This is a genomic window from Paraburkholderia sacchari (genome assembly GCF_000785435.2).
Lineage (GTDB): Bacteria > Pseudomonadota > Gammaproteobacteria > Burkholderiales > Burkholderiaceae > Paraburkholderia > Paraburkholderia sacchari.
Window position 1 is genome coordinate 850,641 of the sequence record NZ_JTDB02000002.1, and the last position, 115,343, is coordinate 965,983.

Here is a 115,343-nt window from a genome sequence, read left to right on the forward strand (position 1 = left end):
GTGCTGCTGGTGCGGCACCGCTGGGCGTGGCTGCGGCCCGCGCTGCGCGACAAGCGGCTCATCGCGCGCTTCGCCGCGAGCGCCGTGCTGCTTTCGGCCAACTGGGGCATCTACATCTGGGCCGTGAACGCGGGGCATATCGTCGAGGCGAGCCTCGGCTATTTCATCAATCCGCTCGTCAACGTGCTGTTCGGCTATGCGTTTTTGCGCGAGCGGCTGCGGGCGCTCCAGTGGTCCGCCGTGGCGGTCGCGGCGCTCGGCGTGGCGTGGCTCACCTGGCAAAACGGCGCGCCGCCGTGGATCAGCCTCGCGCTCGCGCTGACCTTCGGCGGCTACGGCCTGTTGCGCAAGACCGCGCAGCTTGGCGCGCTCGAAGGGCTCGCGCTCGAGACGGTGCTGCTGTTTCCGGTCGCCATCGTCTATCTGACGATCATCGGCATGGCCGGCGCGAGCCATTTCGGGCATGCGTCGCTCGGGATCAAGCTGCTGCTGGTCGCCGCCGGGCCGATCACGGCCGTGCCGCTGCTGCTCTTCGCGGCGGCGGCGCGGCGTATTCCGCTGTCGATGCTCGGACTGATCCAGTACGTCACGCCCACGCTCCAGCTGCTCACCGGGGTGCTCGTGTACGGCGAGCCGTTCGGCTCGGTGCGCGCGATCGGCTACGCGGCGATCTGGGTCGCGCTCGCGCTCTATTCGTTCGAGGGGCTGCGCGCCACCATCATCGCGACACGGCGCGCTCGCGAGACAGTCTGATTCAGGACGCGCAAAACACCTGAAACACCCAAAACACTCAAAACTGGAGACACCCGCGCATGACTAGCGCCGCCGCTTACCGTTTCGAAGTCGAATTCGCGCCGCGTGTCGCTGCTGCGCTCGCGAGCCATTTCGGTCCCTCGGTGCGCGTGGAGGTCGTGCCGGGCGAGGGGCGCGGGCATCCCACGCGCGTGCGTATCCTGGGCGCGCCGAGCGAGCTGCGGCATCCGTATGCGTTTGCGTTGAACGTGTCGCTCACATGGGACGTCGACGAGATCGAGCGCCTCATGGCGCCCGGCGGCGAGACGCGCTTCGAGCATTACCTGGACGCACTGGGGCGCAAGCTGGCCTCGTGGGAGACCGCGCGGCCGCTGGACTTCGCCTCGCGCACCCAAGGCGAGCCGGAAGTGCTGCTGGGCGGGCTCGATTTCGAAGGTTGATGCGGGAGGCGTGCGCGGGTTTTACGCGGGTATCAGATCGTGCCCGCAAGCGCGATCGCATGGACGGCCTTCACGGCCATGCCCAGCGCCACGCAGCCCGCGAACACCGCGAACGACTGCTGCAGCCGCGCGCCGCTCACGTGCCGCGCGAAGCCGCGTCCGCCCAGCATGCCGGCGAGCGCGCCCGCCGCGAACGGTAGCGCGTTGAGCCAGAGCATATGGCCGCTGGCCGCCGATACGGCCACGCCCGCCATCGAGACCAGCGCAATCACCGCGAGCGAGGTGGCCACGATGCCCTGCATCGGAATGTCCGACGCGCGCTTGAGCGCGGGCACGATCACGAAGCCGCCGCCCACGCCGAGCAGGCCCGAGAGAAAGCCGGCCATCGCGCCCGAGAGTGCGAGCGCCCGCGCGCAGGGCGCGGTCCAGTCGAGCTTGCCGCGTTCGAGGTTCAGCCGGCAGGGCAGGTCGGGCGGGCACGGTTCGCTTTGCTGGGCGTGCGCGGCACCGTTTTCCTGACCGCGCTTTTGCCAGAACATGCGCCACGCCACGCGCGCCATCACTAGCGCGAACACGAGCGTGAGCGGCGCGTCCGGCACGCGGTGCGCGACCCACAGCCCGGCGGGCGAGATCACCGCGCCCGTGGCGGCCATCAGCGCGGCGGCCTTGTAGCGCACCGCGCCTTCGCGCAGCGCGAGCAGGGCGCCGATGCCCGCCGCGAGCGCGACCGCGAAGAGCCCGATGGGTGCGGCCTGCGCGACCCCGAGCCCGAGGCCGAACACGAGCAGCGGCACGGCGACGATGGCCCCGCCCGCGCCCGTAAGCGCGAGGATGAGCCCGACGACCGAGCCGAGCGCGGCGCTGGCGAGCGTGGTGGCGTCCATGGGTGGCGATCTCCTCTTTCTGTCGCGGTTAGCGCATCAGCGCCTCAGTGCTGTGCTTCAGTCCTGTGCTTCAGTGCTGCGCCTCGGATGCCTGCGCCCCGGTGAACCACTCGCGGCCCTTGAGCATGCCGCTCCAGTAAAAGCGCGGCAGCAAGCTGGCCTTGAGGAACCACATGAGCCGGCGCGGCCGCGTGGGTTCGAGCGCGAAGGTCGGCAGCAGCTTGCCGCCGTAGCCGAATTCGGCCAGCACGACCTTGCCCTTCTCGACCGTGAGCGGGCACGAGCCATAGCCGTCGTAGCGGTAGCGCGGCGGCTGACCCGCGCGCACGGCGAGCAGGTTCTCCGCGACGATCACCGCCTGCTTGCGCGCCGCTGCCGCGGTCTTCGCGTTGGGCGCCGAGCACACGTCGCCGAGCGAGAACACGTTGAGCCAGCGCGGATGCTGGAGCGTGGCGTGATCGACTTCGCACCAGCCCGTCGCGTCGGCGAGTTCGCTGTCGCGGATGAAATCGGGCGGCACCTGCGGCGGCACCACGTGAATCATGTCGAAGCGCTTTTCGATGCGCGTGACGTTGCCGTCGGCGTCCTTCGTTTCGAAGGTGGCGCGGCGCGCGGGGCCATCGATGGCGACCAGATTCGACGTGAACGCGAGCTTCGCGTCGTAGCGCTTCACGTACTCCATGAGCGGCGGCACGAAGGTCGGCACGCCGAACAGCGCCGCGCCGGCGAGATCGAATTCCACGTTCACCTTGTCGAGCACGCCGGTTCTGAGCCAGTGATCGCAGGCCAGGTACATGGCCTTTTGCGGCGCGCCCGCGCATTTGATCGGCATGGCCGGCTGCGTGAAGAGCGCTGTGCCGCCGCGCATCTTCTGCACGAGCTCCCACGTGTAGGGCGCGAGCTCGTAGCGGTAATTCGAGGTGACGCCGTTCTGGCCGAGCGTCGCTTCGAGCCCGTCGATGCGCTCCCACGCGAGGCGCAGCCCCGGCGCGACGATGAGCTGGCGGTACGCCAGGGTCTCGCCGTTCGAGAGCCGCACGCGATCCGCATGCGGCTCGACGCGCTCGGCCGCCGCGCGGATCCACGTCGCGCCGCGCGGGATCACGCTCGCCATCGGGCGGCGGGTTTTCTTCACGTCGAAGGCGCCGCCGCCCACGAGCGTCCACGCGGGCTGGTAGTCGTGGTGATCCCTGGGCTCGACGATCGCGATGCTCAAGCCCGGCTGGCGGCGCAGCAGGCTCGCGCACACGCTGATGCCCGCCGACCCTCCGCCGATCACGACGACGTCCCAGCGCTTGCCCGCGCCGCTCGATGCGGCGGTCTTGTCGCCGCTTTGCGCGGCGTTTTTGTCCGCGGTCTTGTCCGAATCCCATGCGGCCGCCGCCGGGTGGCCCGCCTCGACCGGCGCAGGGACCGGATGGGCCTGCGCGCCCGCCTGCGCGAACTGCCACAGATTGGTCGCGCGGTTGCCGGTGCGGCAGTACCCGAGCACGGGCGCGGGCATGTCGGCGAGCAATTGCTCGAAGCGGGCGATTTCATCGGGGCCGATCTTGCCGGGCGTGATGGGCAGATACGCGAATTGCAGTCCGAGCTGCTTGGCGGCCTCGCGGATCTGAGCGGAAGCCGGTTGCGACGGGCCGCCTTCGCCATCGGGCCGGTTGCAGATGATCGAGCGGTAGCCCGCTGCGGCAATTTCGGCGAGGTCGGCGGGCGTGATTTGTGCGGCGCTTGCGAAGCGCGCGTCGTGTTGCACGATTTGCATGGACTCGGTAACTCCTGACTAGCGTGAAGATTGACGGCGCTGCGCGGCGATGCGCTCGAAAACGGCAAAGAGCGCCATGCCCGCGAGCATCGCGGCCACGAAGAGCCACGCGCGCGGTTGGCCGCTCGCGGCGCTGACGAGCGCGGGGCCGGGGCAGAAGCCCGCGAGGCCCCAGCCTGCGCCGAACACGAGCGCGCCGGCGATCAAGCGCGGGTCGATGCGGCTTGCCGTGGGCAACTGCATGGGCGCGCCGAGCACGCTGGTGGAACGCGCGCGCGCGAGGCGAAAGCCGATGCTCGCGATGGCGATGGCGCCCACCATCACGAAGGCGAGCGAGGGATCCCAGCGCCCGGCCAGATCGAGAAAAGCCAGCACCTTGGCCGGGTTCGCCATGCCCGACACGATCAAGCCGAGGCCGAAAAGCAGGCCGCTCGCGAAGGCGGCGAGGTTGCGCAGGCACATCTCAGCCTCCCGCCAGGTGGCGCACCGCGTACACGGTGACGAAACCGGCGGCCATGAATACGCCGGTGGCGGCGAACGAGCGCAGCGAGCCGCGCGCGATGCCGCACACGCCGTGACCGCTCGTGCAGCCCGAGCCGTAGCGCGTGCCGAGGCCCACCAGCAGTCCTGCGACGATGAGCGTGGCGGGCGAGGCGGCGATGGTGGGCGACAAGCCCGCGCTGCCGGCTCCGAAGACGAGCCGCCAGAGCCACGGCGCGGCGGCGAGGCCCGCGACGAACGCGACGCGCCAGGCGCGGCCCCCGGGTTCCGTGCGCGCGCCTTGCAGCAGCGTGCCGACGATGCCGCTGATGCCCGCGACGCGCCCGTTGCAGAGCACGAGAAGCGCGGCGGCAGCGCCGATCATGAGGCCGCCCGCGAGGGAAGCGAACGGCGTGAAGTGGGCGAGGTCGAGGTTCATGCCGAGGGCTCCGAACGTGCCGCAGTTGCTGCAGTTGCCTTCAACCTGCCGCAGTAGAGACTTGAAAGCGTCTGCATGACCTGGATGACCTCGTGGCTCGCGAGGCGATAGTAGATGTACTTGCCTTCGCGGCGCGTCTCGACGAGGCCTTCCTCGCGCAGCACGCCGAGATGCTGCGAGAGGCTCGGCTGATGCACGCCGACGAGCGCTTCGAGCTCGCCCACGTTGCGCTCGCCTTCGGTGAGCTGGCACAAGAGCAGCAGGCGGTCTTCGTGCGCGAGCGCCTTGAGCAGCGCGCAGCACTTCTCGGCGGATTCGCGCAGCGCGTCGCGCGCTTCAGAGGTGAGCGATGGGTTCATAGGTAAGGGCGTTGAATACGCAATGGGGCGATGGGCACACATGCTGACGTGTGCCAGCTGACAGTTCATTGACAAACATTATATCGATTAATAATATGTTGATCAATAAATCGTAGGTCGGGCGAAACCAGCAGTCGACCTGCGCAACTCATCCATTCCCAGGCCGCATGGAGTTCCCAATGTCCGAGTCCGCCCCCACTTCTGTCCCCGTGGTTACGCATGCCACGCTCGTCGAGCCGTTCTTCGACCCGGCCACGTCCACCGTCACCTACGTGGTGCATTCGGGACGCGGTTCGGCGTGCGCGATCGTCGATCCGGTGCTCGACTACGACCCGAAGTCGGGGCGCACCTCCACGGAGTCGGCCGACCGCGTGGCCGCGTTCGTGCGCGAGCACGGTCTCTCGACGCAATGGCTGCTGGAGACGCATGCGCACGCGGACCATCTATCGGCGGCGCCGTACCTGAAGCAGCAACTGGGCGGCAAGATCTCGATTGGCGAGCACATTCGCGACGTGCAAGGTGTGTTCCGCGCGGTCTTCAACCTTGGCGCGACATTGGCCGCCGACGGCAGCGAGTTCGACCACCTCTTCAAGGACGAGGAGCGCTTCGAAGTCGGCCCGCTAGCGGCGCGCGCGATGCACGTGCCGGGCCACACGCCTGCCGACCTCGCGTACCAGATCGGCGACGCGGTGTTCGTGGGCGATACGCTTTTCATGCCCGACGTGGGCTCGGCACGCTGCGACTTTCCGGGCGGCGACGCGCACACGCTGTACCGCTCGGTACGCAGGCTGCTGGAGTTGCCGGGCAAGACGCGCCTCTTCATGTGCCACGACTATCCGCCCGAGTCGCGCGGCCCGTGCTTCGAAACGACGGTGGGCGACCAGCGCCGCGCCAATATCCACCTGCACGACGGCGTGACCGAGGAAGCCTTCGTGCAGATGCGCACAGCGCGCGACCGCACGCTCGCCATGCCCAACCTGATCCTGCCGTCGATCCAGGTGAACATCCGTGCAGGGCGCATGCCCGAGCCCGAGGACAACGGCGTGCGCTATCTCAAGATTCCGTTGAACGCGCTTTGAGTGCTCGCATCGCTCGCACCATGCGCGCGCTCGGCGAAGCCTTCGACGCGGGGCGCTTCGTTGCGCCGGTGGTGGCGGCACACTTTCCGCGCGAACGCGCGCGTGAAGCGTATGAGGCGGTGGCGGCGGCCACGCATGGGCGCGTGGCGATCAACCTCGGCTGACGCGCCTCAAATCTGCGCCCGTACGAAGCGCTCCGGAAAATGCGTGCGCAGCGTGCGCGCGTCAAGCAGCGCGAGGTCCTTGTCGAGTTCGAGCGTGACGAGGCTGCGCGTTTGCGCGTCGAGCGCCTTGCGCAGCGCGCCGAGGAACGCCGGCGGAGCGGCCAGCACGAGCGTGCCGTAGCGGCCCGCGTGGCGCGCCTGGCCCAGCGTGGTCGCGACCTGCGCGGCGAACAGGCTGGTCTCGTGTTCGTGATGCGTGGTGTCGGGATCGCTCTGCTGGCGGCCGGCGGTGGCGCGCTCGGTGCGCCCCGAACGGTCGGTCACGAGGCTCTGCTCGCGTACGCGGCTTTCGGGATGGAGCAGGGTTTCGATTTCCTCGATGGCCCCTTGCGGGGTTTCCGTCGCGAAGATGCGCGCGGTCACGCGGTTGGCGACGACGACCCAAATCATGTTCGACATGCGTGTCTCCCTGCCAGTGCCTCGGCGCAATGAACGGCCGAAGCGGTGAGTGGACTCGCGCGGCGCGGCGCGAGTTTCAAGGGTAGCGCGTTCGCGGATTGCGGTGGCGCGATATGCGCGAGTGCCGCATCGGACGCGCCTCCTTCCGCGACACGTGGGCGGCACGTTGGCGGCATCTCCGCATCCTTCCGCATTTCGGGAGGATGATTCCAGGCGATGCCGGATTCTGTTTCCGTGCGGAAGGATCTATCTTGCAGGCTCCAGAGTGCAGTGAAGGAGCAACAGATGGATACGTCCGCAATCCGCTATCCGAGCGATGTCGCGTTCACGCCCACCGTGAAGGCCATGCAGGCGCGCCTTGGCTCGCGCGAGCTCTATGCGCGCATGGAAACGCAGCGCGGCTTTGGCACCGACCTCACGCCTGATGTGGGCGCGTTCATCGAGGCGCAGCGCAGCGTGTTCCTCGCCACCGCGAACGCCGACGGCCAGCCCTATATCCAGCATCGCGGCGGGCCGGCGGGCTTCTTGCAGGTGCTGGACGCACGCACCATCGCGTTCGCGGACTTCATCGGCAATCAGCAATACATCACGCTCGGTAATTTGACGGACAACCCGAAGTCGTATCTGTTCCTGATCGATTACGCGCGGCGCAGGCGCATCAAGATCTGGGGCGAGGCGCGCGTCCAGGAGGATGCGGCGCTGGTACAGCGGCTCATGCCGGCGGGCTACAAGGCGCGCGCCGAGCGGGCGATCCGCTTCACGGTGACGGCGTGGGACAGCAACTGCCCGCAGCATATTCCGCAGCGCTTCGACGCGCAGGACGTGAAGGCGGCGCTCGATGAGCGCGATGAGCGGATCCGCGAGATGGAGACGGCGGCGCAGCGGCGCGAGGCGCGCGTGCGGGAACTGGAAGCGGAAGTGGCGCGGCTGCGGGAGTTCGCGCGCGGCTGAGGGTCAAACGGGCTGCAAAGTACGCCAATACGCACGCAAAAACGAGCCGAACCGGCGGCAAACCGCGCTCAGGCGTTGTTTGCTGCCGGTTCCGGCGCTCCAGCGGGCTTACTTGGCTTTTTCAGCCGAATTCGTGATGGCGTTGCCGCCCTTCGAAAGGTCCTGGCCGAAGCCGGCCATGGTGTTGCAGGCGGCCAGCGTGACAGTGAAGAGAGCGAGAGCAATCGCGAGATAGCGGCGCATTCTGGTTTTCCTTTTATGTTACGACGACGGATGACGACGAATGTTCGGGCGCTCGCTGGTTGCTCCGGCGGGGCCAGCGCGGCGCGTGGCGGAATTGTACGTGCGATCCGGGGACGTATGCGTAAGCACATATTTCCGCGGCATTTGCCCCTGGTGGTTCAGATCCGCCGCTGATGCTTGCGCACCACGAGCCACTTGGGCGAGCGAAACCGCACGATGCTCACATAGAGCCAGACGTAAGTGAGCGCAAACACCACCACGAAGCAGAACAGGTGCAGCGTGTGGCGCCAGAACAGCGTGGCCGGAATCACGGCCACGAGGCACAGCAGCCACAGATAAGGCGAGGTGAGCGAGTTGCGGCGCGTGAGCTCGCGCGCGGTGCGCGCGCCCACGGCCCAGCGCATCAGCCGCTTGTAGACGAGCATGTGCAGGTGCACGCCGTCGGGAATGCCCGGCGACATGCCGCGCACGAACTTCTTCCGGTAGATCGAGAAGCAGGTCTCGAAGATCGGGTACATGAAGAGCAGCACCGGATACCACGCCGAGACGTCGCGGTTGCGCATCACGAGCAGGATCGCCAGTTCGCCGAGCATGAAGCCGATGAAGTACGCGCCGCCGTCGCCGAGAAAGATCAGGCCGGCCGGGAAGTTCCAGATGAAGAAGCCCAGCACCGCGCCCATCATGATGAACGAGGCCGAGAGCACGACCGCGTCGTGCACCTGGAACGCCACATAGGCGAGCGAGGCGAACATCATGAACGCGACCATCGAAGCGAGGCCGTTGAAACCGTCGATGATATTGATCGCGTTGGCGAGCGCCGCCACGGCCAGCACGGTGATGACGCAGGAAATGGCCGCGTACGAAAGCAGGAAGTCGAGCGGCGGCACGCTGATGCGCGTGACCGCGATGTCGAGCAGGAAATACGCGAGCGCCGCGGCGGCCATGGTGCAGATCAGGCGCGCGAGCGGCGAGACTTTCTTGGTGAGGTCCTCGACGAGGCCCGAGGTGAACGCGGGCAGCCCGCACGCGACGATGCCGAGGATGCCGCCCGACACGGCCGGATAAGTGAAATGCAGCTGCGCCGCCGCGACCACGAGCCCGACGAGGATGCCGGCGCCGCCGATGCGCGGCACGGGGCGCGCGTGGAATTTCTGCACGCCCGCGAGGTCGGAGTCGACGGAGAATTTTTCATGCAGATGCGCGTAACGCACGATCAGCAGCGTGACCAGCAGCGAGACAAGAAAGCCGAGTGCGAAACTAAGCATGAAAGGTGAACGCAGGGCAGGAAGAGGGAATCCACGATTATACAAAGGCGGCGTGGCGCGCCCGGTGCGCGGCCTGTGCCGAATGTGCGAGCGCAGCTTCAAAACCCGGCGCGCACCCTTGTGCCATGATGGCCGGACCTTCATTCGACGGAATCCGCCCATGCCCCATTCCGCCTGGGTCCGCGAAGCGATCCGCAAGATCGACGCGGACTTCAACCGCTCCGCCGACACGCATCTCGTGCCGCTCGACCTGCCCGGCTACCCCGATCTGCGTTTCTATCTGAAGGACGAGTCGAGCCATCCCACCGGCAGCCTCAAGCACCGGCTCGCGCGTTCGCTGTTTCTCTACGCGCTGTGCAACGGCTGGCTCCACGAAAAAAGCACCGTGGTGGAGGCGTCGAGCGGCTCGACCGCGATTTCCGAAGCCTATTTCGCGCGCCTGCTCGGGCTGCCGTTCGTCGCGGTGATCCCGGCCAGCACCTCGCGCCAGAAGATCGAGGAGATCGAGTTCTACGGCGGGCGCTGCCATCTCGTGAACAAGGCCTCGGAGATCTACGAGGAGTCGCACCGCATCGCGCAGTCGCTGGGCGGCCACTTCATGGATCAGTTCACCTACGCCGAGCGCGCGACCGACTGGCGCGCCAACAACAACATCGCCGAATCGATCTTCAGGCAGATGGCGGCGGAGGAATATCCCGTGCCGGCGTGGCTCGTGTCGAGCGGCGGCACCGGCGGCACGATCGCCACGCTCGGGCGCTATGTGCGCTACACGCGGCACCTCACGCGCGTGCTGTGCGCCGACCCCGAGAACTCGGTGTTCTTCGACTATTTCCGCAGCGTGCTGGCGGGCCGTCCCGAGCCCGGGCTCACGCACGACACCGGCTCGCGCGTGGAGGGCATCGGCCGCCCGCGCGTGGAGCGCTCGTTCATTCCCACCTGCATCGACGCCATGGTGAAGGTGCCCGACGCGCTCTCGTTCGCGGCCATGCGCTACCTGGCGGGACGGCTTGGCAAGCGTGTGGGCGGCTCGACGGGAACGAACTTCGTCGGCGTGCTGTGGCTGGCCGAGCGCATGAAGGCGCGCGGCGAGTCGGGCTCGATCGTGAGCCTCTTGTGCGACAGTGGCGAGCGCTACCGGTCGACCTATTACGACGACGCGTGGTTCACGGATCAAGGCATCGATCTCGCGAGCGCCGAGGGGTGGATCGCGCGGGCCGTGAACGGCGAGCCGGTGTTCGCCTCGAGCGGGGCGGGCGGGGTGCAGTCCGCCGGGCTGTAGCGCGAGCCATAAGGCGCGGCGTGCGCGCGTGATAGTATGGCGCGCCCGCGCCGGGTCGGGAGCCCCGGAAGCCCATCGTCGGCCCTATCCAACCCCGCGCTCAAACTCATACGCCCGCGCTCGCGGGCTCGTCATTGCCGATGCCTCAGGATCACTCGCAAGATCAAGGACCCGCCGAACGCAGTGAGCAACGCGTGAACGACGCTTCGCGCCCGCTCGTCTCGATACTGCTGATTGCCTACAACCAGGCGAGCCTCGTTGGCGACGCCATTGGCGGTGCGCTGGCGCAGACTTACTCTCCGCTCGAAATCCTGATCTCCGACGATTGCTCGACCGACGGCACGTGGGCCGCCATCGAAGCGGCTGTGCGCGACTATCGCGGCCCGCATCGGCTCGTGCTCAACCGCAATGAGCAGAACGTGGGCATCAGCGCGCATCTCTCGAAGCTCGCCGCCATGAGCCAGGGTGACCTTCTCGTAGTAGCCGCCGGCGACGACGTCTCGGTGCCCGAGCGCTGCGCGCGCCTCGTCGATTGCTGGAACGCGCTGGGGCGGCGTCCGGACCTCATCGCGTCCGACCTCGAAGAATTCGAGAGCGCTGCGGGGCAGGCGGGCCGCATCGCCCCCACCGACCTCGACCAGTACAAGAATTTCGACGACTGGGCGCGCGAGCGCCCGTGGCTGGTGGGCGCGGCGCACGCATGGTCGCGGCGCCTGTTCGAGCGCTTCGGGCCGATGCTGCAGGGCGCCATGGCCGAAGACCAGATCATGACGTTTCGCGCGGTCATGTCGGGCGGCGCGCACAGCCTGCGCGAGCCGCTCGTGCGCTACCGGCGTGGCGGGCTCTCGGGCAAGAAGCGCTATCGCACCGTCGAGCAGTTCATCGCGCGCGTGAAGCTCACCACGGCGTTCGGCCTGGTCGAGTCGGAGCAGTTTCAGCGCGACGCGCAGATCGCGGGCGTGGGTGAGCCGATGCGCGCGCTGCTCGTGCCCAAGCTCGCGCGCGAGCACTACGCGCGCGACGTGTTCGCGGCGCGCGGCTTCGGCGCGAAGCTCGCGCTGATGCTGCGCACGCCGGGCGTAAAGATGGGCTTCAAGATCCGCATGTTCCTCTACGCCGCGTGTCCCTGCGCGTACCGGCCGTTTTTCGCGCTGCGCAATTTCGTGAAGCGTTGACGCCGCAATCGGGCTCAGGAGCGGAGCTTGCCACCGGGGGTTACTTCCAGCAGGACCGGATGATCGGGTACGGCCACGCTGAGCTTGCGGACCTCCCGGTGGGTTGCGAGCGGTGCTGCCGACACAATCGGATCGTAAAGATCGACGCGGCTCGCTGTCGCCCCAAAGTCGACTTCCACGTTCGCGGGCGGACTCGTGAGCGGGGTGCCTGCCGCGCGATCCCAGATCCGCGTTTCATTCCACAGCACCAGCACGACGCGGCCGTCCTTCTTCTGCAGCAGCAGACTGTTTGCCGACACCGGCATGCCAGATAGCGAACAGGCCAATGCGCCTGGCGCCGCCCCGTTGGCCTGATGCGCGGCGTCCGCCCGCAGAATCGACGTGAGATTGCGGATCGCGTGAGCCACGGGCTTCGGGCTGTTGTCGTTGCGAAAAAGGCCGAAGTGCATCTCGTTGTTCTTGTTCTGCGGATCGGGCTTCTGGTCCAGGAGTTCATAGACATAAGTCCGCTTCACGCCTGCCGCCGCCGCGCCCACATAGCCATTGAGGATGCCTTTGGCCTGCGTCGGCTCATCGACACCCAGCATGTACCAGCCAGACTGAGGCATCGAGAAGTATCCGAATTCGGTCATCACGATCGGCAGTTGGAACTTCTTGACGCTGTCGATGGCATTGCCCAACCACCTGTCGCCGTTTGCCTCGTAGGATGGCTGTTCGCCGTTTTGCGGATAGAAATGCTGGTTCGCGTAATCGGCGGCGTTCGCGCGTGACTCGACCGGCTTGGTCTCGTAGCCAGTGAGGTCGTAGACGCTCACGCCCGCGAGTTCCGGGCTGGCGTGTACGCGCGTGTAGATCTCGCGCTGGATGGCGAGTCCGGCGGGGGTGCCGGTCAGGCCGCGATAGGTGGGCGGCCAGTTATTGATCTCGTTCAGGCCTTCGACACTCGCGATGCTTCCGGGCACTGCTGTGCTCAGGCGCGCGATTTGTTCGATCGACTCGGTGATGTCGCCATGTATGAGGAAATCGAATTTGATGCCGCGCTGCGCGAGATAGACATAGCTCGAGAACGGCGCGGCTCCGCTAGCCGGCGACGCGTCGCGAACATGACGAATGCCTAGCCACGCCAGATCGTCGGCGACGTTCTGCACATTCGCGTAGGCGCCGTCCGTGTAGTTGACGTGCGTGTTGACGGCAAGCGTGTCGAGGAAAGCGTCGGCGGGCATTGCGCGCACCGCATCGCTCCCCTGTGCCAACGATGCGCACGCGAGTGCGCCAAGGATCACGAAAACATTCGCCATGCGCGTACCAGGCTGCAAGCGCCGCCTGGTGATGTGCGAGTAGCGTGAACGATACCGGACGGCTGCGCGAGCAAGCAGGCGGTGGCAAGTTGCTAAGGAATCCTTCACGGCGCGTTCCTCGCATGGTGCGACTGCCGGTTTAGAGCACCTTGCCTCACGCGGGCGTCGCTGGACCGCTGTTTCTGCGGCGCAGCCATTTTGACGTGTCCCCGGGTCCTCGTGTGTGGGATTGCGAACGGATAACCACGACAACTAATGCGCATATTTCAATTGCAACCCATGTCACGCGCGCGGCCGACCCGCGCTTGCAGATCCACTGGTTACTGCGCGGCCCGTATTCACATTCTTATTCAGAATCGACGTGGCTAATACGCGGCGCATTCTGCCATCAAGGGATCTGCACACGATCGTGCGAAGTTGGTGGGATTGCGCACGGATCCTGGCGCTTTCGTTTCGTATCGTGTTGTTGTGGCTTATCGGGTCGTTCTCTCGCAGCAGCCCATCGCGGCCGACCACGACAGTCTGACGAATACGACTCGCACTGGGGTAGGGATATGTCTGAACTAACGCAGCGCGCGATCGACATCGCGCTGATTGTGCTTGGCGCCGTAGGCGCCGTCCACCTGAACCCGAATTTCGCGTATGTAGGCGCTGTACGTCACCCTGACCCCGCGCTGGTGGCGTTCTGCGCGGCGCTCGCCCTGTCGGTGTTCCCGGCCTGTGGAACCTATGGTTCGCGCGGCAGCCGTACGCTTTTCAGCGTTGCGGGCCGCACGGCGCTCGCCTGGCTCGCGGTGCAGTTCTGCGGGCTCGTGCTGCTTTACGCAATCCATCATGATCATCTGCTGCCGTTGCCGTGGTTCATCTACTGGACGCTGACGACCGGCATTGCACTGCTGGCGTCGCACACGCTGTTCTTTGCGGAATTCAGCGTGCTGCGGCTCACGCGTGCATGGTGGCACCGGGAGCCACTCGAGATCGCGCCGCGCAGTGCGGTGCGCAGCGCCGTCCTCGGGCATGCAATGAAGCGGATCTTCGACGTCGTCGCTGCAGTGGCAGGCATCGTCGTACTTTCGCCGGTGCTCATTGTCATCGCGCTGTTGGTCAGGCTCGACGGCGGACCGGCCTTGTATGGGCATACCCGCGTCGGGCGTCACGGCAAGACATTTCGTTGTCTGAAGTTTCGGTCGATGGTCGTCAACTCGGAGCAGGTGCTCAAGGAACTACTCGCGAACGATCCCGAAGCGCGTGCCGAATGGGAGCGCGAATTCAAGCTCAAGAACGACGTGCGTGTGACGCGGATCGGCCACTTTCTGCGGCGCACGAGCCTCGACGAACTGCCGCAAATCTGGAACGTGCTGCGCGGCGAAATGAGCTTTGTCGGGCCGAGGCCGGTTATTGACCAGGAACTGGAGCGCTACGGCGAGGCCAGCCAGTACTACCTGATGGTAACGCCCGGGATCACCGGCCTGTGGCAGGTGAGCGGACGCAATGACATCGACTATGCGACACGGGTACTGCTAGACGTCTCCTACGTGAAAAACTGGACCTTCCGCACGGACATGGGAATTCTCTTCAAGACGTTCTTCGTGGTGATTCATGGTAACGGCGCGTATTGAGCAGAACAAGGACGCAGCCAGATAAGGATGCGGGCTTCCTGGAGCGATCGGGAACGCCCCGCGTGTCGGCAACGGGGCTGGATGTAGTGGGATGTGGAGTATCGCAATGGGACTGAATGCGAAGCAATCGAGCGGAGTGGCTCCCGCGTGCGCTGCTCACAATCGCGCAGTGCCGGCAATGTTGCGGCGCCAGGCCGCGTGTGTCGCCTGGCTGGCGCTCGCGGGGCTGGGCGGTTGCGCGTTGGCGCCGGGCATGACGGTCAGTGCGCCATCAGGCGGTGCCGAAACCACGGCCAGTACGACATCCGGCGCGCAGGTGCCAGGCAGCATGGTGGCCAAGGGGGTCGTGGGTGCGCCACCCGGCCAGGTCATAGAGATCACGAACCATTTGGTGGAAAAACAGGTCGAGCAGCGGCCCAAGGGCATTCCAGCGGATGTGGAGAAGCTCTTTGCCACGCCCAAGCCATATGAGATTGGGCCGGGCGACATTCTCAGCATCGTGGTGTGGGACCATCCCGAGCTCAACCTGCCTTTTGTGGGTGGCGGCGCCGATGCCGCCACCGGGGCCAGTTCGGTCGCACCGGGCTATACCGTCGATACCAACGGATTTATTCAGTATGCCTATATAGGGCCAATGAAGGTTGAAGGCCTATCGGAAATGGGCGTGCGCGATGTCCTTGCCGCGAAGCTCGCGCGCTACGTGCGTGAGCCGCAGGTTACCGTGCGCATCCAGACCTACCGCAGCAAACGCGTTTATCTGGATGGAGAAGTCAAGACGCCGGGCGTGGAAGTGCTCAACGACCGGCCCATGACTTTGCCCGAGGCGATCAACCGGGCGGGCGGATTCACCAACAACGCCGACCGTTCGCATGTCGCGGTGACGCGCGGGGACACCACCGTGGAGGTGGACATGCCCGACATGATTCGCAAGGGCTTCAATCCCGATCGCGTCGTTCTGCGCGACGGCGACCTCGTGCGCGTCTATGCGCAGACGGACAGCAAGGTATTCGTGGTCGGCGAGGTGGAACGCCCTGGCGGGGTGGTCTTCAACAATGGACATATGTCCCTGAACGAGGCGCTCGGCAACGCGGGCGGGATCAACCAGGCATCGGGCGATGCCTCGCAGGTTTATGTCGTGCGTGGGCGCGATACCGGCAAGCCGGTCGTTTTTCATCTCGATGCCAGCAATGCCGCCGCGATGGCCACGGCCGATTCGTTCGATCTGAAGCCCAACGACGTCGTGTTCGTCGATACATCAGCGCTCGTGAAGTGGAGCCGTGTCATCAGCCTGATTTTGCCCACGACCCAAGCCGCCGCGGCCAGCCGGGCGGTGGGTTTTTGATAGCGGCATGAACGCGCGCCCGCCACGGCAGCGCGTCACCGTATAAAGAGGACAAGATGATTCATCGCGATTACATGCTTGAAGGCCCTGCCGAGGTGGTTTTGCCGCAGGCGCCCGAGGGCGGGCATATGAGCAATCTGCTCGACGTGCTGTACGCAGGACGCAAGACGATCATGATCGTGACGGCGATCTTCACGCTGATCGGCTGCACGTATGCGCTGCTCGCGCCCGCTGTCTACCAATCGGACATGCTCATCCAGGTGGAGGAAGGGCAGAACCCAGCAAAAACGGCACTCGCCGACCTTTCCGCGCAGTTTGCGATCAAGACCGCAGCCACGGCAGAAATAGAAGTGTTGCGCTCGCGGCTGGTCGTATCGTCGGCGGTGAATGCGACGAAACTGTATATCCGCGCGACGCCGCACTATTTTCCGGTCGTGGGTCGCTGGGCCGCGCGACATCTGAATCTGAACGGATGGTCGGGATGGGGCGGTTACGCGTGGACCGACGAAGCCATCGACGTGACGCAATTCGATGTGCCGGATCGCCTGCACGGCAGCCCATTTCTCCTGACCTGGCAGGGCGACGGCGCTTATACACTGGCCTCCGGCAGCGTCAAGGTCGAAGGGCGTGTGGGCGAACCCCTTCATGCACCGGTTGTGGGCGGTGCGATCGATCTGCTGGTGAACCGTATCGACGGGCAGCCAGGAACGACCTTTGATCTGATGCGCCTGTCTGAACTGCGTGCAATCCAGACCTTGCAGACCGCGCTGCTGATTTCTGAAAAAGGCAAGGAATCCGATGTTATCGGCGTTGCGCTGGAAGGCGACGACCCGGTCCTCACCAGCACCATTCTCAACGCGATCGGCACTGAATATATCCGGCAGAACGCGCAGCGCACGCAGGAGGAAGCGCAGAAGTCCATTGCCTTTCTCGATCAGCAACTCCCGATGCTCAAGGCGCAGCTCGAGAAGGCCGAGAATGAGTACAACACATTCCGCTCGCAGCATGGCGCGGTGAACCTGGGCGCCGAAGCGACGGCGTTGTTGCAAAGCTCGGCACTCGCCCAGCAGCGCATCGCCGATCTGCGCCAGCAGCGCGCGCAATTGATGGCCCGCTTCACGCCGGACAATCCTGCCTTGGTCGCCGTGGACGGACAACTGGCCGAAGCGCAGAAGTCGCTCGGCGACCTCGTCGGGCAGACGCGTGCGCTGCCGCCCGTGGAGCAGGGCCTCGTGCGCCTGCAGCGGGAAGTGACCGTCGATACCAACATCTATACGAATCTGCTGAACAACCGCGAGCAGATGCGTCTGCTCAAGGCCGGCCGCGTGTCGAACGTGCGCATGATCGACGCTGCGGTGCCGGGGGAACAACCCGTTCGGCCCAAGCGCGTCGTTCTGTTGGTCGCGGCGTTCTTCACTGGCCTTTTTGTCGGTGCCGCCATCGTGCTGATGCGCCAACGGTTCAAACGCGGCGTGTCCATGGTGGACGAAATTGAAGTGCACACCGGCCTGGCGGTTTATGCAGCCGTGCCGCGCAGCCGCATTCAGCAATCCCTTACGCGGCGTCTGCCGCGCACGGCTCCGGGCGTGAACACGGTGCTCGCGCGTACGGCCGTGTTCGATGCTGCGGTTGAAAGTCTGCGAAGCTTCCGCAGTGCGCTCGAATATTCGCTGGCCGATGCCGCTAATCATGTCGTGCTGCTGGCGGGGCCGACGCCGATGGTGGGCAAGTCGTTCGTCTCGGTCAATCTCGCGGCGGTGTTCGGCGCATCTGGCAAGCGGGTGCTGTTGATCGACGCCGATCTGCGGCGCGGCTCGCTGAACCGCCATGTCGGTGTGCCAAGCGCCCCTGGCGTGACGGACATCGTCGACCGCAGTCAGAACTTCGGCGAAGCGGTGCGCCACGAAGTCATGCCAGGCGTCGACTTCGTCCCGACGGGCGGCTACGTGACCAATGCGAGCGAGCTGCTGCGCGAAGAGAGTTTCACGGAGTTCGTGGCCTGGGCCAACGACGCGTACGACCTCGTGCTGATCGACGCGCCGCCGATCTTGCCGGTCGCGGATGCGGGGATCGTTGGCAAGCTCGCGGGCACAGTGTTCGTGATCGCGCGCCAGGGGTCCACGAGCGTGGCCGATCTGCGCGAGTCCGTGCGCCGCCTTGAACAGGTTGGCGTACCGATTCGCGGCGTGATCTTCAACGACATGACATCGCGCCCTGGCCGCTACGGCCACAAATACGGCACGTACGGCTACGCTAGCTACGGGTTTGCGAAGGACGTGGGGCCGGCGCACCGGTAAATTCGTCTGGATTTATGTCGCAGTACGAATTTCGCCGGCTGTGTGGCGCGGGCCATGCAGCCGGCAAAACTTCCCGAGCTTTAGCTCATCTTTCGGATTCAACCGACGGGCGATCTCCAGCGCTACCCGTGCAAGGACCGCGCAACGTGGTTCGCAAACTGAAGTCGGATGCGTGGCGGCGAACATTTTTACTCATGCGCGTCGGTCACACTCTGGATCAATGACTCGCATCATGTGAGCCCGTCTAATCCGGTCGTTCTTGGCAAGGTGGCCTTGCGTGCGGAAGGAGCCTGAACGATGTCCTGGAATCCGTCGATGAAACCCGTTGGCTTTCCCAATTTGCTGATCAATGGCCGTTTCCTCGCTCGCCGCGCGACGGGGGTCGATCGCTTTGCCTTCGAAACGATTCGGGCGCTTGACCAGATGCTCGAGGCCCGCGAGCCGCTGGTCGCCGAAGTGCGGGCTGAAATCGTCGTGCCGGAAGCAGCGGCAGACATGGTGAATCCGTTTCGGCACGTCAGGCTTCGGGCGAGCGGTAAAGGCGGCGGCATGCGCTGGGAGCAGTTCGCGTTGCCACAGGCCGCGCGCGGGAGGCTGTTGCTCAATCTATGCAATTCGGGGCCGCTGCTGTGCAGGCGGCAGGTGACGGTGCTGCACGATGCGGCGCCAGCACGCGTTCCCGAAAGCTACAGTCGCTCCTTTGTGGCCTGGTACCGCCTGATGGTGCCGCACCTCGGCCGCGTATCGCAGCGGGTGATCACCGTGTCGGAGTTCTCGCGGCGCGAGCTCTGCGACGCTTATCGGATTCCGGCCGGAAAGATCGGCGTGGTGCCGGAGAGCGGCGAACATATGTTGCGTGTGCAACAAGACGAAGGGGAGGTCACGCCTACGCTGAACGGGCGTCCGTTCGTGCTCGCGGTGGGAAGCCTCAACCGGCACAAGAATTTTCAACTCGTTGCCGATGCCGCGCGCCTGATTCGCGACGCGCAGTTCGACATCGTGGTCGTGGGCGGGGGCGATTCGCGGGTATATGGCAGTGGCCAGGATGCGTTGCCCGGGTTCGTGAAGCACCTCGGTTATGTGAGCGATGGCGCGTTGGCCGCGCTTTACCGGCGCGCAGCATGTTTCGTGTACCCGTCGCGCTATGAAGGCTTCGGGCTGCCGCCTGTCGAGGCGCTGGCGCTCGGCTGTCCCGTCATCGCTTCGCGCTTGCCTGCGGTGCAGGAGGCATGCGGCGATGCGATTCTCTACACCTCGCCGGACGATCCAACTGAGCTCGCGCACCTGCTCGAACGGATCACGGGCGACGCCGCGCTGCGTGCGTGTCTGCGCGAGCGTGGTCGTGCGCGGACCGCGGAACTGACCTGGCGCGCCACAGCCGTCAAGCTGATCGAGGAGATTTCGCCGTGGCTAATGTAACCCTCGCTCCTACCCTGGCGAACGACACGCGCCGTTTCGGACGAGTGGCGCTCGTGCACGATTGGTTCACCGCCTATGCGGGCTCGGAGAAGGTCGTCGAGCAGATTCTTCAAGTGTTTCCGCACGCCGATCTCTACAGTGTCGTTGACTTTTTTCCTGAGTCGCAGCGCAGCGCATTGGGCGGAAAACATGCGACGACCTCGTTCATTCAGCATCTGCCTCGGGCGCGCAGAGCGTTTCGCAACTACCTTCCGCTCATGCCACTGGCGATCGAGCAGTTCGACCTCTCGTCCTACGATCTCGTGATTTCGTCAAGCCACGCGGTGGCCAAGGGCGTGTTGACCGGCCCGGATCAGGTTCATGTGAGCTACGTGCATTCACCCATTCGCTACGCTTGGGATTTGCAGCATCAATATCTGTCCGAAGCCGGCCTTGAGCGCGGAATAAAGAGCTGGATCGCGCGCGCCCTGCTTCATTACATGCGCATCTGGGATCAGCGCACCGCGAATGGCGTCGACGCCTTCATCGCCAATTCCGCCTTCGTGGGGCGGCGCATCCGCAAGGCCTACGGCAGTGAGGCTGTCGTCGTTTATCCACCGGTCGACGTCGAGCGGTTCGAATTGTGTACGCAGCATGAGGACTTTTATCTCACGGCCTCGCGTATGGTGCCTTACAAGCGTGTGCCGCTCATCGTCGAGGCGTTCTCGGCAATGCCCTCGCGGCGTCTCGTGGTGATCGGCGAAGGCCCCGATCTGGCGCGCGCCAGTGCGGCGGCGGCGGGCAACGTGACGCTGCTTGGCTATCAGCCCGACGAGGTACTGGTCGACTATATGCAGCGTGCACGTGCGTTCGTGTTCGCGGCGGAAGAGGATTTCGGCATCTCGGTGGTCGAGGCGCAAGCCTGCGGGACGCCGGTCATTGCGCTTGGCCGTGGCGGTGTGCGGGAAATCGTCATCGATTCGCCGGATCCGGAGCGCAGTACCGGACTCTTTTTCGGCGAGCAGAGCGTGGCATCCATTGTCGATGCGGTGGAGCGCTTCGAGCAGCATCAGGCGTTCCGCCCGGACGTTTGCCGCCGCAATGCCATGCGCTTTACGACGGATCGTTTCAGGCGCGAATTCCTGGGTGTCGTCGAGCGCGCCATGGAGGGCAACGAGGCGCCCAGCAAGCCGCCGGCCCGGCGTTGGCGTTCTGCCTGAAGCGGTGCGAGACAAGAGCGTTTGCGCACGTACGCGCGTGCGGCGAGCGGATGGGGGCGAGGCAAGTGGGACTGTCGATATTCGGAATCGTAGTCATCGTCAGCGGATTGGCGGCGCTCTATGCGTCGTATCGCGGCGCGATCTACGGCATGGCGGTGTACGCGCTATTCGGATGCGCGCTTGCGCTGTCGTTGGGCGCGACGGGTGTGATGCCGGCGCAACTCTTTCTCGCCTTCTTTGCGTTGAGGGCGTTCAATCTCGTCGGCGGGCGCAAAATCGCCGATGCATTCTCTTTGGACAAGCCTGGATTTTGGCTGCTCTGTACCTGCGTGTGGGGAGTCGCAGGCGCCATCGTGCTGCCGCGGTTGCTGGCCGGTTCAACGCTGGTGTTCCCGGTCGATCGCGATGCCACCGGTGCCGGTCTGGACATCCTGCTGCGTCCGCTTGCGCCTGTTTCGGGGAATTTGTCGCAGGCAGTCTATTTGATTGCAGACACGCTCGTGTATTGCTGCATGTACGCGTTTCTGCAATTTCGCGGTGTGTACCGCACGCTCGCGAACGCGCTTCTTCTGCTCACCGCGCTCGATGTGCTCGCCGGCGTGATCGATATTGCGTCGCACGCTGTTGGCGTAGATGCGCTTTCGTTCGTGAAGACAGCACAGTTCGCCTACCTGACCGGCGCCGAGATGGAGGGATTGGTCCGTATCAGCGGGACATTCAGCGAAACGTCGGGCTTTTCGGGCTTCACGGTTCCGCTCTTTGTCTTTTGTCTCAATCTCTGGCTGGTCGGTTTTCGTCCAAAACTGTCCGGCATGCTGGCCGCCGCGTCGGGGGCGCTGCTGTTGCTGTCCACTTCAGGGAGCGCCTATGTCGGGCTCGGCGGGTATCTGGTCGTGCTGCTGTTTAGTCGGCCCCAGCGCGTCGCACGCGCCGCTTCCGCGCGCAAGCACCGTCTGTGGATCATGAGCGTTTGCCTGGGCGCGCTCGGGGCGCTCTATGTCGTGCTTTTCCTTCCTGCGGTGGCCGACGCGCTCGCGCAATTCGTCGACACCACGATATTGAGCAAGGCCGCCAGTTCGTCGGGCGTCGAGCGAATGGGATGGAACGCTCAGGGCGTGACCAATTTCTTCGATACCTACGGAATAGGTGTCGGCCTCGGCAGTATTCGCGCGTCGAGTTTCCTCGTAGTGCTGCTGGCAAGCCTCGGCATCGTGGGGGTGATCTCCTATGGGCTATTCATCGGCAAATCGCTGTTTTCGCCGATGTCGCCCGATTACCCGTTCACAGAGCGCGCGGTTTGCTACGCAGCGCGGCATAGCACGATCTCGGCGTTGATCGTCGCTTCGGCTTCTGGCGGGGTATTCGAGCTTGGAGTGTGTTTCTACCTGATTGTGGCTGCGGCAGGCGCGCTCTCGCTGTCGCCGCGACGCGTGCCCAAGCCGCGAACAACAGTCCGCCACGGACTCCTGAACAACGAGGTAAGCGATGGAATCGAGTGTCATCCCGGGGGAAATCGTGTCGAGAAAGTGCATCCAGCCGTCGCCCGGAAAAGCGCCGAGAATCTGCCTGATTTTCGCCACGCGGGGCCGCGCAGAACTCCTTAAGCATGTCATCGCTTCCGTGGATGCGCAGACGCTGAAGCCGGAACTGATCATCGTCTCCTGCGTGTCGAACGAGGATGCTGGCGATCTTGCGGATCGCCCCGGATTACTCGTGGTCAAGGGACGGCCCGGCCTTACTGTGCAACGCAATACGGCACTCAATCATGTGCCGGCCGGCTTCGACGTCGTGATTTTCCTGGACGATGATTTCCTCATGCATCGCACGTGGATTTCCGAAATCGTCGATGCGCTAAACAGCGATCCCACCATCGCCTGTGTGACTGGCACGCTACTCGCAGACGGCATCCACGGGCCGGGTCTTTCCATTGAACAGGGACAGGCTATTCTCGCGCGCGCGAGCACGGCGAGGCAGGCGTCGACGGTGATTCCTACCCGGGGCCCGTATGGCTGCAACATGGCATTCCGGGCAAGCAGCATTGCCGGCCTGCGTTTTGACGAGCGCCTTGTGCTCTATGGCTGGCAGGAGGACCGTGATTTTGGAGGCCAGATCCGCAACCGGGGGGGGCGCGTCGTGCGTATCACCAGCGCTGTCGGCGTGCACCTGGGAACCAAAGGGGGGCGGGTGTCGGGGCGCAAACTCGGCTATTCGCAGGTCGTCAATCCACTCTATCTGGTGAGCAGAAAGACGATGTCCGTGCGCGACGCGCTCGATCATGTCGTGCGCAATGTCGCCAGCAATGTGGTGCGAAGCCTCGCGCCGGAGCCCTGGATCGACCGCCGCGGTCGACTGAGCGGCAATCTGATCGGCTTTTGGGACTGCATGCGAGGAAGGCTGACTCCTGAGCGAGCGGAGAAGCTATGAGCACCGTGCAGTACAGGACGATAGCGTTCAACGGCAAATTCTTCGGGGCGGCGCCAACGGGTGTGCACAGGGTGGCAGAACAGTTGATCGCCGCGACCGATGCGTTGATAGCGAAACAAACCGGCAGTGGCGTCGACTATGCTCTGGTGGTGAGGAATCGCATCGCCGTTCCACCTTACCGCAATATTCTGTGCGTCCGCGAGAACCCGCTGGCTCGCAGGATGCACCGCATAGCGTGGGAGCAATGCTATCTTCCGATGGCGCGCAGAAAGGACTTCATCCTCAATCTCTGCAACCTCGGGCCGCTGTTGCACCGTGATTCCGCGACGATGATTCACGACGCCCAAGTCTATTCCGCGCCGGATTCGTATTCGCCAGGTTTTCGGCTCTGGTACAAATTCCTTTTCTTTTTCATCGGCAGACGGCACAGGATTATCTTTACCGTTTCGGAGTTCTCTAAAGGCGAGCTCGTGCGATATGGCATTGCCAGCGCGGAAAAGATCACGGTCATACATAACGGCTGCGATCATGTCTTGCTCGTGCAGCCCGACGCGCGGCCGCTTGCGGCTTTGAACCTTGAATCGAAGCGCTATGTTCTCGCGCTCGCCAACACCCAGAAGCACAAGAACATCGCCGTTCTGCTCAATGCCTTTTCAGGTCCGGAGCTTCGGGACGTTGCACTCGTGCTGTTCGGGGCGGCAACCAAAGCCGACTTCGAAGTGCTAGGGCACGTGGTGCCGCCTAATGTGCGATTCGCGGGCCGTGTTTCCGACCCGGAACTGGCGGGCTTGATGAGCCATGCGGGGGCGCTTGCTTTCCCTTCGCTAACCGAAGGATTTGGCCTGCCGCCATTGGAGGCAATGGCACTAGGCTGTCCGGTTCTTGCCGCTCCGCTCGGCGCACTTCCCGAGGTTTGTGGCGACGCCGCGCTCTATGCGGACCCGTTCGATCCGCAGGCGTGGAGTCTAAAGATCCGCACTGTGCTCGACGATGAAGCGCTGCGTGAAGCGTTGATCGCCGAAGGTCGCCGGCATGCCGCCGCTTTTACCTGGGAAAGGGCCGCGCGAGAACTGCTGGAAGCGGTGAACGCGGCCAACCGGTAATGGTTTCGGCACCAAAGAGGTCAAGCGTTTCATTTAGACGGTACTCAAAATCCACATCGTGTCAGGAGATCGGGTATGAGCACATACGATTCCGCCGTGAGACGGCAGCACCTGCGTCGTGGGCTACTGCGCATCGCGCGCGAGATCTCGGAGCTTCCTGGCATAAGGCTCTTGAGTGCGCCCCTGTACCGACGCTATTTCCGCGAGCCCTATCGCAGCGGCAACCTGTACTTTGGCGTCTACGACACTTATCAGGAAGCGCTGGACGAGGCGCAGCGTATTGCTTCGGCGAAATTGCCCTCGACCTACGACGTCGAAGAAGTGACCACGAGATATCTGGATCAATTGCAATCGCTGCGAACATGCGACTACCCAGCGCTCTTCTGGATCAATCAGATCCTGAGTGCAGGCGGGCGCCGGATATTCGATATCGGTGGCCACCTGGGTCTCGCCTACTACGGATATCAGCATTACATTTCATTTCCGTCCGACCTGGTTTGGTGCGTGCATGACCTGCCTCACGTGGTGGCCGCAGGCAGGCGCCTTGCCTCGGAACGCGACAAACTGGGCGCGCTGACATTCAGCGAAACGCCTCACGGAGCGGACGGCTTTGATGTGCTCATCAGCACCGGCGCGTTGCAGTACCTTGGATATCGCTTGCCGTCGCTGATTGGCGAGCTTTCGCATCCGCCGCGTCACGTTTTGTTCAATCTCATACCCTTGCACCCGCAAAAGGCATTCTTCACCTTGCAGAATCTCGGGGTTGCCGTGTGCCCGTACCGGGTGGAGTCGATCGGGCGTTTGGTCGCCGACATGCAGGCCCTTGGCTATCGCGTGCGGGATCACTGGGACCTGAACGAGCGCCGCATGCGCATCCCCTTCAAGACCGAGTACGAAGTCGATAGTTACTATGGGTATTACTTCGAACGCGTCGCAGCGCAGACGTAGCCTGGCCTTGCGAAGTGATCCGAGCCGCACGCTGGAACCGTGGCGGCGGCTCGTCTGATCGCAGCTTGCGACCCGCAGGCGGCCAGATTCGTGAAATCAGGGCTGCCCTAACGCAAGCTCCGTCCGATGCATGTCTTGGTAACACTGGATGCATTGCTGCGCAAACTCGTGTCGCCGCAAGCCGCAGTTTCCGGCATCGCTTCGGAAGACATGGGCTGCTGAGCGCATTCGCGGGTTGTGCGTTTGAGGGAGATCTCGTTGCGCGCTACCTGAGCGCTCTTTCTTTTCCAGATGCGCTCGCGATTGCGCTCGAAGAAAGACGCAAGCACCGGGACGATTTTCGCGCAGGCGCGAGGCTCTGCCGAAATCGACCATGCGATGGCCGTGCAGGTGAGTCCCACCCAGGCCGCCACGCCCGCGAGCGAAAGCGAATCGAGCACGAACGAACTCCCGTAGGCGGCGAGAATCAACAGCGCGGGCACAATGAGCTGGCGAAGGTGTTGCCGGCCGAAATGCGCGGCCCAAAAGAGCAGGGCGCCATCGAGCGCGCATCGTGCGCTCCACGCAAGCGCCGCACCGAGTACGCCGAAGGCATGAAGCGCCCACCAGAGGCTGGCGATAAAAAGCACGATTTCGACTAGCTGAAACCGTGCCACGACGCCCGGCCGCCCCTCAGCCTGCAAATGACAAGACAGCACAACCGCGAGGCAATTAATCCAGACGCCGAGCAGAATGGTCTCGCCAACCGAGGATGCACTGTTCGCGAAGTCGTGGCCCACCCACAACGAAAGAAACGGCCGCATCAGAAAGATGCCGAACACGATGGCCGGCGTCATCACGAGTGTGAGCCCGCGCAGGGCGAGCAGGGAAAGCTGGGCGGCATCGTGACCGCCCAGGGCGGACAGTCGCGGGAACAGCGTGCGGGTGATGACGCTTGGCACCAGACGCGCGCGTGCAGCAAGACTGAACGGCACCTGATAGTAGGTTACGGCTTGTGGGCCCAGCACATGGCCGATCAGCAAGCGATCGGCCGTCTCGAGCACCGGCGTCGCGAATCCTGTAATGCTGATCCACGCGCCATAGGAAAAGAGCGGCCGCACATGCTTGCGGTCGGGTCCAGCGGCAAGCCGCAGCGGGAAAACATGGGCCATTGTGCAGAACGTGATGATGAGCGAGATCACGCTGGCAAAGAGGGTCGCGAACACGAGATAGTGCAGGTTCGGTCCGAAGACGATCGCAACGCATAGCGGTGACAGCTGGAACAGCATCACGACGACAAACTGCACGGCATTGGCGATGCCAAACTGTTCGCGCCCCGACATCGCCCCATTGCATGCGGCAATCACATTCGTAAGCGGCACGAGAGCGCAGATCCAGGCCTGCGCGGGCCGCAGTTCCGCGCTCAGCACGGGACCGATGTCGAATTGCGCGAGCATGACGTGCATGAGCGCAAACAACAGAAGCGCCCCGACAAGACCGAAGCCCAAATTGAGCAGCAACGCGGTCCAGAATACGGATTCCCGCTCGGCAGGCGTCGCGTCAGAAAGCTGTGCAATGCGGTTGGACGCGGCGAAGGACAGGCCGAGATCGAAGAATCCGAAATATCCTTGCAGCATCCAGAGAATGGCGAGTACGCCGAAGCGCTCCGCGCCAATATGATGCAGATAGACCGGTGTACTGACGAGCGAAACAAAAATGGGTAGCACGCTACCCAGAAAGTTGAAGATCGCGTTTCGTTTGAGTGTGGGCTTGGCGGTCATGATATGCGGCAGTCTGGGCCATCCCGGAACAGCGCGCGGCCGCCCGGCAAACAGGTTAGATCAATTGTGCCTGGTGGATCGTGGCCTTGTTTGTGCGCTTGCGTACCCCAGCGGCGCTTTCAGCCGAGGCTTCCGGGCTGCCACGAGTGGCGGTGCGCGATGGTCGCGAGACGGCCTTTCCCGCCCGGAATTGTTGGGCAACCCACCGACCGGTAGTGGAAAGCCCTCCTACGATTGGTCAGGGCTGAGCGCAGCCTGTGCCAGGGCGAGCGCCGACGCCGATATTCGCATGCGACGCAGAAAAGGGGAGGGCAACGGAGCACGTTGCCGGAGTCAATGAAGATATTCGTCATCAATCTCGACAGGTCCACCGACAGACTGAACCACATGGCGGAGCAGCTCGACAGGCTGGGCTATGCCTGGGAACGGTTTCCCGCTTTGGGCCCCGCGCAAATAGAAGCCATGAGTCGAACGCTGGCGCTGCCACTGCTGCGCGGCAATTGCACGGCGCCCGAAAAGGGGCTCGCGCTCAGTCACTACACCATCTGGAAAAAGGTGCTGGACGAAGGGATCGATCATGCGCTCGTGCTCGAGGATGATGTTCACTTCTGCCGGGACGCAAGAATGCTTGTCGAATCCATTCAGGAGAAAATCTCCCGAGGATTTTGCTACGACATCATAAAGCTGGAGACATTTCTGGCTGGGATATTCGTTGACAGGCAAGGCGTGAATTTGCCGGGTCACACGGGGCTGCACCGGTTACGGAGCAATCACTCGGGCACGGCCGCCTACATCATTTCGAGAGATGGGTGCCGCAGGATGGTCGATCGTTTTGCGCGAGCGGATCGCGCAGTGGATCTCGTCATGTTTGACGGCGATCTGGACGAAATGTCCGTGTTTCAATGGCACCCGGCGCCATGCATCCAGGACATGTTGCTAAAACATGGGAGCAAGGGGATCGCATCTGATATCGGACCGACGCGATCCGAGTCGGATCGTCGCTCCCGCTGGCTCGAGAGATTGAAATCGCCTTTGCGCGGCGCTTATTACTGGGTTGAAACGCTACGTGGCTGGAACAGCGGCCGAATAAAAATTCGGTCCACGTATGTGGATGGAGTTTGAATGACGGAAGCCCCCGAATGGGGCCTCTTTGATCCTCATGAACGGGCAATGCCGCCGCCAGGGCTCGTGCTCAGAAACCCCAGCCGCGAGCCCGTGATTTCCGCTTTTCCAACCGCATCGCTCTATTGGCGGCCCGTATGGAACGTCACACCAGACTCTATGGCTTGCAACATTTGCGCTTCGTTGCCGCCTTCGCGGTGTTGGCGCACCATATCCTTGAAGAGGCCTCGGGGAGTCCGCTGGCGCACATCTTTCCGACCATGCAGCGCGTAGGAGCGTGTGGCGTCGACATCTTTTTCGTCATCAGCGGGCTGGTGATGTGGCATACAACACGAGGGTTCTCATCGCAAGCGTCAGCCAGGCGCTTCTTCGCGCGTCGATTCACGCGAATCATGCCGCCCTATTGGGCATGTCTCGCCATTGTCGTTGCGCTGTCTTGGAGCGGGATCGCGTATCGACACGTGCAGCTTAGCGCCGTTGGCCTCAGCGAGTCCGTGCTGTTGCTCCCGCCCACCACATCGGGGGGATTGGTGCTCGGCGTGGCGTGGACGCTCGTCTATGAATTTTACTTTTACCTCATCTGTACCGCTGCGCTGTGTCTTCCGTGGCATAGGTACCGCGTGGTGCTGATCGCCGCCCTGCTCGCGGGTGTCCCGGTAGCGCTCGATGTGGCAGGGGCCACCGCGCAAGGCCACTATTACGGCAACCCGATCGTGCTCGAATTTTTGGGCGGCATCTTCCTTGGCATGGCAAGCGCGCGGCTGCCTGAATCGGGCCTGCGCTTGAAATGGATAGTATCGATGACGTGTGTCGCGCTCTTTTGGTGGGCTGCGCTGGCCTCGCCCACTGAAGCCACATCGGGCCTGCCGTTCTCTTTCAGATGGTGGGCCTGGGGGATTCCGGCGACGCTTCTCGTAGCCGCGTTCGCGCAATCGGTCGACAGCGGCGGCAGGGCGGGGCGAGCCTTGACCGTGCTCGGAAACGCTTCCTACGTTCTCTATCTGACGCACGGATTTTTCATGATCCTGTTTGCCAAGGCGATCAAATCCGGTGCGTTCCACCACGCGCTCAGCCTTTACGTGGCGGCGTGCTGCGTTGCAGGCATGGCCGTCATGTTTGCACTGGGTGTTCACCTGTACATCGAAAAACCGGTGCTTGGCTGGTTCGAGGGCAAGCGATCGCGGATTCGCCAATCGGTACTGACTTCGTGAAACCGTGCTGGGCGGCCGGTGTTGAACCGGCATGTTCACGGCCGATACATGGGAAAAACGTCTGCTATGTCCCGTTTGCGTAAAGCGGTGGTGGTTGCGGTCTGCGGCACGATGACCCTGGCCGGCCTCATCGCTGCCCGACTGGCCGTGCCCAGTCTGCTGCGCTCGCCTTCAGCCGCTATTGCTGCCGGGGCTGCAGGGGAATCTGGCCGGCTACGATTTGCCGTGCTCGGGGATTCCGACAGCCAGTCCTACCATGACACATTGATGTTGGGCGATCCGGACGCGCGAGGGGGCCCCTGGCGTGCGACCACCTGGCAGTGGACCGAGGTGCTTGGGCGACTGCGCGGCGACCAGGTTGACCTGGGCACATGGGGCGCGTGGGGCACCGGGAAGTATCGCGCCTATTTCGACGAAGCCTTCGGCGTGCTTGCCCGCACGCCTCCCAAAGACGACTACCGCTACAACTTTGCAGTCAGCGGCGCGACCTGCAACCAGTTGATGGGGCATCCGCTGCGCGAGGCGATCCGGCTCGTGGACTTGATGAACACGGAGCCGCGGGCCTGGCGAGGCGGCATCGTCTTGATCCGCATCGGCATCAACGATATCGGTGCACACGACGTACTCGATGAGTTGTCCCGTGATCGGAATGCAGCGCGTCCCCGGGCCCTCGTCGACGGTTGCATCAAGGAAATTGGCGCGGCGGTCGCTTTGATCCGCGCGCACCATCCGCACACCTACATTGTGCTCGTGGGCGTACTCAGCAACGCGGACTGGTCCGCTGAGTTCGACAATTGGCAATCGGCCAGGCAAATGGCCAATATCGATGCTGGCATGGATCTGTTCGATGATGGCTTGCGCAAATTGGCCGCGGCGAATCCCCATGTCCACTTTCTTGATGATCGCGCCTGGTTCAGGAGCCTGTGGGGCACGCGTGACCCGCAGGGGCGCCCGCGTTACAAGACGGTGCATTTGTCACCAGGCTGGGCAATCACCAATACGTCCGGCGACGATCCGCACAACGCCGTCGTGTCGGACAGTCATGCCGGGGTCGTCTGGAATACCCTTTGGACGCAGCACCTCGTGGCTTCCCTGAATGCCGCATTGGGACTGCATATCAAGCCGATCACCGATGCCGAGGTCATCGCGTTTCTGCAACCGAGCTTTGCTGAAAGCACGCAGTCAGCTTCGCGGGTGCGCGAGGAGGTGGGCGCAAGCCAGGACGATGCGAAATGAATGCAGATGTTGTTCAGCGCACATCTGGCCGCCATGCGGGGGCGTAGGCTGAAAGCAGTGCTCTCCAACAAGCAGTGCTCTCCAACCTATGAAGGTGTGCCATGTCTGTATTCAGCGATGGTACCGTCTCGGCGAATTCGTCACACCAACCTCATGCCAAAGAGAACATTCTTCAGGTTTGCGAGAAAGAATTCAAAAGTAATTTCAATTTGCATCCGTTCAAATTCAATCATACGTTGCACGAAAGCGGCTTGTTCGAGATCCCTCGACTCGTGGAGCTCGCCAAGCGGATGATTGACAGGAAAGATGGTCATTTCTGTGCACTCAAGCACGGCACCATCGACCAAAAGTTCAGCGCATTGTCGCGCAGCGAGCAACTGGCCGAGACGGTTTCCCGTCTTGGCGAAAACGGCACATGGATCAAGCTCACCCGGGCGCAAGATTACGATCCCGAGTATGCGCAGGTGCTTGATGTCATTACATCCGAACTCGAGGACCTGTCTGGCTGGCCGCTGCGCAAGGATATGACCTGGGTGTCGATGACACTGCTGCTCACCTCGCCCAGGATCGCCACGCCTTTTCATATCGATCACGAAACCAACTTCCTTTTCCAGCTGCAGGGCTCGAAGGACGTCTGTCTTTTTCCTGCGACCGATCGCGAGTTGGTTCCGGATCAGGAGATCGAGCGTTACTACAGCGGCAACTTCGAAGCGGCGTTGTATCGCCCGCAACTGCAGGACCGCGGCACGGTTTATCGGCTCTCTCCGGGGGAAGTGGTGCATCACCCCTCATTGGCGCCGCACTGGGTAAAGAACGGCGACAACATCTCGGTGAGCCTCAGCATCAACTACTGCATGAAGTCGCTCGAGCAGCGTGCCAGGGTCTATCAGGCCAACTACCTGCTGCGCAAGATCGGCATAACGCCGTTGCCGCCCGGGCTTTCGCCATTGCGTGACAGCCTGAAGAGGCGGGCCATTTCGACGCTGGAACACCGCAATCCAAAGTCCTTTTCCGATGTCGTCTACTCTCCAGTGAGTAGATTGATATCGCCGCTAAACGCGGTTCGGCGGCTGGTCAAGCGCTGAGCGCACGCGCTGGCGTCGCATGCGTCGCCAGCACAGTTGCTTCTCATTTCGACCGCGCTTCGGTTCACGAACGCTTCGCGCAAACCCGCTATCGACTGGTCTGCTGGAACACGCCACGGCGTGCCCAGCAGTCCTTATCAAGTCGCCACGGTTAAGCATTGGCGCGACTCAGGTGCGTCGGGGGAGCATCCTGCTCGCCAGGAGCGCCGTCGACTGCGGGGCTGGCTCCAATTCCGCCCAAACGCTCATGGAGTTGCTTTGCAATGACAGCGGCGCCGGCCGGGCGGAAGATCTGGTCGTGCATCCCTGGGACCGGGGTCACGACCAGTTTGCCCGTTACCACCGATTGCCATCCCAGATCCCAGGCGAACAGCCTCCCCTTGAGCGCCTGATCGCTGCGGAAGATTTGCACGTCGCCGTCATAGGGCGCAGGACGATATCGTGCTTGCTGAGCCAGCAGATACTCGATGTACCAGCGATTCTCGGCAACGAGATGCTCCGAAGCGTCGCCCTTGATCAGGCCAAGCTTCAGCGCGACGTCTGCAATGTGGAGCCAGCGGACGATCCGGTACTGGTTGAGGAATGCAGCCATGGAGGTCTCGCCGCGCATGGCCTTGCGAAAGTCGCGCGGGATGTTGTCTGCGCGCACCTGCATTTTGCGCAGCTGCCGGTCGTACCAGGGCATCATCTCGCGATAACCCGGACACCAGGAATCGTTGAGGATGATGAGCTCCACCGTTTCGCCCTCGCGCCGCAGCTGATGGGCCGCCTCCAGCGACATCGCGCCCAGCACGCAGTGCCCCATGAGGATATAGGGACCTCTTGGCCGGGCGAGCCTGATGAGCCGCACGGCGTCCGCTGTGATATCCTGGAAGGCCCGCTGTGGGAACTCGCGCGGGGCGCCTTCGGGCACCATCGGGATATCGATGAGCGGCCGCTCGCAGGCGAACTGCTGAGCCAGCCCGAAGAGCACGGCCGTGTTGTTGAGCGCGATGATCGGCGTTCCCGGCGCTTCCTCATTGAACTGAACGATATTGCGCGCTTTCGCCTCCAGCTCGGCCTGACTCATGAACCCACTGGCGCCCACGCCTGCCACGAACCTCGGCGTCCCTTTGCCGGGCACACTGTGGTGAACCGGCGCCAACGGACGTTGCGCCACGACCTCGACGGTTTCCAGCACCTCGCGCCACTTTGCGATATGGCCGTCGATCGTCTCCACATCGTAGAGATCCGTGTCGCCTTCACAGGAGATGCGCCAGCCATCCGGGCGTCGCACCATGAAAAAATTGAGGTCGTAGAGTGCGCCCGCATTGAATGAGGGCGAGGTCGTGGCGGCGAAATCGTGCCGGCGAACTTCATCGTCCATGCCGACAAAACTCTTTTGCAGAGCGAAATTGACGGAGCAAAGTGGCGGGCGATCCTTTTCGGAAACTTCGCCGGCCAGCTCCATCATCTCTTCGAACGGCAAGTGGAGATGTTCGATGGCTTCACTGAGCTTGGCGCCGCACTGCGCGGTGACGGAGGCGAGCGTGCTGCCTTCTGGAACGTCGAGGCGAAGGATCACCGTATTGATGAGCGGCCCGACCACGCCCTCCAGCTCCTGCTGATCCCGCAGCGACATCTGGGTGCCCATGGCAACGCTGGTCTGGCCCGCCGCCGGTTTCAGCGCCATTGCAAGGCCCGCCGCCGCCACGCTGAAGAGCGTCACACCCTGGGCCTTGGCGGCTGCGATCAGCCGTTCGCTCAGTGCGCCGGGCAAAAGCGTCGAGCGAATCACGCCCTGGAAGCGTCGCTCCTGAGGTCGGGGACGATCTCCGGGAACGTCGAAGCGGTTGAAATCCTGAAGCTCCTCGCGCCAATGGGCGCGCGCGCGATCGAGCGCGCCGCTCGCCAGGAACTCTTCCTTCCATAGCGCATAGTCGCCATGGTGAAGCTCGACATCGGGCCATTCGGGGGCGTGGCCGCCATGCAATGCGGCAAGCCCTTCCACGAGTTCGCGCACGAGGATCCCAAGCGACCAGCCGTCCATGACGAGCGAGTGGAAGGTCAGCTGCAACTCTCCCTGCGTGACCGACCTGGGCAGCCATACGGCCCGAAAGAAGGAGCGCGACGTCAATTCGAACGGTGTGCGGGCCTGCTCGCGACCGACTCGCTCGGCTTGTGCAAGGGCGGCATTTTCCTCGATGCCCGCGAGGTCGACCACTTCGAGCTGGAACGGCACGTCGCTCCAGACTTGCTGGCGCAGCCCTGCGCCCGTCATCAGGAAACCGGTACGCAAGATCTCGTGCCGCGCGACCAGTTCGCCGAGCACCTGTTCGAGACTCGCGGCTTTCAGCGGCCCCGACAACTGCAGCCGGAAGGCGATATTCAGCGCCGAGGCGTTCGGCGATGCCCTCTGCTCATGCCAGAACCGTACCTGGCAGGCGGTCGCCGGGAAGAGGGCGTAGCCGGCCTCGAGTTCGTGAGTGTCGGCGATGTTCAAGGCTATCCCGTTCATCGCTCATGCTCCCTCGGCATGCCTGCGCTTGAAGTTGAGAATCGATGGCCGCATCACGGCCGGGGCCTGCGTCGGCTCCTGCTCCTGCGTGCCATCGAGGCTCGCGGCCAGTTCGGCGATCGTCACGTTCTTCATGAGTTGGCGCGCATCCACGCCCAGCCCGCGTTCGTTCATTCGCGCGACGATGCGAAAGAGCTGGAGGCTGTCCGCGCCGAGGCTGAAGAACTTCTGGTCGATGTCGATGTGCTGCAGGCCGAGGACATCGCGCCAGACCGCGGCGATGGCGGCCTGAGTCGGCGTCATGGCCGCGGGCTCGGCTGCTGGGTTCGCCACGGAGCTGGTCACCGGGTCGGTCACTGAGTCGGTCACTGAGTCGGCTGCTGTTTCGTCCACTGAGTCGGCCACTGATTCGGTCGACACAGGCTCGGATGCTGTGGTCTCGATCGTCGCCGCTTCGCTCGGCATGGGAGAGTTCGGGACCACCTTGAGCGCGGCATGCGGCTGGCGCACCGGCGTGGCCACCATGTCGGGCGTCGGCACGGGCAGGGCTTTGCGGTCGAGCTTGCCATTGCTGGTCTGAGGCAGCGCGTCGAGCGTCATCCACAAGGTGGGCACCATATAGGCAGGCAACTGCGCGCCGACATGCGCCGCTACCGCCGCGTGGTCGGTCTTCCCCGAGCTCGCATCGACAAGGTAGCCCACGAGGCGGGCATTGCCGCTGACCGTATGCAGCGCGACCGCCGCCGCGGCAACACCTGGCGCATTGCGCAAGGCTGCCTCGATCTCCTCGATCTCGATCCGGAAGCCCCGCAGCTTGATTTGCTGATCGCGGCGGCCGAGGTGCTGCAATGAGCCGTCGGCGAGCCGCTTCGCGAGATCGCCGGTGCGGTAGAGCCGGCGCGGCGCGGCGCCCTCGATCGCAACCGACTTGAAGGCGGCGTCGGTGAGGTCGGGGCGGTTGAAGTACCCCTTCGCCAGGCCCGCACCGCCAATCCACAGTTCGCCGCTCACGCCTAGCGGCGCCAGATGCAGGTCGTCGGTCAGCACATGCAGATCCGTATTGGCGAGCGGAGCGCCGATCACCACAGGTCCGCTCGCGTCCACACGAGAAGCCGAAGACCAGATCGTCGTCTCGGTCGGGCCGTAGAGGTTCCACACCTGAGCGCCGGTTGCGAGCAGCGCGTCGGCGAGATCGCGTGGCAACGGCTCGCCGCCGCAAAGGATCTTGAAGCCCTTCGGCGCCTTGAAGCCCGCCTCCAGCAGCATGCGCCAAAGCGTAGGCGTCGCCTGCAAGACGGTGGCGGCTTCCGCCTTCAGTCGCGTCACCAGCTCGTAGCCGGTGCGCACCTCTGCATGGCCGGCGATGAAGGTTTGCCCACCCACGATGAGCGGCAGGAATAGTTCGAGCCCCGAAATATCGAAGGAGAACGTGGTGACCGCGACGATGCTGTCCCTCGCCGCGAAGCCGGGGGCTTGCGCCATCGACAGCAGGAAGTTGCTCAGCGCACGATGGCCAATCTCTACGCCCTTGGGTTGCCCCGTCGAGCCCGAAGTGAAGATCACGTAGGCCGAATGCGCATCGGACACGACGGGCAAAGGCACGGCCTCGTCGTCGCTTTGCTCGAGGAGGGCCTCGAGATTGAGCACGCGATGCGCGCCCGCTTCGAGCGCGAGGCGGCTGACGTGATCGCTGAGGATGGCGGCGGGCTCCGCGCTATCGAGGATCTGTCGCACGCGTGCAGGCGGCATCGTCATGTCGAGGGGCACGTAGGCACAACCGGCTCGCCACACGCCAATCATGGCGGCCACGGTCAGCGCCGTCCGGTCCATCGCGATGGCGACGCGTGAGTGCGGCGCGATGCTCGCCGCCACGAGCCGGCGCGCGATCTGGTTTGCGAGTGCGTCGAGATCGCCATAGGACAGGCTTGCCGTTTCGTCGGATACGGCGGTCGTATCGGGCGTCAGGCGGGCCTGTGCGGCGATCATTGCCGGGGTGGTCTGCGACAGATCGAAGGCGCACAGGGACGCGTTCAGCTCGTCGCGAAGATGGTGGATCTCTTCTTCGCGCAAGAGCGGCAATGCGGCGACCGGCATTTCGGGATCGCGCGCGATCGCGCCCAGCAAGGTCTCATAGTGGCCAAGCCAGCGCTGGATCGTCGACTCGTCATAGATGTCGGTGTTGAAATCGCAGTCCAGACGCAGGCCTTGCGCCGATTCGATCACGTTCAGGAACAGATCGAAGTTGCTATAGGCCTTCGCGTTCGGCGTAAAGCGCGTCGTCACGCCGGCCATGTCGAGCTCGCCGTCGACCTTCTCCAGGTTGAACTGCAGATCGGTGAGCGGAAGGCGGTTGAAATCCCGCTTGATGCCGAGATCGCGCACCAGCGCGCCATAGGTGTAGTTCTGCCGGTCGCCCGCATCGTAGAGATGATCGCGCACGGCCTTCATGTGCGTGGCAAAGGGCTTGTCGCGCTCGAACCTCACGCGCAAGGGCAGGAAGTTCACGCAGTGCCCGACCAGCAGCGCTTCGCCGGCTTGAGACTGGCCCGCCATGGGTGCAGCGATGACGACATCATCATTGCCGGACAGCCTGCCGAACAGCACCTGGGCCGCGCCGAACAGAGCGGCGAAGAGCGAGCAGCCCTGCTTCGAGGCGGCAGCCTTGACTTGCTTGAGGAGATCCGCGCCCAGATGGCGTGTGGTCGATGCGCCGTTAAAGCTCTTGAGCGCCGGGCGCGGGCGGTCGCCGGGCAGTTCGGGCTGCGGGGCCGGGTCGCGATGGAGATTCAACCAGAATTCACGCGTTTGTCCATCGATGCCGGCCTCGTCCTGTGCCTTGGCGAAGGCGAGGAAGCTCTGCACTTCGTCGAGTTGCGGCTGCGTGCCCCACACTTCTGCGGCGTAGAGGGCAGCCAGGTCGCGCAGGATGACATTGATCGACCATCCGTCACAGACAATGTGATGGGCCGTGAACACGAAGGCCCACTTCTGGGCTTCAAGGCGCACGAGCGCGGCGCGCGCGAGCGGCGCACGGGTGAGATCGAAGACCTCGCGCGCTTCCGCATCGACAATTTCCGCGAGTTCGCCTGCCGCATCGGCGTGGCCCAGCAGATCGATTAGCACGAGCGGAACGGTTGTGGCCGCATCCGCGTACATCGTGGTGCCGATGCGCGAGAAGTGCGCGCGCAACGCATCGTGGCGCGCAACGGTCGCATTGAAGGCGCGCTCGAAAGCGGCTTCGTTCAGCTTGCCCGTGAGTTCGAGCGTGAATGACTCGTTGAACACGAGCGATGCTTCGTGACCCTGCTGAGCCGACATCCAGATTTCTTTCTGGGGCTCAGTGAGCGGCGATTGCACGAGCGGCTCGCGTTCGGCCGGCTGCGTGCCAGCGAGGGCTTGCGTCGTTCCGCCGAGAATGCCCACGGCCTGGAGCGCCGCGATGGTTTCGATGAAGGCGTCACCGATCCTTCGGATGTCCTCATCCGAATGGCTCGTCGTCAAAAAGCAGGGGAAGCCCTCCATGATGTGGATGCCGAGGTGGCGCATATAGGCAAAGAACAGACTGCCCAGGCGGTCCTCGCCCGCAAAGTTGATGTAGAACCAGCTCGAGAAGCATTCCGCCCGCGTGGCGATGCCGACTTTCTCCAGATGAGCATTGATACGCTGCACGAGGCCGTCCATGCGCGCGCCGAGCGATGCCTGGAGCGCCGGGCCTGCCGCCTTCAGATGCAGCAGCACGGCTTTCATCGCCGCCAGGACGACGGGGTGACGCACGAACGTGCCGGCGAAGAAGGTGGGCGGAACTTCGGGCACCGAAGCATCGCCGAATTGCCACTGGCCGCCATCTAGCGCGTCCATGAATTGCGCGCTGCCGGCGAGCACCCCGACGGGCAGGCCGCCGCCGACCACCTTGCCATAGGTCGCCATGTCGCCCTTGATGCCCCAGTAGCCTTGCATGCCGGCCGGATGGACGCGAAAGCCGGTCACGACCTCGTCGAAGATCAGGGCGGAGTCGTTGGCCGCCGTGAGCTCGCGCAGTTGCTGCACGAAGTCCCTCGGCCGCAGGTTGGGGTGGCGCGATTGCACGGGCTCGATCAGGACAGCGGCGATGTCGTCGATGTTGGCTTTGATCCACTCGAGGCTTTCGGGCCTTCCGTAGGGCAGCACGAGCATATTGCCCACGGAGCTCTGCGGGATGCCCGGCGCGACCGGGAAGGCACGCGGCTGGCCCGCTTCGCTGCCTGGCTTGACGAGGACTTCATCGAACTGGCCGTGATAGTCGCCGTCGAAGCAGACGACCTTGTCCTTGCCGGTCACCGTGCGTGCGAGGCGCATGGCAGCCATCACGGCCTCGGAACCGGTATTGCAGAACGTGACGCGCTGATGTCCGGTCATTTCGGCGAACATCTGGGCGACTTCGCCCGCAAGCGGGGACTGCGGGCCGATGGCGAAGCCCTCGGCCATCTGGGCGTTGACCGCTTCCACCACGAAATCCGGCGTATGGCCAAACGCGGTTTGACCATAGCCGTTGACCAAATCGATATATTCATTGCCGTCGACGTCCCAGATCTTCGAACCCTTCGAGCGCTGGGCGACGATGGGATAGACGAGCTCCTTCCATTCCTCGCGAAAACCACTCGCAGTGCGCGGGTCGGCAAGCACAGCGCGATAAGACTGGGTACGCGCCTTTGAGGTGAGCGTCTTCGCCGAGTAGCGCGCCGCCAGATCCGCGACGAACGCCTTCTGGGCATCGGTCATCTGCGCCGAACTGGTTGCACCGGGCTTGTACGCGTTAAAGCGCGATGGCCGGCTTTCGTCGAACTTGATCTCGGGGCTGGCGGCGCGCGAGGCGGCATCGGGCACCGGCGCCGCAGGTGCGGCTGCGAGCTGGATTGGCGCCGCAGACGGGACGGGTGCCGCCGCCGACGGTTGCTGGGGCGCGAGCGGCGCCCCTTGAAGCATCTCGAGCTGACGCGCCATCAGGGACTGCATCGCAGCGAGCTGGTCGCGGATGACCGCGTGGAGGTCGCCCGCCGCCGGCACGCCGGCCACTTGCGCGGCAACGATGGGGGCTGCCGGTGCCGCAGCGGCGGCCGTTGCGGCACCGGCGGATGCAGCGGAGGATGCAGCGGAGGATGCCGCGGCGGGCGCAGGGGCCGCGACGGGGGCGACCGGCTGCTCGGGATCGGGCGGCAAAGCGCCATCGAGGAACGCCGCCAGGGCGGGCAGCGTGGGATAGTCGCTCATGATTTGCCGGAAGCTGATCGTGACATCGTAGCGGCGGCGAAGCTGGCGGGAGACTTGGCCCATGAAGAGCGAGTCGTAACCGAGATCCCAGAAGGTCAGATCCGGATTGGATGTATCCGGCGCCTCGCCGGACATCTCTGCAAGAAGCGACGCTAGTTCGGCGACGAGACGCGGTTTGCGGTCGATTTGAGCGGTTTGGGCCATGGCGGTCTGGGCAATGTCGGTGATGGCAGCGGACGAGGCTGGCGCAGCTATTGGCGCGGCTATTGGTGCAGCTATTGGCGCGGCGTCCGCCGTCGGTTGAAGGGCAGGTGCAGGCGCAACTGTCGAGCCAACCGTCGGCCCAACTACGGGTGCTTCAATCCAATGCCGTTCGGGTTCGAAGGGGTAAGTCGGCAGCAAGACACGGCGCGCACCTTCGGTCTGGACGGTTTTCCAGATCGGCGTGACGCCGTTGATCCACAACCGCCCGGTCGCATCGGCGAGGACGGCAAGTTCCCGGTCGCGCATGGCGAAATCAGGCAGGGAGGCAACCGCGGCCAGATAGCGGTCCTTCGACAACCCTTGCATGGCGAAGGTCGTCAGAGTCCGGCCGGGGCCGATTTCGAGCAGAAGCGGCTTGCCTTGCGCCGTCGCCGTGGTGAGCGCATCGCCAAAGCGCACGACGTCGCGGCAATGGCTGGCCCAGTAACGTCCCGACACGGGCTGATCCATGGCCGCCCACTGCCCGGTCACCGAGGATACATACGGGGTCTTTGGCGGTGCGAAAGACAGGCTGTCGGCGACCGTCGCAAGCGCTTCGACGACGCCGGACATCATGCGCGAGTGGAAGGCATGCGAGGTGTGCAGGCGTCGATGCTCGATGTCGCCCGCCTTGAGCGTGGCCTCGAAGGCCTCGATGGCCGCGAAGGGGCCGGCCACGACGCTGAGCGTCGGCGCATTGATGGCGGCCAGGTCGACATCGGCGGGCAGAAGCGGCCGCAGTTCGGCTTCCGAAAGGCGCACGACCAGCATCGCGCCCGGTTCGGCCGACTGCATGAGCGCGCCACGCCTGGCAATCAGGTACAGCGCGTCGTCGAAGCCGATCGCCTCGGCCACGCAGGCCGCGACCAGTTCGCCGATGCTATGGCCAATCATGGCCGCCGGCTTGATGCCGCGCGAGATCCACAGTTGCGCCAGCGCATATTCGACGAGGAACAGCGCCGGCTGCGCGTAGATTGTCGAACGGATGGGGTGCGGGGCGTCGTCGCCCTGGGCGGCATCGCTGAACATCAATGTGCGGATGTCCAGCCCGAGGTGTGGCATCAGCGCCTGGGCGCCCTTATCGATCCACTCGCGATAGACCGGCTCGGTGCGATAGAGCGCTTCTCCCATGCCGGGATACTGGGCGCCCTGGCCGGGAAACATAAAGACCACCGCGGGCGGGGTCTGAGGCGCCTGGGCTTCGATGGCACCCTTCTGGAGCTTCGCCTGGGCCTGATCGAGGCTGTCGGCGATGACCACGGCGCGGTGGGTAAAGGCACGGCGACCCGTTTGGAGCGTCGCCGCCACGTCGGCGAGCGAGAGCGCGGGATGGGCCGCCAGATGGTCGGCGAGCCTTGCCTTCGCGCGATCGAGCGCAGGTGCGCTGCGCGCGGAGAGCGGCAAGATCTGAAGCCCTTCTTCCGCCTCGCCCGCGCTGGCACGGCATGGCGCTTCTTCAAGCACCACGTGGACGTTCGTGCCGCCGACGCCGAAGGAACTCACGCCGGCGCGGCGCGGTGTGGGCCCTTCGGGCCATGGACGCGCGGCCGTGTTGAAGAAGAAGGGACTGTTGGCTGCATCGATGGCCGGATTGGGCGAGCGAAAATGCGTAAGCGGCGGCAGGGTATGGTGGCTCAGGGCGAGTGCCGCCGATATGAAACCCGTTACGCCAGCCGCCGCGTCGAGGTGCCCGACATTGGCTTTGGCCGAGCCGAGGGCGCAGAACTGGCCGCCCTCGACACCGCCAAGGCGGAATGCCTGGACGAGGCCGGCGAATTCGATCGGGTCTCCTAATGGTGTCGCCGTGCCATGGGCTTCGATATAGCCAACGGATGCCGGATCGATACCCGCCTCTGCGTGGGCGATGGCAATGGCGCGGGCCTGCGCATCGACACTGGGTGCCGTGAAGCCGACCTTGTCGGAACCGTCGTTGTTGATGCCGACGCCACGGATCACGGCATAGATCGGATCCTCGTCGGCGATGGCGTCGTCAAGGCGCTTGAGCAAGACGACGCCGGCGCCGCTGCCGAATATCGTGCCCCTGGCATCGGCATCGAACGGGCGGCAAACGCCATCGGCCGCGCCCATTCCGCCTTCCTCGTAAAAGTAGCCGCGCTTTTGCGGGAAGGTGATCGACACGCCGCCGGCCAGCGCCATTTCGCAGCGGCCCGCGCGAAGGTTCTCGACGGCGAGGCTAATCGCTGTCATCGAGGTCGAGCATGCCGTCTGTACCGAGACAGCAGGGCCGGTCAGGCCCAGCTTGTAGGCGGTGCGTGTGGCGACAAAATCGCCGGCGCCGACGAGCTTTTGATACTCGCCGATCTGAAACTGGCTCGTGAATTCGTCGATGACCGCGCGGTCGGACAGGACATGCTTGAGGAAGTAGGTGTTCATCGAGGTGCCGGCGAACACCCCGACGGCGCCAGCAATCGTCGCTGGATCGTATCCGGCGTCTTCGAAGGCCTCCCAGGCAATCTCGAGAAAGAGCCGTTGTTGCGGGTCGGTGAGCGCCGCTTCGCGCGCGAGCATTCCAAAGAAGCCGGCGTCGAAGCGGTCGACGTCCGGAAGAATCGGCCGCGCTTTCACGTAACGCTCTTCGCGCCTCGTGCCCTCGTCGAAACTGTCTTCCAGCTCCGCGACGTCGAAATGCGTGACGCAGTCGCGCCCCGCGAGGATATTGGCCCAAAGCTCCCGGACGTTGCGCGCCCCAGGAAAGCGTCCCGCCATGCCGATCACGGCGATCGCCCCGCCATGCGTGTTACCGCGGGGCTGGACTGCGAGCCCGTTCGCGATGTCGAGCGTGGCGCGCATATGGGTGGCCAGCGCGTCAACATTCGGATGACGAAACAGGTCGACCAGTGCGATCGTTGGCGCTACGTCGCGCATGATGATGGCGTGCGAGCGCATCAGATCGAGCGAGCGCAGTCCAAGGTCGAAGAAGTTCGCGCGGCGATCGACGGGTTTGCCGAGAAGACTCTCGAAAACCGCCGCGAGCTTGTCGGCGATATCGTCATTGACCGGCTGCGGCGCGGCCGGTGATTCGGCTTGCGTATCGAGCCCCGCAAGCAGGGCTTTGCGATCGATCTTGCCGTTCGGTGTCAAGGGAAAGGCCGCGAGGACGCGCAGTTCCGCCGGCACCATGTAGTCGGGCAATGCCGTCTTGAGATGGGCGCGCAAGCCGCTCAGGAAGACGGCACCATCGGGACCATCGGCCACATCTGCCTTCACGAAGCCGGCGATGGACTTGCCCGTGCGGCCTTCGAATGCCGCCACGGCGGCGTCGGCCACGCCGGGCGCCACGCGCAACGCGTGTTCGATTTCGTCGAGCTCGATGCGTTTGCCGGCGATCTTGATCTGCCGGTCGTTGCGTCCCAGGAAAGCAATGGCACCGTCCGGTCGCCGGCGGACCAGGTCGCCGGTTCGGTAGAGTTTGGCGCCGGGGTTGAAAACGTCGTCGACGAATTTTTCCGCAGTCAGCTCCGGACGATTGAGGTAGCCAAGCGCAACGCCGTCACCGCCCGTGACGAGTTCGCCGACCTCTCCCTCCTCAACAGGCTCGAGCTTGTCGTCCACGATGTAGACGCGCGTGCCCGTGATGGCCTCGCCGATGGGAATGGCCTCGCCATGAGCCAGGGCGTCGCCTTCGCGCGGAATGCGGTAGCAACACGTGAAGGTCGTGTTTTCGGTCGGACCGTAGCCATTGATGATCTGCAGTCCCGCGTGCGCTTGCATGACCTTGCGCACATGGACGGGCGAGAGCACGTCTCCGCCGGTGAGCACCTCCTTGAGCGGCTGGAAGGCTTCGAGCTGATAGTCGGCGAGCGCATTGAAAAGGCCGGCTGTGAACCAGGCGCTCGTGACGCCGAGCCGCGCCATTTCGGCGGCGATCGTGTCGAGCGAAGGCTGAACCTCGTTGATGATTGCGGCGCAGCCGCCGTTAAGAAGCGGGCCCCAGATTTCCAGCGTACTTGCATCGAAGGCGAGGGGCGCGAGATTCAGAAAGCGGGTGTGCGACGACAGCTCAGTGAAAGACTGACCGTGCACCAGGCGCAAAATCGCGCGGTGCGGCACGATCACACCCTTCGGCTTGCCGGTCGAGCCGGAGGTGTACATGATGTAGGCAGGCTCGTCCCCGCCGCAGGCTCGGAGCGCCGCGGATTCGGCAGCCTCCGATGACGCCACGATATCCGCAAGATCGATTAGTACTCCATTGAGCCCGCCAACGTTTGCGAGAGCGGCACCTTCGGCGACGATAAGCCTGGGCGAGCAATCTGAAACGATGAAATCGAGCTGAGCCTTGGGATAGGCCGGATCGAGCGGCACATAGACGGCGCCAAGACGCACGATCGCGAGCATCAAAGCCAGCGTGTCCCGACTGCGCGGAACCATGATGGCGCAGCGCTCGCCTCGTTCGAGCCCCTGGCGGCTCAGGATGGTGGCAAGGCGGGCGGAACGCCTGGCGAGTGTGGCATAGCTTTCTTCGCCTGTTGCGTCGATCACAGCGAGATGATCGCCATACTCAGCACATATGGCATCGAAGCGTGCTGCCAGGCCAGTTCCACGATCGGTTTCGCCCGGCAGGGCGCCTGACAATCCATCTCTATGTGACATTTGCCGCTCTCCAATGATTGTGATGAGGGGCCTTGCGATGAGCCACGTCTCGCGATGCGAGCGCAATTCGCGCACATATCAGCGGCCGGTCACGGATGGTGCAAGCAGCACGAGGCGATGCGCGTCTGATCCGTGTCTCAAGCGCGGCATGTGCTGTAAGTTAAATTTAATCTTCTTGCGGGTTGCCTATCCGTTCGCCTTCGCACATACGGTGCGACGCAACAATCACTACACGAGGGTTCCCGACGAGGCATGGCCCCGTGTGCGCCAATGCGAGCCGGTGATCATCCAGCGTTCCGATCCGTCAATCCACTCGGTGTCAGCGCCGGTTGTCCTGCAAATCGCTTCGACAGGAAAGCGCGCACGGGCTCCTCGACATATCTCGTCACGATGATTGCGCTCACGAGCGTGATTGCGCATGTGACGAGTGCCGGAACAATCACCGATCCGTTCGGCGTGCCGACAAGCATGAATACGGCTCGGCCGATCGGAAAATGCAGGAGATAAATCGGGTAGGAGAGCCAGCCGAGAAACCGCGCGATTTTCGCTTCGAACACGCCCGCACAGGTCAGATTGGCGCCGACCATCACCAGGCAAGGTGCGACGCAGAAAATGGCGAACACCGGGTACATGCCGCGAAGCGACATCGGAAACATGAACAGGAGCAGTGCCACGGCATACAAGCCGTATGAATTTCGAAGCACTTGTTTCAGCCCATCTATCATGCGGAGATCGACGCCGGAGATTTTTGTTTTATAGAGCAGGACGCCAATCGTGAAGCCGAACATTACGCGATAGAACCCGCCATCGATTCCTCTGCCAACCGAACCATCTTCGAGATCGACGATTGAGTGCCCATGAATCTCGAAACTGGTGAGGATGCCTGATATCAGAAGCATGAGGCCGCTCGCGAAGATGATCTTGAGCATCGCGGGCCTGCCCAGCCGGATGATGAACACGAACGCAATGCTTGCTACCATTTCAAAGAAAAGCGACCACGCGGGGGGATTCGTCGGGAATATTTCGCCGATCGTGAGATAGGCCGTAGCATTGGCGCCCGGCGACGCCATGTTCGCGATGCCGTAATGGGCAATGTACGGCGTGAAGAACAGGTTGGAGATAGTTCCAGAGATGATGCTGCGCATCGGATAGTTCGATATGCCGAGCGTTCCTGCCTCGATCAATACGGGCAAGCCCAGCAGCAACGAAATCACGAGCATTGGATAGAGTCGGATAATGCGTCTTTTTACATATTCATATGCGGTCATGCCGCCGAGGAGCCGTGCGCGATAAGAGTGAGCAATGACAAAGCCGCTCAGCATGAAGAACAGATCGACCGCCACGTATGCGTTCTTGAATATGGCGCCCTGGGTAATATGCAGCAGCATCACTGCAATGGCGGCGACGCCTCTCAAACCGTCGAGTGCATCGTATCTGCTGCTTCTCGGAGCCATCACAACCCCCTGTCGTCCGGGACCTACAACCCCAAGAAAGCCGCCTCACACTCTGGCCGTAGCTGTCAGTGAGTCTAGCGGCCCAGGCGGGACGACTGTGTTCGGTGGGCAACGCAATACCGGCGAAGCCGCAATGGAGCGAACGCCTGAAACGCCAGAATTGGCGCGCAATCGTAAGGACGGCTCGTGTAGCCGCCGCCGCTCAATTCATCTTGAGAATTGACCAGTCCGTGCGCCGGGCCGCCACCGCTCCGACGCAGGCCGGACCCACCGGGAGGGTTCGAATGCGCCAATGTGTGGCTTCCTGTGCCTTGCCGCCGACCAGGCGAGGTGTCGTGTCACCGCGGCCGGAAAGATCGAACTCGAAGTGGCTGGCTGGCAGCATGAAGCCGGTGCCTAGCGCTTTCAGACAGGCTTCTTTGCGCACCCAGGTTTCAAAGAAAATATTTTGCCGTTCGGCATTTGCTAACGCGGTGAACTCGGCGCGCTCCCGGGGGGAAAAGACTTCGAGGGGCATAGACTCTTCGATCGGGCGAACGAGTTCGACATCGACGCCGACCTCGAAACCGTTCGAGATTGCAAGAACGGCCGTGTTCTCGCTGTGGCTGAGGTTGAAGCAAATTTTCCCATCGGGCGGCTGGGCCGCGCAAAAGGGCTTGCCTTCCGGCCCATAGCCAAGCGCGATTGCCTGAGGTGGTAGCGCCAGATAGCGGCCGAGGATTCGCCTGAGCGCGCCTCGTCCCGCCACGTAGCGATGGCGATGCAATTGGAAGTGGAATTTGTCGGCGCGCTCGCGTTCCTGTGCCGACAATATCTGCCAGTCCAGATTGAAATCGCCGCAGTCATCGAGATCCCACTGCCAGATATGCACGTCTTGTGACGAGGGCGGCGGTAGGGGAGAAAAGGACATTGAATGCCTGGAATCCATAGTCGGCGGTGCTTGTCGATTCTACAGGATCGTCATTCGGGCGCGCACTGGTGGAGGGTCGTGGCAGCCAAAGGCATCTGGTCGAGTAGCGTGTCGAATTCAAATTTTTCGCTTCATTCGCTTGATCATATTGATTCCGCTTCTCCCTGCAATCAATCGCATAAAAGATGATATCTTTCCTTTTCCGGGTAGTTTTATTTCGTTCGACATCAGTTTTTTGGCGATTTGAAATCTTGAAAGTAAGTCAAGATTTTTGTAAATCAATACATTGAATACAAACCGTGACATGTGCTGCTTTGACATGAATTTTTCGTATTTTCCAAGAAACGTCAAGCTTGGCTCGTAATTGGTCCCGGCAGATAGTCTTTTGGAATTTGCGCTCAATGAATATTCAACCAAGGCGTCGTGCATATAGATGAATTCGCTGCCCGCCATCTCGGCATTGATTGCAAAATCCCAATCTTGATGACGGCGCAAAGATACGTCGAAGCTAATCAGCGGATACTGATGACGCCACATCATAATGGATGATGTTTGGCAATATCCGCCTTCCAGTAAAATGAAGTCGAACATCGATTGACCATCGTATGGAAACGGGTTGCCAAGTCTGCGCCGGCTCCCATCGACGAGCATGACGTTACTGAACAACACCCGCGCGGCGTGCTGAGGAGGCTTGGGGCCAAGCGCGGCAATGCATCGTTCCAGCTTGTCCGGTAGCCATCGGTCATCTGCATCCAAAAAAGCGATCAGGTCGCCAGTCGCTTCCTCTATGCCCCTGTTTCGACACCACGCCGCTCCGCGATTCTCGGGCTCGCGAATCAGGCGCAACGCAATGTTGTCTCCACAATGACTTGGCAATTCGAACTGCAGTCCCGATGCGTCATCTATAACAATAATTTCTCGGGGAGCGATGGTTTGTCTGGATATAGATTCTATGGCGATAAAAAGCAGATCAACGCGATTGTAGTGTGGAATTATTACGCTAACTTCATAGGGATTTTCAAAGTCGCGCCTCATCTCGTACCTGAATTCCTGATTTTTCTCTTGTATGAGGGAGTGTGGATTTACGTTGGATTGATGCGTCGGGACAGTTGCGTTGCATACATGACGCATATTGTGAGTATTAAATAATCGGCGCGTTTGTGCGCCGCCGCACGCATAACGGGAAATTTAGCCTGTTCGGTGAAGGTTCTTTCCTGTAAGTTGGCTCAGCGTTTGATAAATGTTGGTTTTATGAAAGCATAAGCGCCTCAGGAGACGGATCCCTATGCGTCAGCTCTCGAAGTGCGTCAGGCGGTGCGCCACCACTCGCGTTTTAAGATGGTCGGCCAGCCGGATTGCGAGGGCCATGATAACCATCGTCGGATTGGCATGTCCGCTCGTCGGGAAGACAGAAGCGCCTGCCACGTAAAGGCCGCGTATGCCATGTACCTGACACGTGTCGTCCACGACGCTCGTCGCGGGGTTCATCCCCATTCGCGTAGTCCCGGCGGTATGGGCCATATCGTGCAAGACGAGCTTTGTCATGTCACCGGTTGCCAGCTCTGGAGCAAATTCGAAGCCGATACCTGCGGCGGATAGATCCTGTTTCAGCAGTTGCGAGAACCTCAGCACGGAGCGCCTCATGAAAACTCCCGGCTCCCAGGTGACATGGGCCAGCGGGAGTTCGAGGCGATCGCGCTTGTCGGAGAGGGTGACACGGTTTTCGGGCAGCGGTGTTTGCTCGCAGATCAGATTGAGCGTCAGCGCTTCGATTTTTCGCGCCGTGCCTTTGGTCACATAGTCTCGGGCCACAAAATTGGCATTCAGCAGAACTGCGGCGTCTGCAATCGCGCGGCGCAGCCGGTAGGGCACTTTCTGGCTGCCCAGGATTTTGCGACCGATGAGACTCAAGACGATTCCCGAACTTTTCACAACCAACAGCACGTCCGACACCGGACGCTCGCTCTGCCGCCTGATCAACCGCTTGAGCGCGACCATTGGGTCATCATCGGAAATACGCATGTGCGCAAAAACGGCCATGTTGGGCAGACGCTCGCCTTGTTGCACCTCATGGCGAAGAGCGAGTCCGTGAAAATACATAAAGGCCCGATACTTCAGGCGCAATGGAAAAAAGCCCAGCAATGTGGCGACACGCGCGTGGCTATCGGGCGAAACAACGCCCAGCGCGATGCACGGATGGTCCGTCAGGTAGCGTCCGACTACGTCATGCTGATTTCCCAGCGCGCCGCCCGCGAGATCTTTCGACATGAGCAGTAAGCGCGCATTCTCTATCGCGCCGGCGGCAAGCACCACGTGCGCCGATTCAACGGTTCGCCTCCTGCTACCTGAGAGCGACGAGATGATATGCACGCCCGTTATCCCGTCTGCATCGACATTCACTGCGGAGACCGTCGCGTTAAAAAGGACCGTCACGTTGTCATGCGCTTCTCGCATGAAGTCGGGCCCGAATCGCATGATGTCCTTTGCGTCGTGACGCGAGCGGGAGAATTGCCAGAAGTAGGACGTCAAGTGCTGCATTCGCGAGACTTCGGTTGGTTCCTTCAGTTTCGCGGTGCCCCAGAACGTGCGGTCGTGGATGGTCGGTCCCAAATCGAGCCATTCGGCTGCCCGGTCGATATAAGGTGCGATGGTGGCGGAATCGATTGGCCATCCGGAGTTCGGTATCCAGTCGCGCTGAATAAAATCCGTCGTGTCGAAGGGCGCAACCTTGCCTGCCCAGCCCGTCGTCGATCCCCCCAGCACACGGCATCGGACGCCGAACTTCTGAATTTCGGCGCTCCAGAACTTCAATTGATATGCGTGGAATTTCTGACGCGCTTCACGCATGTTTGCGTCGTTGAGGGCGCCCTGTACTTCCACCTTGTTCAGCGCCTCGTGGTTGGAAGACTCCTCGAGTCCACCGCTTTCCAGAAGTAGAATCTTCAGCCCATGGCCGGACAGTTCGCGCACGATGGTCAACCCGGCAGCACCGCTGCCAACCACGATGAGATCAAACGGCTCGCACCCGATGGGCGATGCGGCGTCTGCTTCGAAATCGATAAAGTGCGTCATCTCTCAACGACCTCGAATCGCGTTGAAGATAGCTTCGGATACTGGAACGGCGTAACGAATGCGACCGGCTCCAGTCGAAGCGCGCCTGGAGCGCGGACTTGGGTCCGGCGCCAAGACGGGATTGGCGGCATTCACCGGACGCGGTCTGGAATCAAACAAGATGAGGCCGGGTTTGGACCAAAGTCTCTTCGACACGCGTTGTCTTCCGGGAAGCTATCAACAGCTATCGATAGTTTCCGTTCGCTAGCTAACCCAGTGTGATTGGGTGGGGCGCGTGACTATTGACTATTCGTATAAAAGAGACGACGGTGTCAGTCTCGAATCAGGTTTGCTGTTGTCTCAATCGGATCCCATCCCCTGCCGCATTTCCTGACAAACGGTTTAAAGCAGGTTTTCAGCGGATTTTGAGCGTTTTGGGACGGGACAATCTCGCCACGACACCCGCTGGAGGCGACGACATGAAACCGGCTGCTGCCACGGAGTCCCGTCCGCATCGCCTGCCATTTCTGCAAGGCGTCTTGCCAGTCAAGCCTGCCCAGTTGCCGCACGACATCGTTGCGGGCATCACGCTCGCCGCGCTCGGCATTCCCGAAGTGATGGGGTACACGAAGATTTCCGGCACGCCCACCGTGACCGGGCTCTATACGATATTGCTGCCGCTGATCGCGTTCGCGGTGCTGGGTGCGTCGCGGCAACTGGTGGTCGCGGCGGACTCCGCAACCGCCGCCATCCTTGCGGGCGAGCTTACGACCGTCGCTGCGTTGGGAAGTCCGAAATACGTCGGGCTCACCAGCACGGTGGCCCTCGCGGTTGCCGTGATGCTCGTGATCGCGCGGGTGTTCCGGCTGGGGTTTCTGGCCGACTTCCTTTCTCGCAGCGCATTGATCGGCTTTCTGACCGGCGTGGGCGTGCAGGTCGCCGCTGGCGAATTCGCCGGGCTGATCGGGCTGCCGAAAGAGGGGCATGGTCCGATCATGCAAGCCGTCTCCGCATTCGAGCGCATCCCCGCAGCGCACCTTGCAACCGCGGCGCTTTCGTTCGGCGTGCTGGCGGTGATCATCGGCTGCAAGCGTTTCGCGCCGCGCGCGCCCGGTGCGCTGATCGCCGTGATCGGCTCGATTCTTGCAAGCGGCGTTTTCGATTTCGCTGGGCGCGGCATCGCGGTAACGGGCGATGTGCCGGGCGGCCTGCCGTCGCTGTTCCTGCCGCGCCTGACGGCGGCCGATGTCAACGAGGTGCTGGTCACGGCCGCCTCGTGCTTCATCGTCATCATCGCGCAGAGCGCGGCGACCGCGCGCGCCTATGCCAACCGTTACAACGAGAAGGGCGACGACAACGCGGACCTCGTCGGGCTCGCGGCCGCGAACGCCGCGGCGGCATTCACGGGGACCTTCGTCGTGAATGGCAGTCCGACCAAGACCGAGATGGTCGACGAAGCGGGCGGCCGCACCCAGATCGCGCATCTCACGACGGCCGCCATCGTGCTGCTGGTGCTGCTGTTCCTCACGCGCCCGCTGAGCCTGCTGCCCGCGGCGGTATTGTCGGCAATCGTTTTCATGATCGGCGTGAAGCTGATCGACGCGAAAGGCATGGCCGAGCTCTATCGCATGCAGAAGGACGAATTGATCGTCGCCTTGCTGACGGCGGGCGTGGTCGTGTTCGTCGACGTGATGCACGGCATTCTCGCCGCTGTCGTGCTGTCGCTGATCGCTCATGTTCGGCATAGCTACCGCCTGCATACGCGCGTGCTCACGCGCAGTCCCTCCGGCCACTGGGTTCCGCATCGCGTCGAGCCGAATCTGTTCGCGGTGCCAGGCATTGTCGTCTACCGGTTCGAAGCCGACCTGTTCTATGCGAACACCGGACGCTTCACCGAGGAAGTGCTGATGCTCGTGAACGAAGCGAATCCGGCGCCGCGCTGGGTGGTGATCGATGCGTCGGTGATCAACAACATCGACTACACCGGCGGCAAGGCGTTGATACAGTTGGCTGAGGAGCTCGACCGGCGCGGTATCGGCATTGCGGCCGTCGCGCTTCCAACGGGCGTGCGCCGCGAGATCGAGCGCTACAAGGCGCTGCGTGCGCGAGGCGCGCAGCGCGAGATCTTCGCGACGGTCGATGCCGCGATCGAGGCGCTCGGCAACGTCGCGCCGGACACATCGGCGGCGTCGCCCGACAATGCGAAACCAGGCGAAAGCGAATGAATACCAAGAGGGGATGACGCGTGCCTAAAACCGTTGCAGATAAGCGCAATGTTCCTGCGAAGGAACCCGCTGGCCTGGGAGTTGCGGCTGCGCTCGAAGATCCGTCCATGCTGTTTGGCGGGCGCGGCTCGCTGGCGTCGCGAATGGGGCACGGCAAGGCGGCGCGCAAAAAGGCGCCGCGCGCGAAGCTGGCGGTGTGCAGGCTCGACGATCGCGATCCGCTCGCGTTGCTCGACGCATCCAACGTGGGCCGGGTGCCCGAGCTGATACCGATTCGCTACGCACGCATGGTCGCGAATCCGTTTGCGTTCTATCGCGGCGCCGCGCCGCTGATGGCTCATGACCTCTCGAAGCTGCCGAATTCCGGCGTGACCGTGCAGCTAGGCGGCGATGCGCACCTCGCGAACTTCGGACTGTTCGCGAGCCCGGAGCGGCGCATCCTGTTCGGACCCAACGACTTCGACGAAACGCTGCCTGGCCCGTTCGACTGGGATGTGCGCAGGTTGGCGACCTCGTTCGTGATCGCCGCGCGCGAACGCGGATTGGCGACGCGCGATCAGCGCGCCGTGGTGCGGCGGCTGTGCGAGACGTTCCGGCAACAGATCGCCAGGTTCGGCCAGATGGATACGCTCGACGTCTGGTACTACCAGTTCAGGGCCGCGAGCATGCTCGCGATTGCCGATACGCTGGAGGAAAAACAGAAAGAACTGGCGGTGATCGAGAAGGCGCGGCTGCAGTCGTCGCGTTCCGAGATGGGGCACGCCACCGAGATCGTCAACGGCAAGCTGCGCATCAAGGACGCGCCGCCGCTCGTGTATCACGTTCCGCTGGCGAGCCCGCACGACCAAAAGCAGTACGAGGCGCAGGTCCGGCGATTTTTTGCCGACTACCGCTTGACGCTGCCCGATGACCGGCGCGCATTGTTCGACCGCTATGAACTCGTGGATGTCGCCATTCGCGTCGTGGGCATCGGCTCGGTCGGGACGCGGTGCTATCAGGCGCTTTTCATGGCCGATGGAGAGTCCCCGCTGTTCCTTCAATTGAAGGAGGCGCGCGCTTCGGTGCTGGAGGGTTATGTGCCGCCGAGCCGCTTTCCGAATCACGGCCAGCGGGTGGTTAACGGACAGCGCCTGCTGCAGTCGGCGAGCGATATCTTCCTGGGGTGGTCGAAGATGCGGCACACGGGAAACGACTTCTACGTGCGCCAGTTGCGGGACATGAAAGGCGCCTTCGATTTCACCACCTTCGATGTCGAGGATCTCGGCGAATATGCGGTCTCCTGCGCGCACGCACTGGCCCATTCGATGGCCAAGGCGGGCGATCCGGCACTCCTTTGTGGCTATATGGGCAAGTCGAACGCCTTCGACGACGCAATCGAACGATTCGCACTCGCTTATGCCGACCGGAATGAAGCCGACTGGGAGATTTTGAAGGCGGCGGTTAAATCGGGGCGGATCCAGACCATTCGTCAGTGAGTCGATGTTTACGGGAATCCCCTGGGACGCTGACTAAAATTGGGGCGCGATATCAGGGTCATGGCAGCCCGCCATGGGGCTCGGTGTCACCAGACAATCCACAGTCCAGCGAGCGGTCTCGATAAGTAATTGTTTCTTAATGAAAAAATGACCGGTATTGCGCGGCTTGCGCCGGCGCGGTGAACTCGAATCCAGGTCACCGGGGTTCAAAATTTGGCTCTTTTAGGCCGCTCCCGCACCCGAAAAAAACCCATCCGGCCCGTTCTTGAATTTGTCATTCCTCGTCCATATAATTAGCACTCACCGCATGAGAGTGCTAACAACTCTGGTGCCAAACATCGCTGGCTGGTGGTTGTCGTCAGCCAGGTTTTGTCTCTTCAAGTCCCAACCAAGATAGAGGATCTATCCATGAACCTTCGTCCTTTGCATGATCGCGTGATCGTCAAGCGCCTGGATCAAGAAACCAAGACCGCTTCGGGCATCGTGATCCCGGACGCAGCGGCAGAAAAGCCGGATCAAGGTGAAGTCCTGGCCATCGGCCCGGGCAAGCGCGACGACAAGGGCGCCCTGATCGCGCTCGACGTGAAGGTCGGCGACCGCGTCCTGTTCGGCAAGTACGCAGGCCAGACCGTCAAGGTCGACGGCAACGAACTGCTCGTGATGCGCGAAGAAGACATCATGGCCGTGGTGAACAAGTAAGTTCAGACCACCGCTCATTCATCAAGAATTCAAGGAGTTAGAAGATGGCAGCTAAAGACGTCGTGTTCGGCGATTCCGCCCGTTCCAAGATGGTTGAAGGCGTGAACATTCTCGCCAACGCAGTGAAGGTCACGCTGGGTCCGAAGGGCCGCAACGTGGTCCTCGAGCGCTCGTTCGGCGGCCCGACGGTCACCAAGGATGGTGTCTCGGTCGCCAAGGAAATCGAGCTCAAGGACAAGCTCCAGAACATGGGCGCGCAAATGGTCAAGGAAGTTGCTTCCAAGACCAGCGACAACGCCGGTGACGGCACCACGACCGCTACGGTCCTGGCACAGTCGATCGTGCGCGAAGGCATGAAGTACGTCGCATCGGGCATGAACCCGATGGACCTCAAGCGCGGCATCGACAAGGCCGTTGCAGCAGCCATCGAAGAGCTGCGCAAGGTCAGCAAGCCCTGCACGACCAACAAGGAAATCGCTCAAGTCGGCTCGATCTCGGCAAACAGCGACACGTCGATCGGCGACCGTATCGCTGAAGCGATGGACAAGGTCGGCAAGGAAGGCGTCATCACCGTCGAAGACGGCAAGTCGCTGCAAGACGAGCTCGAAGTCGTCGAAGGCATGCAATTCGACCGCGGCTACCTCTCGCCGTACTTCATCAACAACCCGGACAAGCAAGTCGCTGTTCTGGAAAACCCGTTCGTCCTGCTGTTCGACAAGAAGATCTCGAACATCCGTGACCTGCTGCCGGTTCTGGAACAAGTCGCGAAGGCTGGCCGTCCGCTGCTGATCATCGCTGAAGACGTCGAAGGCGAGGCACTGGCCACGCTGGTCGTCAACAACATCCGCGGCATCCTGAAGACCGTTGCTGTGAAGGCTCCGGGCTTTGGCGACCGTCGCAAGGCCATGCTGGAAGACATCGCGATCCTGACCGGCGGCCAGGTCATCGCTGAAGAAACCGGCCTCACGCTCGAAAAGGCAACGCTGAACGAACTCGGTCAAGCGAAGCGCATCGAAGTGGGCAAGGAAAACACGACGATCATCGACGGCGCAGGCGAAGCCGCGAACATCGAAGCGCGCGTGAAGCAAATCCGCACGCAAATCGAAGAAGCGACCTCGGACTACGACCGTGAAAAGCTGCAAGAGCGCGTTGCCAAGCTGGCAGGCGGCGTTGCAGTGATCAAGGTTGGCGCTGCGACCGAAGTCGAAATGAAGGAAAAGAAGGCACGCGTGGAAGACGCGCTGCACGCAACCCGCGCTGCCGTTGAAGAAGGCATCGTCCCGGGCGGCGGCGTCGCGCTGATCCGTGCACGTACGGCAATCGCCAGCGTGAAGGGCGCCAACGCAGACCAGGACGCAGGTATCAAGATCGTCCTGCGCGCAATGGAAGAGCCGCTGCGCCAGATCGTCACGAACGGCGGCGAAGAAGCTTCGGTGGTCGTGGCAGCGGTTGCAGCTGGCCAGGGCAACTACGGCTACAACGCAGCGACGGGCGAGTACGTCGACATGGTTGAAGCCGGCGTGGTCGACCCGACGAAGGTCACGCGCACGGCGCTGCAAAACGCAGCTTCGGTCGCAGGCCTGCTGCTGACGACGGACGCAGCCGTTGCTGAAGTGCCGAAGGAAGATGCTCCGATGCCTGGCGGCATGCCCGGCGGCATGGGCGGCATGGGCATGGATATGTAAGAACGGCTCGCGCCGGAATTACGTTGAAGTGCGGGGGACGCGCCGTGAGGTGCGTTTCCCCAAGCCTGAAAAGAAAAACCCCGCAGTTTATCGCTGCGGGGTTTTTCTTTTGTGCGGTCCAGTCTGCGGTCTGGAATCAGGCGTCGCCTGGCGACGCATCGTCGCCCTCGGCATCGCCTTCCGCATCATTACTCCGCGCCCAAAAAAACCGGTCCGGCATCCACGCACCCATACCCGGCCGGAACGCGTTCTGCACGGCCTGATAGAGATACTCCTGCGCCTCGCGCACCGCCTCAGGCGGCTCCTGGCCGTTCGCGAGCAGCGCGGCGATCGCCGCGCCGAGCGTGTCGGCCAGCCCCATCATCGGCTGATTCGAGCGGTCCCAGAAGTCCTGGCGCAACTGGCCCTCTTCGCTATAGAGCGTGTTCACCACGCGGTGCGAGCCCGTTTCCATCGAGAGAATGTATTCGCAGCCTGTCGAGAGCAGATGCGAGATCGCGGTGTCGATGCTGGGCGTATCGGCGTCGCCGTCGGGCTGCGCGAGCGCGAGCAGCACCGAGACGTCGGCGACCAGCACGGTGGTTTGCGGCACCAGCAGATCGGTGACCACTTCGCGCAACTCGTCGGCGGCGAGCACGTGCTCGTCGTCGAGCGTGAAGTCGGGCGCGACAACGAGCGGCATCTCGTCGTAGTCGGCCACCACTTCGGCGATCGCGCTCACCACTTCTGCGCGCGTGCCCGCGCCCACCTTGAACGCCGCCACGGGCATGTCTTCCAGCAGCATGCGTGCCTGGGCCGCGACGGTTTCGGGGTCGAGACCGGTGACTTCGTCGCAGCCGGCCGAGTCGCGCACGGTGTAGCCGGTGAGCACGCTCACGCCGTGGCAGCCCATGCTGGCGAGCGTGAGCAGGTCGGCTTGCAGGCCGCCGCCGCCGGTCGGGTCGGAAAGGCCGAAGGTAAGGACGATGGGAGGGGTGTCGCCGGGCATGTACGTTGACGCGAAGTGTTGGGTTGGCTCGTGGTTGTAGCGGATGCTGGCGCGGCCATCTCGCGCCGACGGTTCAATTATGCGGCCTGGAAGCGGTTGCGGGGGACGGATGACCTGCTGCCCACGAGGGATTTTCTCGTGTTGACAGCGCGTCAGGCGCAGGACTTGGGTGCCGTCACAGTTGCTAGGCATGGAATCGGCAACACGGTACCATCATGGCTCCTGTTTTTCCCGATAGTTTTCCCGATCGTCCGCGGCGCTTGTCCGCAGGCGGTTTTTTGGACTTTTCGACGCGGCATAAGAATGGAATATAGAAGCTGGATGTGCCTGATCTGCGGCTGGATCTACGATGAAGAAGCCGGTTTGCCAGACGAAGGCATCGCCCCCGGCACGCGCTGGGAGGATGTTCCCATCAACTGGACCTGCCCTGAGTGCGGCGCACGCAAGGAAGACTTCGAGATGGTCCAGATCTGACGCGTCTTGGGCGAGGCTTCGGCCTGGTCTTCATCAGCTGTTTTTAGTACCGTTGTCGAACGTTTTGCCGGCTTTCCGTGGCGCCCGTGGTTGGCGTCCGCGCTTTTTGCCTGATCCCGCCGGTCTTCGCGCGAGGCGGTAGTCGGCCAGCCGGCCGGCTCGCCGCTTTTTGCACCGCATCGCAACTGTTCCAGGCACTGTCTCATGAGCCTTCATACGACGTCGGTTGCCCGTTTCGAAGCGTTGCCCAATCCGCGCGGGGGGCATGTGCCGTTCGCGCACGCGGCGCTCGCCCAGGCGCTGGCCGCGCTCGACGAACAGCGCGATGTCGCGCGGCCGCTGCGCCAGGCGGCGCGCGCGTTGCGCGACGCGGGCTGGTTCGCGGCGGCGCGCTTTGCGGATACGTTGCTGCTGGCCTCGCCGCTCGCGCTGGCGGCATCGGTGCCCGCGCCGCCGCCGCCCGGCATGCCGCCGCGGCCCGCGCACGAACACGATGGAGCAGATGAGGGCCACATTCGCGAGGCCTTTCGCGATGCGCTGATCGATCTGGTCGGCGCGCTCGAGCGTCACAATCTGCGTGAACTGGCGTGCTCGCCGGTGCTGTATGCGCGCCAGCGCGTGCTGTTCGAGGCGCTCGCCTCGCATGGGGCTGGCGTCGTGCTTGCTTACGAGGATGTCGCGCTGTCTGGTCGGCCCATTGCGGTCGCCACGCTGGCCGCGCAACCGGGGCAGCGGCTCGCGCAGATTCGGGCGCGCTACGAGGCGGCCTTGCTGCCCGCGTTGAAGGCGCGCATGGCCAACGGCAGCCGTGCGGCGGAGCAGTTCGCGCAGGCCGCGTTCGGCGAGTTGGACGCGTGCATCGCGGAGCTCGCGAGCGCCGATGTCTACGACTTCTGGCGTCTTGCCTCCGCTTGCGCCCGGGTGCTGCGCAACGGCGTGACGATCTGGGGCGATGGCCCCATGCGCTCGTTTTACGCGCGTTGCAATCTGCTGATTGCCGAGCAGGCGCGCGGCCTGCGCGTTGCACCTCAGTCGTTCGTGTGCGTGGCGCTGGCGGTGTTGTGGCGCGATTACGCGCTCTTCGGCGCCGCAGCGGAAGATACCGCCGATGTCGATCTGCTGCTCGACTACGGCCTGACCGTGGATTGGCACGTTGCGGGCACCCAGGCCTCCGAGGCGTTGTGGGAGGCGGGCAGCGCGCAGGCCGATGCGCTGGCGGCGCGCGTGGCGCCCACGCGCGAGCTGGGTGCGCTTGTGGTGAACGGCAACGCGTACGAAGATTTCCTGCAGACCGCCGATGCCGCCATGCTGGAGCTTGGCACGGCGTCTCGCGCACTGTCGCTGCGGCCTGCGGGTGCGCCCGTGGATTGCGCGGCGGCGCTTGTAGCGGCGGATGCGGCGTATCGCATCGGCGCGGCGGCGTGGGCGCTCGGGCTTGGCCACGTGGGCCTGCTCTCCGACGCGCTCGGCCTTGCCTGGCGGCGCACCGCGCACGCGGCGGCTGGCGGGGCGCGGGGGGCGCAGGGGGCGCAAGCAGCGTCGGGCTACGTGGCCGTGGAAGCACCGGGCGCGCAGGCGATCGAACACGCCAACGAGGCGCTGCGCGCGATGTTGCACAAGGTGGCGGCGGGCGTCGCGCAACCCGATGCGAGCGCGGCGGTGCGCGCCCTTGGCGCGGCAATTGCGGCGGGCGCAACCAGTGGTGTTGGCGAAGCGGGCGCGGCGGCGCAACTCGCGCCGCGTTGAAGCGCATCGCTTTGTCCGGCGTGCGTTGGCGCACAGGTGCGTCCACATACGCCTCGGCGGCCATGCCGCCGGGTCGGCTGCGCGTGATAGAGTGATCACCTAATTGCTACGGAGCGCTGGAAAGTGCGTTGAGGCCAGCCGCCGTTCCGTATCGTCTTTGCTAGAATTCAAACCATGTCCAAGAGTAACGATCGCATCAATCTGACCAACCAGTTCCTGATCGCCATGCCGAACATGGCGGACCCCACGTTTTCAGGAACGGTGGTCTACCTTTGCGATCATTCCGAGCGCGGCGCGCTCGGCCTCGTGATCAATCGTCCTACCGATATCGATCTGGAAGCGCTGTTCTCGCGTATCGACCTCAAGCTCGAAATCGAACCGCTGCTGCACGTGCCCGTCTATTTCGGCGGCCCGGTGCAGACCGAGCGCGGCTTCGTCCTGCACGCGCCCAAGACCGGCACGAACTACACCTCGTCGATGTCGGTGCCCGGCGGCCTCGAAATGACCACCTCGAAGGACGTGCTCGAAGCCGTCGCCAGCGGCACCGGACCCGAGCAGTTCCTGCTCACGCTCGGCCACGCCGGCTGGGGCGCGGGCCAGCTCGAAGACGAAATCTCGAAGAACGGCTGGCTCACAGTCGAAGCCGATCCGAAGATCGTGTTCGACGTGCCCGCCGAAGAGCGCTTCGAAGCGGCGCTCGCGCTGCTCGGCATTTCGTCGACGATGCTTTCGGGCGAGGCGGGCCACGCATGAGCGTGGCGGCAGGGCGAGGGCGAGGCGCTGCCGAGGCGACCTTGCTGGCGTTCGACTACGGCGAGAAACGCATTGGCGTGGCGCTCGGCAATGCGCTCACGCGCAGCGCCCGCGCGCTCACCGTGATCCAGAACCGCAGCATCGACTATCGCTTCGAAGCCGTCAGCGCGCTGCTGCGCGAATGGCAACCCGATCTGCTCGTGGTGGGCCTGCCGTGTCATCCCGACGGCACGCCGCACGTCATGACGAAGCTGGCCAAACGCTTCGGCAATCAACTGAACGGCCGCTTCAATCTGCCCGTGGTCTGGGTGGACGAGCGCTATTCCTCCGTCGATGCCGAAGCGCGCCTGCGCGAACGCGGCGAGCGCGCCGAGCATGTGGACGCCGAAGCGGCCTGCGTGATCCTCCAGCAGTACCTCGACGAAAACACGCCCCAATAATTCCCGTGATGAACACACCCGACGCCGAGGCGCTGTACCGCGCCGTTCTCGAGCAGATTCGCGCGGCTTACCCGGCCGACACGTTCGGTGCGCCCGATGGCATGGCGATTGCCGGCATCCATAGCGGCGGCGCATGGCTGGCCGAACGGCTCGCGCACGACCTTGGAGCCACGCAATGGGGCGTGGTGAACGTCGCGCTGCATCGCGACGATTACGCGAAGAAGGGCCTGCACAGCCAGGCGAGCCCGACCGCGCTGCCGTTCGAAGTGGAAGGCCGCCGCATCCTGCTCGTCGACGACGTGCTGCACACCGGGCGCACCGTGCGCGCGGCGCTCAACGAACTCTACGACTATGGCCGGCCCGCTTCGGTCGAGCTGGCCGTGCTCGTCGACCGCGGCGGGCGCGAGTTGCCCGTGGCGGCGCGCTTCACCGGCGGCGAGATGCGGCAGGCGGACCCGGAGTCGACGCTCGTGCTCGAGCGCGCCGACGATGGCCGCTTCGCGTTGCGCATCGAACCGCGCGAGGCGCACTGAACCGCACTGCCAGAACGAGGCCTGAGCGAAGCCTGAGCGAAGCCATTAAGCACCGCCACGCTCGGGCAACATCACCGAACCCGATACCGATACCAGCGGATCCGCCGAGACCCGGCCAGATCCAGTCAGACACCCGCGCAGGAATTTCGCGATGAACACACAGCCCACGCCGGCACCAGCCGCACCGGACGACAAGCGCTTTCGCTACGGTTTCTTGAAGGGCAATCCGCAGCTCACGAAGAACGGCGAACTCAAGCATCTGCTCACGATCGAGGGCCTGCCGCGCGCGATCCTCACGCACATTCTCGACACCGCCACGCAGTTCGTGAGCGTTACCGACCGCGACGTAAAGAAAGTGCCGCTGTTGCGCGGCAAGTCGGTGTTCAACCTGTTCTTCGAGAACTCCACGCGCACGCGCACGACCTTCGAGATCGCGGCCAAGCGCCTCTCGGCGGACGTGCTCAACCTGAACATCAACGCCTCGTCTACGAGCAAGGGCGAGTCGCTGCTCGACACCATCGGCAATCTCTCGGCGATGCACGCCGACATGTTCGTCGTGCGCCACGCGTCGAGCGGCGCGCCGTACCTGATCGCCGAGCATTGCGCGCCGCACGTGCACGTGATCAACGCCGGCGACGGGCGCCACGCGCACCCGACGCAGGGCCTGCTCGACATGTACACGATCCGCCATTACAAGCGCGACTTCACGAATCTGCGCGTGGCGATTGTCGGCGACATCCTGCATTCGCGCGTCGCGCGCTCGGACATCCACGCGCTCACCACGCTCGGCGTGCCCGAAGTGCGCGCGATCGGCCCGCGCACGCTGCTGCCGGGCGGACTCGAGCAGATGGGCGTGCGCGTGTTCCATAACCTCGACGAAGGCTTGAAGGACGTCGACGTCATCATCATGCTGCGCCTGCAGAACGAGCGCATGAGCGGGGCGCTGCTGCCATCGGCGCAGGAGTACTTCAAGAGCTGGGGCTTGACGCCCGAGCGGCTCGCGCTCGCCGCGCCCGATGCGATCGTGATGCACCCGGGGCCGATGAACCGCGGCGTTGAAATCGATTCGCAGGTCGCGGACGGCCCGCAGTCGGTGATCCTCAACCAGGTGAGCTTCGGCATTGCGGTGCGCATGGCGGTGATGGGCATCGTCGCCGGTAATAACGAATGAACGGGCGAGAACTACAAGGGCAGCGCATGAAGATTCACATTCAAGGCGGCACGCTGATCGATCCAGCCAATGTGTCGGCAGGAACCGAAACGCAGCAGGACGTGTACATCGCGGACGGCAAGATTGCCGCGCTCGGCGCCGCGCCTGCCGGCTTTCACGCGGACCGAACGCTCGACGCGAAGGGCCTCATGGTCGCGCCGGGTCTCGTCGACCTGAGCGCGCGGCTGCGCGAGCCGGGCTACGAGCACAAGGCCACGCTCGACTCGGAAATGAACGCGGCGCTCGCGGGCGGCGTGACGAGCCTCGTGTGCCCGCCCGACACCGATCCGGTGCTCGACGAAGCGGGCCTGGTCGAGATGCTCAAGTACCGCGCGGGCAAGCTCGAACGCGCGCATGTATATCCGCTCGGCGCGCTCACGGTCGGCCTGAAGGGCGACGTGATCACCGAGATGGTTTCGCTCACCGAAGCCGGCTGCATCGGCTTCACGCAGGCCGACAAGCCGATCGCCGACACGCAGGTCCTGCTGCGCGCGCTTCAGTACGCGAGCACCTACGGCTACGCCGTGTGGCTGCGCCCCCAGGACGCGTATCTCGCGAAGGGCGGTGTGGCCGCAAGCGGAGCGCTGGCTTCGCGGCTCGGGCTTTCGGGCGTGCCGGTGAGCGCGGAAACCATCGCGCTCTTCACGCTCTTCGAGCTGATGCGCGTGACGGGCGCGCGCGTGCACGTTCAGCATCTTTCGTCGGCGGCGGGCGTTGAGCTCATGCGCGCGGCGAAGGCCGAAGGCCTGCCCGTGACCTGCGACGTCACGGCCAACCACGTGCATCTGATCGACATGGACATCGGCTATTTCGATGCCCAGTTCCGGCTCGACCCGCCGCTGCGCCAGCAACGCGACCGCGAGGCGATTCGCGCGGGTCTCGCCGATGGCACCATCGACGCGATCTGTTCGCAGCACACCCCCGTGGACGACGACGAGAAGCTGCTGCCGTTCGCCGAAGCCACGCCGGGCGCGAGCGGGCTCGAACTGCTGCTGTCGCTTACGGTGAAGTGGGCGCAGGAAGCAGGGGTGCCGCTTGCGAAGGCACTGGCGCGCATCACTTCGGCGCCTGCCGGCGTGATGCGGCGAGAGGCAGGGCGACTTGCCGTAGGCGCGCCCGCCGACCTCTGCGTGTTCGATACGAACGCGCACTGGCGCGTCGAGCCGCGCGCGCTCAAGAGCCAGGGGCACAATACGCCGTTCCTCGGCTACGAACTGCCCGCCGTGGTGCGCGCAACGCTGGTGGCGGGGCGCATCGGCTTCGAGCGCGACGCCGGACATCATTGAGGCTCATCGAGCGCACTCGCGACCGCCATCGACATTCATATCCCCATGAGGCTCTTTATACGCAAAGCCCGGCTGCTCGGGCACCTGCTGCGCGGCGCCTGGACCGTCGGCGTGCGCTTTCCGCGCGCGACGCCCCAAGCGCGCCACGCCATGAACCGCGCCTGGTCGCGCCGGATGCTCGAACTGTGCGGCATGAAGATCGTCGTGCATAACGACGCGGCGCGGCTCGACGCGGGCGCGCTCGTCGTGAGCAATCACATTTCGTGGATCGACATCTACGTGATCAACGCGTGGCGGCCGACGCCGTTCGTCTCGAAGGCCGAGATCCGCCATTGGCCGCTGATCGGCTGGTTCGCGCAGAATCTGGACACCGTGTTCATCGAGCGCGAGAGGCGCAGCGACGCGCACCGCATCATGCACGAACTGGCGGCGCGCCTTGGGCGCGGCGAACTGATGTGCGTGTTCCCGGAGGGTACGACCACCGACGGCCTCGCGATCAAGCCGTTTCACGCAAATATGTTCCAGGCGCCAGTGTCGGCGGGCGCGCCGGTGCAGCCCATCTGCATCCTCTATGAAGACGCGCTGGGGCGGCAGTCGGCCGCACCAGCGTATATCGACGATGTCTCGCTCAAAGAGTCGCTCGATATGTTGCTCAAGGCCGGGCCGATTACGGCGCATGTGTATGTATGCGAGGCGATCGAGCCGGGCGATGATCGCCGCAGGCTCGCGGCGCAAGCGCACGGCGCGGTGGGGGAGGCGCTGGAGGTGCTGCGCTCGCCGGCGCGGGTGGATCGGCAGGGGCTGCGCAGCGGGGTTGACGCTTAAGGCAGGGCGCTTGCGCGCCGCGCGTTCAGCCCGAGACCGCGCGGCAGCTCGAGCAGGGTACCTGGGTGAGCACGCGCTGATCGGGATCGGCTTGCAGGCTGACCGCCGAAAGATGCGCGCCCCAAACGCAGCCCGAGTCCAGGCCGATCAGGTTTTCGCGCAACGTGAGGCCAAGCGCCGCCCAATGGCCGAACACCACGGTGGCGTTATCGGTCTTGCGTCCAGGCGCGTCGAACCACGGCATAAAACCTGGAGGAGCGGAATCGAGCCCGCCGCTCGTGGAGAAGTCCATGACGCCATCGGCGTTGCAAAAGCGCATGCGCGTAAGCGCGCTGCAGGTGATGCGCAGCCGCTCGATCCCCTTCAGATTCTTCGACCAGCGGCTCGGCTCGTTGCCGTAGAGGCCGGCCAGCACTTCTTTCCAGTTGTCGCCACGCAACGCCTTTTCGAAGTCGCGCGCGAGTTCCAGCGTGAGTTCCACATCCCATTGCGGCAGCACGCCGGCGTGCACCATCAGCATGCCCTGGTCGTAATGCGCGATCGGACGATGGCGCACCCAGTGCAGAAGATCCTCGGCATCGGGAGCGCTGAGGATGTCGTCGATGGTGTCGCCCTTTTTCGACTTGCGGATGCCCGCCGACACCGAAAGCAGGTGCAGATCGTGATTGCCGAGCACCGCCACCGCGCGGTCGCCGAGCGCGATTACCTCGCGCAGCGTCTCCAGCGAATCGGGGCCGCGATTGATGAGGTCGCCCGCGAACCAGAGCGGGGTGTCGGCGGAAGGGCCGGCCTTGGCAAGCAGTTCGCGAAATGGGGTAAGACAGCCTTGAAGATCGCCAAAAGCGAGAGGCGGCGGAAATGGCGCGTGCGTGGTCATCGAAGCGAAAACAGGTGCGGATAAGCTGCGGGTGAGCGTGACTGTGTCTCGGGGCAAGTAGACGACGGTATCACAGGAAAACGATTGCGGTATGAGCGCGGATGAATTGTCTCGTTCGTTTGGGCGCAAATTGACGCAGGCGAGTCGTCGAACCGCAATCGAATATTTGCGCGCTGGAGCGAGAAGGTCAGAAATTGTCAAGCTGTTTCAAGATGTTAGGGGTATGGCTTTCGCTCAGGCTGCCCGTATAATTGCTGTTACAAAATCAGAGCCAAAGTATGCTGCGTGGATAAAATCAGCCGTTATCGTGCCTGAAGTCCATTGTTTACAGCATTCTTTCGAGCGTCTGGCCACGGGGATTCGCGCCAGACCAGCCTCCAATCTCGCGTCAAAAAAGGGAGTTCCATGATCCTGGTAACGGGCGGTGCCGGCTTTATCGGCGCCAACTTTGTGCTTGACTGGTTCCGTCAATCCGACGAAGCCGTTCTGAACGTAGACAAGCTGACCTACGCGGGCAATCTTGGAACCTTGCGCTCGCTGCAGGGCAATCCGAATCACGTGTTCGCGCGCGTGGACATCTGTGATCGCGCCGCGCTCGACGCGCTGCTCGCCGAGCACAAGCCGCGCGCCGTGCTGCATTTCGCGGCGGAAAGCCATGTCGACCGCTCGATCCATGGTCCGGCTGACTTTGTTCAGACCAATGTCGTCGGCACCTTCACGCTGCTCGAAGCCACGCGCCAGTACTGGAACACCCTGCCCGAGACGGAAAAGGCCGCCTTCCGCTTCCTGCACGTGTCCACGGACGAAGTGTTCGGTTCGCTTTCGGCTACGGATCCCCAATTCTCGGAAACCACCCCGTACGCCCCGAACAGCCCGTACTCGGCCACCAAGGCCGGCTCGGACCATCTCGTGCGCGCCTACCACCATACGTACGGGTTGCCGGTGCTCACCACGAACTGCTCGAACAACTACGGTCCGTACCAGTTCCCCGAAAAGCTCATTCCGCTGATGATTGCCAACGCGCTCGCCGGCAAGCCGCTGCCCGTGTACGGCGACGGCCAGAACGTGCGCGACTGGCTCTATGTGGGCGACCACTGCAGCGCGATCCGCGAAGTGCTCGCGCGCGGCAAGTCTGGCGAGACCTACAACGTGGGCGGCTGGAACGAGAAGAAGAACCTCGAGGTCGTGCACACGCTGTGCGACCTGCTCGACGAGATGCGGCCGAAGGCTGCGGGCTCGTATCGCGACCAGATCACCTATGTGACGGATCGCCCCGGCCATGACCGCCGCTACGCGATCGACGCGCGCAAGCTCGAGCGCGAACTGGGCTGGAAGCCGGCCGAGACGTTCGAAACGGGTCTTGCGAAGACGGTGCGCTGGTACCTGGATAACCAGGCCTGGGCCGACGAGGTTGCCTCGGGCGACTACCGCAAGTGGGTCGAAACGAACTACGCGCAGCGCGCGTAAGGGCACCCGACATGGCGCGCAAAGGCATCATTCTCGCCGGCGGTTCCGGCACGCGGCTCTATCCGATCACCCACGCGGTCTCCAAGCAGCTGCTGCCGGTGTACGACAAGCCGATGATCTACTACCCGCTGTCGACGCTGATGGTGGCGGGCATCCGCGACGTGCTCATCATCTCGACGCCGCAGGACACGCCGCGCTTCGAGGCGATGCTCGGCGACGGCAGCCAGTGGGGCATGAACATCCAGTACGCGGTACAGCCGTCGCCGGACGGGCTCGCGCAGGCGTTCATCATCGGCCGGGAGTTCGTGGGCAACGACCCGTCGGCGCTGATTCTCGGCGACAACATCTTCTACGGCCACGATCTGGCGAAGCAACTCGAGCGCGCGGATGCGCAGGACACGGGCGCGACGGTGTTCGCGTATCACGTGCACGATCCGGAGCGCTATGGCGTGGTCGAGTTCGACAAGGGCTTCCGGGCGCTGTCGATCGAGGAGAAGCCGGCGCAGCCGCGCTCGAACTATGCGGTGACGGGCCTGTACTTCTACGACAACCGCGTGTGCGACATCGCGGCGGACATCAAGCCGTCGCCGCGCGGGGAGCTCGAGATCACCGACGTGAACTCGCGCTATCTGAGCGACGGTGCGCTGAATGTCGAGATCATGGGCCGGGGTTACGCGTGGCTGGATACCGGCACGCATGACTCGCTGATCGAGGCGGCGACGTTCATCGCGACGCTGCAAAAGCGTCAGGGGCTTGTGGTTGCATGCCCGGAAGAGATTGCGTACCGCCGCCAGTGGATCGATGCGGAGCAGGTGCAGAGGCTTGCCAAGCCGCTTTCGAAGAACGAGTACGGTAAATATTTGTTGAACATTCTCACGGATCAGGTTGCATGGCCATCACGGTAACTGCTACGGCGCTCCCCGAAGTCAAGATCATCGAACCGAAGGTGTTCGGTGACACGCGCGGCTACTTCTACGAGAGCTTCAACGGACGCGAATTCGACGAACTGGTCGAAGCCGGCGTCGAGTTCGTGCAGGACAATCATTCGCGCTCGGCGAAGGGTGTTCTGCGTGGGCTGCACTACCAGGTTCAGCATGCCCAGGGCAAGCTCGTGCGCGTGGTGGAAGGGGAGGTGTTCGACGTTGCCGTCGATATCCGCCGCAGCTCGCCCAATTTCGGCAAGTGGGTTGGCGTGAACCTTTCGGCCGAGAATCATCGGCAACTGTGGGTGCCGCCGGGCTTCGCGCACGGCTTCGTCGTGATTTCGGAGTCGGCGCAGTTCCTGTACAAGACCACCGACTACTGGTTCCCCGAGCACGAGCGCAGCATCGTGTGGAACGACCCGGAAATTGGTATCGAATGGCCAATCGACTTCGAGCCGTTGCTGGCGGCGAAGGATGCGGCGGGCAAGCGGTTGGCGGAAGCAGAAGTCTATGCGTGAGGATTCGATGGACAGCCAGCCGACGATTCTCGTTACCGGTGTGAACGGTCAGGTCGGGTTTGAGTTGCTGCGCAGCTTGCAGGGCTTGGGGCGCGTGATTGGCCTTGATCGCGCGGCGCTCGATCTCGCCGATCTCGATCGCGTGCGCGAAGTTGTGCGCGCAACGAAGCCGTCGATCATCGTGAATCCTGCGGCGTATACCGCCGTGGACAAGGCCGAATCGGACGAAGCCATGGCGCGGCGGCTCAATGCCGAAACGCCCCAGGTGTTTGCTGAAGAGGCCGCGAAGTGCGGCGCAACGCTGATCCACTATTCGACCGATTACGTGTTCGACGGCACGAAAGACGCGCCGTACGTGGAAACTGATGCGGTTAATCCGCAGAACGTCTACGGTCGCACCAAACTCGAAGGCGAGCAGGCGATTGCGGCGAGTGATTGCGCGCATCTGATCCTGCGCACGAGTTGGGTCTATGGCCGACGCGGCAAGAACTTTCTGCTGACGATGCTCAAGCTTGGCGCGGAGCGTCCTGAGCTTCGCGTGGTGGCCGACCAGATCGGGGCGCCGACGTGGTCGCGCACGATTGCCGATGTGACGGCGCATGTCGTCGCGCAAGGATTGGCGGCTCAGCGCGGCGGCAATGCGCAGTGGTGGCGTGAGCGTTCGGGCATCTACAACCTGACGGCCGGCGGCGCCACGTCGTGGCATGGCTTCACGCAGGCCATCCTTGGTATCGCGATGGGCGATAAGGCCCCGAACGTGCTGCCGATCCCGGCTTCAGAGTATCCGGTGCCGGCGAAGCGACCGGCAAATTCGCGGATGGCGGGTGACAAGCTTGCGAACACATTCGGGCTGCGACCGCCGATGTGGGACGAAGCACTGCGTCTTTGTCTCGAAGATTGATGGATGCAAGCGTGGTTGGCGATGCCGGGACCGGCACGGTCGTCGTGTTCTACCGTCCCGATGCAGGGTGTGTCGCGCGTGCGAACCGGCTAGCCAGTCTTGGGCCTTGCGTGGTCGTCGACAACACCGAAGAGGTGTACGACCCCGCAGCTCTCGGGCTCGACCCACGCGTTCACTATCTGCCGAACGGAGCTAACCTCGGTATTGCCACGGCAATCAACCAGGGCGTCGAAGCGTTGATCGCGTGTGGCTGCACGAGCGCGATTCTCTTCGATCAAGACAGCGAACCATCGGATGAATTGCTGAACACACTGCCGCTTACGCTGAAGAGCGAGCTCGCGCGCGGTACGAAGGTAGCGCTCATCGGCCCAGCCTATGAGGACGGCAGACTGGGCGGGATTGCGCCGTTCGTGCGGTTCGGAATGTGGCGGCTCAAGCGGATTGCGCCTGTTGGGACACGTCCGATCGAGATCGATTTTCTGATCACATCGGGGTCATGCATCAATCTTGCCGCGTGGCCGGCAATTGGTCCGATGGATGACGCGCTCTTTATCGACTTCGTCGATCTCGAATGGTGTGTGCGAGCGCGCAACAAGGGTTTTTCGGTGTTGGGCGCGCCTGCGCTGAGGCTAGCCCATTCGCTGGGCGGCGAGCCCGTGCGGGTGTTCGGTCGCGCGTATCCGGGGCATGGTGCACTGCGCCACTATTACCAGTTCCGAAACTGCATTGCACTGATGAAACGTGGCTACATGCCCTGGAGCTGGAAGTCCACCGAGCTCGTGAAGCTGCCGGGGCGGCTCGTGATCTATGGCTTGTTCATGTCACCACGCGGCGAACATCTGAAGATGGCGCTGCTCGGCATCTGGCATGGCTTGACGGGCCGATTGGGGGCGTTGTCGCGTGGCTAGTAGCCCGTGAGCGACAATGCCGCTTCTAACTATCATTCTGAGATATCAGACCGACCGCATGTTCTCTCTCGCATTGCTCGATCTAAAAAATAGTGTTGTCTCCTGGCGCCTATGGACGCTGCTCGGATGGCTCGAAGTGCGGCAGCGCTACGCGCGTTCGCGACTCGGACCGTTCTGGCTGACTATCAGTATGGGTGTCGTAATCGCGTCCATTGGTGTGGTGTACGGTACGCTCTTCGGCCAGAAGATGAGCGACTACCTTCCATACCTCGCATGCAGTCTCGTGATGTGGAATATGTTCTCGCAGACTGTGAACGAAGGGAGCATGGCTTATATCAACAGCAGCACGTATATTCGCCAAGCCGCAACACCGAAGATTATTTTCATGTTGCAGGTCGTCTGGCGCAATTTCATCGTGCTTGCGCACAACTTCATCATCGTCATCGTTCTCTTGGGGATTTTTGGTGTCAAGAGTTGGGAGACGCTACCGTTATTCATTCCCGGCCTGCTTGTTTTCATTCTGAACGCACTTTGGCTCGCTATGATTGCCGGGTTGCTTTCGGCGCGTTTTCGCGATCTTCCACAGATTATCGCGGCGCTTATTCAGGTGATATTTTATGTGACCCCTATCATGTTTCGCCCTGAAGCATTGACGCGTTTCTCCTTCATTGTCGACTTTAATCCGATCGGCTATCTACTGGGCGTCGTGCGCGATCCGCTAATCGGACAAGGGCCGTCCTTGTTGACGTGGGGAGTGGCGCTCGGGATGCTGGTGGTCGGTTGGCCGCTCGCGCTCGTGATGACCGGGCGCTATATCAAACGTATTCCGTACTGGGTCTGAAGGGAGCGTGACGTGGCGTTTATTGAACTTAAGGGCGTGACGCTTGATTTGCCTATTTACGACGTGCAAGGTCGCTCGCTGAAAAAGAAAGTCATGAGCATGGGCCGCCGCAACTCGATCGCGGAAGATAACGAGGGCGTAATTGTCGTACGCGCACTCGATCACATCGATATCCGTTTCGAAAGCGGCGATCGCATTGGGCTGATTGGTCACAACGGTGCCGGCAAGTCAACACTGTTGCGCACCTTGGCCGGCATCTATCCTCCGACAGCAGGCGTGATCGAGCGCGATGGCAAAGTGGTGCCCTTGCTCGATATCAGTCTTGGCATGGATGAAAATTCAACTGGCATGCAGAACATTCGCCTTCGCGGGTTGCTGCTTGGTATGAGCGACCGCGAGATTCGTGACAAGCAGGCCGAGATCGCAGAATTTTGCGAGCTAGGCGACTATCTCGATTTGCCGCTGCGTACGTACTCTAGCGGGATGCGCGTGCGCTTAGCCTTTGCGGTGTCTACGGCGGTTGATGCGGAGATTCTCCTGCTCGACGAAGTCATGGGTGTCGGCGACGCCGCGTTTCTCAACAAGGCCAAGCTGCGCATGCAAGATTTGCACAGTCGAGCCGAGATCGTCGTGCTGGCAATGCACCAGAATTCGGAGATTCGCCGCGTGTGCAACAAGGTCCTTTGGATGGAGCGCGGTAAAGTGCGCGCGTTTGGCCCCACGGAGGAAGTCGTCCGTGCTTATGAGGTGCAAATCGCGGGAGCGTAAGCTGACGTGACGGGATGGTTGAGGATGTCGAAGGAGGGAGTAAGGATGCCGTGGCGGCGGGCCTACAATTTTGGTGCGATGATCGCGCGCCGCGTGCGCATGACGGGCGGAATGAGGTCAGTCGTGCACCGAGCGTACGCCATTTACCGCGAGGACGGCATGAGCGGGCTAGGCAGACGTATGCGGCGTTTGGGCCGGAGCGCAGTCGATGCATGGGCGAGTCGTGAGGGCTATTTGCAATGGATAGCGCGTCACGACACGCTCGACGATGCGGCTCGCGCGGCAATGGTCAAGCGCATTGAAGGCGAACGAGGTTGGCCGACGTTGTCGATTGTGATGCCGACGTTCAATCCAAAGCCAGAATGGCTCGCTCAGGCCATAGATTCTGTGCGTGCGCAGCTTTACCCATACTGGGAGCTTTGCATCGCGGACGACGCCTCGACCGATCCTGCGATCCGCCCGCTTCTCGAGCAATACGCTGCTTATGACGCTCGTATCAAGGTTGTCTTTCGCGAGCAGAACGGCCATATCTGTGCTGCGTCGAATAGTGCACTCGCGCTAGTGAGCAGCGATTGGGTGGTGTTGCTCGATCATGACGATATGCTGCCCGAACACGCGCTGTATTGTGTCGCCGACGCGATTCTCGCCTGTCCTTCGGCTCGCCTTATCTACTCCGATGAAGACAAGATTGATGAGACTGGGCGCAGGCACGATCCGTATTTCAAGTGTGACTGGAACATCGATTTGTTCTATTCCCACAATATGTTTAGTCACCTGGGCGTTTATCACAAGTCGCTCGTGGACGAGGTCGGCGGTTTTCGGGAGGGGCTAGAAGGGTCGCAGGATCATGACCTCGCGTTGCGCTGTCTCGAAGTATCCGGTGATGGCGCGGTTCATCATATTCCGCGCGTGCTGTACCACTGGCGTGTACATTCTGGCAGCACTGCGCAGAGTGTTGCTGCGAAACCGTATGTCGCGCTGGCCGGCGAGCGTGCGCTCAATGAGCATTTTGCGCGTACGGGCGTCGCCGCAAGTGCTGAATGGATAGGCCACGGTTATCGCGTGAGTTATGCGTTGCCGAAGACACTGCCGTTGGTTAGTCTGATCGTGCCGACGCGTAATGGCTTGAAACTCTTGCGCCAATGCATCGGGAGCATCCACGCGAGGACAGACTATCCGAACTATGAAATATTGATCGTCGATAACGGCTCGAACGATCCCGAGACACTGCGTTATTTCGATGCGTTTGCGGCCGATTCGCGAGTCAGGGTGATTCGGGACGATCGGCCTTTCAACTATTCTGCATTGAACAACGCAGCGGTGCGTGAGGCACGCGGTGAACTTGTTGGACTTGTGAACAATGACATCGAGGTGATTGCGCGCGAGTGGCTTGGCGAAATGGTGAGTCTTGCGCTGCAGCCCGGCGTTGGTGCCGTAGGCGCAAAGCTATTGTTCCCGGACGACACGATCCAGCATGCAGGAGTAGTAACTGGCGTCGGCGGTGTGGCGGGTCACGTTTACAAACATGCTGCCCGCAACGCCAATGGTTATTTTGGCCGTGCACGACTAATCAGTTCGTATTCCGCTGTTACCGCAGCGTGTCTGCTCATTCGCAAATCTGTCTATCTCGAGGTGGGCGGCCTGAATGAGCAGGACCTGACCGTTGCGTTCAACGATGTTGATTTTTGCTTGCGTGTTCGCGATGCTGGCTACCGCAATGTCTGGACTCCCTACGCCGAGCTTTACCATCACGAATCGGCTACTCGTGGCTACGAAGATAATCCCGAGAAGCGCGCCCGATTTGCGAAGGAAATTGCATATATGGAGCGACGATGGGGAAGTGCACTGCGGAACGACCCGGCCTACAACCCGAATTTGACGCTGGAGCGGGACGATTTCGGGCTGTCAACAATGCCACGTGTACCGCCTCTGGTATAAGCGGGTGCGCTAAGTTGCAAACCTACAATTTTCAATATCTTCGATTAGCTAAAGATTCCAGAGAACATGGATAAAATCGTGTACTGGCTGCAAGGAGAGTCGATGCAGAATTTCGGCGATTACTTATCCGAGTATCTGGTCGACCGGCTGTTTTTGCGTACGGCTCGCCATTCCAGCCACGTCCGGGTAATCGGAAGCGCGCTCGACGATTACTTCATTCCGGACCCGGCAGTCATCAAGCAGGAAAACGATGGCCGCGCAGATCTGCAAGATACGGGCGAGCGTGTTTCGACGCTAGTCGCGTGGGGCCTTGGCGTTCGGGAGCCCGGTGGCCTCAGTCGGGAAAAGCGTGCACAAGTGGACATTCTTGCCGTGCGTGGTCCTGTTAGCGCGAGCGAGTTGCGTCTTGGGGCGGACGTCGCTATGGGCGATCCAGGACTTTTGCTACCGGCGATCTACAGCGCGTCCAAGCGTCCCAAGTTTTCCGGCAAGGCACTCTGCATTCCGCATTTCCACGATCAGCGCACGGATGTGGAGATTTTGAAATCGAGCGGCTGCGATCTTGTTTTGCGGCCGGCGATTGTTGCGGAATTCGCAGCAGTCGAACAATTTATCGACGCAATCGTTTCTGCGCGTTTCGTGCTTTGTGCATCATTGCACGCGGCAATCGTCGCATTGGCCTATCGTGTCCCATTTGCATTCTGGCAAACCGACACTATTGATCTGCCGACGAAATGGAGAGATTTCGCGGAGGCGGTCGGGCTCACAGCTGAATTCGCCCGCGATTTCGAAGGCGGCGAGCGGTTATATAAGGAGTGCATCGAGGGCAGGATCAAATTGCCGTCACTCTGGGAGCTGCTGGCGACCGCGCCCTATCCGCTGCGTCCTGATGCGATCCTGAAAGTCCTGCAATTTGAACTTAATGACGCGCTTGACTGCACGTTGAAGGACGAAATTGCGAGCCGTATCCAGCTTTTGGACTCTCGGGCATATCACTTCGCTGCGATTGCTGAAGAAAGTCGGCGTATCGTCGCGTTGCTCAACGAGCGCATCGGCGGACTCGAACAGCAGGCCGGTGACGATCAACGTTCGCTTGGTGATCTCCGCAATGCAGTCGAAGAGTTGCGGCGCATCGTTGATGTGCGCGATGGCGAAATATTGGGACTGAACGCCGATATTCACGTGCGCGATGAGGAACTAAAACGACGCGACGCAGATTTGAAAGATCGCGAAGTAGAGCTTGCGCGACGCGACGCTATGCTCAAGGACCTGACCGCTCTGCGAGTGAAGGATGGGGACAAACTCGCCAAAGTAGTCGATCAGCACAAGCGTGATCGCGAGAACATGGAAAATGTGATCGCGCAAAGCCAACGTGAGAATGATGAACTATCCGGGCAACTCTCTGCCACGCGAAGCGAACTCGCGATTATCAAAGCGAGCACGACCTGGCGCGCAATGGGCGTTGCGCGCCGCGTCGGCTCCCATATGCCATCGTGGGCGCGAACTCAGTTGCGCCGCAGCGCGAAAGCGCTTTGGTGGACCTTGACGCCGCATCGTACGGCAGAGCGCGTGCGCTTTCTGCGTGCACGCGCTGCAGCGGCCGCGGCTGGCCACGCGTTGCCGCATTTGACGACGGCGCTCATGGCAAATGCTGAGCGAGTGCCAGAGAATCCGAAGCGTCTTCTGGTTGCTGATTACCGTATTCCGATGGCGGAAGTGTCGGCGGGGGAGCGCGCGACCGTAGGGATTCTGCGCGACCTCGCCGAAATGGGCTACGAAGTCGTGTTCTTGCCAAATGGCATGGAGGCGTCGCGGAAACACGAACGGGAACTCAAGGCGTACGGCGTCGAAGTTGTGACACGCGAAAGTGGATACGATTCATCGGTCGCATTTCTGCGGGCGCGCGGTCATGAGTTTGGCGCGTTTTATCTGATCCGTGTCGATGTCGCGGAAACAATGCTCGGTGTGATCCGTGAAGTCGCACCGTATGCGCGCGTCATTTTCCATGCGCCAGACCTGCACTTCCTACGTGAAATGCGTCAGGCCGAAATTGACAAGACCATCGAGTCGCGAGCAAAAGCCGAAGACACGCGCAGGCGCGAATTCGCCATCATGCGTCGTGTCGATCACGTCGTCGTTGTCAGTCCAGCGGAAGTACCATATTTGAAGGCAGAATTGCCGGAATTGCCAGTGAGCGTGTTCCCGGCTCTGTACGTACCGGTGGAAGCCGCACCGGCACCTTTTGCCACGCGCAAGCATCTTTTTTTCCTCGGCGGCTTTGCCCATACACCGAACGTAAATGCTGTCGAATGGTTCTCGAAAGAGGTGTGGCCGCTTATCCGGGATCGTTTGCCGGGTGTCGAATTTCATATTGTTGGCGCAGAAGCGCCGCCAGCAGTGACTGAGCTTGCCAACATACCCGGTATCAAGGTCGTTGGTTTCGTGCCGGACCTGACTCCGATTCTTACGACTATGCGCGTCGGCGTTGCCCCACTGCTGTATGGGGCTGGGATCAAGGGCAAGGTTGGCATGACCATGGGCGCAGGTATTCCTTGCGTTTGCACGGATATTGCCGCTGAAGGAATGCACGTGCAGGACGGCGTGCACGCGTTGATCGCCGATGATCCGCGGCATTTTGCCGACGCCGTGGTAAAGCTGTACGGCGACGAGGTGCTGTGGAACCGTCTCTCGCGCAACGGTCGCGTGTTGATAGCGCAGAGCTTCGGGGATGCGGCGAACCGCGCATCTCTGATGCGCGTGCTCGACGCAGCCCACGCATTGCCGCTCGATCTCGTCACGGACTACTGCCGCAGCCTTGCGCCGCGTGCGGTCCCGGTGCCGGACGACGAGGCAAACGTGGATGTGTCGATCATCGTGCCTGTCTACAACCAGTGGCGCATGACCTATGCCTGTCTGAACTCCATTCTGGAAACGACACTGGGCAACGGCGTCTGTTACGAGCTAATTCTTGCTGATGACGGCTCGACGGACGAGACCGTCAATGCAGAGATGTTGTATCCAGGGTTGAAGGTAGTGAAGACGGAACGTAACGTAGGTTTCCTGCGCAACTGCAATAACGCAACTCGCCATGCGCGCGGGCGTCATATCCTGCTGCTCAACAATGACACGATTGTCCTGCCGGGCTGGCTGGAGAATCTATACCGTACGCTGGAGGATGATCCTGGAATCGCAATTGCGGGTTCTAAGATGCTCTATCCCGACGGGCTCATTCAAGAAGCGGGGGCGGTGCTTTTCAGCGATGGGACGGCGAACAATACCGGCCGCGGTTGCGCTCGCCATACGCCGGTGTTCAATATTGAGCGTGAAGTCGACTATATTTCGGGTTGCTCTATCCTTGTCCGGAAATCTTTCTGGGACGCGGTTGGTGGGTTTGATGAACGCTATAAGAACGCGTATTGCGAAGACTCCGATCTTGCAATGTCAGCGCGCTCAAGCGGTATGAGGGTGGTTTATCAACCGGCTTCGGAGGTTATTCATTTCGAGCATGCGAGTTACGCGGATCAGGCGCCGTCTCATAACACGGCTTTGCAAGATCACAATATCCGACTGTTGCGCGAGAAGTGGAAGGACGTTTTTGCGCGCGACCATTACCCGCCGGTGCCATGGCAACTCGCAGCGAGCCGCGCAGAGCGCACGATTCCTCCGCGTGCGATGAAGCGTCGCAAATCCGGCAAGCTGAACGTGCTCTACTTCAGCCCGTTCCCCTCGCATCCGGCAAACCATGGCAATCGTGCGACGATTAACCAGTTTGCATCCTGGATTCGCAACGCTGGCCATAAAGTGCATTTCGCGCTGCTGCAAAGCCATGAATACGAGCAATCCGATCTCGACGACATGCGTGCCGCTTGGGACTCACTTGATGTGCTGCCTTTTTCGAATCCCATGATGGCAAATGGGCACGACATCCCGTTCGATGGTTGGTATGAGGAGGGCCTTGGAGAGCGCATTCGTTGCTTGTGCGATCGCTACGAGATTGATATTGTTTTTTGCTCGTATATTTTCCAGTCGAAGCTGCTTGAGTTCGTGCCCTCGCACATGCTCAAAGTGATCGATACCCATGACAAGATGGGCAATCGATACGACATGCTGCGCAAGAACGGGCAGCCGCTTGAGTTTTTCTCCTGCACGCCAGCGGAGGAGGGGCGCTATCTGCAACGTGCGGACATCGTTATTGGACGTCGTGAGGAAGAGGCGCGTTATTTCGACGAGGTCGCCGGTCGGGCGATTTCCGTGGTGATTCCGCATATCGAGGCGCCGCGCTTTCTCGACAAGCGTTTCAATCGTATGGAAAAGGTTGGTGTGGTGGCGAGCGCAAACCGCATCAATCTTGCATTGGTGCGCGAGTATCTGGAGACCATTGATCGGCAATTGCGCGGTCGGCCATGTCCGTTCGTGGTCGAGGTGGCCGGGCAAGTAGCCGAAATGGTGCGTGGGCTTTCGCCGGGCGAGGCTGCCGTGTTCAGGCGTCCGTGGGTGTCCATGCGGGGGTTTGTCGAAGATATCGGCGAATTCTATTCCGAACTGGACCTCGTCGTATCGCCCGTCACCATGGGCACCGGTATCAATGTCAAAACTGTACAGGCTATGGCGTTTGGCATGCCTCTCTTGACCACAGAATGTGGTTCAAAGGGCATTGAAACCGGCGATCCGATGCATATACATGCTGACCTCAAGTCGCTCGTTCAGGATTTGTTTGCATTGCATCGGAACCCGGATGCACTTCAGCGGCTCGCCGAATTGAGTCGAAAGCGTTACTTGCAGTTCTATTCGGAAGGCCTTAAGGGGTTTGACCGGATTTTTGAATACCCTGGACTCATTCAAGCAACGCCGTTTTCGTTGGCACAATAAAGTAAAGGATAGACGTATGTTGATTCGCGCTCGCGCGCCCTTGCGTTTAGGGCTGGCAGGTGGAGGGACCGATGTTTCGCCGTATTGCGATATGCATGGTGGATACGTATTGAACGCCACCATCGACAGATATGCCTATGCGGTAATCAAGCCGCTTGAGGGGAAAGTCATCCACTTCTATGCGGCAGACCAAAATCGCCGCGAGGAATTGCCGCTGCAAGCCGAACTTGCATTGGGAGGCGAACTAGATCTGCATCGGGCGGTCTACACGACGATGATCCGCGAGTACAACGGCGGTCGGCCGATTGCGATGGAATTGACGACATTCTGCGACGCTCCTGCAGGGTCGGGCCTTGGCTCTTCGTCGACGCTGGTGGTGGCGATGGTGCGAGCATTCGTTGAGTTGCTCAATCTGCCACTCGATGACTATACGATTGCGCACTTGGCATTCCGTATCGAACGGGTAGATTGTGGCCTTAAAGGTGGCCGTCAGGATCAGTACTCGGCAACGTTCGGTGGCTTCAATTTTATGGAGTTCTACGCAGACGAGCGCGCGGTCGTGAACCCGCTGCGGATCAAGAATTACATCGTCAGTGAGCTCGAAGCCTCGCTCGTGCTCTTTTATACGGGCGTCTCACGCGAGTCGGCCCGTATCATTGCCGACCAGAGCAATAATGTGCGCTCGGGTGCGCAGCAGGCGATCGACGCAATGCACGGTCTGAAGCGCGAAGCCGTTACCATGAAAGAGTGCCTGCTGCGTGCGGACTTTGACGGCATAGTCGAGTCGATGCAACAAGGCTGGGAAAACAAGAAGCGCTCAGCAAGCACGGTATCGAACGCCCACATCGAAGAGATCTACAATTCTGCAGTCGAATCGGGAGCGTCTGCCGGGAAGGTGTCGGGGGCGGGCGGCGGCGGCTTCATGATGTTCTTCGTACCGCCGCAGCGGCGCATGGACGTTATTCGTACACTGGGCCGCTTCAATGGCCAGGTCAGCAATTGCCACTTCACCAAAAATGGAACGCAAGCATGGAAAATTTGACCCAATCGTATATTCTTTCGCAAATTAGCGAAGCGCAGCGCGTGATGTCCGGCATGCTGGCGGACGAGTCGTTGCAAACGACGCTTGCTGCTGCAGCCGCAGCATGTATCGAATGCATGAAGAGGGGGGGCAAGATTCTGCTTGCCGGTAACGGCGGCAGTGCTGCCGACGCACAACATATCGCCGGTGAATTCGTCAGCCGCTTCGCCTTTGACCGGCCCGGCCTGCCGGCTATCGCTCTGACGACCGACACATCCATTCTCACGGCGATCGGCAACGACTACGGCTACGAGAAGTTGTTCGAGCGTCAGGTTCAGGCGCATGGCCGCGAAGGCGATATTTTCATTGGCTATAGCACCTCGGGCAAATCGCCGAACGTCTTGCGTGCATTGGAAGAGGCGCGTCGTCTTGGCATCAAGAGTATTGGCATGACGGGTAACCGCGGTGGCCCGATGAAGGAGCTGTGCGACTTCGTTCTCGAAGTGCCGGCGGCTGATACACCGAAGATTCAGGAGGGCCATCTGGTACTCGGCCATATCCTTTGCGGGCTCGTTGAGAACGCATTGTTCACGAAACCTGTTTGAAGAAAAATGTCGGCTCGCGAACAGGGCCGACTCGCCAAATCTCATGGAAGCTATCGTTCTTGCGGGTGGATTTGGGACGCGACTGCGGGAAGTCGTTCCTGATCTGCCTAAGCCCATGGCGCCGGTGGCCGGTCGCCCATTTCTTGAAATCGTGTTGCGTAGCCTCGCGACGCGTGGTTTTACGCGTGTGGTCCTTGCGCTCGGCTACAAGGCGGATGTGATTGCCACGCACTTCGGTGATACTTTTGAGGGTATGGCGATCGTGCACGTGGTTGAAAGCGAGCCGCTTGGCACCGGTGGTGCGATCCGCCAAGCATTGGCTCGATGCGAGGCCGACCACGTATTCATCTTCAACGGTGACACCTATCTTGCACTCGAAGCCGCTGAGATCGAGGCGTGCTGGCAGACTTGGCACGAGCCGATCGTCGTCGCGCGCGCCGTGCCCGACACGGCGCGTTATGGTCGCGTGGAAATGGAAGCCGGTCGCTTCACACAATTTTCTGAGAAGGGCACAGCGGGGCCCGGTCTCATCAACGCGGGCTGCTATGTGTTTCCGCGCGATTTGCTCGATGCATTTTCTGTTGGCGTGCCGTTTTCGCTGGAGACGGACTTCCTCGCGTCAGCGGTGAAGCAACAGGCCTTCAGGTTGTTCGTCACCGAAGGAATGTTTATCGACATCGGTGTACCGGCCGACTACCTGCGCGCACAGACAGATCTCGCGGATGTGGAGCGACGATGAGCCGGCGGGCCCTGTTCCTTGACCGCGATGGTGTGATCAACATTGATCACGGCTATGTCGTGCGACGCGATGCATTCGATTTTGTCGACGGTATTTTTGAACTTGTCGCGCAGGCCAGGGCGCGCGGATACTTAGTAATCGTTGTGACCAACCAGGCAGGTATCGGTCGCGGCTACTATACCGAGGCGGATTTTCACGCGCTCATGGAGTGGGTTGGCGAGCAGTTCGACGCGCGTGGCGGACATATCGACAAAGTGTACTTCTGTCCCGATCATCCGGAGCACGGGGTGGGGGAGTACCGGCGCGTTAGCGAGTTTCGCAAGCCAGCGCCCGGCATGTTGCTCGCCGCACGTGACGACTTCGACATCGACATGAAGGCTTCGCTGTTCGTCGGCGACAACCTTACGGATATGCAGGCTGGTGCGGCTGCGGGTGTCGGCACCAACCTGCTCTTAACGCCAGAAGGCAGCTGCGACTTCGCGGAGACGATCCCGTCACTGCAGGCCGCTCTCAGTTTTCTGCGTTGATGACATGTCCGCAGCTTCTGCCGAACCGATTTGAATCCGCTTGTTGGCTGGCCCGATAGTCCGTCCATCGGATGGTAAATAGGTGGTACGAAACCGGAAAGCCATGCTGTATCACGCGGCCAATCAGCACACTTTTGTACAGCAAATTACTGTCAAGCCAAATGTTCTTTTCTAAACGTCTTTTGTCCCAGCGAAAGGGCGGGCTCACGATCGTCAGCGGCTGCGATCGGCTTCGACTCAAATCCTTCATTAATCACAAAGTATTTGCTGATATCAATTGCGCCAATTATGCGTGGTCATTCATGTTGCGCAGGGATGGCGTCAATCCGTATTTTGGAAAAATCGATACTGTGCGCGCGGCCTTGGGGGGCGACGAGTGGGTTTTTTGGCTTGACGATGATGCGTATTTCACGGATTTTTCATGGCGTCTCTTGCCATATATCAGCCGCTACAAGAAGCATGATTTGATCATATGCAAAAGCCCCATCAATGCTGGTGCGTGGACTTTCGTCTCATCTGGCCAATTTTTTCTGAAATCTACTCGACGTTCACTAGAATTCCTTGATGCTGTGCGCAATGTAAACCTCGAACATGTCAAGGCATGGTGGAATCAGGAAAAATATGGAATGTACACAAATGGAGACCAGGACGCGATCGTGTATGTCTTGACCACCGATAGGAGGTTTGAAGAAGGCGATTTCTTCATTCGCCTCGATCATTCGGAATTCAATTCAAGAGAGTTTCACTATAAAAATTCTCCTCACGATTATCGCCTGTTGCACCTCGCTTCCGCCACGAAAACCAAAACTGAGTTACTCAGCGAATTTATGGCGAGATTCAATATGAACGAATTTCTTGTGCCGGAAGAATTGCTGGTAGGGATCGACACACGAGACTATCAGAGAGTCGTGCTCTGATGGCTGCGGCTTGCTTACCAGTGGACCTTGCCCGTTGCTAGCCTGCTTCATCTGTTCGGAACTATCTGTGGACATTAGGTCCGATCTGACGCGCTTGTTCGTGCGTTGCGGTGGAGAGGCGCCTGCCAATGCGCTGAAACGGGACTTCAATCAGTCGATGGAGCAGTTCCGAAGCGAGAATCGACGTCCCAAGTGTGAGTAGGGGAAGGATGATTATACGCGACGTCACTGAGAGCACGAAGTGGTTCGTGATCCAAAGACAAGCAAATAGCAGTTGCATGTGAATCAAGTAGAGCGGATAGCTAACGCTGCCGAGGTACGAAGCAAGGCGTGAGGAGAGGGCTGAACGAATCGCGGCGAATCCAAGCTCGTTGGATGACGCGGTGGCCGCGAACAACGACACCAGCCAGATGATGCTGGCTGCAGCGAAGTCGCGCGCCAATAGCCCGCTCAGTAACGCTGACGCAGCAAAAATGGCGAACCGGCTGCGCCGATTGGTTTGAATTAATCCACGCTTGAAAGCAAAGGAACTCAAGAAACCGATTGAAAAGAGCGGTAGACCATTTGAGAGAAACGCCGAGTCCATTTCAGGTGCGACTACCCAACAAACGGCCACCATCAATGCGGCTACGAGTGCCGTCCAACGCTGCGTCAGTCTACTGACTAGAAAAAACAGTAGTGGCGCCACGAGGTAGAATTGCCATTCGAGTGTCAGGCTCCACGCCTGGCCGACGATTGTGACTGCGGCGTAGGGAAATATTAGATGCGGAAATATTCCCTGCAGTAACAGGAGGTGCGCCAGGAAATGTTTAACGAGATCATCGCGTGCAATATCGATTACCTGAATGCGTGCTGCGGTGGCAACGCCCACGGGGGCCGCACGTAGCACCTGCTCCGCAAAATTCAGGGTAAATGTGGAAAGTACGAGAACAATGAGATAGACGGGGAAAATGCGAAAAGCTCGACCGGTAAGGTAACGACCGTACGACTCGTAGCCGCGGTCGAGCATCCCAAATATGACAAAGCCGCTCAGAATGATAAACACCTGAACGGGGATATCGTTATATAACGAATTCGGGATAGCTCCAAATAGTGCGGGGAGTGCGCCGAGCGTGTGACCAATTATTACCCACGCGGCCATGATTCCACGAAGCCCGTCCAACTCTCGAATGTGATGTGTGCGCATTTCTCTTCCCGTCAATCGATTGCGGTGCAAATTTTCTCATACGCGGGCGAGCATCGCGCACGATGCGTTTGCCGCAGCCAAGCGAGGGGCATTTTCAAGCGCGGATCTTCAGGTACCCATGCTACCCAAGACGCCGCTTGAAATCGTGCCCATGCGACACGGAATTGAACTTGCGCCAGCTTTCGCTGGCAATCTTTGCCTTCAAAGCTACTCGGTTGCCATGGCCGGGTCGAAGGGCAAGACGCGCCGTCCGTACCTGTGGGCGTAGCGCCGAATTTCCCGGCAATCTGCTCGTATCCCGGGAATGGTGGCACCCCGCGTTCGATGACGTTTCAGACGGGGACGTCCTATCGCTGGAACATTACGGGGGGGCGAACTCGACCGCCGAATCGGGCAGCAATGCGGGTAGCGATTTCAATCTGAACCACGATAACGATTCGGGCGCGCTCGTCGATTGGCCGTCCAGATTTCCTGGGCTACGCGCATCGTCGCGGTGCCGGACGGCTTAAACGTCGCGGCTAGCACGAGTTCAATCAGTACTGCAACAGGCGCCATCGTCACGCTTGGCGGCTGGGCGTTGGGAATAACATCTGGGCAAACGGATCGCTGATTGGTCCGCCGGCATCCATTGGTGGCAAACGGTAACGGTGCACTGTTCTACCAGAACATATCGGGGCAGGGATTCCAGCCGGTAGCGGCACAATCATCACCGGCTGGGCGAAAGTCTATGACCGGTTGAGCGCGAATTTCAATGGGAGCGCCGGCGATTATACCGTGCCAGCCACTGGATACTACGCAATCTCCGGTGGCGTCCAGTTTGTGACGTCGACCGTCGCGTCATCTAGCATCGTCCATGCTGGGGAGTTGCATCGTCAATCTGACCGTTGGACAAACGCTGTCGCTCAAAGCGTATCAAACGATTGGCTCCTCACTTGCGCTTGCAACCTCTCCTGCTGTTGTCAAATGGATATCGATATATCGACTGCCATAATGCCGTGATATGCTGGCCTCGTTTCGAAAGGAAGGCGACCATACAATGTTAAATGAATGGCAGGCGGCGCAACTTTTTGATTTACAAGAAAAAAACGGCGTTTTTGAGACTTTGATCGAGCAATGCTATTCGTCAGTTCTAGGCCAAGGAGACCGGGCCATTGACGGCGGCGCTCATATCGGAATGCACACACTTCCCATGGCCAGGAGAGTCGGAACGGGCGGGAGGGTATTTTCGTTCGAGCCAATTGGGAGCTTGGCCGACTGCATTGAGAAGGCAGCGGAAGATATGCCCCAAGTCCGAGTATTCAGGCAGGCCCTTTCCGATCGTGATGGTGATACGTCATTTCACGTTATGACGGACGAGCCATGGCTTTCTGGCATTGCGCGCCGATTCAAGGGTACGGACAAGCCTGTGGAGATCGTCACCGTACCGCGCTTCAGATTGGATTTGCTGCTCGAAGAGCCAATTCGCTTCATCAAGCTTGACTTAGAAAGCGGTGAATACCACGCGCTTCGCGGCGGGATGCAGTTACTCATCAAACATAGGCCAATAATTGCCTTGGAGTGCGGTAGGGCGGATTCGGCCATTGCTGCGGGCTATACCGAAGATGAATATTTTGGCCTATTCGAGCAGGTTGGGTACCGTCTTCACGATCTTTTTGGCCGCCCGTTTTTGCGATCTGATTTTTATCGTCCTTACACCGATCGTATGATTCCGCATTATTTGGTCGCAACCGCGGCAAACCATGATAATGTAATAGAGCATTTGCTCGCTAATGCTCAAGCTGCCCTGAACGACGGCTAGCCATGTATAGAGTTAGCGACAAAAAAATAAGCCGCCTTTGCGTATGAGGTGGCTTTTTTGTTTCTGTCTCAAATTCGTCCGATTGATGAGTTTTTGACAATAGGCGCGATGACTGCGTGACCCTGGTTCGTCCTGATGGTGCCGAGTTGAGCGCGAGAGGGCAAGCAGTCAGGCAATTACCTCATTGAGTTACTGCCCTAAGCGGGCGATGTAAGCCACAGCTACCGCTAGTGGTGGCTTTTTCACTTCCGAGAATGCATGGAAGCGGACGAAATGATGGATTTGCGTGAACCCGAATTCCGGCGAGCAGTAGTCAGTCGTTCCGACAAGCAAGACGAGGCGATCGCCCAAAACACGAAGGTCGCCGAAGGCGCAGCTTTCATTCGTTCCGGCATGGACCGAGGGCGTCACGGCCACGTGCGGTTTTTCTGTCGCCTCGCTGTTGCGTGGCGATTTCTGATCTAGGGCGCAATCATGCCCGTGCGACACAGGGGTTCAATTTGCGCTAGCCTTTGCTGGCAATCCTTACCACTCAAATCCACGCCGTTGCCGTCATGACCGGGCAGAAACCGTCCGATGGGAGGTGTATTCGGGGGTATATGCGCCATACGCGCAGCTTTGGGCAGTCGTTCGGACTTCTGCGATAATGCCGCTACTGCTATTGGAGACCAACGCATGCTGCGCAACCTCTTTTCGAAGCGCAAAGACAATATTGGCGTACAGGATTCGTCGCGAGATTTGTCCTTGGCCGAATCATTTGACGTTATAGGGGCACTCGAGTCCGACCCCGTGAAGGAAAGCAAGGAGGCGCAAGGTCAGGTTCACTTGCTTCCAGACGAACTTTATAGGGGACCAGCGTCGAAATTGAGTGTAGCCGTTCTCGGGACTTGTTTGGCAGAAGGGTTCGTCAACGCTGCAGTCAAGGGGGGCCACAAGGCAGACCACTATCTCATGCAGTCGCGCGCTGAAGATTCTGTTCCGCAGGCAGACTGGAGCCAATACGATGCTGTAGTCGTTCATCTGACGTTGCGGCAATTAAGCTGGTCAGTAAGCGGACGTCCTGACCTTTTCCATACCAGCCACATGACCGATGGGGAATATGCGAGCGCGCTGGCTGTAATAAAAGCTCAGATCCAGCGCATGATCGGTAACATCAACGCTGCTGTCGGTTCTGCCGCACCTGTTTTCTACTTTTCGTTTATCGAGCCGCCAGCGGCATATCAGGGTGTGTTGCTCAACAATCGGCGCAAATCGCTGCACCATTTCGTGCGTACATTGAACGACGATCTGGCAACAATGCTCGAAGAGCTACCGAACGCGCACTACATCGAAGTCAATGATCTTGTCCGTTACCACGGTGACTCGGTTGTGTCGGATGCGTATCAAGTCCACTTTACGCATGCTGGTGTCCCTGATTCGCGTGAGGCCGATCAGATTTATTACTCAATCATGAAACGCGTCGTGCATGCGATGTCAATCTTGCGTGCTGAAGCTCCGATCAAGCTGATTGTGACCGATCTTGACAACACGCTTTGGACTGGCATCCTTGCGGAAATGGACGAGATCGTCCCCCATGAGCACTACGAGGGCTGGCCGCTAGGCTATGCCGAGGCGCTCTTGGAATTCAAGCGCCGCGGCGGCCTTTTGGCGATATCCAGTAAGAACGATCATGAACCGACAATCGATCGATTCGGGAAAGTCTGGGGTACGCGCCTGAAAATCGAGGACTTCTGTTCGGTCAAGATAAATTGGGAGCCCAAGTCGAAAGCGATTCAGGAAATCATGCAGGAAACAAATCTGCTTCCTGGCAACATCCTGTTTATCGACGACAACCCGCGAGAGATTGAGGAAGTTACGCGCGCTTTGCCAGGTGTCCGTGCGCTTACTGGCGAGCCCCGTATGTGGCGCAATGTCATTTTATATTCGCCGCATACCCAGGTGGCGCGGATCTCGGCCGAATCGGCCACCCGGACCGAGATGATTCAAGCGAAGCAGCAACGTGATGAACTGGCTGAGCAGATGGACCGTGACAGCTACTTGCGGTCGCTGGAACTGACCGTTCGCTTTGATGAGATTGGAAGCATCGATCACGCTAAATTCGCGCGAGCCTCGGAACTCATTAACAAGACCAATCAGTTCAACACGACAGGGAGGCGATGGAGCCAGGCGGACTTCGAGACACACTTGTCGCAAGGTGGGGAGTTGATCGCTGCATCCGTGGCAGACAAGTTCTCGGACAACGGTCTTGTCGCTGTCGCAGCTGTCAAGGGGCGCGAGTTGATCCAGATGGTCATGTCATGTCGCGTGTTCGGACTAGGTGTGGAAAATGCACTTGTGCATAAGGTGCAATTGATGACTTCCGGCGAACCGTTGTCGGTACTATTCGTCAGCACCGGGAAAAATAAGGCGTGTGAAGCTTTTTTGTCGCATGCTTCGTTCGAAACAGATGGCGATTCCGTTATGCTCAAACGTTTCATCGAGCATCCAGCCTGGATCAGAGAGGGTCTCCCCAAGTGATGCTCCAAGTGTGCTTCCTGTGCTACAGGAACTGGAGGATTTTTTTCACATATTTCTCGAAAATATCTCGCTATCCAATATGATGAGTTCTCTCGCACTGCTTTAATGAGGCATACGGCGAGTGCGAACGACAATGCATACCCGGAACTGCGAGAATTTGCTCGTGGGCCAGACTTGTCAGTGCACTGCATCTTCGACAACGCGCTGCCCGACTTGCAGGGCCAGTGGCCGTTGCTCATTCGCTACGTCGATAATGGCGGGCCGATATCGACCAATGCGTGCGAGAACGCGATCAGGTAGTTCACGGTCGGGCGCAAAAAGCTGGCTCTTCTATGACACAGTCGCAGGCGCGAATGACGTAGCCAACCGGTATTCGCTGATCAAAATGTGTAAAGCAAATAACGTCCGAACCGTACGGCTATCTCGTCGCGTTGTTCAAGGCACTCTCGCTCGCACACAGTGCCGACGACTATGAGATCGGGTTGCCGTAGTGGGTCGCCATCTCGACACACTGACGCACACCGGTCACCTCTTGGAAGCCACGTTGACTACTGAGCGCTTACAATAAATCGTGGCGCTCATGGCGGAACTGGAATCTGCCTTTTTTTGTCTGCCAAGGACTTAACGGGTAATGCTGGCAAAAAGCTGACATAAGACAAAGTGCCGCTTGAAGTCTGGTCGAGCAGCACCGAGTCAGAATTGTGTTGCACTCCCCGTGGCCCAGCAATGACTCGCTAGCCAGAAAATTTGTTACTACTCAAACGCCAGATCGTTTGAGTAGTTTCGTGACGGACACGTTCTTCGATCTGAAGACCGCACGAGTGGAACAATGATTCGAGCTCAGCTTCGGCGTAGTGATTAACCCACGCGTGTCCGGTCCGCTCGCTCATATTTGATAGGCGGTCCAAAGGATTATACGACAAGACTGCCACTCGATAGACACACGCAATTCGTCGGAGAACGGAAGGAACATCGAACAGATACTCAAGCAGCCCAAGCCCTACAACGCATTCGGCTCCAAGATCAGGCAACTCGTCTTTGTTCAAATCAATAACTACGGTCCGTACATCGCGCCTGACAACATCTAAGGGAATGTAGAGAATATTTCGGGACAGGTATTTCTCTAACGTCATCATTCCGCAACCCACATCGGCCACCGACGATACGGCGCCAAGCATGCTCGCAGCTTGCTGCGCTCGGGTCTCCCACCCCTCTGTCCTTTCTGAGGCAAGCGCTTCCCAGCGCGAAATTAATGTCTGACGCGAATCTATCGCAGTGCTGACAATTCTTTCGCGATCCTTAACATTGAGGTCGTAAAAATTAGGCGCACCGTCACTCTGGCCCCCTTGTGAATATGCGTGGCGGGCGAGAGACTCATCCAACTCAACCTGTGAAGGCGTCACTTCCGCACTGCGTGCCTCGAGATCACGTATGCGTTCGCAGAATTCCGTGTTTTCGCGGTGCAACTCTCGAAGCGTTGTCTTGTGATGAATCGAAGAGGCAAACTTACTAAATGCCTTCTGAAATATTTCTTTCATGACCCATCCACTCCCAAGTTATTATATTTTTTGTAAGAAAAAATGTGAAATATTTGGTAATAGATGAGTATATCTGAGGCAATTGTTGAAGGCGAGTCCTTTTGGTGCCTTGTTAGGTTGCAGTGGTTTGAATTACAAAGTGAAGGCTTTGATCTGCGAAAAGTCCATGAAAGGCCATGTCGGTACGCTTGCACGTATAGAGGGCGCCTACATGCTGTGAATACGATTCTATTCGTCGCACAATTCGCGGCGAACATAGTCGCCACTAGAATTAGTTTCTTCTATACAGTTATCGCGCGCGTAAACGGAACCGATTGCTGGGGTGGCCGCAAGGAACCAAACTCAAATATGACCTACCGAAGGGAACATGAAGTGGTGGGGAGCAACGCATCAACGGGACGAAGTCGGATTGGAATGGGAGCGCCCCTGTTTGAGCGACCCGGGAGCTCAAAGCCGCAGGAACGCAGCAAGTGGCATGCGGTATGAGGGCGTATGCGGCCCTGGCGCACGCTCGTAAGGAGCAATGCGCGTGGCTGATTTACAGGCTATTGGCCGCTACGTTGCCGCAGCGGGCGGTGTAATGACTCCACCGATGCAGCCCGTATGATGCGCGATGCGGCCCCTACATCGTTGTGCGCGGTGGCGCAAGGAATCGGTCCGCATGCGTCTCATTTGCTAGGAAGAGTTGCGTGCACCTCGTTTATAGAATTGATGTTGAGAACCTTCTATTCGGAGGGCGGTAGGACGACGATACGAAAAGCCGGCGCAGTAGCGCCCGTTTCCTCGTATTACACCTGCACCTCACAACATTTGGAGACGCAATTGTTCGATGCGGAACCAATTCACGGAAAAGGCTCATTCATCCGTGCCCTTCCACGTTCAGGCCGTGTTCTCGACGTCGGCTGCGGCAATGGTTCACCGGCATTTTTCCGATCGATGCGGCCTGACATTTACTATGTGGGCGTTGATGTAGACGACTGCAATCAGCCGGGTGATCCAAGCGAGCACGCCGACGAGTATGTCGTCTGCCCGCCGAAGGAGTTCGCCGCGACGCTGGAGAGCTATGCCGGGCAGATGGACGCGGTCGTGAGCACCCACAATCTCGAGCACTGCGATGAACCCGAGCGCGTGATTGACGCCATGGTTAGCGCGCTTCGGCCCGGAGGCCGTCTCTACCTCGCGTTCCCTTGTGAAGAGAGCGTCCACTTCCCCAAGCGAGCCGGATGCCTGAACTTCTTCGACGATCGCACACACCAGCGCGTACCCTCTTGGCGCAGCACGCTCGAAGCGTTATCAGCGCGCGGATGTGAATTTGAATTCAAGGCTAAACGCTACCGGCCGTGCCCGCTCTGGATTCGCGGGTTGCTTTTCGAGCCGGTGAGCATGCTTCGTAGGCAGGTTATACCCGGCGCGACTTGGGCGCTCTATGGCTTCGAGTCCGTGATCTGGGTGCGTAAGCCTGCATTGCCAGTCGTACTAGGAAACTGGGGGCCGCAGGAAGCGCGTGTTGGCGAAGGGGTGAACATTCAGCCGAGCGGCGAATCAGCGATTTGGATTCAGGCACAGAACGTCACCGGCTTCGGCGAAACTTGGGTCGAGTTCGGTGAGTATCGAGCGGTCGCGCCGGCTATGGTGTATCCCGACGTCATCACCACATCTGTTCCAAACATCATTCTTGATAATGCGGGCGACTACCAGGTGAGTATCGTCGAGTCGTCTGGGCGCCGAACGGCAGTTGGGACACTCGTCGTCACCGATCGGTAAGGCGCGACCTCAACGTCAAGATCGTAAGCGAGTCTAGCGTCTTGCAACTACCCACTTCTCTGCCACGAAACCTGGTAACTTGGCGTACGTCACGATTGGCGCGAGAGAGAGGGCGGGGAAGCGGCCGGCGGAAGAGCGTGCTCGGTTCGGGAGGGAGATCGAGGCAAGCGAATTTCTGGATGCGAGATTGTGCAAGCGTTTTGGCACGGTGCAGGAACCATTGTGCTCGGTGGATTCAACCGGTCGATCAACGATTTGGTTAAATCGCTCAGCCGGTCTATGCCGCAAGCGCCGCCCGATGCGGTGTTCATATCAACCCAAATGGAATTGCTTGAGCGCGTAGTCCTGGACTTGCCACTTACCGCGCCGGCGCCACCAGATCTTGCCTCCGCGCGAAACGCGCTGAGGAAATCTATGCGATCGCCAGCGAGACGCGTCCAGCGTGAATCCACCCAAGGCCAAGCGGCCCACGAGGACGCAAACTAGGTCAGCAAGTTCGCGCCCGTACCTTGCATAGAACTGCGCGTCACTGAACTCGAGTGCTTTCCGGCCTCCTATGCGTGATTTCAAACTCGCTTTTCACTGACCATGTCCGTGCCCGCCAGGGAATCTTACCGCTGAAACAATTTGTTGCATATAATCTCACTCGCACGCGGATTCAGGCACGAAGAGGGCGGGTTCCATCGCTGGCTTCCCCTTCAATCTTTTAATTTGGCAAGATTTAGAATGGCAAAGAACGTCGAATATTGGCTTCGGGGAAAGTCAGTTCAGAATTTTGGAGACTTCCTGTCTGAATTGTTCATGGATAAGCTGTTTTACGATACAAGGCTGGATGCTTGCCAGATCAGGTTGATTGGAAGTTGCATTGACGACGGCCTGCTTGGAGCCCCCGCCCCCGGGGCGCAAAAAGAGGGCATAGCATCGAAAACGGTCTTTTGGGGATGCGGACTTCGCCATGAGAGCAGCCTCAGCGAACGATGCTTCGAAAGCGCCGAGATCCTTGCTGTACGAGGACCGCTAACGCGTTCAGCGCTACGCCTTGGCGCATCCACTCCAATCGGCGATCCAGGACTGCTTCTTCCCGCATTAATTCACCCATCGGACCTTCGTCAGGGCGAACGTCAATCCATCCTTGTGCCACACTTCCTGGACACGCGCAGTGACAATGAACTGCTTCGGATGTCCGGATGCGATGTAGTCGTTCGGCCAAATATCGGCAACGATTTTGAGAGCATCCGCGAATTCGTTGATAGCGTGGCGCACGCTGATTTTGTTTTGTGCGGCGCTTTGCACGGCGCGATTGCCGCAGTTGCATACGGGCGTCCCTTTGCATTTTGGGACAGCGGTGCAATCGACTTGCCTTTCAAGTGGAGAGACTTCGCACAATCCGTTTCGATTCCGTGTGAGTTCATGGCTTCGCTGAAGGATGCCCGCGAGCACTACGCGCAAGCTATCGAGCCCAACCTCACCATTCCGGTGTTATGGCCACTGCTTCTGGTGGCGCCATTCCCGGTGCGCCCGGAGGCCATGATCAAGGTAATTGAGATTGACGTCGGGCGGCACGGGCAGGCGGCCTTTGAAGGTCGCATGCCGCGGAATATCTCTGCGCGCCTACAGGCAATTCGCACGGAACAAGTGGCTCGGTTTGAACAACGCAATATCCAGTTGCAGAATGACCGAGAGTATGCTGAGAGCGAAATCGCTCAGCTTCAAAATGCGCTTGCGGCTGTGCGTGCGGAACTCGTTGCGTCGAGGGAGCAATTGGAGTGCGCGCGTCAGGAAGCGCGAGCAGAGCTGAATGCATGCACGCGTGAATTGGACGGCGCCCGGCAAAAGTTGCAGCAACAGCGCCGCGAGAGCGAAACAATCCAAAGTGAAGTATCGAGGCTCACGAGGTCGCTGGCGGCCCTGAAGAGCGAACTGGCGTCTTCGAATCAAGCGCGAGTCCAGGCAGATGAGCGAGCCGGTGAAGTCGTACGCGATAGGGATATGTGGTGTGCAGAGGCGGCGAACAGCTTGCAGCTGCTGGAGCATGAACGACAACTGTTAGAGCATGAACGACAACGGTTAGCTGTGACCGAAACGGCAAGAATAGATGCGCTACGTGAGGCCAACGACGTCCGTTTCCAGCGCGACACCATACTGCTGAGTACTAGCTGGCGTCTCCTCGCACCGTTTCGTTCGATCGGCGTTCGTCATCCGTCGCTTGCCCGCGTGGTCCGCAAAGCAATCAAGGCGACATGGTGGACCGCCACATTGCAGATTGGATACAGGTATGTGGCTTGGCGCCGTCACCAGACCCTGATTGCACAGGTAGAACACGTTGTCGCCCAAAACCAGGGGGCGCTGGATAACACCTCACCTTCAGATGAAGAGTGTTTCGTTGTGAATGAAGTACCCTCGGCTCATCATAACGAAGACAAGAATACGGAAACTGCAGTACAGGATGCTCACGTGGAGGAACTGGTTCACGAAGTGACACCTGCTGTCGCGACTCGCGACCTTAGAAGTGCGTTTCTTGCATGGCACGGCGAAGCGGCTATTTACTTTCCGCCAGTCGTCGCACCTGAAGTATCGGTGATTATCCCCGCTTATAAGGGGCTTAATGATCTGCTGACCTGTCTTCGATCGTTGGCGGCGCATCGTGACACTGAACCTTCGTTTGAAGTAATTGTGGTTGATGACTGTCCGGACGAGCCCGTTCTCTGGGCTATCCCGTACAGCGGGGGGCTCATTAAACTCGCGAATACGCAGAATCTTGGATTCCTGCTTACCTGTAATCACGGGGCATCGGTAGCACGTGGACGCTACCTTTGTTTCTTGAACAGTGACACGATTGTGTCGCCCGGTTGGCTTAGTTCGCTGATTGAAGCGCTTGAGGACACTCCGCGCGCGGGACTGGCGGGAGGCATGCTACTCAACGCTGACGGGACGATTCAGGATGCCGGCTGGACTATGCTTCAAAATGGATGGGGGCATCCGATAGGACGCAATCGCGACGCGCGTGATGGTGCCTATACGTATCGTCGTACTGTGGACTGTGTGACAGGTGCGTGTTTCGCAATGCCAAGAGGAGTTTTTGATGATCTCTGCGGGCTTGACCCGCACTACATACCCGCATTCTACGAAGAGTTCGATTTCGCTTTCCGTGCACGTGAGCGGGGCCTTCTGACGATTTACGAGCCGCGCAGCAAGGTTGTGCATCTTGGCAGTGCATCGTATGGGGCAGAGCGTCGAGATTATCTATCCGGCGTCAACCATGCCAAGTTTACTGAGCGATTCGGCGCGGTGCTGAAACATCAGCCGCAAACGGCAGACGATGAGTTTATATTGCGCGGCTCACTGGGATGCGGCCCGGTACTTTTGGTTGTGGACGGCGCGATTCCGCAACCTGATCGACATGCTGGAGACGTGACGCTGGCGGCGTATCTCTCACTGCTTGCGACGGCAGGATGGCGCGTCGTATTTGCGCCAATCAATGGCGTTGCTGACGGTCCGTCTGCTGAAGCATTGGAGCGACAGGGGATTGAGTTGATTCGTCAACCGCGCTCGGTCAATGATTGGCTTGCTGAAAACGGGCGTCATGTTCAAGACGTCTACCTGGCTCGTCCGGAGATTGCGCCGGAACTGATTCCGGCGGTGCGCGCGCATACGAATGCACGAATCGCCTACTACACGCATGATTTGCATCATATTCGAATGGCTCGCGAGGCAGAGTTGCGCGGTGATGCTGCGCTGGTGGTTGCCGCGGAGAATATGCGCAATGTCGAATGCAAGATTTTTCATGACGTGGATACGGTCGTTTCGCCTAGTGAGGACGAGGCACACATCATTGAAGACTTCGGAATCAATGCAGCGGTTCGTGTGATTCCGCCGTACTTCTATGAGGCTGAGAATATCAATGCACGTGACGCCAAACACTTCGCCTCGTTGTCCGACGTTGTTTTTGTCGGGGGATTTCCGCATACGCCGAACGTGGATGCGGCGTTGTTTATTGCGAACGAGATCATGCCTCAGGTCTGGCGCGAACGTCCCGACGTCAAACTCGTCTTGGTCGGCTACGCCCCGCCGCCAGAAGTCCTCGCGCTCGCAGGGCCGCGCGTCATAGTAACAGGGCAGGTGCCGAAGATCGAACCGTACTTTGACAGAGCGCGAGTATTGCTCGCTGCACTGCGTTATGGCGCAGGCGTGAAGGGCAAGACTGTAGATGCCCTTCGTTTGGGGGTTCCAGTGGTGACTACGCCGATCGGTGCTGAGGGGATTGGTATCGAACCCGGGCGACACGCAATCGTGGCGGAAACAGCGGATGAATTGGCTGCTGGCGTTTTAGGTTTGCTGGGGGACGCACAGAGGTGTGAAGCGCTTTCCCGAGCAAGTGCAATGTTGATTCAGAATCGTTTCTCACGTGCTGCGGCACGCGAGGCGATCGGGCGCGTGTTCAGTGTCGAGCGGTGCAGCGTGTGCGGTTTCGACGCCGGGATACGAATGGCACGGGCGCTGAGTACGGGTAACGGTGTTGTATGCGGTAGTTGCCAGGCATCAGGTAGCGTTGCAGGGATGGGGCAAGCAGTGCTCGACATGTTCGCTCGCGACGGAGAACGCTCGATAGCTGAATTGGCTCGCCGACGGTCTGATCTTCGGATCCACGAGGTCGGCCAGCCTAGTGCGCTAACCACAATATTACGCGCGCAGCCGTGGTTTTCCACATCGGGAGACATTCCTTCGGTTTTGGCGAATGCCGAAATACGCGATTTGGACGCGTTGATCTATAACAATTCCATTGATCAGGAACCTGAGCCTGTTGAAATCATCAGGCAAGCCGTTTCCATGCTCAAATCGGGTGGCATGGTCGTTTTCTCGGTAACTCAGCCCTCGCGCGTCGTTGAAGCAGCGTGGCGAGAGGGGTTCGAGCTAACCGAATACGAAGTTCCGATTGTTGGAACCTCGCGCCGGCAAGTAGTACTGATGTACGAGGCTGTGCGGGAGGATAATGCGGGCCCGATTTCGGATCGAACTTTCTCTACTATGAGGGAGGGTGCCGATGTGCTGGATACCGAAACTTAAATGATGCAACATCATCCTTGTAGAACCCCGTTTGGCCTAACCCAGTATCGGAAACAGGCCTCGAGTGCCGCCGCACGCGTCGCAAAGTTACGGTCGTGCGTTGCTAGGTGATGGCCCAGTCCGATTTGTCGAGCCGTTTAAGGCACTGATCGCGTAGTCGCCGTCGTTCGGATATCGGACGGCGGCGTATACGCTTGGACTCAACAAGAACACGTTGCCTCGTGTTTTCCAATTGATGGGCTGGCAATTCGTAGGCGGCCAATTGGTTTCTGCACGCGCGTTCAAACCAAGCCGTCGGTTGCGGCTGCGCCGAACGAACGTTAGTCGGCCGAAAGTGGTGCGTCTGAACTGGCCGTGGAGGCGGGCGCTACTGATTGACTGCTATGCACGCGAACGACTCGACCGACGTCCGTCACGCAACGCTAAGGCTAGCGCGGCCGCAACCGCGGTGGGGCGTGGGCTGAGCTGCCGGTTCGGAACGCTCAGGCGGTGACGAAACCGTTCACGCGGAGTAGCGACAACAGGCGGGATCTTCACGGGCCCCGATTACACGCATTTGGTGTACAGCCACGGTTTGCGCCAGACGTTCGTCACTCCGCATACTGCCCGTATTGGAACGATATGGTTGAGTGCGGAATTCTCACGGGAGCGATGTGCGCAGCGCTATCGCTTCGAGACACTGCGGGTATGCCAATTGAGCGCCGACTGGATTCAGTTCTGCGGTTTTCCGCGGCCCAATATGACGCTGGAGATGATAACCCGGCTGCGGCATTCGCTTTAGCAGCTGAACTTGATCTTGTTTCGCCGAGCTATTGCAGTCGAGTAGACACAAAAAAATTTGTGAGATGCTCAACGTTTGTGCACTTTAGGGGCGGTGGCGGTAGCAAAAAGAAAGCGGGTTGTCGAATGTGGATGTTCTCAGCAATACTATAAGTTTCGGCGATTTTTTGCCTTGAAGTGGTTGCGCGCTAGTCGCGTTTTCGAATGACAATGCGAGCGCAAATGAGCGAAGACTTGCAGGAACTTACAGTATCCGTCGTCGTCTATCGACCTGATCCGCGGCTTCTTCTGCGTACGCTTACAAGTTTCGCGGCGGCTGCGGCTGGCCTCAGAAGAACTGCCATGCTGCCGATCCACCTATACCTTATCGATAATGGTGGCCTGCCCGACATCAGCGTGGCGTTCGAGGAACTTGCAAAATCGGGGGTTAGATGGACGGTGCTCAGCGGACATGGCAATGTCGGATATGGCCGCGGCCATAATCTTGCCATTGAGCAAGTTGCCAGCCGCTACCATTTAATTTTGAACCCGGATATTGATGTTGAACCCCACGCGCTGGTTAGAGCGTTGGCGTTCATGGGGGCACATAGAGAGGTGGGTTTGCTTTCTCCCGCCATTGTTGATGACATTGGGCAGCCGCAATATCTGTGCCGGCAATACCCCGCCTTGATCGATTTGTTCGTGCGAGGGTTCATGCCCCCGGCCGTGCGGCGTCTATTCGCTGCACGTTTGGCACGTTACGAAATGCGCGCGCAGATCAACGAGCGCGATACGATCTGGGACCCACCAATCGTGAGTGGCTGTTTCATGTTGTTTCGCACGAGCGTGCTGAAGCAGCTTGCGGGATTTGATCCTCGATATTTCCTCTACTTCGAAGACTATGATCTGAGCCTGCGCGCGCACGTTGTGGCCCGCGTCGTCTATGTCCCTACGGTGCGCGTGCTCCACCACGGCGGAGGCGCTTCGCGCAAGGGGTGGGCGCACATCCGCATGTTCGTGGCGTCAGCCTTCAAGTTCTTCAACCGTTTCGGATGGAAATGGTTTTGAACCGCATTCTGGTCACAGGCGCGAATGGTTTCGTCGGCCGTTCGGTGTGCCGCACGCTGGCCGCCAATGGTCACGACGTAACGGCGCTCGTCCGGCGTGCCGGCACGTCCGCTGGCGATGCGCACGAATGGGTCCATAACGGGGTGGACTTCGCCGGCCTCGCCGAGGCATGGCCACGCGAACTCGTACCCGACTGTGTTGTACACCTCGCCGCACGCGTGCATGTGATGAACGACACGGCTGCTGACCCGCTCGCGGTTTTTCGCGCCACTAACGTAGAAGGCGCGCTGCGGGTGGCGCGCGCCGCCCGCGAACGCGGCGCGCGGCGTATGGTATTCGTGAGCAGCGTGAAAGCAGCGGCCGAATTCGACGGCGGGCTGCCGCTCGCCGAGTCCATGCAGCCAGCCCCTGATGACGCGTATGGCGTCTCGAAGCTGCAAGCGGAGGAAGCACTCTGGCAATATGGCGAGCAGAGCGGCCTTGAAATCGTGATCGTCCGGCCGCCGCTTGTATACGGTCCTGGGGTCGGCGCGAACTTCCTTCAGATGATGAATGCGCTGTGGCGACGCCTGCCGCTACCGCTTGGGGCGGTCGACGCGCGGCGCAGCCTCGTTTACGTCGAAAATCTCGCCGATGCGCTCATGCACTGCGCGACGGACCCGCGTGCGGCGAACGCGCGCTTCTATGTCCGCGATGATCAGGATCTATCGGTGGCTGAACTGCTGCGCGCGCTAGGCCACCATCTGGGCCGTCCAGCGCGGCTCCTGCCGGTTCCGCTATCGCTGTTACGCGCGGCGGGTGCTCTGACGGGGCGCGCCGCGCAAATAGACCGGCTGACTCAAAGCCTGAGAGTTGACGACTCGCGCATTCGCGAGACGCTTGGATGGACGGGCCCCTATACCCTGGACGAAGGACTGGCCGCGACGGCGCGCTGGTATCGCTCCACACATTGAATTAACGGAGAGCGCTGAATCCGATGTTGCAGGCCCCGATTTCGACAACCCAAGGCGCCGCGATGACTGCGGCGATTAGCGCCGTGCTGTGCGCGGCCGTGCTCGGCGTGCTGCTCAAAACCGGTCTCGCGTGGCGCCTCGCCACCGATGTTCCAAACGAGCGTTCGCTTCACGAGCGTCCGACGCCGCGCGTAGGCGGTTGGGGCATTACGCCTGTGGTTGTGCTGGCGATTCTGCTTTTGGCTCCATCGCTGTGGCTGATTGCTGCGGGTGCAGCTTTTCTGGCGGCGGTGTCGCAGATCGACGATCGCCGCGGCCTGCCCGCGCGCGTACGATTTGCCGCGCATTTCGTCGCTGTGCTGGCGCTGATCGTCGTCTATCCGGCCCCAGTGCCCTGGTGGTGCCTCGCAGGCCTGGCATTTTTGATGTTGTGGCTAGTCAATCTCTACAATTTCATGGACGGCTCGGACGGCCTCGCTGGCGGTATGGCGCTATTCGGCTTCGGAGCGTACGCGATTGCCGCGCTGCTCGGGCCGGCGCCGATGCGCGAACTAAGCTGGTCCTGCGCTGCGGTAGCGGGTGCAGCGGGCGGGTTTTTGTTTTTCAATTTTCACCCGGCCAAGATATTTCTTGGCGATGCAGGGTCGATTCCCGCAGGCTTTCTGGCCGGCGCGCTTGGCTACTGGGGCTGGTGTAGCGGCGTTTGGCCGATCTGGTTTCCGGCGCTGGTGTTCTCGCCGTTTATTGGAGACGCGTCCATCACGCTGATCCGGCGGCTCCTGCGCGGAGAAAAATTTTGGCAAGCGCACCGCGAACATTATTATCAACGCATGGTTCGCCTTGGGACCGGTCATGCGACAACGGCACTGACGTGGTATCTGGTCATGTTTGCCGGCATAATACTTGCTATTTGGGCCTTGGCATTACCCGCGGCCATGCAGTGGGGAATCGTTGCAGGTTGGGCTGTCGTTCTTATTCTGATGGGCGCGGCAATTGACATGCGCTGGCGCCGTTTCCAGTCCCTCACCAGACAACCCTGAGGTCGAACGCTGATGCTTCGCAATAAAGCCTCTTGGCTCTCCTTCAGCGCCTTTATCTTCGATATCGGCGCGGTGGCCGCTGCATGGCTGACGGCCTATCTTCTACGCTTCAACGCTTCCGTTCCAACTGAGTTCTGGCACGGTGCCGTCGACAACCTGGTTTGGGTGTTGCCGGTCTACGCTGTCATGTTCCGTATTTTCGGGTTGTATCGTGGCATGTGGGTATTCGCGAGCCTGCCCGATCTGATGCGTATTTCGAAGGCGATCGTCTCGGCCGCGTTCATTGTGATGGTGGCGTCGGTCATGCTACAGCCGTCGCCGATCATTCCGCGTTCGGTGCTGATCGTCTCTCCGTTGCTGTTGTTTTTCGCCATGGGCGGCGCGCGCGCGCTCTATCGCGCGACCAAGGAATTTTATTTGTACGGCGGCCTTGTTGCGCAGGGCAAGCCTGTGATTGTTGTGGGTGCGGGCGGGGCCGGCGCGAGTCTCGCGCGCGAGTTGTCTCGTTCGGCAGAGTGGCGCCTCGTGGGTCTGCTCGACGACGATCCCGCTAAGAAGGGGCGCGAGATTTACGGTTATAAGGTGCTGGGTCCCATTAGTGACATCGAGCATTGGGCCGGAGCGCTGCGTTGCGAGTTTGCCATCATCGCTATTCCTTCCGCTTCCGCCGAGGTGCAGCGTCATGTCGCTTCCCAGTGCCTGCGCGCGGGTGTGAACGCGCTGATGTTGCCGGCTTTGACCGAACTCACTCCTGGTCAGGGCTTTCTTTCGCAGGTCCGTAACATCGATCTCGAAGACCTGCTTGGTCGCGATGCGGTCAATATCGATACGCCTCACGTCGAAGCCCTGTTGAGCGGACGCGTAGTCATGGTGACGGGGGCGGGTGGCTCGATCGGCTCGGAACTCTGTCGCCAGATTCTGCGTTTCGCGCCCGCGCAACTCGTTGCGCTCGATCTATCCGAATACGCAATGTACCGGCTCACGGAGGAAATTCGCGATCGCTTCCCGGAGCTTTCCGTGGTACCCATCATCGGAGATGCGAAGGACTCGCTGCTGCTAGACCAGGTAATGGCGCGCTACACGCCTTACATCGTGTTCCACGCAGCGGCATACAAGCACGTTCCGTTGATGGAAGAGCTCAATGCATGGCAGGCGATTCGCAACAATGTGCTGGGCACGTACCGCGTGGCACGTGCGGCGATCAGGCACCAGGTCCGCCATTTCGTGCTCATTTCGACCGACAAGGCCGTCAACCCGACGAACGTGATGGGCGCGAGCAAGCGCCTGGCCGAGATGGCCTGTCAGGCCATGCAGCAGACGAGCGAGCGTACCCAGTTCGAGACCGTTCGCTTCGGTAACGTGCTGGGCAGTGCGGGCAGCGTGATTCCGAAGTTCCAGCAGCAGATCGCGAAGGGTGGCCCGGTGACGGTTACGCATCCGGAAATCACGCGCTTTTTCATGACGATTCCCGAGGCTTCGCAGCTCGTGCTGCAGGCGTCCAGCATGGGGCACGGCGGCGAGATCTTTATTCTCGATATGGGCAAGCCGGTAAAGATCGTGGATCTCGCGCGCGACCTGATTCGTTTGTATGGCTTTACCGAGGAGCATATCCGTATCGCTTTCACGGGCCTGCGCCCGGGAGAGAAGCTCTACGAGGAATTGCTCGCCGACGATGAAACGACTACGCGCACGCCCCATCCCAAGCTGCGCATCGCTCGCGCACGCGAGGTGCCGGAGAATCTACTCGACGAACTGCTGCCTTGGTTGATGCAGCATCGCGTGCCCACTGACGATGAAGTCAGGCGGGATTTGCGTCGCTGGGTGCCTGAGTATCAGCCGTCGAGCGTGCCGAAGTTACTAAGTGTGAGTAGTTCGGCGGCGCGAGCGACCGGCTGAGTTCGAATGACATAAGGGCGAAGACGATTTGGTCTTCGCTTGTTGGGGCGGCCCTTGTGGCCGCCCCTTTTTACTCAAACCCCCGCGGATTCCCCTCCTGCCAGCGCCAGTGATCGACGCACATGCGCTCGATCCCGAACTGCGCCTTCCAACCGATCAGCTTTTCCGCCGTCGCGGGATTCGCATAGCACTCGGAGATATCGCCCGGCCGGCGCGCGACGATCTCATAGGGAACAGGCCGGCCTGACGCCTTCTCGAACGCCTTCACAACCTCGAGCACGCTATAACCCTGCCCGGTCCCCAGATTCACGACAAAACCTTCGCCGCGTGCAGCAAGCGCATCGAGCGCCTTGAGGTGCCCCTGCGCCAGGTCGACTACGTGAATGTAATCACGCACTCCGGTCCCATCCGGAGTCGGATAATCGCCGCCGAACACACGGAGCTTTTCGAGCTTGCCCACCGCCACCTGCGCGACATAAGGCATGAGGTTATTCGGAATGCCGGCCGGATCCTCGCCGATCAAGCCGCTCTCATGCGCGCCCACCGGGTTGAAATAGCGCAGCACCGCGATGCGCCACGTAGGGTCCGAAATCACAACGTCGCGCAGAATCTGCTCGGCGATCAGCTTCGATTGACCATACGGGTTCGTGGCCGAGAGCGGGAAGGTCTCGTCGATAGGCGAGCGCTCGGGCACGCCGTACACGGTTGCGGACGAGCTGAACACGAACTGCTTGACGTCGTGCTGGCGCATCACGTCGAGCACGACGAGCAGGCCGTCGACATTGTTGCGGTAGTACTCGATGGGTTTAGCGACCGATTCACCCACGGCCTTGAGCGCCGCGAAGTGAATCACGCCTGTGATCTTGTGCGCTTCGAAAATGCGCGTGAGGGCTTGCGCGTCGCGCACGTCCGCTTCGTAGAAGGCGACCGGCTTGCCGGTGATCTGCGTGACGCGCACCAGCGATTCCTGGCGGCTGTTCACGAGATTGTCGACTGCGACTACGTCATAGCCGTCGTTGAGGAGCTCGACGCAGGTGTGCGAGCCAATGTAGCCCGCGCCGCCTGTGACGAGGATCGTGCCTTTGGTGTTCGTCGCTGCCATGTTGCTTTCCCGGGTTTTCTGAATTCGTTCAAAACGTCAATCCGGTCAATTCCCGGATCAGTTCCCGGTAGCGTTGTACCACAACCCGTTCGTCGAATTCTTTCGCAATTTTTTTTCGGCCTCGCTCGGCCATGGCTGTGCGCGCAGATGGGGCCATATCGATCATGCGAGAAAGCGCGCCCGCTAGCGATGCCGCGTCGCGTGCCGCGCAGAGCAGGCCGTTTTCGCCATCCGTCACCACTTCGCGGCAGCCAGGCACGTCGGTCGCCACGATCGGGCGGCCCATCGCGCTCGCTTCCATGAGCGTGCGCGGCACGCCCTCGCGGTACGACGGCAGGACAACGCAGTCCGCATCGGCGATATAAGGGCGCACATCGGCGGTCTCGCCCAGGTACTCGATTACGCCTTCGCGCTCCCATGCAGCCACTTCTTCGCGCGTAATGGCGCTCGGGTTGTCGACGCCTACTGGACCCAGCACGCGAAACCGCGCATGCGGATAACGCGCGCGCAACTGGCGCGCGGCTTCGACATATTCGCCCACCCCTTTGTCCCAGAGCAGCCGGCCGATCAGCACGAACGCAAACGCTTCGCGCTCGGGCAGCGGGGTGAACGCGTACTCGTCCAGATCGACGCCTTCGCCGTGCAGCAGGCGCGCGCGTTCGGGATGCACGAGCAGGTTCTCTTGCTGGAAGGCGGCTTCGTCATCGCGATTCAGGAACCAGACTTCACGCGGGAACCGGAATGCGAAGCGGTAAAGGCGCTTGGCGACCTGCGCCGCGCGGCTCTTCTGGATGAACACGTAACCGAGTCCCGTCGTGACCGCCACCGATGGCACGCGCGCGAGCCACGCCGCAACCGAGCCGTAGATATTCGGCTTGATCGTGTAATGGAACACGACGTCGGGGTTGAGCGCGCGATAGTGCTTGAAGAGGGCGAGCAACGTGCGCAGGTCGTCGAGCGGATTCGTGCCCTTCGAAGCGACAGGCAGATCGACGCAGTTGCAGCCCATCTGCTCAAGCGGCTCGAACGTGCGGTCGCGCGGCGCGATGATCGTGACTTGCGCGCCGGCTGCGTTGAGCGCGCGCAGGAAGCCTTGGCGGTAGGTATAGATCGCCCACGCGGTGTTGCAGACGAGGGCGATGTGCAACGGGAGCCGTTGGGGCGGGGCTTCACGCCGGGCAAGCGCGGATGGAGCAGCGGGGGAATTCACGAAGGCCTGTTCGCTGGTGAGCGTCGATGTGTGGAGGAGGCGGGGGCACGGGTCTTGCGGGCTGCGCCGCCGGGGCCACATTTTAGCCGAGCGTGGATGCGTCTCGCCGGAGCGCTCAAACGGGCACCCGGTAAATACCGTAGGTGCCCGCCACGCTGCGCGTTCGCCTCTCCTCGGCTACACTGCCGGCCGCGCGGACCGCCGCCGCGCGCAATTTTGCCAAATCCCAGCCATGCTCCGTTCCTGGCCGCCCTCCTGATCTTCCAGTGTCTTGGCGAGAGCGTTTCCTACGTTTTCTCGCTGCCCGTTCCCGGTCCCGTGATCGGCATGTTGTTGCTATTCGCATTCGCAATGTTCCGGCCCAATGCGGCCGAGGCGATCGAGCCCACCGCGCTCGAGCTGCTGCGCCATCTTTCGCTGCTCTTCATTCCCGCGGGCGTGGGCATCATGGTTTCCGCTCAGGCCGTGCGCGGTGAGGCGCTTGCCGTGATCGCGAGCCTCGCCGTGAGCACGACGCTTGGCATCGCCGTCACTGCGCTCGTCACGCGTGCGTTGCTGCGGCGTCAGCGCGGCCGCGAAAACACCGGGGAGGGCGCGTGATGAATTCGCACCTGCCGTTCGCGAAGATCGACGCCATCTGGGTTTACCTCGCGGCCTCGCCGCTGCTCGGTCTCACGGTCACGCTCGTCGCGTATCTGATCGCGCTAAACATCTACGCTCGCGCAAAACACAACCCGCTCGCCAACCCGGTGCTGATCGCGGTGGCGATCGTCGTCGTTGCGCTGAAGATCACCGATACGCCGTATCGCACCTATTTCGAAGGCGCGCAGTTTGTCCGCTTCCTGCTCGGGCCCGCAACGGTGGCGCTTGCGCTGCCGCTGTACCGGCAGTGGGCCAAGCTCAAGCGTAGCGCGCTGCCGCTTCTTGGCGGCCTCGTGGCGGGTTCGCTTACCGCAATTGTCTCGGCGGTCGGTATCGCCAGTGACATCAGGCTGTGAGTCAGAGGGGGGCCGCACCCCCGTAATATTTGATTACATTGGGAAATCTCGTGTAATAATGCGAATCCGACGTATCGCCGGACGAACGTTCGCTTTACCTTTCAGAATGACAGAAACATGACGTCAATCTGAAAGGAGATTGTCGAATATCAGCAACACTTCCTGTGTAATTGATAAGGAGTGCATTGCTTTGAGGTGTGGGGATGGAGAACAGATCGTGGCTTACGATGTCGATTTTTGAAACTTACCAACTGCTTTCGAAGTCTATTCCTGGGCGAACGCCCCATGACCTCTTCCGGCGGGCCCGCGTACTGATGTACGCATCGCTTAATCCGTTTGCCGCTCGCATCTGGTTGAAGGCACTGACTACGACCCCTCTGCTTGCGGAGATGGCTGTCCGCAACCGTCGCTTTCTCGAACGTCCCTTTCATTGCTTTGCTCAGGCCGACATGCCGGCATACGAGCGCGCCGAACTGCTATGCGGTCATTTTCGCGTCGTTCGGGAGCTGTTTGGCGAAGGTCTTGCGCGCAGGCTCTACCTGAATTCGGAACACGTGACGTTGGCATCGAATGGCACGTACGCGCTCGTTGTGAGCGAGCCGGTGCGCTGCTGGCGAGAAGGACTGCTGACGGTTGCCTGGCGCGACGTATCGGAGCGCGTCGATCTTGCGTGGGCGACAATCAGCTTCGAAAGACATGCCGAATCCGGGAAACGAGGTGTGCTGATCGGAGGTCTGCAAGGGCCGGCCGGCACAGACCGGGAGCGGGTGCGCGAGGCTACGCGCGCATGCCATGGCTTGCGGCCGAAGGCTGCCGTGATGGAAGCCATTGGCGAATTTTGCAGGCTGGCAAAGGTAGACGTGCTCACCGGCGTGACGAAGAAGACCCACGTTTCGGCCGCAACGGACATTCAGTTCAGCGCGGACTATGACGGCTTCTGGAGTGAACTAGGTGGGGTGGAAGTCGATGGGCGATTCGTGCTGCCGCTTCGTCCATATCACCGCGATATCAACGAGGTTCCGTCAAAGCGGCGTGCTGAATTTCGCAGGCGGCAGACGCTGATCGCGGATCTGCTGGAGCAGATCGATCGGGCAGTCCACGAGCGTTTGGGTGCGGATGTGATGTCGCCTCATCCGGGTCGTGCGAAGGCCGACGACCATCTGCCGGAACTTGCTGTCGCTCTGGCAGCAAATTATGGTGACCCGAAGCCGGCGTGATTGCCGAGCCCTGCATCTTCACGTGCGCCTCATAAACGCGCAAGTTCGCGAATTTCTGGTCAAGTCTTGGGGCCGCCGGATCGGCAATAACGTGCGCAGCACCTGCATAAGACTTTGCTGAATCAGTTATAGGATTTTGTTAATTTCGCGAAGCAATCTGTCATGTCATTCTCGCTCAACACCACCGAACTGAAAGGAGAGGAGCATGTTGAGCGCCGAGCGAGAAGCATTTGCACGCGATGGAGTGACCGTTTTGCGGGGCGTGTTCACTGATTGGGTGGACGTTTTACGCGATGGCGTGGACTTCAACGAAAAGCACCCCGGGCCCGATTTTCGCGACTACAGCAAGGGCACGTCGTCAGGACGGTTCTTCGGAGACTATTGTAACTGGCAGCGTATCGAGCCCTTTCGCCGGTTCGTCGAGAAAAGCCCGGCGGGACGCATCGCAAGAGAACTGATGGCATCGAAGCGTGCGCGAATCTTTCACGAGCACGTTCTCGTCAAGGAGGCGGGCGCCGACAAGATCACGCCCTGGCATCACGACGAACCCTACTATTGCGTGAGCGCCGAGCAGTCGGTGAGCATGTGGGTGCCGCTCGATCCGGTGCCGCGCGAAACCACGCTCGAATTCGTCGCCGGCTCGCATCGTTGGGGAAAGCTCTTTCGGCCGAGGAAGTTCACCGGTGTCGCGTATGACCGCAACACTGACGGACTCGAAGAAATGCCGGACATCGACGCTCATCGTAGCGACTACGAAATTCTTGGCTGGGATCTGAAGCCCGGCGATGCAGTGGCTTTTAACTATCTCACGGTGCACGGTGCGCCGGGAAATCGTTCGGGGTCCATATCCCGACGCGTGGTGTCGTTTCGCTGGCTTGGCGACAATGCCGTGTATGTCGACCGAGGCGGCGAAACTTCGCCGCCGTACCGCCATCTGGCCGATCGATTGACGCCGGGCGATCCGCTGCCGGAAGAGGAGTTTCCGTTCGTCGTCTGATTGCGCTTCGCGCGCAAGCGGCGGAAGGTATATTCGGAATCAGTCACAGATCCGGTGCGCTATGAAGCTATAAAAGTCGCGTAGCGTGCCTTCCAAATTCTCGGCGGAGAGCGGCCCGGGCGAATAAAACGTCGAACTCAGCCCTTTTTGCAACGTTTCCAGCTTTGCACGGTCTTCGGCATTGAACGCGTTGGCGAACGCAACGTATCGTTCGATGCTGTCCTTACCCGGGTTGCACTCGTGTCCGGCGATTCCCCACCTCAGCACGACCTGGTCGGTTGTTGCTGGCCGCAGACAAAGATAGATCGTCTGATGAGGCATGTAGGTGACGACGAGGTTGGGAAAAACGCTGAAGAGAAAACTGGATCGCCGTTCGATCTGCGTGAGGCTTTCGTGAAATGGCGCGCGCTGAGGCGAGTCGAGTGTGTAGTGCGCGCGATAGGCCGAGAAGTGGCCGTTTCCGGGCACGTATTCGCAAAGCTCGGCTGGCGTCACCGGCCTCAAGGTTCGCGGATGGGTGGCGTTCAGGTGATAGCCCTCCATGAAGTTCTCAGCCAGACACTTCCAGTTGGTGTTCCAGGCCTCTTCCTGGAAGTGATAAAGCTCGCGATCCTCGTTGTGATAGTTGCGGATATGAGCCTCGAGAGGGCGGAGCGCATCGCCTAGCGGCGGCGCGTTGCCATCGAGGTTCACGAAGATGAAGTTCTGCCAGATCGTCGAATGGATTTTTGGCAGCGCGCATCGGGCGCCATCGAGTTCCCTGGAATCTTGCATCAGCGGAGCGCGTTTGAGCTTGCCGTTGAGTTCATAGCTCCACGCGTGATATGCGCATGCGTGAACCCGGGCATTGCCACGACCGAGCGCAACCAGATTGCCGCGATGCCGGCACACATTCGCGAGCACATGAATTTCACCCTGCGCGTCGCGCTGAACCAAAAGCGGTTCTCCGACTATTTCAGTCGTGTAGTAGTCGCCTGCATCAGGGATTTCGCCGACGTGGCCGACACAGACCCAGGTGCGTCGAAAGACACGTTGTCGTTCGAGTTCAGCGAAGTGAGCAGAGGTGTAGAACGCCCCTGGCATGCCGTGAGTCGCGCGATCGGGGGAGCGCGACAATGTCGACAGCCTGTCCAGCAGAGCCCGGTCGCATGGCGCAAGGATATCGGTAGGTGCAACTACAGGTGCATTCATCGCGATTTAACCTCCTGACCCGGCCGAGCGCCGATGCTCATAAAGTAAACGGGTTAAAACAACGAGGAAACCATTGTTTTTCAATGTGCTCCCCAGCTTTTCGCTATGCAGGACTGCCTCAGGAAGCGCGCGAATGCGTTGGCTAACCGGGATAGCTCAGCCACCGTTATCATTGATGGTTTGAGCCCATACCCAGCGAGCCCGAATGTCGCCTCCATTCACGTTGCGCCAGCTGAAATACTTCGTTGCCACGGTGGACCACGGGAGCGTTGCGGAGGCTTCGCGAAAACTCTTCATCGCGCAGCCGGCGATATCGGTTGCCATCAAGAGTCTCGAAGAAGGGTTCGGCACGCAGCTCATCATCCGGCATCACGCGCAGGGTATTTCACTGACCCCAGCCGGCGCCAGGTTCTATGAGCGTGCAAAGGCGCTGCTCCAGTCAGTGCACGAGTTCGAGCAAAACGCGCTTGCCGATGGAGACGTTTCATCTGGCCGAGTGGACATCGGGTGTTTCGAGACATTCGCGCCGCTGTATCTGCCGAGTTTGATTCGCGGCTTCAATACGCTTTATCCCGGCATTGAAATCAAGGTGCGGGATGGAGATCAAGACGAGCTTTTGCAAGGGCTGGAGAAAGGTCGATTCGATCTTGTGGTGGTGTACGAACTGGGGCTCGACGAGACACTCTCCACTCATCCGCTGACGGCGGGGCAACCTCCCTATGTCCTGTTGCCGGCGATGCATCGGCTTGCGGGGGCCGACAAGGTCAGTCTCTTCGACCTGTGCGACGAGCCGCTGATTCTGCTCGATGTCGCGCCGAGCAGAGACTATTTTGTCGGTCTGTTTGAACCTTACGGACTGAGCCCGAAAGTAGGGTTCAGTTCACCCTCGCTGGAACTGGTTCGCGGCATGGTGGGCCAAGGATTCGGATATTCCCTTTTGGTCACGCGGCCGCATTCACCGACCACCTATGACGGGCACGAAGTCGTTGCGGTCGAGATCGCGGAGTCAGTCGCCTGTTCGGGCCTCGTGGCTGCGTGGCTGAAACGCAATCAACTGACCGTGCCTGCTCGATTGTTCCTGGAGTACACCGCTGCTCGATTCCGCTCGATGTCCAGTTCCTGAGCCTGTTCGCCCGTCTCTGGCCAATTCAGATCAGCGCTTGATTCGCGGCTGCCGCGCGACTACGCAACCAGTTGATGCTCATGAACAGCACCACGGCGAACACAATCAGCATGGTCGCCACGGCCAGAATCGACGGATCGATGGAGTCCCGGATGCCGCTCCACATCTGTCGCGGAACGGTCTTTTGATTGGGGCCGCCGATGAACAGAATGACGATCACTTCGTCGAACGAAGTTGCAAATGCGAATACGCTTCCCGTCGCGACCGCAGGTGTAATCATCGGAAGCGTCACGCGCCTGAACGCGACCCAAGGCGGCGCACCTAGCCCGGACGCTGCGCGCAGCAGGCTCTGGTCGAAAGACAGCAGCGACGCCGTCACCGTGATGACGACAAACGGCGTGCCGAGCGCGGCATGCGCAAGAATAACGCCGGGGTACGAATTCACGAGCCCGAGCGGAGCGAACACAAGATAGAAGCCCGCCGCGACGACGACAATCGGCACGATCATCGGGGAGATGATGATCGGCATGACGATCGAACGTAGCGGAAACTGCGTTCGCGACAGGCCGAGCGCCGCCAGCGTCCCTAGACAGGTCGCAATCAGCGTGGACGCAGCGCCTATCCCGACACTGTTCAGAAGCGCAAGTTGCCAGTCCGGGCTCGTGAGTGCCTGCTCATACCAGCGCAGCGAGAATCCCTGCAGCGGATACGAAAAGTACGAGCCGGAGTTGAACGAAAGCGGAATGATCGCGAGGATCGGCGCGACCAGAAAGAACAGAACGAGCGCGCAATGCACGCGTGCCCAGCGGAAGGCGACACGCTCCGTTAGTACCGTATTGCGTTTGTCTTGCATGATCGTTCCTGTGTCTATGCCCCGTTTCTCAACCGAACCGCAAACGGTCGATTCCGACGATGCGGTTGAAGATGAAATAGAAAATCGCGGTAAAGATCACGAGATAGGCCGATAGCGCGCCCGCGAGTCCCCAGTTGAGTTGCGTGTTCGTCTGGTTCGCGATGAGCTGGCTGATCATCTCGTCGCCCGCGCCGCCGAGCAGGGCCGGCGTGATGTAGTAGCCGAGCGCCAGCACGAACACCAGGAAGCAGCCAGCTCCCACGCCTGGCAAAGTCTGGGGAATATAGACGCGCACGAAAGCCGTGAAGGGGTGCGCGCCCAGCGACTTGGCTGCGCGTAGATACACGGGCGACACGCCTTTCATCACCGAAAAAATCGCGAGAATCATGTACGGCAGCAGCACGTGAGTCATGCCGATCAATACGCCTGTGCGATTGAAAACGAGCGGCATGGGATGCGTTACGATGCCGAGGCTCATCAGCAGGCTGTTGACGACGCCGCCCGGTTGCAGGAGCACGTACCACGCCGTCGTGCGCACCAGCAGCGAGGTCCAGAACGGCACGATGACGAACAGCATGAGCCGGCTGCTGCTTTTCTCGGGCAGATTCGCGAGTAGCCATGCGACGGGATAACCGAGCAGCAAGCAAAGCAAGGTGACGGTGAAGCTGATCGAGATCGTGCGCAGGAACGCTTCGCGATAGACCGTGGCGTTCGCCGGCAGCGAGACGATCGAGCCTTGAGGCGTCACCTTCGCGTCTACGGCGTTCAACAGATAGTCGGGCGTCGGCGAAGTGGCGGCGCGCTTGAGCAGACGCCATGTCTCGGGCGAGTTCCAGCGTTCATCGATTTCGATCAGCGCCGGCTTCCACGCGGCAGGCGCATCGTGGCGAACGCCGCGCGCGGTTTTCAACAGCAGGCTGCGGAATTCCGGTTGCGCGAAGTTCATGCGTCTCGCGACGGTGCCGAGTTCTCCACTTTGCTGCGCGTCCTTGATTCCGGATGCGAGCAGGGCGAACGTGTGTTCGTCGGGCACGCCATGGCCGTCCCAAGCGTTGAGCGCGCGGGATAGCGCTGGCATGCTGTCGGGCACTTCACTGTTCTGCACGCTGCGAGCGAGCAAAAGCGCGATCGGTGCAATGAAGGTCGACAGCAGGAAGACGATTAGCGGAAGCGCCAGCATCAGCGCTCGAATCGAAGCACGGCGTTGCGCCTTTTGATAAGACGCGCGGCCGGCGGCTCTCGTCGGAGAGCCCGTGGCCGGAGAACTGGCCGTCATGGGCTTATGGGTAGTCGCGGTCACAGCGGGCTCTCTTTCGATGGGAGTTTTACTGCGGGGTATTACTGCGTCAGCCAGACCTGGAAGCGCTTGTTGATCTCGTCGGCGTTATCGGCCCAGAAGGTCGAATTGATCTGGATGGCGCGCTTGAAGTTATCGGGCGCGGTCGGCAGATCGGCGAGCCGTTGTTTGTCGACGAGCGCAATCGCATCCTTGCGCGGCGGCGCATAGGCGATGTACTTCGAAAGATCGGCATAGGCTTTTGGCTGCGATGCGAAAGCGATGAACTTCGCAGCCTCGTCGGCATGCTTGGCGCCCGCCGGGATGCCCCACCATTCATAGTCGTAGACTTGCGCATCCCAGACGATCTTGAAGGGCTTCTGGTCCTTCTTCGCGGCGTCGTCGATTCGGCCGTTGTACGCCTGCGTCATCACGACGGCGCCATCGGCGAGCAGTTGAGGCGCCTGCGCACCGGACTCCCACCACACGATGTTCTTCTTGATCGTGTCGAGTTTCTTGAATGCCCGATCAACGCCCGCAGGCGTTCCGAGGACCTTGTAGACGTCTTTCGGATCCACGCCATCGGCAATGAGCGCCCATTCCATTGAACCCTTCGGCGATTTGCGCAGGCCCCGCTTGCCGGGGAATTTCTTCAGGTCGAAGAAGTCGCTGATGGTCTGTGGCGCTGTCTTGAGCTTGCTCGCATCGTAGGCATAGACCGTGGACCACACCATGCTTGCCACGGCGCAGTCGCTGATGGATCCGGCAATGAAGTCGCTTGTTTTGCCAAGACTCTTCTTGTCGAACTTCTTGAGAAGCCCTTCGTCGCAGGCCGTGATCGCGTCATTGCTTTCGAGATCGATGAGATCCCATGTCGTGTTTTTTGCCTGCTCCATTGCCGCAAGCTTCGCGAGGCCGCCATCGTACGATTCCAGCGAAAAATTAACACCGGTCGATTGCGTGAATGGATCGAAATACGCCTTTTTCGCCGCCGCCTCATAGGCGCCGCCGAAGGTGACGACATTGAGCGTCTGCGCGGCTTGCGCCGAAACGCAAGCGAAGGCGACTACAGCGAGTGCAGCGCATTGTGCTTTGATGTGAGTGCGCATATCAGTTGGCTCCTGCGGGTGCGGTCGAAATGATGGAAGGTGAGGGCGATGCTGGGGGAGGCACTGCGGGGGCGCTGCGAGGCACGCTCGCAGCGAGAATCTTGCAGTCGTCGTGGCGCCAGGCCACCTCGATGGTGTCGCCGGCTGCAGGCAAGCTGTGGCGTTGCGTGTTGGGGACCTTCACAACGAGCGCGTCGCGCGAGCCGAGCGTCAAATGCACCCGGTGGTGATCGCCGCAATACACGAGTTCCTGCACCCTGGCGCGCACGACATTGCTTTGTGTGTCGGCCTGCATGTCATCGGCGCCGTGAATATGCGCGCGCTCGGGCCGCAAGGCGAGCATCGCCTCGTTGCCTTCGGTCAGGTCTTGTTCGCAGCGGCCGCGAATGATGCTGCCATCGGAGAGCACCAGGGTCGCCCAGTTGTCCTTCACCGTCACGACGCGCCCACGCAGGCCGTTGTTCTCGCCCACGAAGTTCGCGACGAAGGCGTTGCGCGCGTTTTCGTAGAGCTCGGTGGGCGACGCGGCCTGCTGGATGCGTCCATCGGAAAACACCGCGACCCGATCCGACATGGTCAAGGCTTCCGCCTGATCGTGAGTCACGTAGACGATCGTGAGCGACAGCTCGCGGTGCAATCGCATGATTTCGTACTGCATGGTTTCGCGCAGCCGCTTGTCGAGCGCGCCGAGCGGCTCGTCCATGAGAACGACGCTGGGTTCGAAGACGAGTGCGCGCGCCAGTGCCACGCGCTGCTGCTGTCCGCCCGAGAGTTGCGCTGGACGCCGGTTTGCCAGATGCGGCAGCTCGATCATCTCCAGCGCTCGCTTCACGCGCACTTTCTGGTCCGCGCGGCTCACACGTCGCACAGACAGGGGAAATGCGACGTTCTCCGCAATCGTGAGATGCGGAAAGAGCGCATAGTTTTGAAAGACCATGCCGATGTCACGCTGATGCGGTGGCTTGTCGTCGAGACGCTTTCCGTCGAGGCGTATTTCGCCTTGCGTGGGCGACTCGAAGCCAGCAAGCATCATGAGTGTGGTCGTTTTGCCCGACCCCGACGGACCAAGCAGCGACAGAAACTCGCCCTTTCGCACATCAAGGTTCAAATCGTCGACGACGTAATTCGCGCCGTCGTACGACTTGCTCACACGTGAGAACGAAATGAAGGATGGGTTAGACATCGTGATAGCGTCCTGTCGAGGGTGCTTCGATTAACGCGCAGTGAGCTTCGACGCGAGATAACGGGCGAAGTCAAAGTTCGGACGTTCGAGGTGGCTCAGGTGGCCGGGCTTGGCAAGCGGCGCATGCACACCGCGAAACACGGCTTCCACGCCGCGCTTGTCTTCCGCATTCACCTCGTCGAGCAGTGTCTTGAGCGTCGCCATGTGCGCGTTGGCTTCGGCGTCGGCGATGAATTCGGGCGCAAGCCCGCCGCCAAAGCGGATATGCACGCGGCCGACGCCTTGCGGCTGCAACACCAGATACCAGAAGTAACCCGGCGTCAGGGTGATGAGATGCGTCGGATAGACCGCGAGCAACGCGGTGGTCTTGCGCCAGTGCCCGGTCAGGCGGTTATTGTCCGGATGGGCATTCCCGATAGGAAGCGACGCTTCCTTCGTGATCCAGTGATAGTTGAACGCGGGATAACCCGGCGGGCATTCCATCTCTTCGAGTCTGGAGTGCGGCCCGACCGTTGCGCGATGCAGCATCGGCAGGTGATAGCTTTCCATGAAGTTTTCGGCGAGGATTTTCCAGTTGGTATCCCAGACGTGCTCTTCATAAAAGGTCTCGACATAGTCCGTCATGCCGTATGCGCCAATCAACTCGCCCAGTTGCGCGAGCTGCTGATGAACCGGCTGTGCATCTTGATCGAGTGTCACGTAGATCCAGCCTTGCCATTCCTCGCAGCGGATTGCCGGCAGCTGGTAGCTTTCCTTGCAGAAGCCCGCTTGCTGGTCCATCAGCGGCGCGCCCTTCAGTGCGCCGTCGAGTCCGTAGTTCCACGCGTGATACGGGCAAATGATTCGTCGTATGTTCCCTCGGCCTTCAAGCAAAACGGACATGCGATGCAGGCACACATTCGACATTGCGCGCAGCCCCATCTTTTCGTCGCGCACCACGACGACCGGTTGCGACGCGATATTCGCGGTCAGATAGTCGCCGGGCGCTTTCAGCGCGCTCGCACGCCCTACGCATTGCCATTCCTTCGCAAAGATCGCGCGCTCTTCGAGCGAGAGGAATTCGGCCGATGTGTACACGCCAGGCGGCATCGAGCGCGCATCGCTGAATGGTCGCTCGCAGCCGGCCACAAGCGCGTCGATCAAAGCATGGGCGGCCATTTGCACGGTGTGCACGGTGGGGTTTTCCATGAGGCGCTCCTGATGTCGAGTGCGTTCGCGCGACGGGAAGGTCTGCGCTTTAATCGCGTCGTCTGAGAGGTAATCTACCAAGCCAAATTACCAGTCAAAATATTGTTTTCGGATACTAAAGACAGGATTTGGCTATGCAGCCTGCGAAGCATGTCCGCTCCGTTGTGAGGGACGGTTATATGTCGAGCTTCAGGCGGCGTATATAGCTTTCGCTAAACGATGAGAATCGGGACACCACCTGGCGCGCCTTCATCGTTTTCGATTGGGCGATTCCGAGCGTCGTCGCGTTGACGTTGTCCCTGAATCGCTTGATCACGAACTCGCTGCCGTCGACGGTTCGCGTCGAA

88 protein-coding genes and 2 pseudogenes (2 of these 90 cut by a window edge) are annotated in these 115,343 nt (G+C 61.1%); 61 read left to right on the plus strand and 29 right to left on the minus strand.

Annotated features, from left to right (window positions below; translation table 11 throughout):
- Positions 1-753, plus strand: the 3' portion of a protein-coding gene (rarD, locus tag NH14_RS10575) for an EamA family transporter RarD (protein WP_035526671.1). 141 nt of this gene lie to the left of the window's left edge; 753 of the gene's 894 nt are visible here — the last part of the coding sequence; its start codon lies beyond the left edge, outside the window; its stop codon occupies positions 751-753.
- Positions 754-812: 59 nt separating this feature from the next.
- Entirely contained in the window at positions 813-1,193 is a 381-nt protein-coding gene (locus tag NH14_RS10580) for a DUF5594 family protein (protein ID WP_035526669.1), read from the plus strand.
- 32 nt (positions 1,194-1,225) lie between these two features.
- On the opposite strand, the gene NH14_RS10585 is transcribed toward NH14_RS10580, so the two are convergent.
- From NH14_RS10585 to NH14_RS10605, 5 genes are all read right to left on the minus strand, one after another.
- Complete coding sequence (locus NH14_RS10585) at positions 1,226-2,077, minus strand: sulfite exporter TauE/SafE family protein (RefSeq protein ID WP_035526666.1); 852 nt, start codon at positions 2,075-2,077, stop codon at positions 1,226-1,228.
- 70 nt (positions 2,078-2,147) lie between these two features.
- Positions 2,148-3,839, minus strand: a complete 1,692-nt coding sequence (locus NH14_RS10590; protein WP_035526663.1) for a bifunctional protein tyrosine phosphatase family protein/NAD(P)/FAD-dependent oxidoreductase — start codon at positions 3,837-3,839, stop codon at positions 2,148-2,150.
- A gap of 18 nt (positions 3,840-3,857) precedes the next feature.
- Complete coding sequence (locus NH14_RS10595; RefSeq protein WP_035526660.1) at positions 3,858-4,301, minus strand: DUF6691 family protein; 444 nt, start codon at positions 4,299-4,301, stop codon at positions 3,858-3,860.
- Position 4,302: 1 nt separating this feature from the next.
- Entirely contained in the window at positions 4,303-4,758 is a 456-nt protein-coding gene (locus NH14_RS10600; RefSeq protein ID WP_035526657.1) for a YeeE/YedE family protein, read from the minus strand.
- Entirely contained in the window at positions 4,755-5,117 is a 363-nt protein-coding gene (locus tag NH14_RS10605) for an ArsR/SmtB family transcription factor (RefSeq protein ID WP_035526654.1), read from the minus strand. The genes NH14_RS10600 and NH14_RS10605 overlap by 4 nt, the downstream gene beginning before the upstream one ends.
- 179 nt (positions 5,118-5,296) lie before the next feature.
- Between NH14_RS10605 and NH14_RS10610 the strand changes: the two genes are divergently transcribed.
- Positions 5,297-6,196: an MBL fold metallo-hydrolase gene (locus NH14_RS10610; RefSeq protein ID WP_052148060.1), complete on the plus strand. Its 900-nt coding sequence runs from the start codon at positions 5,297-5,299 to the stop codon at positions 6,194-6,196.
- The gene (locus NH14_RS10615; protein WP_161790845.1) at positions 6,193-6,360 is read left to right on the plus strand and encodes a hypothetical protein; all 168 of its coding nucleotides are present in this window, start codon (positions 6,193-6,195) and stop codon (positions 6,358-6,360) included. The genes NH14_RS10610 and NH14_RS10615 overlap by 4 nt, the downstream gene beginning before the upstream one ends.
- 6 nt (positions 6,361-6,366) lie before the next feature.
- Here NH14_RS10615 and NH14_RS10620 read toward each other — a convergent pair whose 3' ends face one another.
- Positions 6,367-6,819, minus strand: coding sequence for a host attachment protein (locus tag NH14_RS10620; protein ID WP_035526651.1), 453 nt, complete (start codon positions 6,817-6,819; stop codon positions 6,367-6,369).
- A gap of 285 nt (positions 6,820-7,104) precedes the next feature.
- On the opposite strand from NH14_RS10620, the gene NH14_RS10625 reads away from it, so the two are divergent.
- Complete coding sequence (locus tag NH14_RS10625) at positions 7,105-7,770, plus strand: pyridoxamine 5'-phosphate oxidase family protein (RefSeq protein ID WP_035526649.1); 666 nt, start codon at positions 7,105-7,107, stop codon at positions 7,768-7,770.
- A 108-nt stretch (positions 7,771-7,878) separates the two neighbouring features.
- Here NH14_RS10625 and NH14_RS10630 read toward each other — a convergent pair whose 3' ends face one another.
- Both NH14_RS10630 and NH14_RS10635 read right to left on the minus strand, forming a co-directional pair.
- Complete coding sequence (locus tag NH14_RS10630; RefSeq protein ID WP_035526646.1) at positions 7,879-8,013, minus strand: entericidin A/B family lipoprotein; 135 nt, start codon at positions 8,011-8,013, stop codon at positions 7,879-7,881.
- A 158-nt stretch (positions 8,014-8,171) separates the two neighbouring features.
- Positions 8,172-9,278, minus strand: a complete 1,107-nt coding sequence (locus NH14_RS10635) for an MraY family glycosyltransferase (RefSeq protein WP_035526643.1) — start codon at positions 9,276-9,278, stop codon at positions 8,172-8,174.
- A 160-nt stretch (positions 9,279-9,438) separates the two neighbouring features.
- Between NH14_RS10635 and NH14_RS10640 the strand changes: the two genes are divergently transcribed.
- Both NH14_RS10640 and NH14_RS10645 read left to right on the plus strand, forming a co-directional pair.
- Positions 9,439-10,557, plus strand: a complete 1,119-nt coding sequence (locus NH14_RS10640; protein ID WP_035526641.1) for a PLP-dependent cysteine synthase family protein — start codon at positions 9,439-9,441, stop codon at positions 10,555-10,557.
- A 140-nt stretch (positions 10,558-10,697) separates the two neighbouring features.
- Positions 10,698-11,732 (plus strand): glycosyltransferase family 2 protein, encoded by a 1,035-nt coding sequence (locus NH14_RS10645; RefSeq protein WP_052148059.1) that lies wholly within the window; start codon positions 10,698-10,700, stop codon positions 11,730-11,732.
- Positions 11,733-11,746: 14 nt separating this feature from the next.
- Here the strand turns inward: NH14_RS10645 and NH14_RS10650 are convergent, their stop codons facing one another.
- Positions 11,747-13,030, minus strand: a complete 1,284-nt coding sequence (locus tag NH14_RS10650; RefSeq protein WP_152617146.1) for a glycoside hydrolase 5 family protein — start codon at positions 13,028-13,030, stop codon at positions 11,747-11,749.
- Positions 13,031-13,584: 554 nt separating this feature from the next.
- On the opposite strand from NH14_RS10650, the gene NH14_RS10655 reads away from it, so the two are divergent.
- The 9 genes from NH14_RS10655 to NH14_RS10695 all read left to right on the plus strand — a co-directional run bounded on the left by NH14_RS10655 (position 13,585) and on the right by NH14_RS10695 (position 25,381).
- Entirely contained in the window at positions 13,585-14,649 is a 1,065-nt protein-coding gene (locus tag NH14_RS10655) for a sugar transferase (protein ID WP_035526636.1), read from the plus strand.
- A 178-nt stretch (positions 14,650-14,827) separates the two neighbouring features.
- Positions 14,828-15,991, plus strand: coding sequence for a polysaccharide biosynthesis/export family protein (locus NH14_RS10660; RefSeq protein ID WP_052148058.1), 1,164 nt, complete (start codon positions 14,828-14,830; stop codon positions 15,989-15,991).
- 56 nt (positions 15,992-16,047) lie between these two features.
- Positions 16,048-18,288, plus strand: a complete 2,241-nt coding sequence (locus tag NH14_RS10665) for a polysaccharide biosynthesis tyrosine autokinase (RefSeq protein ID WP_035526630.1) — start codon at positions 16,048-16,050, stop codon at positions 18,286-18,288.
- Positions 18,289-18,585: 297 nt separating this feature from the next.
- Positions 18,586-19,707, plus strand: coding sequence for a glycosyltransferase family 4 protein (locus tag NH14_RS10670; RefSeq protein ID WP_237179577.1), 1,122 nt, complete (start codon positions 18,586-18,588; stop codon positions 19,705-19,707).
- Complete coding sequence (locus NH14_RS10675; protein ID WP_035526627.1) at positions 19,695-20,906, plus strand: glycosyltransferase family 4 protein; 1,212 nt, start codon at positions 19,695-19,697, stop codon at positions 20,904-20,906. The genes NH14_RS10670 and NH14_RS10675 overlap by 13 nt, the downstream gene beginning before the upstream one ends.
- 209 nt (positions 20,907-21,115) lie before the next feature.
- On the plus strand, positions 21,116-22,510 hold the full coding sequence (locus NH14_RS10680; RefSeq protein ID WP_176329239.1) for a hypothetical protein: 1,395 nt from the start codon (positions 21,116-21,118) through the stop codon (positions 22,508-22,510).
- 16 nt (positions 22,511-22,526) lie between these two features.
- A complete protein-coding gene (locus NH14_RS10685; protein ID WP_244143438.1) occupies positions 22,527-23,330 on the plus strand; it encodes a glycosyltransferase family 2 protein in 804 nt (267 codons plus the stop codon).
- Entirely contained in the window at positions 23,327-24,433 is a 1,107-nt protein-coding gene (locus tag NH14_RS10690; protein WP_035526624.1) for a glycosyltransferase family 4 protein, read from the plus strand. Before NH14_RS10685 ends, NH14_RS10690 begins: the two co-directional genes overlap by 4 nt.
- Before the next feature lie 75 nt (positions 24,434-24,508).
- The gene (locus NH14_RS10695) at positions 24,509-25,381 is read left to right on the plus strand and encodes a methyltransferase, TIGR04325 family (protein ID WP_052148057.1); all 873 of its coding nucleotides are present in this window, start codon (positions 24,509-24,511) and stop codon (positions 25,379-25,381) included.
- A gap of 107 nt (positions 25,382-25,488) precedes the next feature.
- Here the strand turns inward: NH14_RS10695 and NH14_RS10700 are convergent, their stop codons facing one another.
- Positions 25,489-27,141 (minus strand): flippase, encoded by a 1,653-nt coding sequence (locus tag NH14_RS10700; RefSeq protein WP_035526621.1) that lies wholly within the window; start codon positions 27,139-27,141, stop codon positions 25,489-25,491.
- Between the two features lie 336 nt (positions 27,142-27,477).
- Here NH14_RS10700 and NH14_RS10705 point away from each other — a divergent pair, with 336 nt between their 5' ends.
- The 4 genes from NH14_RS10705 (at position 27,478) to NH14_RS10720 (ending at position 31,795) form a co-directional block, all read left to right on the plus strand.
- A complete protein-coding gene (locus NH14_RS10705; protein ID WP_035526609.1) occupies positions 27,478-28,263 on the plus strand; it encodes a glycosyltransferase family 25 protein in 786 nt (261 codons plus the stop codon).
- Between the two features lie 137 nt (positions 28,264-28,400).
- Entirely contained in the window at positions 28,401-29,474 is a 1,074-nt protein-coding gene (locus tag NH14_RS10710) for an acyltransferase family protein (RefSeq protein WP_035526606.1), read from the plus strand.
- A gap of 66 nt (positions 29,475-29,540) precedes the next feature.
- Positions 29,541-30,710, plus strand: a complete 1,170-nt coding sequence (locus NH14_RS10715) for an SGNH/GDSL hydrolase family protein (RefSeq protein WP_052148056.1) — start codon at positions 29,541-29,543, stop codon at positions 30,708-30,710.
- A 101-nt stretch (positions 30,711-30,811) separates the two neighbouring features.
- Positions 30,812-31,795 carry a cupin-like domain-containing protein gene (locus tag NH14_RS10720; protein ID WP_035526603.1) on the plus strand — a complete coding sequence of 328 codons (984 nt, stop codon included), beginning with the start codon at positions 30,812-30,814 and terminating at the stop codon, positions 31,793-31,795.
- A gap of 151 nt (positions 31,796-31,946) precedes the next feature.
- On the opposite strand, the gene NH14_RS10725 is transcribed toward NH14_RS10720, so the two are convergent.
- The 6 genes from NH14_RS10725 to NH14_RS10750 form a co-directional block, all read right to left on the minus strand.
- On the minus strand, positions 31,947-34,292 hold the full coding sequence (locus tag NH14_RS10725; protein WP_035526600.1) for a condensation domain-containing protein: 2,346 nt from the start codon (positions 34,290-34,292) through the stop codon (positions 31,947-31,949).
- 3 nt (positions 34,293-34,295) lie between these two features.
- Positions 34,296-44,393 (minus strand): hybrid non-ribosomal peptide synthetase/type I polyketide synthase, encoded by a 10,098-nt coding sequence (locus NH14_RS10730; RefSeq protein ID WP_052148055.1) that lies wholly within the window; start codon positions 44,391-44,393, stop codon positions 34,296-34,298.
- A gap of 284 nt (positions 44,394-44,677) precedes the next feature.
- On the minus strand, positions 44,678-45,847 hold the full coding sequence (locus NH14_RS10735; RefSeq protein WP_035526597.1) for an acyltransferase family protein: 1,170 nt from the start codon (positions 45,845-45,847) through the stop codon (positions 44,678-44,680).
- Between the two features lie 202 nt (positions 45,848-46,049).
- A complete protein-coding gene (locus NH14_RS10740) occupies positions 46,050-46,757 on the minus strand; it encodes a 4'-phosphopantetheinyl transferase family protein (protein ID WP_035526593.1) in 708 nt (235 codons plus the stop codon).
- 117 nt (positions 46,758-46,874) lie between these two features.
- Positions 46,875-47,792, minus strand: coding sequence for a glycosyltransferase family 2 protein (locus NH14_RS10745; RefSeq protein ID WP_035526590.1), 918 nt, complete (start codon positions 47,790-47,792; stop codon positions 46,875-46,877).
- 255 nt (positions 47,793-48,047) lie between these two features.
- Positions 48,048-49,829: an FAD-dependent oxidoreductase gene (locus tag NH14_RS10750; RefSeq protein WP_052148054.1), complete on the minus strand. Its 1,782-nt coding sequence runs from the start codon at positions 49,827-49,829 to the stop codon at positions 48,048-48,050.
- A 458-nt stretch (positions 49,830-50,287) separates the two neighbouring features.
- Between NH14_RS10750 and NH14_RS10755 the strand changes: the two genes are divergently transcribed.
- The 4 genes from NH14_RS10755 (at position 50,288) to groL (ending at position 55,892) form a co-directional block, all read left to right on the plus strand.
- On the plus strand, positions 50,288-52,033 hold the full coding sequence (locus NH14_RS10755) for a SulP family inorganic anion transporter (RefSeq protein ID WP_035526587.1): 1,746 nt from the start codon (positions 50,288-50,290) through the stop codon (positions 52,031-52,033).
- Positions 52,034-52,053: 20 nt separating this feature from the next.
- Positions 52,054-53,508, plus strand: a complete 1,455-nt coding sequence (locus tag NH14_RS10760) for a DUF2252 domain-containing protein (RefSeq protein WP_084225424.1) — start codon at positions 52,054-52,056, stop codon at positions 53,506-53,508.
- Between the two features lie 408 nt (positions 53,509-53,916).
- Positions 53,917-54,207, plus strand: a complete 291-nt coding sequence (gene groES / locus NH14_RS10765) for a co-chaperone GroES (protein ID WP_028202123.1) — start codon at positions 53,917-53,919, stop codon at positions 54,205-54,207.
- A gap of 44 nt (positions 54,208-54,251) precedes the next feature.
- Positions 54,252-55,892: a chaperonin GroEL gene (gene groL / locus NH14_RS10770; RefSeq protein WP_035526581.1), complete on the plus strand. Its 1,641-nt coding sequence runs from the start codon at positions 54,252-54,254 to the stop codon at positions 55,890-55,892.
- Between the two features lie 136 nt (positions 55,893-56,028).
- On the opposite strand, the gene NH14_RS10775 is transcribed toward groL, so the two are convergent.
- Complete coding sequence (locus tag NH14_RS10775; protein ID WP_035526579.1) at positions 56,029-56,880, minus strand: hydroxymethylpyrimidine/phosphomethylpyrimidine kinase; 852 nt, start codon at positions 56,878-56,880, stop codon at positions 56,029-56,031.
- Between the two features lie 303 nt (positions 56,881-57,183).
- On the opposite strand from NH14_RS10775, the gene NH14_RS10780 reads away from it, so the two are divergent.
- The 8 genes from NH14_RS10780 (at position 57,184) to NH14_RS10815 (ending at position 64,147) form a co-directional block, all read left to right on the plus strand.
- Positions 57,184-57,354 (plus strand): rubredoxin, encoded by a 171-nt coding sequence (locus NH14_RS10780; RefSeq protein ID WP_008342674.1) that lies wholly within the window; start codon positions 57,184-57,186, stop codon positions 57,352-57,354.
- Between the two features lie 204 nt (positions 57,355-57,558).
- A complete protein-coding gene (locus NH14_RS10785) occupies positions 57,559-59,100 on the plus strand; it encodes a hypothetical protein (RefSeq protein ID WP_052148053.1) in 1,542 nt (513 codons plus the stop codon).
- 174 nt (positions 59,101-59,274) lie between these two features.
- Positions 59,275-59,853, plus strand: a complete 579-nt coding sequence (locus NH14_RS10790) for a YqgE/AlgH family protein (protein ID WP_035526577.1) — start codon at positions 59,275-59,277, stop codon at positions 59,851-59,853.
- Positions 59,850-60,293 carry a Holliday junction resolvase RuvX gene (ruvX, locus tag NH14_RS10795; protein WP_035526575.1) on the plus strand — a complete coding sequence of 148 codons (444 nt, stop codon included), beginning with the start codon at positions 59,850-59,852 and terminating at the stop codon, positions 60,291-60,293. The genes NH14_RS10790 and ruvX overlap by 4 nt, the downstream gene beginning before the upstream one ends.
- 8 nt (positions 60,294-60,301) lie before the next feature.
- Positions 60,302-60,826 (plus strand): bifunctional pyr operon transcriptional regulator/uracil phosphoribosyltransferase PyrR, encoded by a 525-nt coding sequence (pyrR, locus tag NH14_RS10800; RefSeq protein WP_035526572.1) that lies wholly within the window; start codon positions 60,302-60,304, stop codon positions 60,824-60,826.
- A 151-nt stretch (positions 60,827-60,977) separates the two neighbouring features.
- The gene (locus NH14_RS10805) at positions 60,978-61,997 is read left to right on the plus strand and encodes an aspartate carbamoyltransferase catalytic subunit (protein ID WP_035526569.1); all 1,020 of its coding nucleotides are present in this window, start codon (positions 60,978-60,980) and stop codon (positions 61,995-61,997) included.
- A gap of 26 nt (positions 61,998-62,023) precedes the next feature.
- Positions 62,024-63,322 carry a dihydroorotase gene (locus NH14_RS10810; protein ID WP_035526566.1) on the plus strand — a complete coding sequence of 433 codons (1,299 nt, stop codon included), beginning with the start codon at positions 62,024-62,026 and terminating at the stop codon, positions 63,320-63,322.
- Between the two features lie 45 nt (positions 63,323-63,367).
- Positions 63,368-64,147, plus strand: coding sequence for a lysophospholipid acyltransferase family protein (locus tag NH14_RS10815; protein ID WP_052148052.1), 780 nt, complete (start codon positions 63,368-63,370; stop codon positions 64,145-64,147).
- Between the two features lie 25 nt (positions 64,148-64,172).
- Here the strand turns inward: NH14_RS10815 and NH14_RS10820 are convergent, their stop codons facing one another.
- Positions 64,173-65,024 carry a symmetrical bis(5'-nucleosyl)-tetraphosphatase gene (locus NH14_RS10820; RefSeq protein WP_035526563.1) on the minus strand — a complete coding sequence of 284 codons (852 nt, stop codon included), beginning with the start codon at positions 65,022-65,024 and terminating at the stop codon, positions 64,173-64,175.
- A gap of 405 nt (positions 65,025-65,429) precedes the next feature.
- Between NH14_RS10820 and rfbB the strand changes: the two genes are divergently transcribed.
- From rfbB to NH14_RS10890, 14 genes are all read left to right on the plus strand, one after another.
- Complete coding sequence (rfbB, locus tag NH14_RS10825) at positions 65,430-66,491, plus strand: dTDP-glucose 4,6-dehydratase (RefSeq protein ID WP_035526561.1); 1,062 nt, start codon at positions 65,430-65,432, stop codon at positions 66,489-66,491.
- Positions 66,492-66,502: 11 nt separating this feature from the next.
- Positions 66,503-67,396 (plus strand): glucose-1-phosphate thymidylyltransferase RfbA, encoded by an 894-nt coding sequence (gene rfbA / locus NH14_RS10830; protein ID WP_035526557.1) that lies wholly within the window; start codon positions 66,503-66,505, stop codon positions 67,394-67,396.
- On the plus strand, positions 67,381-67,932 hold the full coding sequence (gene rfbC, locus NH14_RS10835) for a dTDP-4-dehydrorhamnose 3,5-epimerase (RefSeq protein ID WP_035526555.1): 552 nt from the start codon (positions 67,381-67,383) through the stop codon (positions 67,930-67,932). Before rfbA ends, rfbC begins: the two co-directional genes overlap by 16 nt.
- Complete coding sequence (rfbD, locus tag NH14_RS10840; protein ID WP_035526553.1) at positions 67,925-68,833, plus strand: dTDP-4-dehydrorhamnose reductase; 909 nt, start codon at positions 67,925-67,927, stop codon at positions 68,831-68,833. The genes rfbC and rfbD overlap by 8 nt, the downstream gene beginning before the upstream one ends.
- The gene (locus NH14_RS10845; RefSeq protein ID WP_035526551.1) at positions 68,833-69,741 is read left to right on the plus strand and encodes a glycosyltransferase family 2 protein; all 909 of its coding nucleotides are present in this window, start codon (positions 68,833-68,835) and stop codon (positions 69,739-69,741) included. Before rfbD ends, NH14_RS10845 begins: the two co-directional genes overlap by 1 nt.
- A gap of 58 nt (positions 69,742-69,799) precedes the next feature.
- Positions 69,800-70,582, plus strand: coding sequence for an ABC transporter permease (locus NH14_RS10850; protein ID WP_035526549.1), 783 nt, complete (start codon positions 69,800-69,802; stop codon positions 70,580-70,582).
- 12 nt (positions 70,583-70,594) lie between these two features.
- Positions 70,595-71,350, plus strand: coding sequence for an ABC transporter ATP-binding protein (locus NH14_RS10855; protein ID WP_035526546.1), 756 nt, complete (start codon positions 70,595-70,597; stop codon positions 71,348-71,350).
- 45 nt (positions 71,351-71,395) lie between these two features.
- A complete protein-coding gene (locus NH14_RS10860) occupies positions 71,396-73,288 on the plus strand; it encodes a glycosyltransferase family 2 protein (protein ID WP_035526543.1) in 1,893 nt (630 codons plus the stop codon).
- Between the two features lie 66 nt (positions 73,289-73,354).
- Positions 73,355-78,157: a glycosyltransferase gene (locus tag NH14_RS10865; RefSeq protein ID WP_084225422.1), complete on the plus strand. Its 4,803-nt coding sequence runs from the start codon at positions 73,355-73,357 to the stop codon at positions 78,155-78,157.
- Between the two features lie 16 nt (positions 78,158-78,173).
- Positions 78,174-79,199 carry a GHMP family kinase ATP-binding protein gene (locus NH14_RS10870; protein ID WP_035526540.1) on the plus strand — a complete coding sequence of 342 codons (1,026 nt, stop codon included), beginning with the start codon at positions 78,174-78,176 and terminating at the stop codon, positions 79,197-79,199.
- Entirely contained in the window at positions 79,187-79,783 is a 597-nt protein-coding gene (locus NH14_RS10875) for a D-sedoheptulose 7-phosphate isomerase (RefSeq protein ID WP_035526539.1), read from the plus strand. The genes NH14_RS10870 and NH14_RS10875 overlap by 13 nt, the downstream gene beginning before the upstream one ends.
- A 43-nt stretch (positions 79,784-79,826) precedes the next feature.
- Entirely contained in the window at positions 79,827-80,522 is a 696-nt protein-coding gene (locus NH14_RS10880) for a nucleotidyltransferase family protein (RefSeq protein ID WP_035526536.1), read from the plus strand.
- On the plus strand, positions 80,519-81,049 hold the full coding sequence (locus tag NH14_RS10885; protein WP_035526532.1) for a D-glycero-alpha-D-manno-heptose-1,7-bisphosphate 7-phosphatase: 531 nt from the start codon (positions 80,519-80,521) through the stop codon (positions 81,047-81,049). Before NH14_RS10880 ends, NH14_RS10885 begins: the two co-directional genes overlap by 4 nt.
- Before the next feature lie 161 nt (positions 81,050-81,210).
- Positions 81,211-81,966, plus strand: coding sequence for a glycosyltransferase family protein (locus tag NH14_RS10890; protein ID WP_161790844.1), 756 nt, complete (start codon positions 81,211-81,213; stop codon positions 81,964-81,966).
- A gap of 61 nt (positions 81,967-82,027) precedes the next feature.
- On the opposite strand, the gene NH14_RS10895 is transcribed toward NH14_RS10890, so the two are convergent.
- Positions 82,028-83,152, minus strand: coding sequence for an acyltransferase family protein (locus NH14_RS10895; RefSeq protein WP_035526527.1), 1,125 nt, complete (start codon positions 83,150-83,152; stop codon positions 82,028-82,030).
- A gap of 1,036 nt (positions 83,153-84,188) precedes the next feature.
- Between NH14_RS10895 and NH14_RS10900 the strand changes: the two genes are divergently transcribed.
- From NH14_RS10900 to NH14_RS33460, 4 genes and pseudogenes are all read left to right on the plus strand, one after another.
- Positions 84,189-84,950 carry an FkbM family methyltransferase gene (locus NH14_RS10900; RefSeq protein WP_035526524.1) on the plus strand — a complete coding sequence of 254 codons (762 nt, stop codon included), beginning with the start codon at positions 84,189-84,191 and terminating at the stop codon, positions 84,948-84,950.
- A 258-nt stretch (positions 84,951-85,208) separates the two neighbouring features.
- Positions 85,209-85,415 (plus strand): hypothetical protein, encoded by a 207-nt coding sequence (locus tag NH14_RS10905; protein WP_152617143.1) that lies wholly within the window; start codon positions 85,209-85,211, stop codon positions 85,413-85,415.
- Between the two features lie 210 nt (positions 85,416-85,625).
- The gene (locus NH14_RS10910) at positions 85,626-87,467 is read left to right on the plus strand and encodes an HAD-IIIC family phosphatase (protein ID WP_052148050.1); all 1,842 of its coding nucleotides are present in this window, start codon (positions 85,626-85,628) and stop codon (positions 87,465-87,467) included.
- Between the two features lie 201 nt (positions 87,468-87,668).
- Positions 87,669-87,958: pseudogene (locus NH14_RS33460) on the plus strand (IS66 family transposase); the annotation flags it as partial.
- A 243-nt stretch (positions 87,959-88,201) separates the two neighbouring features.
- On the opposite strand, the gene NH14_RS10915 reads toward NH14_RS33460, so the two are convergent.
- A complete protein-coding gene (locus tag NH14_RS10915; RefSeq protein WP_152617142.1) occupies positions 88,202-89,005 on the minus strand; it encodes a hypothetical protein in 804 nt (267 codons plus the stop codon).
- 822 nt (positions 89,006-89,827) lie between these two features.
- Here NH14_RS10915 and NH14_RS10920 point away from each other — a divergent pair.
- The 6 genes from NH14_RS10920 (at position 89,828) to NH14_RS10945 (ending at position 101,549) form a co-directional block, all read left to right on the plus strand.
- On the plus strand, positions 89,828-90,769 hold the full coding sequence (locus NH14_RS10920; RefSeq protein WP_161790843.1) for a class I SAM-dependent methyltransferase: 942 nt from the start codon (positions 89,828-89,830) through the stop codon (positions 90,767-90,769).
- Between the two features lie 726 nt (positions 90,770-91,495).
- Complete coding sequence (locus tag NH14_RS10925) at positions 91,496-95,833, plus strand: glycosyltransferase (protein WP_084225412.1); 4,338 nt, start codon at positions 91,496-91,498, stop codon at positions 95,831-95,833.
- Positions 95,834-96,817: 984 nt separating this feature from the next.
- Complete coding sequence (locus NH14_RS10930; RefSeq protein WP_035526502.1) at positions 96,818-97,660, plus strand: glycosyltransferase family 2 protein; 843 nt, start codon at positions 96,818-96,820, stop codon at positions 97,658-97,660.
- Positions 97,657-98,613: an NAD-dependent epimerase/dehydratase family protein gene (locus tag NH14_RS10935; RefSeq protein WP_035526500.1), complete on the plus strand. Its 957-nt coding sequence runs from the start codon at positions 97,657-97,659 to the stop codon at positions 98,611-98,613. The genes NH14_RS10930 and NH14_RS10935 overlap by 4 nt, the downstream gene beginning before the upstream one ends.
- 62 nt (positions 98,614-98,675) lie before the next feature.
- Positions 98,676-99,653, plus strand: a complete 978-nt coding sequence (locus NH14_RS10940; RefSeq protein ID WP_237179616.1) for an MraY family glycosyltransferase — start codon at positions 98,676-98,678, stop codon at positions 99,651-99,653.
- Positions 99,654-99,665: 12 nt separating this feature from the next.
- Positions 99,666-101,549, plus strand: a complete 1,884-nt coding sequence (locus tag NH14_RS10945) for a polysaccharide biosynthesis protein (protein WP_035526497.1) — start codon at positions 99,666-99,668, stop codon at positions 101,547-101,549.
- Between the two features lie 70 nt (positions 101,550-101,619).
- Here the strand turns inward: NH14_RS10945 and galE are convergent, their stop codons facing one another.
- Positions 101,620-102,651, minus strand: a complete 1,032-nt coding sequence (galE, locus tag NH14_RS10950; RefSeq protein ID WP_035526494.1) for a UDP-glucose 4-epimerase GalE — start codon at positions 102,649-102,651, stop codon at positions 101,620-101,622.
- A 28-nt stretch (positions 102,652-102,679) separates the two neighbouring features.
- Positions 102,680-103,798 (minus strand): glycosyltransferase family 4 protein, encoded by a 1,119-nt coding sequence (locus NH14_RS10955; RefSeq protein ID WP_035526491.1) that lies wholly within the window; start codon positions 103,796-103,798, stop codon positions 102,680-102,682.
- Between the two features lie 279 nt (positions 103,799-104,077).
- Here NH14_RS10955 and NH14_RS10960 point away from each other — a divergent pair, with 279 nt between their 5' ends.
- The 4 genes and pseudogenes from NH14_RS10960 to NH14_RS10975 all read left to right on the plus strand — a co-directional run bounded on the left by NH14_RS10960 (position 104,078) and on the right by NH14_RS10975 (position 107,073).
- Positions 104,078-104,461, plus strand: coding sequence for a CidA/LrgA family protein (locus NH14_RS10960; RefSeq protein WP_237179579.1), 384 nt, complete (start codon positions 104,078-104,080; stop codon positions 104,459-104,461).
- Positions 104,461-104,844, plus strand: a pseudogene (locus tag NH14_RS10965) (LrgB family protein); the annotation flags it as partial. The gene NH14_RS10960 and the pseudogene NH14_RS10965, both read left to right, overlap by 1 nt.
- A gap of 242 nt (positions 104,845-105,086) precedes the next feature.
- Positions 105,087-106,076, plus strand: coding sequence for a VirK/YbjX family protein (locus tag NH14_RS10970; RefSeq protein WP_161790842.1), 990 nt, complete (start codon positions 105,087-105,089; stop codon positions 106,074-106,076).
- Between the two features lie 205 nt (positions 106,077-106,281).
- Positions 106,282-107,073: a phytanoyl-CoA dioxygenase family protein gene (locus tag NH14_RS10975; RefSeq protein ID WP_035526485.1), complete on the plus strand. Its 792-nt coding sequence runs from the start codon at positions 106,282-106,284 to the stop codon at positions 107,071-107,073.
- Positions 107,074-107,112: 39 nt separating this feature from the next.
- On the opposite strand, the gene NH14_RS10980 is transcribed toward NH14_RS10975, so the two are convergent.
- Positions 107,113-108,264, minus strand: a complete 1,152-nt coding sequence (locus NH14_RS10980; RefSeq protein WP_035526482.1) for an aromatic ring-hydroxylating oxygenase subunit alpha — start codon at positions 108,262-108,264, stop codon at positions 107,113-107,115.
- A 205-nt stretch (positions 108,265-108,469) separates the two neighbouring features.
- Between NH14_RS10980 and NH14_RS10985 the strand changes: the two genes are divergently transcribed.
- The gene (locus NH14_RS10985; protein ID WP_035526479.1) at positions 108,470-109,387 is read left to right on the plus strand and encodes a LysR family transcriptional regulator; all 918 of its coding nucleotides are present in this window, start codon (positions 108,470-108,472) and stop codon (positions 109,385-109,387) included.
- Between the two features lie 25 nt (positions 109,388-109,412).
- On the opposite strand, the gene NH14_RS10990 is transcribed toward NH14_RS10985, so the two are convergent.
- From NH14_RS10990 to NH14_RS11015, 6 genes are all read right to left on the minus strand, one after another.
- Entirely contained in the window at positions 109,413-110,240 is an 828-nt protein-coding gene (locus tag NH14_RS10990) for an ABC transporter permease (protein WP_035526476.1), read from the minus strand.
- 28 nt (positions 110,241-110,268) lie between these two features.
- Positions 110,269-111,516 carry an ABC transporter permease gene (locus tag NH14_RS10995; RefSeq protein WP_035526473.1) on the minus strand — a complete coding sequence of 416 codons (1,248 nt, stop codon included), beginning with the start codon at positions 111,514-111,516 and terminating at the stop codon, positions 110,269-110,271.
- 62 nt (positions 111,517-111,578) lie between these two features.
- Positions 111,579-112,625, minus strand: a complete 1,047-nt coding sequence (locus NH14_RS11000; protein ID WP_035526470.1) for a polyamine ABC transporter substrate-binding protein — start codon at positions 112,623-112,625, stop codon at positions 111,579-111,581.
- Position 112,626: 1 nt separating this feature from the next.
- Entirely contained in the window at positions 112,627-113,808 is a 1,182-nt protein-coding gene (locus NH14_RS11005) for an ABC transporter ATP-binding protein (protein ID WP_035526467.1), read from the minus strand.
- Between the two features lie 30 nt (positions 113,809-113,838).
- The gene (locus NH14_RS11010; protein ID WP_035526465.1) at positions 113,839-114,996 is read right to left on the minus strand and encodes an SRPBCC family protein; all 1,158 of its coding nucleotides are present in this window, start codon (positions 114,994-114,996) and stop codon (positions 113,839-113,841) included.
- A gap of 175 nt (positions 114,997-115,171) precedes the next feature.
- Positions 115,172-115,343, minus strand: partial view of a LysR family transcriptional regulator gene (locus NH14_RS11015; protein WP_035526463.1) — the final stretch only. 755 nt of this gene lie beyond the right edge of the window; the window shows 172 of its 927 coding nt (coding positions 756-927); its start codon lies beyond the right edge, outside the window — the gene reads right to left on this strand; the stop codon is at positions 115,172-115,174.

Bases quoted from the DNA above. Each gene is read 5' to 3' on its own strand.
- NH14_RS10580 (WP_035526669.1), top strand. From the start codon at position 813: ATGACTAGCGCCGCCGCTTACCGTTTCGAAGTCGAATTCGCGCCGCGT.
- NH14_RS10585 (WP_035526666.1), bottom strand. From the start codon at position 2,077: ATGGACGCCACCACGCTCGCCAGCGCCGCGCTCGGCTCGGTCGTCGGG.
- NH14_RS10590 (WP_035526663.1), bottom strand. From the start codon at position 3,839: ATGCAAATCGTGCAACACGACGCGCGCTTCGCAAGCGCCGCACAAATC.
- NH14_RS10595 (WP_035526660.1), bottom strand. From the start codon at position 4,301: ATGTGCCTGCGCAACCTCGCCGCCTTCGCGAGCGGCCTGCTTTTCGGC.
- NH14_RS10600 (WP_035526657.1), bottom strand. From the start codon at position 4,758: ATGAACCTCGACCTCGCCCACTTCACGCCGTTCGCTTCCCTCGCGGGC.
- NH14_RS10605 (WP_035526654.1), bottom strand. From the start codon at position 5,117: ATGAACCCATCGCTCACCTCTGAAGCGCGCGACGCGCTGCGCGAATCC.
- NH14_RS10610 (WP_052148060.1), top strand. From the start codon at position 5,297: ATGTCCGAGTCCGCCCCCACTTCTGTCCCCGTGGTTACGCATGCCACG.
- NH14_RS10620 (WP_035526651.1), bottom strand. From the start codon at position 6,819: ATGTCGAACATGATTTGGGTCGTCGTCGCCAACCGCGTGACCGCGCGC.
- NH14_RS10625 (WP_035526649.1), top strand. From the start codon at position 7,105: ATGGATACGTCCGCAATCCGCTATCCGAGCGATGTCGCGTTCACGCCC.
- NH14_RS10630 (WP_035526646.1), bottom strand. From the start codon at position 8,013: ATGCGCCGCTATCTCGCGATTGCTCTCGCTCTCTTCACTGTCACGCTG.
- NH14_RS10635 (WP_035526643.1), bottom strand. From the start codon at position 9,278: ATGCTTAGTTTCGCACTCGGCTTTCTTGTCTCGCTGCTGGTCACGCTG.
- NH14_RS10640 (WP_035526641.1), top strand. From the start codon at position 9,439: ATGCCCCATTCCGCCTGGGTCCGCGAAGCGATCCGCAAGATCGACGCG.
- NH14_RS10645 (WP_052148059.1), top strand. From the start codon at position 10,698: ATGCCTCAGGATCACTCGCAAGATCAAGGACCCGCCGAACGCAGTGAG.
- NH14_RS10650 (WP_152617146.1), bottom strand. From the start codon at position 13,030: ATGGCGAATGTTTTCGTGATCCTTGGCGCACTCGCGTGCGCATCGTTG.
- NH14_RS10655 (WP_035526636.1), top strand. From the start codon at position 13,585: ATGTCTGAACTAACGCAGCGCGCGATCGACATCGCGCTGATTGTGCTT.
- NH14_RS10660 (WP_052148058.1), top strand. From the start codon at position 14,828: ATGTTGCGGCGCCAGGCCGCGTGTGTCGCCTGGCTGGCGCTCGCGGGG.
- NH14_RS10665 (WP_035526630.1), top strand. From the start codon at position 16,048: ATGATTCATCGCGATTACATGCTTGAAGGCCCTGCCGAGGTGGTTTTG.
- NH14_RS10670 (WP_237179577.1), top strand. From the start codon at position 18,586: ATGTCCTGGAATCCGTCGATGAAACCCGTTGGCTTTCCCAATTTGCTG.
- NH14_RS10680 (WP_176329239.1), top strand. From the start codon at position 21,116: ATGCCGGCGCAACTCTTTCTCGCCTTCTTTGCGTTGAGGGCGTTCAAT.
- NH14_RS10690 (WP_035526624.1), top strand. From the start codon at position 23,327: ATGAGCACCGTGCAGTACAGGACGATAGCGTTCAACGGCAAATTCTTC.
- NH14_RS10695 (WP_052148057.1), top strand. From the start codon at position 24,509: ATGAGCACATACGATTCCGCCGTGAGACGGCAGCACCTGCGTCGTGGG.
- NH14_RS10700 (WP_035526621.1), bottom strand. From the start codon at position 27,141: ATGACCGCCAAGCCCACACTCAAACGAAACGCGATCTTCAACTTTCTG.
- NH14_RS10705 (WP_035526609.1), top strand. From the start codon at position 27,478: ATGAAGATATTCGTCATCAATCTCGACAGGTCCACCGACAGACTGAAC.
- NH14_RS10710 (WP_035526606.1), top strand. From the start codon at position 28,401: ATGGAACGTCACACCAGACTCTATGGCTTGCAACATTTGCGCTTCGTT.
- NH14_RS10715 (WP_052148056.1), top strand. From the start codon at position 29,541: ATGTCCCGTTTGCGTAAAGCGGTGGTGGTTGCGGTCTGCGGCACGATG.
- NH14_RS10720 (WP_035526603.1), top strand. From the start codon at position 30,812: ATGTCTGTATTCAGCGATGGTACCGTCTCGGCGAATTCGTCACACCAA.
- NH14_RS10725 (WP_035526600.1), bottom strand. From the start codon at position 34,292: ATGAACGGGATAGCCTTGAACATCGCCGACACTCACGAACTCGAGGCC.
- NH14_RS10730 (WP_052148055.1), bottom strand. From the start codon at position 44,393: ATGTCACATAGAGATGGATTGTCAGGCGCCCTGCCGGGCGAAACCGAT.
- NH14_RS10735 (WP_035526597.1), bottom strand. From the start codon at position 45,847: ATGGCTCCGAGAAGCAGCAGATACGATGCACTCGACGGTTTGAGAGGC.
- NH14_RS10740 (WP_035526593.1), bottom strand. From the start codon at position 46,757: ATGTCCTTTTCTCCCCTACCGCCGCCCTCGTCACAAGACGTGCATATC.
- NH14_RS10745 (WP_035526590.1), bottom strand. From the start codon at position 47,792: ATGAGGCGCGACTTTGAAAATCCCTATGAAGTTAGCGTAATAATTCCA.
- NH14_RS10750 (WP_052148054.1), bottom strand. From the start codon at position 49,829: ATGACGCACTTTATCGATTTCGAAGCAGACGCCGCATCGCCCATCGGG.
- NH14_RS10755 (WP_035526587.1), top strand. From the start codon at position 50,288: ATGAAACCGGCTGCTGCCACGGAGTCCCGTCCGCATCGCCTGCCATTT.
- groES (WP_028202123.1), top strand. From the start codon at position 53,917: ATGAACCTTCGTCCTTTGCATGATCGCGTGATCGTCAAGCGCCTGGAT.
- groL (WP_035526581.1), top strand. From the start codon at position 54,252: ATGGCAGCTAAAGACGTCGTGTTCGGCGATTCCGCCCGTTCCAAGATG.
- NH14_RS10775 (WP_035526579.1), bottom strand. From the start codon at position 56,880: ATGCCCGGCGACACCCCTCCCATCGTCCTTACCTTCGGCCTTTCCGAC.
- NH14_RS10780 (WP_008342674.1), top strand. From the start codon at position 57,184: ATGGAATATAGAAGCTGGATGTGCCTGATCTGCGGCTGGATCTACGAT.
- NH14_RS10785 (WP_052148053.1), top strand. From the start codon at position 57,559: ATGAGCCTTCATACGACGTCGGTTGCCCGTTTCGAAGCGTTGCCCAAT.
- NH14_RS10790 (WP_035526577.1), top strand. From the start codon at position 59,275: ATGTCCAAGAGTAACGATCGCATCAATCTGACCAACCAGTTCCTGATC.
- ruvX (WP_035526575.1), top strand. From the start codon at position 59,850: ATGAGCGTGGCGGCAGGGCGAGGGCGAGGCGCTGCCGAGGCGACCTTG.
- pyrR (WP_035526572.1), top strand. From the start codon at position 60,302: ATGAACACACCCGACGCCGAGGCGCTGTACCGCGCCGTTCTCGAGCAG.
- NH14_RS10805 (WP_035526569.1), top strand. From the start codon at position 60,978: ATGAACACACAGCCCACGCCGGCACCAGCCGCACCGGACGACAAGCGC.
- NH14_RS10810 (WP_035526566.1), top strand. From the start codon at position 62,024: ATGAAGATTCACATTCAAGGCGGCACGCTGATCGATCCAGCCAATGTG.
- NH14_RS10815 (WP_052148052.1), top strand. From the start codon at position 63,368: ATGAGGCTCTTTATACGCAAAGCCCGGCTGCTCGGGCACCTGCTGCGC.
- NH14_RS10820 (WP_035526563.1), bottom strand. From the start codon at position 65,024: ATGACCACGCACGCGCCATTTCCGCCGCCTCTCGCTTTTGGCGATCTT.
- rfbB (WP_035526561.1), top strand. From the start codon at position 65,430: ATGATCCTGGTAACGGGCGGTGCCGGCTTTATCGGCGCCAACTTTGTG.
- rfbA (WP_035526557.1), top strand. From the start codon at position 66,503: ATGGCGCGCAAAGGCATCATTCTCGCCGGCGGTTCCGGCACGCGGCTC.
- rfbC (WP_035526555.1), top strand. From the start codon at position 67,381: ATGGCCATCACGGTAACTGCTACGGCGCTCCCCGAAGTCAAGATCATC.
- rfbD (WP_035526553.1), top strand. From the start codon at position 67,925: ATGCGTGAGGATTCGATGGACAGCCAGCCGACGATTCTCGTTACCGGT.
- NH14_RS10845 (WP_035526551.1), top strand. From the start codon at position 68,833: ATGGATGCAAGCGTGGTTGGCGATGCCGGGACCGGCACGGTCGTCGTG.
- NH14_RS10850 (WP_035526549.1), top strand. From the start codon at position 69,800: ATGTTCTCTCTCGCATTGCTCGATCTAAAAAATAGTGTTGTCTCCTGG.
- NH14_RS10860 (WP_035526543.1), top strand. From the start codon at position 71,396: ATGCCGTGGCGGCGGGCCTACAATTTTGGTGCGATGATCGCGCGCCGC.
- NH14_RS10865 (WP_084225422.1), top strand. From the start codon at position 73,355: ATGGATAAAATCGTGTACTGGCTGCAAGGAGAGTCGATGCAGAATTTC.
- NH14_RS10870 (WP_035526540.1), top strand. From the start codon at position 78,174: ATGTTGATTCGCGCTCGCGCGCCCTTGCGTTTAGGGCTGGCAGGTGGA.
- NH14_RS10875 (WP_035526539.1), top strand. From the start codon at position 79,187: ATGGAAAATTTGACCCAATCGTATATTCTTTCGCAAATTAGCGAAGCG.
- NH14_RS10880 (WP_035526536.1), top strand. From the start codon at position 79,827: ATGGAAGCTATCGTTCTTGCGGGTGGATTTGGGACGCGACTGCGGGAA.
- NH14_RS10885 (WP_035526532.1), top strand. From the start codon at position 80,519: ATGAGCCGGCGGGCCCTGTTCCTTGACCGCGATGGTGTGATCAACATT.
- NH14_RS10890 (WP_161790844.1), top strand. From the start codon at position 81,211: ATGTTCTTTTCTAAACGTCTTTTGTCCCAGCGAAAGGGCGGGCTCACG.
- NH14_RS10895 (WP_035526527.1), bottom strand. From the start codon at position 83,152: ATGCGCACACATCACATTCGAGAGTTGGACGGGCTTCGTGGAATCATG.
- NH14_RS10900 (WP_035526524.1), top strand. From the start codon at position 84,189: ATGTTAAATGAATGGCAGGCGGCGCAACTTTTTGATTTACAAGAAAAA.
- NH14_RS10905 (WP_152617143.1), top strand. From the start codon at position 85,209: ATGGAAGCGGACGAAATGATGGATTTGCGTGAACCCGAATTCCGGCGA.
- NH14_RS10910 (WP_052148050.1), top strand. From the start codon at position 85,626: ATGCTGCGCAACCTCTTTTCGAAGCGCAAAGACAATATTGGCGTACAG.
- NH14_RS10915 (WP_152617142.1), bottom strand. From the start codon at position 89,005: ATGAAAGAAATATTTCAGAAGGCATTTAGTAAGTTTGCCTCTTCGATT.
- NH14_RS10925 (WP_084225412.1), top strand. From the start codon at position 91,496: ATGGCAAAGAACGTCGAATATTGGCTTCGGGGAAAGTCAGTTCAGAAT.
- NH14_RS10930 (WP_035526502.1), top strand. From the start codon at position 96,818: ATGACAATGCGAGCGCAAATGAGCGAAGACTTGCAGGAACTTACAGTA.
- NH14_RS10940 (WP_237179616.1), top strand. From the start codon at position 98,676: ATGACTGCGGCGATTAGCGCCGTGCTGTGCGCGGCCGTGCTCGGCGTG.
- NH14_RS10945 (WP_035526497.1), top strand. From the start codon at position 99,666: ATGCTTCGCAATAAAGCCTCTTGGCTCTCCTTCAGCGCCTTTATCTTC.
- galE (WP_035526494.1), bottom strand. From the start codon at position 102,651: ATGGCAGCGACGAACACCAAAGGCACGATCCTCGTCACAGGCGGCGCG.
- NH14_RS10970 (WP_161790842.1), top strand. From the start codon at position 105,087: ATGTCGATTTTTGAAACTTACCAACTGCTTTCGAAGTCTATTCCTGGG.
- NH14_RS10975 (WP_035526485.1), top strand. From the start codon at position 106,282: ATGTTGAGCGCCGAGCGAGAAGCATTTGCACGCGATGGAGTGACCGTT.
- NH14_RS10980 (WP_035526482.1), bottom strand. From the start codon at position 108,264: ATGAATGCACCTGTAGTTGCACCTACCGATATCCTTGCGCCATGCGAC.
- NH14_RS10985 (WP_035526479.1), top strand. From the start codon at position 108,470: ATGTCGCCTCCATTCACGTTGCGCCAGCTGAAATACTTCGTTGCCACG.
- NH14_RS10990 (WP_035526476.1), bottom strand. From the start codon at position 110,240: ATGCAAGACAAACGCAATACGGTACTAACGGAGCGTGTCGCCTTCCGC.
- NH14_RS10995 (WP_035526473.1), bottom strand. From the start codon at position 111,516: ATGACGGCCAGTTCTCCGGCCACGGGCTCTCCGACGAGAGCCGCCGGC.
- NH14_RS11000 (WP_035526470.1), bottom strand. From the start codon at position 112,625: ATGCGCACTCACATCAAAGCACAATGCGCTGCACTCGCTGTAGTCGCC.
- NH14_RS11005 (WP_035526467.1), bottom strand. From the start codon at position 113,808: ATGTCTAACCCATCCTTCATTTCGTTCTCACGTGTGAGCAAGTCGTAC.
- NH14_RS11010 (WP_035526465.1), bottom strand. From the start codon at position 114,996: ATGGAAAACCCCACCGTGCACACCGTGCAAATGGCCGCCCATGCTTTG.